Raw genomic sequence first — 115343 nt, forward strand, 5'->3', positions numbered from 1 at the left:
TAAAAAGTTCAACCGCCTCAACCTAACCCAGCCCAATGATATCATCAAAGACCGCATCCTCCTGGAAGCAAAACGCCTCCTGGTCTATTCCACACTAAGCATCAAAGAGATCGCTTACAACTTGGGATACGACGACCCCGCCTATTTCAACCGCCTCTTTACCAATAAAACCGGTGCACCCCCGGCAACATTCCGGAAGCAGTTTGTCCAAACCGAAGAAGCATAAGAAATACTCCTACAATACCTTCCGGGGAAAAAAGTACAATTTATGTCGCCCTTTTGCCATTTTTAGCGCCCCTTCGGCGCTGTAGCTTTGTTGTATCAAAATCAGCAAACAAATAAAAATCGATACAACATGAAACGCATTACACTCACCCTGGCACTCTTTTTAACCTTATTACTCAATACAAAAAATTCAATCATGGCACAGACATCAAACATCAAAGCAGAAAACGATCCCCGCATCTTCACACAAGTACGCGAGTTCCTGAAAGCATTGAACAACAGTGGTGGCACACCCATTGAAAAGTTGAGCCCCACCGATGCCCGCCAGGTATTGGTAGGCGCACAAAAATCAGTACAAGTAGATTATTCAGGCATTGAAGAAACAGAAAAACAAATTACACAAGACGGACAAACAGTCAATATACACATCACAAAGCCGGTAGGCGCCAAAGCCAACGCACCGGTGTTCATCTTCATCCACGGCGGAGGCTGGGTTTTAGGTGATTATCCTACCCACAGAAGATTAGTGCGCGACCTCGTAGTAGAAAGTGGAGCAGTAGCAGTATTCCCCGATTATACACCTTCTCCCGAAGCCCGTTATCCTGTAGCCATCAACCAGATATATGCAGCAACCAAATGGGTAGCAGAACATGGCAACGAAATTGGCGTAAACGGTAAGAACCTCGCAGTAGTAGGTAACAGCGTAGGAGGTAACATGGCGGCCGTTACAGCCCTGATGGCCAAAGACAAAAAAGGCCCACACATTAAACTCCAGGTGCTGCTGTGGCCGGTAACGGATGCCAACTTTGAAACAGGTTCCTACAACGAGATGGCCAACGAACGCTTCCTCACCAAAAACATGATGAAATGGTTCTGGGATAACTATACCACAGACCCCAAACAACGCAAAGAAATATATGCATCACCCCTTCAGGCTACATTGGACCAGCTGAAAGGATTGCCCCCTGCAGTAGTACAAACAGCTGAAAACGACGTATTGCGTGATGAGGGAGAAGCCTACGCCCGCAAATTGGACGAAGCAGGTGTTCCCGTTACTCTCACCCGCTACGAAGGATTGATCCACGACTATGGCCTGTTGAATCCTTTGGCACATGTACCGGCTATTCAAACAGCCACCTTGCAAGCCGCAGCCGCTATCAAAAAAGCGCTGGCTGAAAAATAAGAAGAGTTATAATTGGTAATAAATTAAGGGGGCGCACTCATTAAGGTGCGCCCCTTTGCTATTTTACTTCAGTTAACATCAATGTATACAACGCTTCAATAGCTACCCAGTTAGTAGGTGCCGTTGAGCTTTGCTCAAGCTGTGAAAGCTTCGAATAAAAATCAGCTTTCCTTTCTTCGTGTTCCGCTGCTAATCTTTTTTTATCAACCTGGATATGTCCCCATTCCTTCTCAATCGTCTGCTCAACTTGCTTGTCCATCGCAAGGAAAAATTGCCGGCCAAATTCCTTGACGTTCTCAATAAAAACGGCGTAATCCATTTCATAACTACCGCTTTGGGCAGTCCAGATGCGTATGCCATTTTCCAGGGTGGCTTCGGTTTGCCAGACGATCCTGATTTTATCATGGTGCCTGAAAAACGATAAATGAGGCCCACCTATTAAATGCATGGAATCGAGGTAGCGCTGATATGCCCAGGAGATCAACTTGTCATAAGTTTCAAAATAAAACTCACTATGCTCATCTTCATCAGTATCATACAGGTCCAGCCATTTTTTAGCAGTTATGTGAAAATCTTCCAGATTGGCGGTAATGGAGTAAAATCTTGCTGGAACACTTTCACTTATCTGGACAAACAGGTCTGTAAAGTCTTCAATAAATCTTACCAGGTAATAGTCGTTATAAGGCGTTGCTTTGTCTCCAAAATGAGCCAACGCTTCTTTTGAGTATTCGTAAATAATAGTATCGCCAAACCTAAGCCATAACTCACCATCAGTTAACCAGAACCAGCTTAAGGATAAATCAGGTTCTTGTCCGGCAGGAATAATTTTGTCAATACTTTTTAATTCAAAATTGATCATGTTCATGCACGATTCGTTGAGTCGTTCAAGCGTTTATTCTTTAACGCACTAACTAATTTTTCTCTACAAGAGAATCATTTTTAAAAGTAGCAGTTTGCAGTAAATTGCCTGTTGAATCGAAAACCTGGGCAATACCATTTCTGTAACCATAACTATAAGGAATCACTTTAGCCAGCTTGCCATTTTCATAATACCATTTTTGAAGTCCATGCAATGACCCGCACAAAAAAGAATACTCTTCCTGCAGATGTTGATTCACATAATAGAAATAGCTTTTTACAATTTTTCCGTCCTTGTACACATGCTTGAAGTCGATCTTCGATTTGTCGGTGCCCATATAATTGTTCATTTCACCGGAATAGTTTCCACCGACCATGGCCTCCGCTATCCGGGCGCCTTCATATTTTACTGCAATGGCGCAGCTGTCAGTATTGATAGTTGTAGCCTGGCCTGCTGAGGGTTTGGCAGTCGTTTTGGGATCACTCGAATTACAGGCCACTGCAATACTGGCAATACCGGCAAAAAAGAGTAGAATAAAACGTATTGTCATAAATCAAATAGAGAGCCGGAAGATAGGCAACAATGGTGATTACTTCAACAGGCGCGTCAGCAAACCAACAAAGGGGTATAGTTGACGTATAGCAAAGAAAACTGCCGGAAGCAAAGAAAAATACTCCCCGGATCATCCCGGGATGCAGAGTAGATCAACAAGGGATCAAGATGTCTGGAGGGAAGCCGGAAGCAAGCCAGTAGCAAGATAATAGCAAGATAGAGGCAAGACAACAGCCCTCAAATGCAGGCTGGACGTGGAAATTCCAATTGGAGAGGTTGTGAGAGGATATGTAAACGATTATAAGTCAACATGTAATAAAAAATAAAACAAAACTGGTATTGATTCATTGGCAATCATATCCCGGGAAAACAGCCCGCAGAAATAATGGCCGTAAACACTAATGGAGCACTTAAGTGCTCCATTAGAAAGATACAAAAAATACAGCAAAGGTTCCCGGGATTCCTGATAATTAGTTGACTGAATTTATATCCCCATTTCGTGAAATAAAGCTGTCCTGTTTTTCTAATCCTTTCGAATACATTTTCTTGTTCCTTTTATCAGGAAATGCCCGGGAGTTGCCTTACGCTGAGTTGATCATAGGGGCAAGTCCATCAACACATTACTTCAGCAGCCCTTGTCTGATCACTGCAGCGGCTTGTAAGAGAGCGGTTTTTACAGCAGGAACATGCGCCAGTGGGTTCAACAGACCATAGTCATGAATGAGACCACCATATCTTGTGAGTGTAACCGGAACACCGGCATCGTTCAGCTTGCGGGCGTAAGCTTCTCCTTCATCGCGCAGTACATCATTCTCGGCAGTTTGCACCAGCGCAGGAGGCAAGCCCTTCAACTCATCCAGTGATGCCAGCAAAGGAGAGGCGTAGATCTCTTTACGTTTAGCAAGGTCTTTCGTATAACTATCCCAAAACCAGATCATCATATTCCTGGTCAGAAAGCGGTCATTGGCATAAGCTAGGTAAGAGGCAGTATTGATGTCTGCATTAGTGACCGGCCATAACAATACTTGTAGTTTAATGTGCGGACCTTTCTTGTCTTTAGCCATCAGCGACACCACAGCAGCCATATTGCCGCCGACACTGTTGCCAACAACCGCCAGGTCTTTACCATTTACACCAATTTCGCTTCCATGCTCCGCCACCCATTTAGTGGCAGCATATGCCTGATTGATCGCTACAGGATAATGAGCCTCAGGCGAAGGAGTGTAATCTGGAAATACAGCCGCAACACCACTTTCCACCACAAGGTCGCGCACAAGCCGGCGGTGAGTAGGATAGTCGCCAAGCACCCAGCCGCCACCATGGAAAAACATAAAGACAGGAATATTAGCCTTTGCACCTTTGGGTTTCACAATATGAATAGTCACCCGTTGACCATCTTCAGAGATCGTTTTCTCCGATTCCTCGATGCCGGAGTAATCAACCGTAACAGACTTTTGCGCATCGATCAAAACCTGCCGCGCTTCAGTGGGCGTCATCTGCTCCATAGGCTTACCGCCGGGAGCATTGGCTACTTTAAGAAAAGCACGGACCTCCTGTAAGATCCTGGGATCGTTTTCCGCTTTGGGGATGTTAGCATTTTGTGCCATAATTGAAGAGGAGTTTAATTGAATGGATAAGAAAGCAACTGCAGGAAGCAGCTTGCTGAGAACCTTGTTTTTCATGAACTATATTATTAATTGATAAGAAATAAATGATCTATCGCAAATGCGCCCGCAGCATCCAGGCCATCTTTTCATGTGTTTCCAGCAAGCCGGTAAGAAAGTCGCTGGTACCGATATCTTTTAGATCGTTGGCGATAAGATTAATGTTTTCACGCAGGTGAACGATAACCACTTCGTGGTCTACCAGCAGCTCCCTGATAAAGCCGGCGCTGTCATTAGGTTCCCGCGATTGTTCGGTAAGATGCGTAAGCTCCAGGTAAGTTTTCAAAGAAGCAACAGCATAGTGGCCCAGCGTCCGGATGCGCTCAGCTACATCATCCACAATACCATCCAGTTGCTCGTACTGCGCTTCAAAAAATTTATGCTTGTTGTAAAAATCGCTACCTTCAATATTCCAGTGCGCGTTGCGTGTTTTCAGGTAAAGTAAGAACTCATCAGAAAGAACACCATTCAGGATAGAGGCCACTTTGGAAAGATTATCGGCCGTAATACCAATAGCTGGATTCATATATTTAGTTTTAGGTGATGAATAGCTGTTTCGTGATGCAACTTACTTTCATAAGCACACGCACACATACGCTAAACGACCGTGAGGCAAAACCTGTCGACGGGAAAGGAACCAGGAGATACAACGAACATTTTCAACAGTCACAATAGCACCATGAACGTCCTCATCGTAGATGATAATGAAATAGCAAGAGACATCCTTTGCCAGCTAACTGCCCAGATAAAGGACATAAAATTAGTTGGCCAGTGTGCCGATGCCCTCGAAGCATATAACCTGTTACAGAAAAAGAAGGTCGACGTAATCCTGTTGGATATAGAAATGCCCGGCATGACAGGATTGGAACTCACCAGGAACCTCAAAGACAAAGCACCTGTTATCATCTTCACCACCTCCAAAAGAGAATACGCTGTCGAAGCATTCGAATTGAATGTAGCAGACTACATAATTAAACCCGTTACACCCGCCCGGCTTGTTCAGGCTATCGATAAAGCAAGAGAATTGATAGAAAGCGAAACAGAACAAATGAATATGGAAGGCGATGAGTTTATCTTTATCCGCGATTCCAACATCATCAGGAGGCTTAGTCTGGATGAAATACTGTTTGCGGAATCCCTGCGCGATTATGTAAAGCTCCACACGCCACAGCGCTTTTATGCCATACACAATACCCTCAAGGCAGTGGAAGATCGCTTGCCTGCCAGCAAATTCCTCCGGGTACACAGGTCCTACATCGTGGCCATCGATAAGATCGATACGATACGGGAAGGAGCCATCATTGTGCGCGAGAAAATAGTCCCCGTAGCAGATGCCTACCGGGCCACCCTCAACAAGCGGATGAACGTGCTATAAACCGTCGGGCGGAATTCCTTTTTGGTCGATACTTTTTACCCAACGATAGCTAAAAGATTTATACTGAACCCGTTGATCAATAGCTTTGACACAGAAACAGCATCATATAAGTAGCAATTTTCACCCGATGTCAGGCAAACGGATCATCATATACATCATTGCCACCTTTATCGCCGGCACCCTCGTACTTGGATACATGGAATACAACTCCACCAAGCACGTCAATGAATTAGTAATAGCCAACAAAAAGTTGCTCGGCGAATCCCGCATCACCCAAAACCTGTTGGATGCTGCCAAGAGCAAAGTCGTGATCGAAAGGAAAATAAGAGGATTCATCGAATCCGGCGATACTACTTACCTGCGAGGATTGCAGGACGAATTCAACGAAATACAGACAGCACAGGCATTTCTCCTCGACATTACAGACGATTCTACAGCAATGGGCCTTATCAGGGAGTTGAACAAGGCACTTCAATTGAAAGTCGATCTCTTTCACGATATCCTGAACGCTTACAAGCTCCACGGCGTCAAAGCAGCCGAAGACACCATCAATGCCAACTTGCCAGAATGGGTTTCCTACGATATAGAAAACACCATCAGAAAGATCAGTGATACAAGAGGCCATCAGCTTACAGTGATTACCGAAGGCGTGCAAAAGAGCGGACAAAAAGCCCTGGAGTTTAGTTATATCCTCATAGTATTGGTTTTATTGGGAGCAGCTGGCGTGTTTTGGTACCTCATATACATCATACAAAAACTCATTCGCTCAGATAAAATGCTAAGAGACTCGGCAAGAGTCAAAGAAAACTTCCTGGCCAACATGAGCCATGAGATACGCACACCGATGAACGCCATAGTAGGATTCGCACAACTGCTGGCACAGAAACCCCTCGACGAAGACGCGCAACATTACGTGAAGACCATCGAACGCTCAGGCGAAAACCTGCTGGCCATTGTAAACGACATACTGGATATCTCTAAAATAGAAGCAGGCATGATGCGCATAGAAAAAGTGCCCTTCAGTCTGCGTGGGTTAGTCAATTCAGTACAAATGATGGCACTGCCGAAAGCAAATAATAAAGGGATACGATTGACAGTAGAAATAGACAATACAATACCCGATATTCTCGAAGGAGATCCGGTGCGGCTCACACAAATACTCTACAATCTGTTGGGCAATGCCCTCAAGTTTACAGCAGAAGGCTCAGTGGCATTGAAAGTAATAGTAGAAGAGCGGCTCAATCACACGGTGAAGCTGAATATACAGGTTAGAGATACAGGCATCGGTATAGAACCCCAAAAACTCAAAGACATCTTCGGACGTTTTGAACAAGCCGATGATACCATCACACGACAATATGGGGGAACAGGACTGGGATTATCGATAGTAAGAGACTTGGTAGAGCTGCAGGGCGGAACGATCAAAGTAGAAAGCGAGGTAGGAGAGGGAACGGTATTTTACGTCTCGATACCCTATGCTATATCGACAAGCCAGATAGCCGACAACCTCGCCATTTCAGAAACAGTTGCTCCGGGCGCCACTTCATCAGCCATCAAAGTCCTGATAACAGAAGACAATGAGAACAACCAAAGCCTGTTGAGCCATATATTCAAAAACTGGAACCTGCAATTCGAGATAGCCAACAACGGATTGGAAGCGATAGAAAAACTGAGAGTAGGCAAATACGACCTGGTACTGATGGATATACAAATGCCGGTAATGGATGGCTACACCGCTGCCCGCAAGATCAGGAATGAGCTGCGGTCAGATATCCCGATCATTGCCATGACGGCACATGCCATGCCCGGCGAAAGAGAAAAATGCCTGAGCTATGGCATGAACGATTACATAGCCAAACCGGTAAAACAGGAACAACTTAGCCAGTTGATCAGCAAATTCACGGCGTTTGCACGACCCGCTCCTAAGAGTGAAATAATAGAAGCAGGCGCTTCACCCAACGATTACCAATACATCCAGCTGAATTATTTGCACGAAGTGAGTGCTGGCAACCTGGACTACGAAAAAACAGCCACGCAGAAATTTCTTCGGGCACTACCCCTGGCAATACAGGAGATGGAGAAAGAATGGAAAGCAGACAATACGGAAAAGCTGAAAGCAATAGCCCATAATTTAAAGACGACCATTTCCATCATGGGCCTGAACGAGCTTTTAAACCCCTTGCTCGATAAGATCGAATATGCCAATGGCGATCAAGCCCAAATACAGGAAACAATCAGAGAGATAAAAACGATCAGCCAAAAAGCGATGGAAGAAGCAACATTGTTTCATGCGTCCTTTTCCTGAACTTTGCAACCTTAACCACTTATAAACTATGGCACAAAGCGGCGAATTCCAGTTTGAGCAGGAAGTACAATGGGAAGACCTCGGCAATGGTATCAAGCGGCAGGTTTTTGGCTACGATGATAAGATCATGTTGGTAAAGGCAAAGTTTGAAAAAGGCGCAGTCGGCTCCCTGCACGAACACCATCATTCACAAGTCACCTATGTAGACAGCGGTGCATTCGAAATGACCATCGGTGACGAGAAAAAGATCATCCGAAAAGGCGATGGCTACTATGTGCCACCTCATGTGCTGCATGGTTGCGTGTGCCTGGAGCCCGGTATGCTCATCGACGCCTTCAGCCCGTTGAGAGAAGACTTCTTAAAGTAGAGATTTATTATGTACATTTAATCATGCCAAGGAACATCTTTCAGCCACTGGAGATAGTCACCTACGATACGGAAGTACTTAACTGTACTTTTCAGGCAGATAATTATTGGGAGCTGGTATTCGTGGAAAATGGCAGTGGCTATAGAATGCTGAATGAGGAGCAGATTCCTTTCCATACAGGAGATCTCTTCATACACATTCCCGGAGAGAAAAACAACATCAGCCTCGAAGAACATTCACGTATACATTTTATCAAGTTCCGGCAGTTGCTTTTTGAGGCTGCTGCTACACGCAACGTATTACCATTCTCCTCTGAGCAATTCAGGACATTGGAGTTTATCCTGTACAGCGAACAGCAGCACAAGCAATCCCTCATTCAGCTACAAAGTGATAAAGTATCGGTATTTGCTCTCTTCAACGTGTTGGTAACGGAAGCCAGCCACCGCCGGTCGTATGCCGATAGCAACATTACCCTTTGTCTGTTAGCCCTGTTCAATATGGCGGCAAGAAATATCCTCGAAGCCAGCTATGTGCAGGCGGTGCATCCGGAAGCCATTACACACGATGTGCTCCATTACATTAACTACCACATATACGATCCCACAAAACTGACCATTGAGCACCTGGCAGAAGAATTTCATATCACACCCGGTAATTTCAACACCTACTTCACAAGACAGTACGGCGTTTCATTAGAGCAATACATACTTACCTACAAAGTCAAACTGGCCGATACCCGCCTGACCTATACCCGGATGTCCTTGGCTGAAATAGCAGCAGAGTTGCACTTTATAGACGTAAATGACTTCTCCCGCACCTATCAACATATCAAAGGAGCCATGCCAGTAAGCCGATAATGGTTTTTTACCCATTATTAACTCCTGAATTCTGTATTCTGGCTTCTGAATTCTATCTTCTTTTCTATCTTTGTTCCATGCGTCTGTTCGCCTTCATAATGGCAGTACTGGTGTTATCGCTGAGCTGTTTGCCCTGCGGTGATGTCAATACGTTGGTACAAAAAGAAGGCAAAGTAAAATATGAGCTGTCAAAATGCGACGACGGCGACAGGCACGAAGATGACTGCTCACCCTTTTGCCATTGCGCTTGCTGCGCAGGCTATTCAATCCACCACCAGGTGGCAGTAATGCAACAATCCTTTCCGCCGTTAGCCTCCTTGCATACGGCACGTTACATCGAAACCATCCGCGAAGTGTCCATTCCCGTTTGGCAACCCCCTCAGTTGAGCTAATACTTTCCATCTTATTTAGAACGCTGTTTATTAAACATTGCGATTGCGCATCAAAAGATTGTGCATTCGATGCCGCTTAGCATGTGCTTAAAGGGCATATTCAAACATATTAACACCTATGTTGAACAGGATTATTCGATTTTCCATTAAGAACAAATTAGTGGTGGCGCTACTGGTATTGATACTGGTAGTATGTGGCATTTATTCCCTCACCCGGCTGCCAATAGACGCCGTGCCCGATATTACCAACAACCAGGTGCAGGTGATCACCGTGTCCCCTGCCAATGGAGCAGAAGACATAGAACGCTTTGTCACCTTTCCGGTAGAGCAAACCATGGCCACCATTCCCGGCATTGAAGAGATACGCTCCTTTTCACGCTTTGGGCTGAGTGTGGTCACCATCGTATTCAAAGAAAAAACAGATATATACTGGGCCCGCCAGCAGGTAAGCGAACGCCTCTCTCAGGTGAGTAGTCAGCTGCCAGCAGGCATGGGTTCGCCGGAGCTGGCGCCTGTTACCACAGGGCTGGGCGAAATATTCCAGTACATCGTACACACCAAAAAAGGATACGAGAATAAATATACACCGATGGAGCTGCGCACCATCCAGGATTGGATCGTGCGCCGGCAGATGTTGGGCGTGGAAGGCGTGGCCGATGTGGCCAGCTTTGGCGGTTACCTCAAACAATATGAAATAGCCCTCAATCCGGAGAAGCTGCGTAGTATGAACCTGAGCATTGCCAATGTGTTTGAGGCATTGGAAAAGAACAACCAGAACACGGGAGGAGCCTACATCGATAAAAATCCCCATGCCTGGTTTGTGCGCAGTACAGGATTGATCAATTCCATCGAAGATATCGAGCGCATTGTAGTTACTAATACGAGCAATCATATCCCTGTGCTTATCCGGGATATTGGCAAAGTACAATATGGCGCCGCCATTCGCTATGGAGCCATGACGAGCAACCAGGAAGGAGAAGTAACGGGAGCTGTGGTAATGATGCTGAAAGGAGCTAACTCCTCGGCTGTTATCCGCCGCGTAAAAGAACGCATGGCACTCATAGAAAAGACCTTGCCCGAAGGCGTTACCATCGAGCCATTCCTGGATCGTACAAAGCTGGTCAACAACGCGATCGGCACTGTTTCCACCAACCTGCTCGAAGGGGCATTGATCGTGATCCTGGTGCTGGTATTGTTACTCGGCAACCTGCGGGGAGGATTGATCGTGGCCTCCGTGATCCCCTTGGCCATGCTGTTCGCAGTATCGATGATGAACCTATTCGGAGTAAGCGGCAACCTCATGAGCCTCGGCGCCATTGACTTTGGATTGATTGTAGATGGAGCCGTCATCATTGTTGAAGCAACGATGCACCAACTGGGCCTCAGTAAAATGACGAAACTTACCCAGCAGCAGATGGATGAACAGGTAAATACCTCTTCCAGAAAGATGATGAATGCAGCTGCGTTCGGACAGATAATTATCCTCATTGTTTACCTGCCCTTATTATCACTGGTGGGCATTGAAGGGAAAATGTTCAGGCCCATGGCGCAAACGGTTTCCTTTGCCATCATCGGCGCTTTATTGCTATCGGTAACCTACGTGCCAATGGTGAGCGCTTTGTTCCTGAGTAAGAACATTAGCCATAAGAAAACAATTGCGGATAGGATTATGAATTTCCTGCAACGTCTCTATCAGCCAGCACTATTGGCTGCCTGGAAGCGTAAGGGTATAACCATTGCTGTATCACTGCTATTATTGTTGGGCAGTGTACTCCTCTTCTTGCGCATGGGAGCCGAGTTCATCCCTTCCCTCGATGAAGGAGACTTTGCAGTAGAAACGAGAGTGCTTACTGGCAGCAGCCTCAGCAAAACAGTAGAGGCATCCAATAATGCTGCAGATGTGTTGCTAAAGAAATTCCCGGAAGTAAAAAAAGTAGTTGGTAAAATCGGCAGCAGCGAAATACCTACCGATCCCATGCCCGTGGAAATGTGCGACCTGATAATAGTATTAAAAGACAAAGATGAATGGACGAGCGCATCCACCCGTGAAGAGCTGGCCGATAAAATGCAGGCGGAGCTGGAACGTCATATTCCGGGAGTAGCCTTTGGCTTTCAGCAGCCCATTCAGATGCGGTTCAATGAACTGATGTCAGGTGCCCGCCAGGATGTAGTAGTAAAAGTATTTGGGGAAAACCTGGATGAGCTTACAGGCTATGCCGCTAAAATAGGTAAGATAGCATCAGCCACTAAAGGAGCCACAGATATATATGTAGAGCAGGTTAGCGGTCTGCCCCAGATTATTGTCAACTTCAGACGCGATAAAATAGCGCAATATGGATTGAACATTGCTGCCGTAAACCAGGTCATCCGTGCCGGATTTGCAGGCGATGTAGCAGGAGAAGTCTTTGAAGGCGAAAAACGTTTCGACCTCGTAGTGCGGCTCGATAGGCAAAGCCGCCAGAGCATCGAAGACCTGAAGGGGCTGTACATCACCGCGCCCAATGGCAACCAGGTACCCTTGGAGCAGTTAGCCGACGTTGAGCTGAAGATCGGACCCAACCAGGTGCAACGTGAAGACGCCAAACGACGCATCTCTGTTGGATTCAATGTGCGCGGCAGAGATGTAGCCAGCATTGTAAAAGAAATACAACAGCGGGTAGATAAAGAAGTCCGGTTTGCGCCCGGCTACTATGTAACCTACGGTGGCACATTCGAAAACCTCGAACAAGCCAAACAGCGCCTGAGCATTGCAGTCCCTGCGGCCCTTTTACTCATCCTCGTCCTGCTATACTTCACATTCAGGTCATTCAAATATGGCCTGTTGATCTTCAGTGCTATCCCATTCTCTGCCATCGGTGGAGTCCTGGCTTTATGGGTACGAGGCATGCCATTCAGTATTTCTGCTGGGGTAGGGTTCATAGCATTATTCGGAGTAGCAGTGTTGAACGGCATTGTACTGATCGCAGAATTTAACCGGTTAAAAAAAGAAGGTATGACCAACTTGAAAGAATTGGTGCTGACCGGCACGCAAACACGTTTGCGTCCGGTGATCATGACTGCCATGGTAGCTTCATTAGGTTTTCTGCCCATGGCATTGTCGCATGGTAGCGGAGCCGAAGTACAAAGACCATTGGCTACAGTGGTAATTGGCGGTTTGATCTCCGCCACACTATTGACACTTGTGGTAATACCTTGTCTCTACGGTTGGGTGGAGAGAATGGGGCGCAAACCCCGCAAGCTGCAGGGTGGGGTAGTGGCTGCGATATTATTACTCATAGTAGCCTTGCCGTCGCAGGCACAGCAAAAGCAACTGACATTGGAGCAGGCAATCGACGGGGCGTTGAAGAACAATGGCAACATACAATCATCACGCCTCGCTGTAGAAAAAGAGAAACTATTAAAAGGAGCTTCCGCCGAATGGGACAAGACCAATATCAACCTCCAGTATGGCCAGGCCAATACCATTAAATGGGACAACCATATTTCCCTCAGTCAGCAGATACCGAATCCTGCACTTATTAAAAGACAAAAGCAGCTGGCCGATGCGCGTATCAAAGGCACTGAACTGGGATTAAGCCTCACACAGCAGGAATTGATCTATGCCATAAAAACAACCTGGTACCAGTTGATATACCTTAAAGCACTGGAGCAGCAATTACAACAGCAGGATACGGTGTACAGCAGTTTCTTGAGGGCAGCAGAGCTGAGGTATAAGACAGGAGAAACAAAACTACTGGAGCAAACGACAGCGGCCACACAATTGGCAGAACACAGGAATACGATACGCAGGAATGAAGCAGATATAGTAGTTGCTCGCACAGAGCTGCAACGCCTGTTGAACGATACAACATTTGCTGACATTGTTTTCGTAAGCATTGACAAACTGCAGTTGGATGTACCAACGCAGGATAGTTTGATCAATCACCCCTTGGTAAGAGCCGGTCAGCAGCAGATCGCTGTTACCAATAAGCAGGTAGATGTGGAAAGAGCAAAACGTAACCCCGGTTTCTCCGTTGGTTACTTTAACCAATCCATCATTGGCTACCAGAATGTAGATGGAACAGAGAAGTACTATGGCGGTGGTCAGCGCTTTCAGGGAGTACAGGCCGGCATCAGCATACCGGTATTTGGCAGTTCTTATGCAGCGCGCATCAAGGCTGCGCAGGTAGAAACACAGGATGCCGAAAACAACTACCGGCTGATGCAACACAACCTGCAGGCGCAATACAGGCAGGCCATGCAGGAATATGAAAAAGACAGGCGTAGCCTGGACTACTATGAAAAGACGGCGCTGCCCAATGCAAAGCTCATCCTGCAGCAGGGATTGAGATCCTTCCGCAGCGGCGAAGTAGGATACGTAGAATACCTGCAAGCCATCAAAACAGGCAATGAATTACAGTTGAATTACCTCGAACAATTGAATCGTTACAACCAGTCAGTACTTAGGTTGCAATGGTTGACAGGCACAAAATAGATCACTATCCAATCGGCAAATACAATGAATTACAATAATAAAGTAGCTATACTCTTACAGCAGTTTACATTCATACTGTTTACTATGCTTGTACTTTCCTGTGGCGGAAACGATAAAGCCCCGGAAAAGATCACCAAAGAAGATTCTACACGCCACGAAGAAGAATTAGAGGTAGAACTTACACCCGAACAAGCGATCACAGCAGGAGTCACAACAGGCCCTGTAGAATACCGTACCCTGAGCGGAACCATTAAAGTGAATGGAAACCTCGATGTGCCGCCACAACAAATGGTAAGTATATCTGCCCCCATGGGAGGATTTCTAAAATACTCGGAAATGTTGCAGGGACAGCATGTAACAAAGGGACAATTGATTGCCACCCTGCAAGATCCTTCTTACATTCAGTTACAGCAGGATTACCTCGATGCAATAAGCCAGCAGGAATACCTCGAAGCTGAATACAAGCGGCAGGAAGAACTGGCTGCCGAAAACATCAATGCACGTAAAACATTGCAACAGGCAAAAGCCAACTACCTGTCCATGCAGGCCAAAGCGGCCGGTTTGAAAGCAAAGCTAAAACTGGTCAATATCAACCCCGCCCAGTTGGAGAAGGGCGAGATACAAAGCACCATCAACCTGTATGCGCCCATTTCAGGTTATGTCACCGAGGTAAATGTAAACCTGGGTAAATACGTAAACCCTACAGATGTAATGTTTGAAATAGTAGATACGGAACACCTGCATGCAGAACTGACGGTATTTGAGAAAGATGTTCCATCGCTGAAATCGGGACAAAAAGTGCGCTTCATACTGGGCAATGAAACAACAGAACGCATGGCCACAGTGTACCTCATTGGGCGTGAGATCAGTGCCGAACGTACCGTGCGGGTACATTGCCACCTCGATAAAGAAGACAAGAACCTCCTGCCCGGCATGTACCTCACAGCGTTTGTAGAAACAAAGAACATGCGGCTGCCAGCCGTACCCGAACAGGCAGTTGTCAATTATGAAGGAACCGATTACATCTTTATTGTGGATAATAATGCACACGGTAATAAAGAAGCCGGCAACCACTACAAAGCAATACCTGTAAAAACCGGCATCAAAGAGCTCGGATATGTAGAGCTGGTACTCCCCCGGGAATTCGATATCACTCATATACAAGTGATAACAAAAGGAGCTTACGACCTATTGGGAAAAATGAAAAATAACGAGAATGAAGGCGGTCACGCACACTAAGTTAATTTAAGCAATATTCTATTAAAAGATGATAATTTAGGTAAACCCTATAAAAGGTAAGCTTAGTACTTTTAATTGTATAAATGACAATTATACGATTGATACAGTGATTGGGATTGCGACCCTTGAGTGAGGTGAAAATGTTCACGATCTGTCACCAATAAAAATTGCTATATGAAAATGCTACTAAGGCTGCCATCCTTCCACAACGGAACATAAACTTCATTATGTTCTTTTTCTGTTTTAATACTTAACGAGCCGGGATTAAACCTACCCTGCGAAGCCATTTATTGTCCTTATTCCTACGTCCATCCATACGGAAGCAATAGCTGCCTGCATGGGTGCAGGCTGTCTATTACCCTTTATAACCTCAAATTAACATCAATGAGCATGCTATTGACTGCTGGAAAAAATTGGCGCATACCCTGGATGATCGCACTCATCCTGGTATCCTTTGCTGCCGGCGCACAACAACAAGTAAGTGGGCGCATCACTGAAAAAAAGACCGGCAACCCAATGCCCGGTGTTACTGTTAAAGAAAAAGGTGTCCCCAACAGCTTATCTACTAAAGAAGATGGCACCTTCACACTGCAGTTGAGAACCGCAAAACCTGTACTGCAAATTAGCTTCGTGGGTTATGCCGGACAGGAGATTACCGTTAATGGTAGAGCTTCTGTGGAGATAATCATGGAAGAGGACACAAAAGGAATGGAAGACGTAGTGGTAATTGGGTACCAGAACGTCCAGCGCCGTAAAACAACCGCTGCCATCTCTACAGTAAAAGGAAAAGATATCGAGAACATCCCATATCCAACCTTCGACCAGATGTTGCAGGGACGTGCTGCTGGTTTGAACATCCTCAGCGTATCCGGAGAACCGGGCGCCAACAACATCGTAAACATTCGTGGTAATACCAGTGTGAGCAACTCAGATGGTAGTATCGGTGCCAACGGTATCAGTACACCATTATATGTAATAGATGGTATCGCTTACGATGTAAGCGATGTACGCTCCGCTTATGGCAACGCCAACCCGCTGCTGGCTATCAACCCCAACGATATTGAATCAGTAGACATCCTGAAAGACGCCTCTGCCGCAGCTATCTACGGAGCCCGTGCCGGTAACGGTGTTATCATGATCAAAACCAAGAGGCCGAAAACAGGAAGACCACAATTCCGTGTTTCTTCTTATGTAGGTATCTCTACCCGTCCGGCTATGAAGCCCGTGTTGGTAGGTGCTGCAGAAAGACAATACAAGATGAACCTGTTGAGGCAACAAGGTACCTACGAAAACCAGGGACAGGTTAGCCAGTTCCTCACAGATAGCTTGAACCCCGCCTTTAATAACAATACCGATTGGCAAGGCCTGTTTTTACAGGATGCCATTATTAAGAACTTCGACCTCAACATCGGTGGTGCAGAAGAAAGATTTGCTTACCGCATATCGATGAACAGATACGAAGAAGAAGGTATCATGCGTGGATTCACATTAACCCGTACCACACCCCGCTTATTCCTATCCGTAAAACCATACAAAGGCATTGAAGTAACCACCGATCTGTACATTGGTTTCACCAAAGCCAAACACGGTCCCGGTAACCTTAACAGCATCTATCCATTCACCGTTTCCAACTTCCCGTCCTCCTTCTGGCGTATAGATGACCAGGTGCGTGCGAACTATGAAGGCAGGAATGATAAAGTGAGAGACGATGACCGAACTACTTCACTCAACGGTAACACAAGGCTCATTGCCACCATCACCCCCGAACTTACCTGGACAAGTTCGTTGTCTTATAATTTTGGCTTTGCACGTCGTGATTACCTCAGGCACAGATCGGTTACCACCAACAACCGCTCAGACGCCATAAACTATTCATCCAACAGTCGTCGTTGGGAAATAGAGAACTATGTCACTTATACCAAAGAAATTAAAGATCATACCATCACAGCCCTGATTGGTCAGGGAGCTGAAGAACAGGTAAACAATGTTACCAGCGCTCAGGGCAACGGTGTTCCCTTCGACGCGATTCAGGTAATACAAGGGGTGCCTAATGGACCTAACCTCAGTGTTACAACTTCTTATGAAGACCGCTCCCGTGTATCAGCTTTTGCGAGAGTAGGATATGACTACAAAGGCCGTTACGGAATTGATGGTAGTTTCCGCACAGACGCTTCTTCACGCTATTCAGCCAACAGCCGCTGGGGTACCTTCCCCGCTGTGTCTGCACGGTGGAACGTATCGGAAGAACCTTTCTGGGATAAGCTCAAAGACATCGTGTCATTCATGAAGATCAGAGGTAGCTACGGTATCACTGGCCGCGATCCCGGTAACTATTATGCCCAATATCGTCAGCTGTCTACCGATGTGCGTTATGCCAGCTCTACCCTTGGTGCCGGAGCCAGCGGCAACGTAATCACCTACAATGGTGTGACTGCTGTAACCCCCAACTACGCTATACCCGCCCCCGCTGCCAATATCACCTGGGAAAGATCACCGCAGTTGAACGTTGGATTTGATGCCAACTTCCTGCGCGACCGTATCACCCTCACTATGGATTACTATATTAAAGACTCCCGTGAAATGGTGTTCAATATTCCTGTACCCATCACTACAGGTTATACCACCGCATCCAACAACTATGTGGATGTACGCAACAAAGGATTGGAGATGACCCTGACTACACAGAACATGGGACCCAAATCGCCCTTTAAATGGAGCACCACCCTCAACGTTGCCTTCAACGACAACCTGGTGACTAAGCTGCCCGCCGGCAACCGCGATTTCGTATATGGCCCGGCTTGGTTACAACGCACACTCACCATCGGTCAGCCAATGTATGGCTTCCTCGTTTGGAATGTGCCCAGCGTATACGCTACGATCGACGATGTGCCGGTTGATCCGCTCACAGGACAACGCATTCGTTGGTTTGGTGGCAACTTCTTCGGTGCTGGTGATGGCGCTAAGCAAGACGTCAATGGAGACTACAACATCGACAACCTCGATAAAGTATACATTGGTAATCCGCAAACAAAACTGTACGGCGGTATCATCAACAGCTTCTCCTACAAAGACTTCACAGTACAGGTATTGTGCACATTCGTGTCAGGAAGAACATTGTGGAATGGTTACCTGTCTGATAAGCTCGCCTCTGCGGGTAATGATGTAGTAAATCGCTGGGGACCCTATTCTGGCCCTGCTTCAGACTTTGGTGATCTTGAGTTCTGGCGCAAGACAGGCGATAACGCCTACTTCCCCTCACTTTTCACCAACAACGTTGACAAGTGGCACATTGCACAAACCATCTTTACAGAAGATGCCAGCTTCTTCCGCATGAAGAACATCAACATCGGTTACACCATGCCACGGAAAATAGCCCAAAAGCTCAGGCTGCGTAACATCCGCTTGTACAGCATTATCGACAACGTGTTTGTATTGCACAATGCAACCGTGCCCGATCCTGAACTGGTTTCTCCGGACGGTTACACCAATGGTAATGATTATCCGCTTCCCAAAAAGTTCACTTTTGGACTTGAGCTTAATTTCTAAAAAATGCTAAACATGAAACGTATTATCAATAAATGTCTTTTCGCCCTTTTGCTGGCAACCTCACTGGTCTCCTGCAAGAAGTTCCTGGAGCGGAAGCCGATCAATGCTGCAACCGACGGAAACTTCTGGAACAACGAATCAGAAGCCAACAGCTCCATGGCCGGTGCTTATTCCATGCTCCGTACTGCTTTGATGGAACAGGGAATGTCTTATTACTATTATGGCGATTTCGCGACAGATGAATTTCTGTCCAACCTGCCAGGTGAAGACATCAACCACATCGGCAACATCAACTGGTCATTCTTTATTCCGTCAACAGAATTGCACCGCGGCCTTCTTCGCTTGCGCCGCTGGGACAACTTCTACCGTGCCATCGACCAGGCCAATCGTTGCATTAAATACATTCCCAATATTCCGGTAGATCAGTTTACCTCAGCCAACAAGCAGGCTGCAAAAGACGCACTCGTTGGAGAAGCATATTTCCTGCGCGCCTTCAACTACTTCTATATGGCGCGTGTATGGGGAGATGTGCCCTTGGTAACCGAATCTATCGAAGATGCAGCACTGGCGTCCGAATTGGCTCGTACACCACAGGCAGATATTTTAGCACAATGCATCAAGGATATTGAAGCCGCCTTACCTAAAATGACATGGGCGCCAGCCAGCGCCAACAGGGCCATCCGCGTAAGCAAAGGAGCTGCATTCGCACTCCTCGCACATATCTACGCCTGGAAAGGAGAATACGACAAAGTGATACCTGCTGCAGATTCTGTGATCCTAAAAGGCGGTTACACCCATGTTAATCGTAGCACCACTGCCAGCTATCTTTCCATGTTTAAGGGCAACTCTTCAGAAGGCATCTTTGAAATAGCCAAGAATGCCAACAACGAAGGCTCAGGACTAAATAACGCCGTTATCGGTGATATTTCCTTCAGGACCCTCAAAACCCCTTATCTGGCTACAGTACTCGGTAATTCTCAGTTTACTTTGGATGTGCCTTCTTTGAATGCGCTTTTCCCCAATACAGCCGATAGCGTTGATTACCGCCGTAAGAATGGATTTGCATTCTGGGGTACTACCGATCCCATTAACATCAAATATTCCAATATCATTTATACGGCTGCTAACAACACTTCGCCTGTAAGCCTCAACAATATTATCATCTTCCGTTTGGCCGATATCAAGCTGCTGAAAGCTGAAGCACTTGCAGCACAATCTGCTTTCGGTGACGCTCGTACCATTATCAATGAGATACGTACACTCAACAACGTATCCCCTTATCTCGGAGCTGATAACCTGTTGTTCGAAGCCGCTATTGAAGAAAGAGCCCGCGAACTGTTCCTCGAAGGCCATCGCTTTTATGACCTTGTAAGGTTGGCAAGAAAAACAGGTACCCTGAAATTCAATGGAAGCGGCGCAATCGTGCGGATGGATGGAACACAGTTCCAGCAAGGAAAATACTACTGGCCTGTAGATCCAATCCTGATACAACTCAATCCGTTACTGGAGCAAACGCCTTTCTGGAGAGATAAAATGTAAACCTACAAAACTGACAATATGAAACGCTATTATATATCCCTCATACTGGTGGTCGTGGTGTTGGCCGGAGCAACTACTTCCTGTAAAAAAGCAGCTTACCTGACTGATGGAGGCGTACACAATGCCATTACACCATTGAGTACCTACGATTACCTGAAGCAACATCCCTGGAAACTCTTCGATACACTGGTAATGGTGATCGATCACTATGGATTGAAAGATAAGGTTAATGCAGCCAATACTTTCTTTGCGCCAACCAACTATTCCATTGGTCGCTACATGACAGCCAGGCTCATCGAAAAACAAGCAATCAATCCGGCAGCAGCCTATACGATCGACAGTTTGTTCAAAGACCTGAAAGCCGATTCGGTGATGCAATACGTATTTACCGATAAGATCATGTTGGCCGAAGCACAGGAGTTGCAGCCTAAACTTTACGCTCCACAAACCTCGACGGATTTGAGAATGGGAGTAATGAAAGAGTTGCAAACAAGCACACTATATACCGAGCGTTCCAACGCACCTACCTATCTTCTATACCTTGTGAAGATAAGAGGAGATATAGATATCCCTGGAGTGATCCCGCCAGCAAATGAATCCGATATACGCGTGGTGTGCCAGACAACGGGTATCCTGCCGGAGAATGGGCAAAAGGTATTGCATGTACTATCAAACTTGCACGTATTTGCACGCTTTTAAATAAAAGGGTGGGTCGCCCCGTACTTTTAGTCGGACGGTTCACCCTGATAGAAACTACTAAATCAGGTCAAACATGAAATTATTATATACAGCTGTAGCAGCACTGGCTCTTTCGATAGCGCTCTGCTGTTGCAAAAAAGAAGAAGGCTTTCTGAGCAACAAACTTTTCTATCGCTCCAATCCCTTTCCGGCTGCAAAAGGAAGAGTTACTACGTCTGCACCATTAGAGGTGGATGGCTCCACACAAACCATGATGGTAAAACTGCTCGCTGTTCGTGATAAGACAGGCGCTATAGCAGATAAACTCACAAAAGAATATGAAATACCCATTTACAAAGGAGAGATTCGCTCTACCGATACTACCCTGGCGCTGATTTCTCAAAAACTGGGTACAGCGATGTACAAACCCTTTGACATCAATGAAGTGGGCGGTCGCATTGAAGTAACACCCGCTTCTATGTATGTGGATACAGGCTCCTATGACTTTGATATAGAAGCAACCAACGTAAAAGGTTCAATTACGATCAACAACATCGCCAAAGTACGTATCACGCCCGCAGTACCCTTCCAGTTGGTACGTCAGTTTGCAAGCACTTCAACTGTAGGACAGGAAGCAACCTTTGTTACACAGAGCGCCTTTGCCGTAACAGTTGACCGTGTACCCACTGGCCCCAACAAGATCATCATTAAGTTCGTGGATAAGAATGGTGCTATTTTCAATCCGAAGACAGGACAGGTAATACCCCGTGCTACGCTGGCTGGTACTACCGGTCTGCGGTATGAATACAAACAGTTCGCCCCATTCTATCCCGAAGAAAAAACAGATACAGCACTGGTATACCAATACCCCGAAAAGACACCTACTTTCCCGCTGTACACACTTAATAATGCCTATTTGAGCTCGTACCGTGTACCGGCAGCATTCAACGATTTGAATGTGAACATCAATCCCGAGTTCTCAGTAAGGCTCTATCCGGCCGATGAAGGAGTTCCCTTTGTAAAAGGTACTTGGATCATTACCAATAAGATGAACTTTGCTGCTAAAAAGCCCTAAGAAAGCCAAAGTGGCGGTATACTGAAAATGTCGTTACATAAACAGATATTATCCTGATAAAGGCAGCCTGAGACATGGCTGTCTTTGTTCTTTTTTAATTGTTAAATTGCCACTTAATAAGAATTCATGCGTATGAAGTCATTCAAAAGAAAAGCTGTGCTAAGTGTTGCAGTACTGTCAACAGTAGTGTCTGGATATGCCCAGCATTCCGATTACCCCATTCAGCCTGTTGATTTTACCCATGTGCACCTGACCGATCATTTTTGGGCGCCCAAAATACAGGTCAATGCAGATGTTACCATACCCTATACGCTGGAGCAATGTAGGAAGACAGGCCGCATCGACAACTTCCTGAAGGCAGCAGGAAAAATGCCCCCCACCAAGTACACCGAATATACTTTTGACGACACCGATATTTATAAAGTCATAGAAGGAGCTTCATATGGTCTCCAGGTACAAAAGAATCCCAAACTCGAAGCATACCTCGACTCCCTGATCCAGATCATTGCCGATGCCCAGGAAGCCGATGGATACCTCTACACCTTCCGTACCATGAAGCCCGCCAAAGTGCACGATTGGGTAGGAACGAAACGCTGGGAAAAAGAAGAAGACCTTAGCCATGAACTATATAATTCAGGTCACCTTTTTGAAGCAGCAGTAGCACACTATCAGGCTACAGGTAAAAAGAACATGCTCAACATCGCTACCAAAAATGCCGACCTGCTCGTAAAAGATTTTGGGTACGGTAAAGAAGAAAAAGCCCCGGGCCACCAGGTAGTAGAGATCGGATTGGCTAAACTGTATCGGGTAACCGGCGAAAAGAAATACCTCGACCTCGCTAAGTTCTTCCTCGATGTACGCGGACCCAAAAAAGGTCAGTACAGCCAGGCACATAAAAAAGTAGTAGAGCAGGATGAAGCAGTAGGCCATGCTGTGCGTGCTACTTACATGTACACAGGCATGGCCGATATCGCGGCCCTTACTGGAAACGAAGCATACCTCAAAGCCATCGACGCCATCTGGCATGACGTGGTAGAGAAAAAGTTATACATCACGGGTGGCATTGGAGCTACAGGCGCAGGCGAAGCATTCGGAGCAGCATACCAGTTGCCCAACATGTCGGCCTATGCAGAAACCTGTGCGGCCATTGCCAATGTGTATTGGAACAACCGCATGTTCCTGCTGCACGGCGATGCCAAATACATCGACGTGATGGAGCGCGTTCTGTACAATGGATTACTGTCAGGTGTATCCCTCAGCGGCGACCGGTTCTTCTACCCCAATCCATTGGCATCGATGGGACAGCACCAGCGTAGCGCCTGGTTTGGATGCGCTTGTTGCATTTCCAACATGACCCGTTTCCTGCCTTCTATGCCCGGCTACATGTATGCGCAGGATAAAAACAATCTCTACGTAAACCTGTTTGCTGGCGGCAAAGTAGATATTACCCTGCCTGCAGGCAAAGTAAACCTGGAGCAACAAACAGAATATCCCTGGGAAGGAAAAGTAAAGCTCGTAGTGACACCTGCAAAGACAACAACCTTTGCCTTGCAGGTACGTGTACCCGGATGGTCCAAACAGGACCTGGTTACCGGCGACTTGTACTATGCAGCAGATAAAAGAGAAAAACCTCTGGCCATCACCCTCAACGGAAAGCCGGTGAAGTACGAAATGGTAAAAGGCTATGCAGTCATCAATCGTTCCTGGAAAAAAGGAGACGTAATAGCGTTTGACTTACCGATGGAAGTACAGAAAGTATTTGCCAAAGAAAACGTGAAAGACGACAAGAGCCGTTTCGCCCTCCAGCGCGGACCATTGATCTATTGCCTCGAAGGCCCCGACAACAAGGACAGTGCAGTACACAACATTGTAGTAGATAAGAATGCAGCAATACAGGCAGTAAACAAGCCCGCATTGCTCAATGGAGTTACGGTACTGGAAATGAAAGGCACTTCTACAAAAAGACAGCTGAACAGCGATGAGCTGATAAAAACAGATCAAACAGTAACTGCCATACCTTATTATTCCTGGGCCAACCGCGGTCCCGGCGATATGGTGGTATGGATACCCTACGAAGCGTCTGCCGCCAAGCCCAAGCCAGCGCCAACGATCGCTACAAAGAGCAAGGCCACTGCATCGCTCAACAACCAAAGAATGTGGAAAGCCCTGAGCGATCAGTACGATCCCGAAAGCTCTCAGGACAACAATGCACCCTACCTGCATTGGTGGCCAAAGAAAAATACACTCGAATGGGTGCAGTATGAATTCGATAAAGAACAAACCGTTTCACAATCACAGGTATATTGGTTCGATGATGGCCCCTGGGGAGGTTGCCGCATTCCTGCATCCTGGAAACTCTATTACAAAAAAGGCAACGAATGGATTCCAGTGCAGCCTATTGGACAATATGAAATTGCCAAAGACAAATACAACCAGGTAAAATTCGAACCCGTAACCACCACTGCCCTGAAGATGGAAGTACAACTGCCGGCAGAACATGCCACCGGCATACATGAATGGATCGTTAAGTAAAGAAAGTAATAACATTCTTCTTTGCCATTTCGAACGCAATCCTCCTTCCCTGTCATTTCGAACGGAGCGATAGCGGAGTGAGAAATCTGCTCTCGAAGCAAACGTATTAAACTGGCGCAAGCATGCCGCAAAGGCAAGGGCCGGGTGTGCTTGTGCCCATACTACTTGTGAAAAATTATCTCATGCAAACAAAACTCTTTACCCTTCTCTTAGCCCTCAGCACTACTACTGCCTATAGCCAGCGGCAGGCTGTTATCGATATCGATGCCTCGAAGCCCGGAGCATCTGTTGCATCTTCATTACATGGCATCTTCTTCGAAGAGATCAGCCACGGTGGTGAAGGAGGTCTGTATGGCGAGCTCATCCAGAACCGCGGCTTTGAAGAATCAAGGCTGCCGGCAGGCACAAAGGTGGAGAACGGTTGGTTAATACCCACTGCCCGTACACCCCACTTCATGCTGCAACCCCGCGTGAGCGATTGGCGCATGCGCTGGCCCCTCAGTAGTCAATGGCCAGCATGGTCATTGGAAACAGGAGAGAAGAGCGATATCAAAATACAGCTCACACAAGAGAATCCGCTGAACAGTGCCACACCCAATTCCATGCAGGTAGAGATACAATCACTGGATGCCGGAGGAAAGAACAACCTGATCAACGAAGGCTTCTGGGGCATCAAGGCCAATGGCGGAGAACAATACAACCTGTCATTCTATGCACGTACAGACGCAAACTATAAAGGTCAGTTGACCGTATCCCTGCAATCACAGGATGGCAAAGTACTGGCTAAGCAAGCATTGACCAACGTAAAAGGCAATACCTGGAAAAAGTATACCTGTACCCTGAAACCTGCAACAACAGATCTCAAAGCAAAACTTGTGATCACCTTTGGCAGTACAGGTACTGTTTGGTTGGACTTCGTATCCCTGTTCCCACAACAAACATTTAAGAACCGTCCCAACGGTATGCGCAAAGACCTCGCGCAGTATCTGGCCGACCTGAAGCCTGCGTTCGTACGCTGGCCCGGCGGCTGCTATGTTGAGGGCATTAATATAGAGAATGCAGCCAACTGGAAACGCACGATCGGACCAGTAGAAAAAAGACCCGGCACCTATAGCGTATGGGGTTATTGGTCAAGCGATGGATTTGGCTACCACGAATACCTCCAGTTCTGCGAAGACCTGGGTTCCGATGCACTCTATGTATTCAATGCAGGCGTTTCCTGCGAATACCGCAGCGGTACATTTATTCCCGAAGATTCATTACAACCGGTAATAGATGATGTGCTCGATGCTATCGAATATGCCATAGGGCCGGTTACCTCTAAATGGGGTAAAGTGCGTGCAGCCAATGGTCACCCCAAGCCCTTCCCGCTTAAATACGTGGAAGTGGGCAACGAACAACACGGACCACGTTACGCAAAACGCTACAACCTGTTCTATGATGCCATTAAAAAGAAATACCCCCAGATCATACAAATGGCAAGCATGGGTATTGGCGATATCAACAAACGCACCCTCGATAGTATGAAGGTGGTGGACGTTGCCGACGAGCATGCGTACAAAGCAGCCTATTGGGCATTCAATAACTACGACCACTTCGATAAATACAAGCGCGGCGACTGGGATGTGTACGTAGGCGAATATGCTACCAATGCTGGTGTGGGCAGTGGCAATATGATGGCGGCCCTCAACGATGCCGTATACATACTGGGCATGGAGCGCAATGGCGACCTGATTAAAATGTCGAGCTATGCGCCCCTATTTGAGAACGTGAATACGAGACACTGGCCTGTAAACCTCATCAACTTCGATGCAGGCCGCAGCTTCGGACGCATATCCTACTACGCCATTAAAATGATGGCTGATCACCGCGCCGATCAGAACGTGCAAACAACGGTTTCACTGCCACCGATGGCGAACCCTGCTCCGCAATTTAGCGGTGGTATCGGCCTCGCTACCTGGGACACACAAACCGAGTACAAGGATATCGAAGTAGTGAAAGATGGAAAGACTGTCTATAAGAGCGATTTCATCAACAGGCCCAATGAGTGGCAGGCAATACGCGGTAGATGGTCAGTGAAAGACAGCGCCTTGGCGCAAACGGCACAGGGAGCACAAAGGCTCAACCTGCTGACAGGTAAAACATTCGATACCTATACGCTCAAACTCAAAGCGAGGAAAACAGGTGGCACCAACGCCTTCATCATTCCATTCGCAGTGAAAGATGGTGCCAGCCACATGCGCGTGCACATCGGTTCCTATGTAAACGTGAACTATGTGGTGGAGCTGGTATCCGACAGCTTTTCAGTGGCCGATATGATGCCACAGCGGAGATTGCCAGCCCCCATCGAAACCGGCAGATGGTATGACATTACCATTGAAGTAGGCGTAGACAAAGTAGAAGGCTATCTCGATGGAAAGCAACTCTTTTCCTTCAAACAACCCAATACATTCTTTAGCATCGCAGGTCGCGATCAAAAGAATGGCGACATCATCATCAAACTGGTAAATGGAGCAGCAACACCGTACAATGCTACCATAAACCTACAAGGGGTAGCAGGAGTAGGCGCCACCGCAGAACTGGTTACGCTGCAGTCCGATTCACCGCAGGCTGAAAACTCATTGACAAACCCGAGGCAATATGTACCGGTAACTACAAAGATCAACAATGTAAAGTCCTCCTTTGAAGTAAGCTTCAAACCCTACACCATAGCAATTCTCCGGGTGAAAGATACCAGCTGGAAAAAACAGGCCAGCCGGTAAAACTATTCATTCCGCAGAGCATGAACAGGATTGGCCAGCGCGGCTTTCAGCACCTGCTGGCCAATCACTGCCAGTGCGATCAGAACGATCAGCACCACAGGCAGTAAGAACATCCACCAGCTCAGGCTTACGTGATAAGCATACGATGACAGCCATTGATGCATAGCTATGCCAGCAATGGGCAGCGCGATCAAAGATGCCAGTCCGATCAGCTTCATGAGATCACTGGTCAGCAAAGCGACCAGTTGCTGTAAAGAAGCCCCCAACACCTTCCGGATACCGATCTCTTTAGTACGTTGCATAGCCATCAGCGATACCAACCCATACAAGCCAAGACAGGAAACGATAATCGCCAGTACGGTAAACCAGGTAAACAACTTCATGGTTAGCCTGTCCTTGTCATATTGCGCTTTATAAGCTTCATCCAGGAAAGTATAAGAGAAAGGATCGTCCGGATAATGTGCCTTCCACGCCGCTGCCACCTGTGGCAGGTCTTTAGGTTGTATTTTTATAAGCACTGCAATAACCGGGTTCGAATTATAGACCATCACCAGCGGCTCTACTACATTATGCAGCGATTTGTAATAAAAGTTCTTCACCACGCCCACCACTTTGCCCTTGTGGCCAAAGCCGTCCATAGGTTGCCCAAGCGCAGAAGACCAGCCCATTCTTGATACGAACGCTTCATTTACGATAAACGCTTCCTTTTTATCGGTCCTGAGACTATCCGATATATTCCTGCCCTCTTTCAATTTGATTTGCACCAGTGGTAACAGTTCTTTATCGATATGGTAATAGTAACACATGAATTCCTTTCTGCCAGTGCCTGCAAAAGTGGTAGCAAGGCTCAAACCCTCCATCCGCAGACCGCTGCCGGCAGATACACCCTTTACAGCAGCTATCCCTTTAAGTGAATTGATAAAAGAGGGCACGAACCGTTGCTCCACGGAATCATTGGATATCTCGATAGAAGCTATCTGTTCCTTCACAAATCCGGTATCCTTATTGTCAATGAATTGCATCTGGCTATAGATCACGATAGTTCCTGTAATGAGGGCGGCAGTTATCACAAATTGAGCAGTAGTAAGTGTACGGCGCAACAAGAGGCCCCTGGAGCTATGTTTCCATTTGCCTTTAAGTATCTCTACCGGCTTGAACTTCGATAAAATGAAAGCAGGGTACAGTCCGGCGAGCAGGATGGTGACAACAAAAATCGCGAGCATGAACAACGCGCTACCCTGCCAGCTAAGGTGCAGTTGAACCTGCAATAAAGAGTTGAAGTAAGGAAGGACCAATAATACGGTGCCAAAAGCAATGGCCCAGGCAATAGCGATCAGTAGAAAAGATTCAAACAGGAATTGACGTATTAACTGAAGGGGCCTTGCTCCATTTACCTTCCGGACACCTACTTCCTTGGCCCGCTCCGTTGCCCTCGCTGTCGATAAGTTGATGTAGTTAAGTAAGGCAATAATCAATATGAAAGCCGCCAACAGCGAGAATATATAATTGAATTGTTTATTCCCCTTTGGCGTATCTACAAGTTTCCCCTTGCTATAATGTACATCGGATAAAGCTTCGGGATGGAAATTAATCGAGTAATCACCTGCATCACTCTTTTCCAGTTCGGCTTTGCAATACTTTTCAGTCACTGGCTTCATCTTGCGCTCGAAGCCTTTCAGGTCGGTCCGTTGATTGAAAAGAAGAAAAGTGTATACCGGAAAATCTTCCATCCAGCTCTTCTTTTTTGCGAAATCGTAATAGAGTAAAGCGGTGAAATGAATATCAGAGTTGCCCGGTGGATTAGCAATGACGCCGGTTACCCTGGTGGGCTCACCATCGCAGATAAGTGTTTTTCCAAGAGCAGGCCCTTCACCAAAATATTTCTTTGCTGTCGATGCGGTCAATACTACGGAGCGGGGTTGCCGTAAAGCATTTGCGGCAGCGCCTTCAATAAAAGAGTAATCGAATAAGGAGAAAACATGTTGATCAGTAAGGAAGAAATCAGTTTCAGTGATTAGTTCACCATTATGCTTGATAACAGTTTGGTTTTGTTCCAGTCGGGCCGCGGCCACTATTTCCGGGAAATCACGTTTAAGTGCATCGGCCAAAGGGTAGGGACTGGTGCCGAACAGCATGTCATCAGAACCGGGTGCATGCAGGGTAGTCGTTATCCGGGCTATGCGGTCAGACTTACTATGATACTGGTCATAGGTCAATTCATACTGCACATAAAGGAAAATAATAATGCAGGCAGCAATGCCGGTAGAAAGGCCAAGAATGTTAATGAGGGAAAAACTTTTATGCCGCAGCAGGTTGCGCCAGGCTATCTTCAGGTAGTTTTGGATCATAATAAAGGTTGAAGTGAAACCATATGTATGCCACCGCATGAATACAACAGCCCTGTTCCGGTTGCAATAATGAAAAATATTACGCAAACCAGTATCTGGCTGCTGCCCTTAAGCATACACTTTACACTTTATTTAACACTGACTAAGGCCCTGGTTTAAAAGTAGTAGCTGCACATGGCTTAGAGGTGACACCTTTTCAAAAGGTGTCACCTCTAAGCCAACGAAACCTGTCAGGTTTTTCTCGTTGCCCTGTTCCCTCAATGCCTCGCTGCCTTTCTAAAACGTTTAAGCCCTCCCTCCATTAAATTATCCACCTAAAAGGAAGAAACTAACCCCGAACCCCTTATTTTTAACCCATGCAGAACACAACACTTCACCGCTTGCCATTGGCCATAGCCATGCTGGGCCTGGCAGCTATCGTACCAGCTTGTCAATCACCCAACACGCAAACAGACCAGGTGGCAACCGATAGCACAGCCGTTAAACTCATTACACTCGATCCCGGCCACTTCCATGCGGCCCTGGTGCAGAAAACAACCAACCCCGACATTGATTCAGTAGTACACTTATACGCGCCCGGTGGCCCTGAGCTGGATGCCCATCTTGGCCTTATCAAACAATACAATGAACGTCCGGAAAACCCCACCCACTGGAAAGAAGAAGTATATACAGGCGCCGACTACCTCGATAAAATGCTGGCCGATAAAAAAGGCAATGTAGTAGTACTGGCAGGCAACAACAGGCAGAAAACAGATTACATACAAAAAGCAGTAGCAGCTGGGATCAATGTGCTGGGCGATAAACCCATGGCCATTACACCGGCAAACTTTGGCTTGCTGGAACAGGCATTTGCCGAAGCAGCTTCCAAAAAAGTATTGCTGTATGATATCATGACCGAACGCTCCGAGATCACCAACGTATTACAAAAAGAGTTGGCCCACATGCCAGCCATATTTGGAGAGCAGCAAAAAGGAATCGCCAAAGATCCCGGCGTAGTAATAGAAAGCGTACACTTCTTCTACAAATTCGTATCCGGCAAAGCATTGACACGCCCTACCTGGTTCTTCGATCCGGCCCAGCAGGGAGAAGCCATTGCCGATGTAGGTACCCACCTCATTGACCTCGTGCAATGGGAATGTTTTCCTGACACAGTACTCGATTATAAAAAAGACATTCAGATCACTACAGCGCGCCTTTGGCCCACACCAGTTACACTGTCACAGTTCACAGCAGTAACGAAGAAAGATAGCTTTCCGGATTTCCTGAAAGCAGATGTAGTGAAAGACTCCATTCTTCAAACACATGCCAATGGAGAGATCAACTATACATTAAAAGGTGTGCATGTAAAGATGATTGCCCGTTGGGATTATAAAGCGCCTGAAGGTAGCGGAGATACCCATTACTCCCTGCTGAAAGGATCACTGGCCAACCTTGAAATAAAACAAGGCAAAGAAGAAAACTTTCAGCCTACATTATATGTCCGTCCGGCTAAGAACGACACGGCCTACGCACAGGCCCTGCAACAAGCCATCGGCAGCTTGCAAAGCCGCTATGCCGGCGTTAGTGTTGAGAAAGTAGCCAACGGTTACAAAGTAATCATACCACAAACATTCAAAACAGGACACGAAGCACACTTTGGAGAAGTAATGCAGCGCTTCCTGCAATACCTCAAAGCAGGTAAGCTGCCCGATTGGGAAGTGCCCGGAATGCTGGCTAAATATTACACCGCCACCAAAGGTCTTGAAGTAGCCACCCGCAAATAACAAGTAAGAACGTAGTACTAATCATATTTTAATTTGTAACAGAGTCCCCAACGGGGACTCTGTTGTTTTAGTAACATTCAGCCTTCCTCCAAATCCAAAAAATCCTTCGAATCCCGGTTCAGACATTCCCACTTTGAGCAACATAGTAAGCATTAACCTTTGTAATTCGTTTGTTAATTGTTCAGTATACTCCCCAGCCATCAGCAGAGAAATGCACAGGCATAATTTTCTATACGTAATTAACAAAAAATGAATGTCATGAAAACTATCCTTACTTTCTGCGTGCTACTGCTAATGGTAAACGTGAAAACGAATGCACAGATCCAGTCAGGAAATGTGATGGTGGGTGCCGACCTTGCTAAGATCGACCTGAGTCTCGATAAAGGCGGTAACTTCTCTTTCCTTATCAATCCTAAAGCAGCTTGGTTTATCAGGGACAACTTCGCTATTGGTGCATATCTCAAGGTTGGATTGGCAACAGCCAAAGATGCCGGCACAAGCGTTAGCTACGGCGTTGGACCATTGGCCCGTTATTATTTCAGTGATGATAACCTCACGCTCCTTCGTCATTCCCGCTTCTTTGTAGAAGGTAATGTGGGTATCGAAGGCGATAACCCGGCAGTGGGTGATAACACTAATGGTTTGGGTTTAGGGATTGGGCCCGGCTGGACTTATTTCATTACACCAAATATTGGTTTGGAAGCATTGCTGAAATACAATGGTATCATTGGATTTGGCAGCAGGCCGACCTCTAACGATCTCGGCTTTGGCCTTGGATTCCAGATATACCTTCCCACAGCCAGGTTAAAGGCTATAGGAAACGATCTGAAGAAGCAGTAACATTTGCCTGAAATAAATAATTCAAAATCCCTGTTTATACAAAGGTCTGTGATGTATTAATATGCATCGTCAGACCTTTTGTTATTTCATCGCCACAGGGTGCCTGCAATCGTTGCAGCTATCCTTCCCATCTAAAAGCCATAACTGCCATTGCAAGCAGTACGGCAATCATTAAAATAAAACAAACGATAAAAGTAAGAATGGAGAAAAGGTCATAGTACCGGCTTCCTGCCTTTATCAAACCTGCACGAACAAGATTCGATATGCTGTAGCATACCCAGCCAGCAAGGAAAAGAGGAATTAAAAATGCCAGAATGTTCATTGACCGTAATAATATTCATTTTTCAGCAATCCTGCAATGCCCGTTTTGTTAAAGAGTTTTTACACTATCAGGTAAGGCCGCTCAAACCGGCCAGGCTAAGCTGCGTAGATATTATCCCGGCCGGTTTAACGTTTCATTATTAAACCCATGCTTTGATCAAAAGTCAGAACACCGCACATTTGTAAAAGCATTATTTTTAAACCGAAAAAACTATCAATAATATACTTATGAAGATTGTATTTTTTACATCCATTGTAGCCCTTGCCTTTGCATCCTGTAGCACACCCAAAACATATTTCACATCATCAGTCCGTAACACGATCGAAACAAACAACATTCCTGTTACCAAGCTCCAGTTCTATGTCGATAGAGATGTGCAATTACGCAGGGAAGTAGCTTCCGGATCAGCACAGGTATCAGCCGGAATAGTCAAGTTTGAGAACGGCAAATACGTCAACATCATTACCCTGAAAAAGAATACACCCGGTGTTTGTACAAGGACCTACGACGATAAAATAGATGTGTCGTTCGAGATGGGTGATGGCCGTTACCTTACCTTCGGTAAACTCAAACGCGATAGCCGTGCACCCTATACATTATATGCTGATAGCTGGGGACGTGACCCACGTTCCATGGGCGAGATCAGGTATGATGGAAAAATTTACTACATATTGCCATCCGGTTCAGAAGCACGGCTTATGATCAAAAAAGATGCACTGAACACACTGAAGATCGATAAGCGCGAAATGAAAGGAAGGAGAGTAGAATAATATTGTAATATATAAAATCATAGAGGTTACCGCTGTTCGCGTATAAGCGACAGCGGTAATTTTATTATAAGGTATACAGGGTAATTTTAACCTCCACTTTTACGTTATAAGGGCTAATCCAAACCCTAATCCTTATGATCGTATACGGATGGAACCACTTTAAATTGAAATCCATTGACCCTCACACCGTTGGCCTTTCACAATACTTATCCGGCATGCAGATAGAAGTACGGCAACGCTACTTCCACCTCTTCTGGATTCCCTGCTTCTCACTGGGAAAAAAATGGGCCCTCCGCAAAGGAAACCAACTATTCGAACTCCCTGTACAATATCAACAACTGCTGAAAAGCCGGCAGGATATCAAAGTAAAGACCCCCTTCTACACCTATGCATTGCCGCTGATGGCGCTGTTTGTAGGAACAGTATATTACATCAATGAACAAATAAGCGATTATAGATCAGAACAAAACAACAAGCAGGAGTTTGCCATGCAGTATGAAGACAATGCAGCTAAGTTCCGCAAGCCCTCGCTGGACGATTACTATGTACTTACATCTGAGAAGGGTTACACAACCAGGTATGCGCGGATAACCGGCCTCGACAAGAACAACATCCAGCTTTCTTATATCACCAAATCAGTCTATGCTTACAAGCCTTCGGAAATTGCGAAGCTGTTTGTAGACCCGGCCAACCAATTGGAAACAGTCACGGTCAGTCGTGGCGATTCTGCAAAGCTGATCTGTGGTGATTATGACAACCGCTATAAATTTAAAGGCATCGACCTGAAAGGAGAGGAATACAAGTTCCGGGTAGAGAAAGTAGTTCGCCTTGATGGACCTATCATCACGGGCGGAGGCTATGCCAGCTACAGGGCCAATGCCATCAACCTGGAATTGGCCAACGAAGGCCTTGGCGGCAACCTTACAAAAGTGGAGCCGGTGGAAGGCAATGTAAAATGGACCTGTTCTGAAACATTGCCGATGAGTCTGCCTTCGGACGCCGAGGTCACTTTATATGGTGCAGGCGATTATAAAACACCCTACAAGGTTAAATTGAGCCTGGTAGGCGACGATGGCAGAACAGTACAGTACCTGCTCGAAGGCCACGATTACGAGAAACATATTACACGACTTAACTGATCAGCGGAAGACAAAAAATGAATGGAGATCGATAATTGTCTTTTTGCATAGATATACATGTACGCTGAGAATATTGATAAAAAGAGAGGGGCCGCCTATCCAGGCGGCCTTTGCTTTTATAAAGTCACCCCGCTCTCCCGATAAAAATGCTTACGCCACCACGCTGCATAGTGTCCTCTGAATCAGGTCATTGAATACCTGAAAGCGCTTTTTCATTAACTCGTACAAGATAACTTCTTTAAATAATTGATTTAAGTCGGCAAACTTTTTAAAAAAATAACAGAACTTACTCAATTAGTTAATATATTTAACATGACATAGTTGATTCGCGTATAGAAGTCCTCACCCAAACACTAAACTAAAAACTAACGAAGTGTCCGAGAAACAGGCCCTCTACAAGAAGTCGCTGATCAAGCATCTGTACTTTAATGAAAAACTGTCCTGTGCAGAACTAAGCACTTTGACAGATAAAAGCCTTCCTCATACTGCCCGTGCCCTGAACGAACTGGTGGAGGAAGGAGTAGTGCTTGAATCAGGACATGCCAGTTCAACCGGAGGGCGCCGGCCACAAGTGTATGCCTTAAATCCTGAGATCATGTATGTGATCTCTATAGCCATGGACCAGTTCATTACTCATATCTGTATATTAAATATGGCCAACCAGGTTGTGGCCAAAGTAGAGCGCATTGAACTGGCGCTGCAAACAAATCCCCAGGCACTACAGGAACTGGGCCATCAACTCACAAGCTTTATTGATAATTCAGGGATCGCCAAAGAAAAAATTGCAGGCATAGGCATCGGAATGCCCGGATTTGTTGATGGTCACAAAGGCGTCAACTATTCCTTCATGCATTCAAGTCCTGAAAGCATTACCAATTATATAGAAACAGTTACGGGTCTGCCTGTATTGATAGACAATGACTCCAGTCTCATTGCCCTGGCCGAATGGAAACTGGGCGCAGCCCGTCAACGTCAGAATGTAATGGTCATCAACATCAGCTGGGGCATTGGCCTTGGCATGATTCTCAATGGCAGCCTCTTCCGCGGACAGAACGGGTTCGCAGGTGAGTTTAGCCATATCCCCCTTTTTACCAATAACAAGATTTGCAATTGCGGTAAAATGGGTTGCCTCGAAACGGAATCCTCCCTGCAGGTGATTGCTGAAAAAGCAGTTAAAGGAATACAGGAGGGGAGAACTTCCGTTATAAAAAATCTTTCACCCGAACGCCTTGAAGATACCAGCAAAGCCATCATGGAAGCCGCTGTAAAAGGCGATAAATACGCCGTTGAACTCTTATCCCAGGCAGCCTACCACATAGGTCGAGGTATTGCCATCCTTATCCATATTCTCAATCCAGGTTTAATTGTACTTAGCGGAAGAGGAGCTTTGGCCGGAAGGCTGTGGCTCGCACCTGTGCAGCAAGCCCTCAATGAACACTGCATTCCAAAGATTGCAGAGAACATCGAGCTGTTGATCTCGCCGCTGGGTTATCATGCAGAGCGCCTCGGCGCCGCTGCATTGGTCATGGAACATTTCGATGAGATGCCCATGCACCGCAAAAAACAAGAGCTCTTATATGCGTGAACTATAAGACGACGTGTAACCCCTTTTAATTTGAATTAGTTAACAAAAAAAGAAACTGCGTTATGAAAAAGTTGCTTTGCCTGTCTCTGCTATGGATTGCGATGATGTGTAGCAAAGATGTCAGTGCACAGGAAAAAAAATGGGTCTCGGGTATCCTGCGTGATCCCCGTGGTAACCCGGTTGCCTCTGCTACGATTGTCGAAAAAGGAACAACGAATCAAACTCTATCCGATGGAGAAGGCACCTTCCGCCTCGAAGTAGCCTCCAATGCTACCCTGGTTATTTCTTCTATCGGTTTTTCACCCCTTGAAACTTCTGTAAGCGGTACCTCTACTTTTAACCTCACCATTCAACCTACAGCTTCCGACCTCAACGAGGTAGTAGTGACGGCCCTTGGTGTAAAAAGACAGAAGAAATCGCTGGGTTATGCTGTACAGGAAGTAAAAGGCTCCACCCTGCTCGACGCCCGTGAGCCCAACCTTACCAACGCATTGTCTGGCGTGGTAGCTGGTTTGCAGGTTATCCGTTCCAGCACAGGCCCTGCAGGTTCTTCCAAGATCAACCTCCGCGGTAACAACTCACTCACTGGTTCCAACCAGCCGCTGATCGTAGTAGATGGAGTGCCCATCAGCAACTTCATCGGAGCTACCAACAACGACTTTTTCAACCCCGGTCTTGACATGGGTAACGGCCTGGCAGATATCAATGCCGCTGATATCGAAAGCATTTCTGTGTTGAAAGGTGGTGCAGCAGCAGCACTGTATGGCAACCGTGCAGGTGGCGGTGTTATCCTCATTACTACTAAAACTGGCCGCAAACAAAATGGCCTCGGTATACAGGTATCTTCTACCGTAGGTGTAGAAAGCATCTTCACACACCCCGACAGACAAACATCTTTCGGTCAGGGTTCCAATGGAGCCTATGATCCTATTGGAGGTGGCAGCTGGGGTCCGAAGATCACTGGTCAAACAGTTACCAACTGGAAAGGACAACAGGAACAACTGGCTTCGTACGACAACCTGAAGAATTTTTATGAATCAGGTCTCACACAAAACCACAACGTTTCCTTCCAACAGCAGCTCAACAATACTTCCGTGTATACTTCTATCAACTACCTGAACGATAAAAGTATGATCCCCGGAACCAAACTTTCCCGCGTGAACCTGATCGCCAGGGCCGTAAGCAAGTTTGGTAAAGACAACCGCTGGACTACCGATACAAAGATTCAGTACAGCAGCGCCAACGCCAAGAACAGGCCCGTTGCCGGTCTTAATACCAGCAACTATCCTGCTTTGCTGTACAACATGCCCGTATCGCTCGATGTACGCCAGTTCGATCCGTCGACCAATCAGTTTGGCAACATGATCTGGTACAACTCCGGCAACCAGATCAACCCTTACTGGAATACACAGTACAACCTCAACAATGATATCCGCGACCGTTTCATCATGACGGGTTCATTGAAATATAATTTCAATTCCTGGTTGAATGCGGAAGTGAAAGGCGGTGCTGATATGTATACTACCAACTTCGAGAGCAAAGTATACGGAGGCAGCCCCCTCACACCAAGTGGAAGGTTTGGCGTTTCAAAACAAACATTCTCTGAGTTCAACTACAGCGCCCTCATCACTGCCCAAAAAGAAAAGGTCATCGACAAACTGGGTATCGCAGCCTCATTGGGCGGCAACCTGATGCAGCAGAAATCATCTACTATAGGCGCCAATGCAGGAGAACTGGAAGTACCCAACCTCTTTGCGATTGGCAACACCAAGGGCAATCCTACCTTCACCGATGAGTTTTCTCAAAAGAAGATCAACTCTGTTTACGGAACTGTAGGACTCAACTGGGATGGATACCTCTACCTCGATGCGACATTCCGCAACGACTGGACATCTACCCTGCACCCCGATAACAGGTCATTCTTCTATCCTTCTGTGAGCCTGGCTTATGTGTTCACGGAGTCTATTAAAGGCCTGCCATCCTGGGTTAGCTATGGTAAGCTCCGCGCTTCATATGCATCTGTGGGTAATGATCTCGCACCTTACCAATTGTATAACACCTATACCATTGGCCGCGATCCAAATGGCAACCCCACTGGTAGCAGAAAGCCAACCATGTTCGATCCTGGTGTCGAAAACGAGTTGATCAAAACATATGAAGCAGGTGCTGAACTTCGTTTCGTGAACAACCGTTTCGGAATAGACTTTAGCTGGTACAAATCAAACGCAACCAACCAGCTCATCAGGCTGCCGATGGACCCTGCCAGTGGTTATAACGACCGTATCATCAATGCCGGTAATATCCAGAACAGCGGTTTCGAAGTAATGCTTGATGCACGTATTCTCAGCAACCCCAGCGGTTTCAACTGGAATATCAATGCCAACTTCTCCCGCAATAGGAACGTGATCCTGGAGATCTATAACAGAGACAGCGTAAATACCTATCAGCTCGGTGGTTTCGATGATGTGAGCGTTCGCGCTACCAAAGGCGAACTGTATGGTACTATCTATGGCAGCAAGTTCTTGCGTGTAGAAGATGAAAAGAGCCCTTACTACGGCCAGTTGATTGTTTCTGGTAGCGGTTTGCCACAACGTGGACAACAAGGTGCGAAACTGGGAAGCCAGCAGCCCGATGCCTTACTGGGTGTAACAAACACCTTTGGTTATAAAGGATTCACACTCGGCGTATTGGTGGATGCACGCTTTGGTGGTAAGATCTTCTCTGCTACACAAGTAGGTATGCAACGTGCAGGTACTGCAGCCATCACTGCAGAGAACGACCGTGCTAATATGGTAGTACCGGGCGTAGTAGCCGGTGCCGGTGGCACATATACTGCAAACGCTGTTTCTATCACGCGCCAGCAATATTGGGAAGCCATCACAAATACCGGTAACATTGGTATCACTGAAGCCAACCTGTATGACGCTTCCAACGTACGTATACGTAACATCCAGCTCAATTACGACCTGCCTTTGAAAATACTGGCTAAAACACCAATCCAGCGCGCGAAGATTGGCGTTTCTTGTAACAATGTATGGCTCATCTCCAGCCACATGAATGGCGTGGACCCCGAATCTGTATTCGCAACTGGTACCAATGCGGTTGGTTTCGAGAACGTAAGTCCTCCCACAACCCGCACCATTTTGTTTAACCTGAGCCTTACATTCTAAATCTCAAAAAGTAGTACAATGAAACAGCTTAAAATAAAATCAGCACTGCTTCTGTCTGCCATCGTTTCGTTGGCATCCTGTAGCAAGTTTGAAGAAACTAATATTGATCCCAAGAGCGCCAATGCCGACCAGGTACAGGTGGAATATTTTATCAATAATTCCATTACCGGCGCCCAGATGGACCCCCACATTGCAGAACGTGTGTTCGTATTATATTGGAAGACCGCCGGTCGTCAGCACCTCAGCGGCGGCCTGTCTTCCGGTGCGCCAGATGATGGCTGGAGCACGGACTATTTCCGTTACCTCTCCGAGTGGCTCAACCATGCCAACACAGCCATCCAGATCGCTGATGAAAAGATCGCTGCCAATAATGTAAAAGCATATACTGGCAACCTCAAGCAGGTAGCCCGCATCTGGCGCGCCTACCTGATGAGCGAAATGGCCGACAACTTCGGTCCTATTCCCATCAACGGCTTCCAGGGCGTGAATCCGGATTACTCTTCCGTGAAAGACGTTTATTATTTCGTAATCGATGAATTGAAAGATGCACAAGCCAAGCTCGACCTGGCCATCGTGAATCCCGATGCATTGAAAAATACCGATCCGGCTTATGGCTTTAGTTGGGAAAAATGGAGAAGATATGCCAACTCTATGCGCCTCAGGCTGGCTATGCGTATGAGCGAAGTAGACGCAGCCAAAGCAAAAGCAGAGTTTGAAGCAGCTGCCAGCGGTCCGTTGATCACCGGCACAGATCATATTTTCCAGGTACAGGAGACAGCAGGTTGGAGTGCATTGAGTGGAGTGATGAGCCGCGAATGGAACGCTCAGATCCTTTCCACTTCATTGGAAAACATTTACACCGGCCTCGGTGGTGTTAAATCGGCCGATCAGGTACCTGCTTACATGCAGTCGATGATCAAGCCGGCCAACTGGGCAGGTTTAAGAATGACCGATCACTTCTCTACCATGACCAACGATCCCTATGCAGGATTTTGGTTTGATGGATTACCCAATACGATCGATCCCCGTGCTTACAAAGCATTTGCACTGGCCGGAGATTTTAATAACCCTGATTTTGCCAAGTATCCTTCTTACGATCAGAATGCATGGCAAACTACCAAACGCAACCTGTTGAACGCTTCCAACGCGCCCATTAAGGAACTCGATGGAACATTTGCCTGGAACGGCGCTAATGCCGGCGACTGGGGCGTAAAAGGTACTCGCAACCAATGGCGTGGATGGACAGGTGCAGCACCTCGCCTGGCGATGAAATTCAGGAACAGTGTGAATAAACGCATCTTCTTTGCTCCTTGGGAAACCTACTTCCTGATGGCAGAAGCTGCTGTAAGAGGATGGACAGTACCGATGAGTGGTAAAGATGCTTATGAAGCAGGTATCGATGCCAGCTTTACTTACTGGGGTGTTAGTAGCTTTGCTGCAACCTATAAAGCATCTACCGATTTCAACAGACTGGGAACATCTGTTAGCTGGAACCACGTGGCCGAGCCACCTGCCAGCTACGCGATGAATTATGCAGATGGTTACACCAATACACCGGGAACAGTAAACATTCTTTACCCTGTCAACAACCTGTACAAAGGTGGTACAGTGAAGAATGACCTGCTGGCTAAGGTCATTACCCAGAAATATATCGCACAAGTACCTTGGTTACCATTAGAAGGTTGGAGCGACCACCGCAGACTTGGTTTGCCGTTCTTCGAGAATCCAAACATCGAGAACCCATTGCCCAACCTGCCTGATCTCACTGCCGCTACCTATATGACCAGCAACGTGAAGTTCTTCCCGCAAAGATTGGCCTACCCATCTTCGCTGAAAAACACGAATGCTAAAGGTTATAACCAGGCGGTACAAGCCCTCGGTGGCGCCGACAACGTACGCACGCCACTGTGGTGGGCCAAAAAGCCTTAATCAACTTTTTCTCATAAGTGCACGGAGCAGTCACAAGAGTCAACCCGTAAGGGTTGGCTCTTTTTTTATGTATACAACCCACTTTCTTCACTATGCCAATCTCCATTTTTTAGAAAAAATAAGCGTGCTGTAAAATTTATAAAAACTTCACCCTTACAGAGACCTTTCAGAGACATTACAGAGAGTTTATAGAGACCTTATAGAGACTTTAGCCCGCACCTTCCCTATACCTGCCCCTGATACCGCCCCCACCTTGGCTCCTCCACATACCCCCTCCCGGAACCCCTGCAAAGGGTACCCTCAAAGCTTCATAAAGCCATTCCTTATCAATAACTTAAGTGAAAAGAGTAGGGGAAAAGAGGGACTTGGTCCCCTGCCGGAAGGACAAAAGAGATTACAGTAATGAATAAATTACAACGACGCCCTCAGCGTCAAATAGAAAGGTATCGCCACATGCTCCGTACTACGCTCCAGAATCAGTTGCGCAGCCTTCTCACCCATCATCTGGAAGTCGCTGGAAATAGTAGTAATACCATTGAGGATGATCTTCTTTAGTGGCGTTTCATTGTAAGAGATCACACCCACCTGCTTGCCTACCTTAAGCTTGGTAGATAGTATCCGCTCGATCAGCGTAACGAGGTCATTCTCCATCAGGTTGATGTAAGCCTCACCCTCCTGTATAGGCTCGTCTTCAATATTGTGGACCACCTTGTAGTTGAATGCATATTGATTGCAGAAGCGGTAGAAGCCCTTTAAAATTTCCTGCGGGAAGTAAGTATATTCTGGGAAGATGATCTTCAGCGTATCGTATTTGCTCAACTGTTGTAACGCCTGCTCCAGCGCATGATAAATGTCCTTTTCAAAGTTCTCATATACAGCTCCGTATTCACCATTCACACCGGCTACCAGCTTATCGAGCAGGATCAGTTTATTCTTATCGATAATATTGATGATCTCATGCGCATTGTCGCCACCCTCCATAAAGTGGGGGATGATCACATAATGCGTATAGTCGTCCTTCTTGTTTTCCAGCAGCTTTTTGAAGAAGGCAAAGTCGTTGTTATAGATGTAAAAGTCTACGCTGGCCATCTCACCCAGTGCTGCCACAAAAGCATCATACACGATCTTCTTGTGCGGGCTCAGCTTGTTGAACAACAGGAACACTTTCAGCTGGTGGTTCACCTCGGTAGTCTTCACGAAAAAGCCTTTACCGGGAACAGAACCCAGTACCCCGATCTTTTTAAGATGCTTATAACCCTTCTCAGCCGTATCACGGGAGATCTCGAACTCAAAGCTGAGCTCGTTGATCGAAGGGAGAATTTCATCCTTGGCTATCTTACCGTCAGCAATAGCCTTTACAATCGAATTAGCCAGTTGCAGGTACTTCGGGGTAGCAGAATGATAATCGATGTACAGATGTTGGTAAATAGGCGGCTTTTTCATCACAGCGGCATTCGTTAACTCATTAGTAGTCAAACGTACAAAAAATGCAGCATACCTCCCTGCATTATCTCCGGCAACGATTGCAGAAAGGCCCTTTTCCACCATGATAGTACATGATGGCCGACTAACCGAATCCGTCTACTTTTAATCACATTTTACTATACTTGCCAGGCCATATTGAAAAAACTATAATCTCATGGGTTCTATCTTAGGCGTTATATTTCATTTTATAGGAGGATTTGCATCAGGAAGTTTCTATATACCATTCAAAAAAGTAAGAGGCTGGGCCTGGGAAAGCTACTGGATCATTGGCGGCCTTTTCTCCTGGTTGATTGTTCCACCATTAGCTGCATATCTCACCATCCCCGATTTCGGCAGCATCATTAGCTCAACCGATTTTTCAATACTCAAATGGACCTGGATAATGGGCGTCCTGTGGGGTATTGGCGGACTTACCTATGGGCTGGGTGTGCGTTACCTGGGCGTAGCCTTGGGTAGCTCCATTATCCTGGGCTTGTGCTCGGTCTTCGGGGCACTGATCCCATCCATTTATTATGACGTTTATCCCGCAGCGGGCAAGGATACCATTACCGACTTGTTTTCCAATCTCTGGGGACAGATGGTGTTACTGGGACTGCTGATATGCGTGATCGGTATCATCATCTGCGGCAAGGCTGGTTCTATGAAAGACAAAGACCTGGCTGGAACGAATAAAGATGCTGCCAACCAGGAATATAAGATCGGGTTGGGATTGGTGTTGGCGATTATTTCCGGTGTGCTGAGCGCCTGCTTCAGCTTTGGCATTGAAGCCGGCTCACCCATGGCCAATGTGGCCAATGAAGCCTGGAAAACTGCCCATCCCGGCGAAGGAGAGTTCCTCTATCGAAACAATGTCGTTTATGTCGTGTTATTATGGGGAGGGCTCACCACCAACTTTATCTGGTGCATGATCCTCAACGCCCGCAACAAGACATTTAAAGATTATACGAATAGCAAAACACCGCTGGCCAAAAATTACCTGTTTGCGGCAATAGCGGGCACCACCTGGTTCCTTCAGTTCTTTTTCTATGGCATGGGCGAAAGCAAGCTCGGCAATGGCGCCAGCTCCTGGATACTGCACATGGCCTTTATCATCCTGGTGGCCAACGCCTGGGGCCTGGCACTCAACGAATGGAAAGGCGTTACCCGGAAAACGAAGAATACCATCATTACGGGCATCGTGGTAATACTCATCTCCGTATTGGTAGTAGGATATGGCAACCACCTCCATGAATTGGAGAAAAAGAAACAGCAAGAACAAACGGCAATTAATCGAATTTAAATATTAGAAAATGTCTGTTACTACATCAACATTCAAGCATGTCAGTTACCTGTGGAATGAAGCTACAGCGGCCTCCATGGCCGGTGATGAAGTGGCTTTGTTGATCTATCGTTCAAACCTGCTCGGCGCCGACCTCCGGCTTACTAACTACGGCGGCGGCAACACCTCGTGCAAAGTAACGGCCAAAGACCCCCTCACCGGCAAAGAAACAGAAGTGATGTGGATCAAAGGCTCCGGTGGAGATATCGGCACCCTCAAAAAAAGTGGCCTCGCAGCATTGTATGTAGAGAGGCTCCGCAGCCTTACCAATGTATACCGTGGCGTAGAGCATGAAGATGAAATGGTAGAACTGTTCAATCATTGCATATTCGACCTTGCTTCCAAAGCACCCTCTATCGATACACCGTTGCATGGCTTCCTGCCATTCAAACACATCGATCACCTGCATCCCGATGCAGCCATCGCGATTGCCGCTGCAAAAGATGGCAAACGCATTACGCAGGAAATATTCAACGGCACGATTGGTTGGGTAGAATGGCAGCGCCCTGGTTTTGATCTGGGCCTTAAACTCAAAAAGTGCCTTGATGAAAACCCCGGCATTCGTGGCATTATGTTAGGATCACATGGACTCTTTACCTGGGGCGATACAGCTTACGAAAGCTACATCAACACCCTCGAAGTAATTGAGCGTTGTGCTGAGTACATTGAATCGAAAACTAAGAAAGACGCCATCTTCGGTGGTGCTAAAATATCATCCCTCAAGAAAGAAGACAGGCTGAAACAAGCCGCCCTGCTGGCTCCTGTGCTCCGTGGCTTTTGTTCGAGCCACACGCAGATGATCGGACACTTTACAGATGACGACCGCGTACTGCAGTTCATCAACTCTAAAGACCTCGACAGGCTGGCCCCGCTGGGTACCAGCTGCCCCGATCACTTCCTGCGCACCAAGATCAGTCCGCTGGTAGTAGAGCTGGCGCCCGATGCAGACCTCACCAATGCGTCAGCCCTTAAAGAACAACTCGCAGCACCTTTCGAAGCATACCGTAAAATGTATGCAGATTATTATAACGCCTGCAAACACCCCAACAGCCCGGCCATGCGCGATCCCAATCCTGTGGTCATCCTCTATCCCGGCGTTGGTATGTTTACCTTTGCAAAAGATAAGCAGACTGCTCGTGTAGCGGCTGAGTTTTATACAAACGCGATCAATGTGATGCGTGGAGCAGAAGCGATCTCTTCTTACACGTCACTGCCACGTCAGGAAGCATTCAACATTGAATACTGGTTGTTGGAAGAAGCCAAGCTCCAACGTATGCCGAAGCCAAAAGCATTGTCCGGAAGGATTGCGCTGGTAACGGGTAGCGCTGGTGGTATTGGTAAAGCAATCGCACAAAAGTTTGCAGACGAAGGCGCTTGCGTCATCATCAACGACAATGACGCCCAGCGTCTCGAAGGAGCCAAAGAAGACTTCCAGAAGAAATACGGCAAAGACATTTTCGCTACATCTGTACTGGACGTAACCAGTGAGCAGGATATCGAAAAAGCATACACAGCTTCAGCATTGGCCTTTGGTGGTGTCGACATTGTGGTGAATTGTGCCGGTCTCTCTATTTCAAAACCCATCGAAGAGCATACCGAAAAAGATTGGGACCTGCTCTATGATGTATTGGTCAAAGGTCAGTTCTTCGTAACACAGGCTGGTGTCAACATCATGCGCAAGCAAGCCCTGGGTGGTGACATACTCAACATCGTGAGCAAGAACGCGCTGGTATCCGGTCCCAACAATGCGGGTTACGGTTCTGCGAAAGCAGCCCAGATGCACCTGAGCCGCCTAAATGCAGCAGAGTTAGGCAAAGACAATATCCGCGTGAACGTGGTTAACCCCGACGCGGTGATCTCCGATAGTAAAATATGGGAAGGCGCCTGGGCCGAAGGCCGCGCCAAAGCATACGGCATCAAAGTAGAAGAGCTGCCAGCCTTTTATGCAAAGCGCACGCTACTCAATGAGATCATTTTGCCCGAAGATATCGCCAACGCCTGCTTCGCTTTCGTGGGCGGACTGTTGAGCAAATCTACCGGCAACGTCCTCAACGTAGACGGCGGCGTAGCCATGGCATTTGTGAGATAGAAATAAGAGGCAGGAAGTAGGAGGTATGAAGAGCCTGTATTCCCACAGTCGCCAGCCTCTGGCTGGTGACGGGTATTTCAAAGCCTCTGGCTTTGCTTAAAAAGTGTTACTATGACTCGTGTTGCTTTCAAAATGACGCTCTACAAAGGCTTCGAAGAAGAATACCTCAAACGCCACGATGCCCTCTGGCCCGAGTTGGAACAATTGCTGAAGCAAACCGGCATCAGCGAATATTCCATCTTCCTCGACCAAACCACCAACAGCCTCTTTGGTGTCCTCAAAGCAGAAGACCCAAAGGCGCTGGACAACCTGCCGGCACAACCGGTCATGCAAAAGTGGTGGGCCTATATGAAAGACATCATGGAAAGCAACCCCGATAATTCACCGGTCAGCATTCCCTTAAAAGAAGTATTTTACCTACCATAAAACGATTGAATATGCAGTTCGAGCAGCATAAAATTGATAGCCATAACAGCGACCTCGCATCCCAACATAAACGCAAGTATGATTTTGTGGCGGCAGATGTGCCAGATGTTAAATCGTTAATTCAGAAGTTGAAAGATTTCCAGGTAGCCATACCCAGCTGGGCCTTGGGCACTGGTGGCACGCGCTTTGGCCGTTTCTCTGGCGGCGGCGAGCCCGGTAGCCTCGAAGAAAAGATTGAAGATGTGGGATTACTGCACAAGCTCAACCAGTCGGGCGGCGCCATCTCCCTGCACATTCCCTGGGACATTCCTGAGAATGCACAGGCCATCAAAGCGCTGGCTGCTCAGCATGGTCTTCGTTTCGATGCAGTAAACTCCAACACCTTCCAGGATCAGAAAGATCAAAAGCACAGCTATAAGTTTGGCTCTTTGCAGCACGTAGAAAAAGCGGTGCGCAAACAAGCCATCGACCACAATATCGACGTCATCAAACACGGTGTCGAACTGGGCTCCGATTCCATCACCGTATGGTTGTCGGATGGTTCCTGCTTTCCCGGTCAGTTGAATTTCCGCAAAGCATTCCAGCGCACGCTGGAAGGTTTGCAGGAGATCTATGCAGCACTCCCTGCCAATTGGAAGATGTTTGTAGAGTACAAAGCATTCGAACCTAATTTCTATTCCATGACAGTAGGCGATTGGGGCCAGTCATTACTCTATGCTACCAAGCTGGGACCGAAAGCATATACCCTCGTCGATCTGGGGCACCACCTGCCCAATGCAAACATCGAGCAGATTGTAGCTCTCCTCCTGAACGAAGGCAAGCTGGGTGGCTTCCACTTCAACGATTCAAAATACGGCGACGATGACCTCACAGTGGGCAGCATCAATCCTTACCAGTTGTTCCTCATCTTCAACGAGCTGGTAGAAGGTATGGATGCCCGCTCGATGAACCATGCCACCGACCTCGGCTGGATGATCGACGCCTCACACAACGTAAAAGATCCGCTGGAAGACCTGCTGCAATCAGTAGAAGCGATCAAGATTGCCTATGCGCAAGCGTTGCTGGTAGATACAAAAGCATTACAACAGGCGCAGGAAGCCAACGACGTGGCCCGCGCACAGGAAATATTGCAACAGGCCTATCGTACAGATGTACGCCCACTGGTAGCAGAAGCCCGCCTGCAGGCAGGTGGAGCATTACAACCACTGGCATTATACCGTTCCGCCAAAGTACGCGACGGCCTCATCAAAGAGCGTGGACAGAAAACAGTAGCGACCGGATTATGATCCCCATTCCTGTCATAGCAATCTTCGACATCGGTAAAACGAACAAGAAGTTCTTCATCTTCGATGAGGACTACAATATTGTATTGGAACGCTCCACACCCTTTACCGAAACGAAAGACGAAGACGGTGACCCCTGCGAAGACATTGCGGCATTGACCAAGTGGGTAAAGCAGTCTTTACAGGATATCATGTCCATGCGCGAGTTCAGGCTCAAAGCCGTCAACTTCTCCACCTACGGCGCCAGCTTTGTTCACCTCGATGCCGAAGGTAAACCGGTAGCACCATTATACAACTACCTCAAACCCTACCCGGCTGATCTGCAGGAAAATTTTTACCGGCAGTATGGCGGAGAGATCACCTTCTCTATTCATACCGCTTCACCGGCATTGGGCAACCTCAATTCTGGATTACAGTTATACTGGTTGAAACACCGCCGCCCGATCCTATTCGAGAAGATCAAATACTCATTGCACCTTCCCCAATACATGAGCTACCTGCTCACAGGGAAGACGTATTCCGATATCACCAGCATTGGCTGTCATACGGGACTGTGGAATTTCTCACAGAACCATTACCATGAATGGCTGTTCCGCGAAGGTGTGATCGAGAAGCTGGCTCCGATATTCCCTTCCAACCAGTTGATGCCTGCCTCCATTGGTGGCAAGCCTGTATTGAGTGGGGTAGGACTTCACGATAGTTCAGCTGCACTGATTCCTTATCTGTCCAATTTCAGAGAGCCGTTCGTATTGATATCCACAGGTACGTGGTGCATCACCCTCAATCCATTCAATCAATCACGCCTGGTAGCTGAAGAGTTGAAGCAGGATTGCCTTTGCTATATGGAGTTCAGGGCAAAGCCCGTAAAAGCATCACGGCTCTTTGCTGGCTATGAACATGAACAGCAGACAAAAAAACTGGCAGAACATTTCAACGTATTTGCGGACTATTATAAAACAGTAGAGTTCAACCCTGCGTTGATCAGCAAGCTGTCTGCTGCCTCGGCATTGTCAGTTGAGAAAGATCCCACTAAGTTGCTGCAGCAGTCAGCCTTTGGTAAAAGATCACTGGCAGACTTCACTTCCTACGAAGAAGCCTACCACCAGTTGATCATGGACCTGATGGTGCAACAGGTAGCTTCTACCAACCTGGTGATGAGCAAAGAAGTGAAAAAGATATTTGTAGATGGAGGCTTCGGTCGCAATCCTATCTATATGAACTTACTGGCAATGGCCTATCCACAGGTAGAAGTATACGCAGCATCCATTGCCCAGGCTTCAGCCGTAGGCGCCGCCATGGCCGTCCATGCTTATTGGAATAAACAATCCTCACCCATCGAATTGATAGACCTGCAACGTTATACGGTGAACAAGGAGCAGGTAAGCTAACCTATCCACAAACACAACGGCTGCCAGAACCCATTTTTACTACTCTCATTAAAAGGTCCCAGGTGGCCAACCTTCTGCATACCCACCTCGGCAGGATTCACGTGGTGCCAGGTTACCTGTGTAGAGGAGAAATAATTCAGCAACTCCTGTACTGCCCGGCGCGGAGAGCGCCAGTCGTCCGAAAAACTGAAAGCCAGTAAAGGCACTTGTAGTTTGCGGTAACTATTCTCAGGGAATTTATCAAACAATCCATTGTTGCTGTTACACCAATCTATCCATTCAAACATCACACCCTTGGGCAGATTGTCAGATATGCCGGCGCTTTTGCCGGGAAAATAACCTACCAATGCACTGGATATATGAACAACAGTTTTCAGAAAAGCCATACGCAGCCTGTCATGCCAGGGATAGAGTTTTTTACAGGTGAGGGCACTGTTGATCAATACGATCCTGTTGATATATTGGCTGGCGGGAGATAATCCGATGAGCTCACCGCCCACGCCATGACCTATGAAGATGAGCTCCTGTCCGGGAAAGAAATTGCGTGCATAGCGAATCACAGCATCGATATCCTGCACGGCCCATTGGTGCATCCTCGCTTTGAACCCTTTGAGGTTCACAGGCGCAGACAGGCCCACACCCCGGTAATCGAAGGTGATTACCGTGTTCCCATGTGACTGTAAAAAGATGGCCAACTCTTGGTAAAGAGCCTGTGTAGTGAGCACAGAAGGTCCGATTAGAATTACTTTTTTGCTCTCATTTTTTGGTTTATAGACCCTTAGTCCAATGTTGCAGCCGTCTTTGGTTCGTATCGTGCCGTTTTCTTGCATATAGGTTACGAGAATCAATTAACATGAGCCGTGGTCCGAAGGTTTTCCTTATCAACTATTCAACCTGTCAACCTATCAACTAACCTTTACATCAACAAATTCATCAACTCCTCCCGCCGATTCTTGGATACAGGAACTTTCATCTTGTTCTCCATCACCAGGTAGCCACCATCGCCACGTATAAACTCACGCACCTGATTTAAGTTCACGAGATAAGAGTTATGCGCCCGGAAGAAATGATAAGGCGCCAGCATGTCCTCAAAATCCTTCAGGATGCGCGAGATCACCTTCTTACGGTTATCAGTAAGATATACAGTTGTGTAGTTGCTGTTGGCCTCGCAGCAAATGATCACCTGCGGGTCTACGAATTCAATACTCTCTTTGGAGGCCAGTGCTATACGGCCCATCTTGCCTTTTCGTTCAGCTTGAATGTTGGTGAGCAGCGCATCCATCTGCTCTACGGGTATGCGTCGCTGCACTTTGCGCTGGTGTTTTTCAATAGCCTCCTTCAGTTCTTTGTTCTGCACCGGCTTCAGCAGATAGTCGAGCGCGCTGAACTTGACAGCCTGGATGCCGAAGTTGTCGTAAGCAGTGGTAAAGATGATGTCGAAAGGAATGTCCTTGCCCAGCTCCTCCAGCACATCAAAGCCATTAAGCATAGGCATCTCGATGTCGAGGAACAACAAGTCAGGGGCATTTTGCTTTAACCACGCAACCCCTTCGGCGGGCTTTTCAAAAGACGCCACTACCGATACCTCGGGACAATAATTTTCCAGCTTCCACTTCAGCGTCTCTATGCTGTGAAGCTCATCATCGATGATCACCGCTTTTATCATAACAAACTTTTTATAATGGTATTACTAACTCCACCCTCGTCCCTGTCGCACTGCCAGCGTCATCCACAAGGTCCTTGATCGTCACACAAGTATTGATATCATACAACTTGTTGATGATCTCGATCCGGTCCTGTGTGATCTGCATACCCATCGACTTCCGCTTGCCGGCCTGCTTGTGCGATCGCAACGCCTGTGCCTTCGCTCTTCCCACGCCATTATCCTGAATCACACAAAACAGGAAATTGTTCCGCTCTTCGATCAGCAACTCTACCTTCCGTGAAGTGCCGTCATTCTTATGCATCAGCCCATGCCAGATGGCATTCTCGATATATGGTTGCATGAGCATGGGCGGGATCACGATAGCACTGGCATCCGTTTTGGTATCCACTTTTATTTCATACTGAAACTGGTCCCTGAAGCGCAAACCTTCCATCTGCAGGTACAGGTCCAGCGTTTCTATCTCATCCTTCAGTGTCACATAATTCGACCGCGAGTTCTGCAGGATCAACCGCATCAGCCGCGCAAAGCTGTTCAGGTACTCAGACGCCTTCTTCGATTCATTACGGATAATATAACTGTCAATAGAGTTGAGACTGTTGAACAGGAAATGCGGGTTCATCTGCGCCAGCAGCGCACTCATCTCCACGTTAGCCAGCTTCCGCTCATATTGAGACTTCATTTGCTCCTTCTTCCGCACCTGCCTGATGCGATACCGGTACAGCCAATACACGATAGCAGTTGTCAATAAGAGCGCCGCAATACGAAACCACCAGGTCTGCCACCAGGGAGTACCTATGTATACCGATAACTGCAATATTTTCGTATTCCACACCCCTTCGTTATTGGCAGCCTGCAGCTGGAAAATATATTTGCCCGGAGGCACGTTCGTATAATTAGCGGTATTCCTGCCCGACACTTCCTTCCAATCGTCGAAGTTCTGCAACCGGTAACGAAACTTTACTTCGTTGGATAAAGTATAAGCCTGTGCCGAAAACCCTACCGTGAAGAAATTGCGGTCATAAGACAGCTTGATCTTAGTGTCATTAAACAACACAGGAATAGGAATAGGTTGGTTCAATACATGCAGTTCGTTGATATAAGGTATCGGCAGCTCTTCATTACGCTTGAAAGTAGCCGGGTTGGCCAGTACGATATCATTACGACCGCCAAAAACCATCTCACCGGTAGGCAGAAAAGAGAAATGATAAAAGTCGGGCTCCCGTAAGCCATACTGAAAGTTGAACGTAGAGATACTGGTATTGGTAGCGTCGAACCGGACCAGCCGTTTGTGCGTGTGACCCCATACATTGCCTTCGCGGTCAGTAGCCAATGAAGCTACTTTCTCTTCTATTTTTTTGTCAGGCAGCCAGGTCTTCGATACAATGCCATTTTCCGGCGAAGCCAACCGGGCATAACCTACCCATCCTTCATTATTGCAGATCCATATTCGTCCGGCTTTGTCTTCTGCAAAAGAGTTTACATAAGCCAGGCTTGCCGACTTATTCAACGAATAGATAAAATTCACGATTGTATCCTTAGCCGCAATGTAAACACCCAATCCATCGTAGCGGCTAAACCATACGTTGTCGTGACTGTCGATAAACATATTGGCCACCCTTACCGAAGGCACCGAAGTATCATAAGCCCAGATTTGTTTAGTGTAATTGCGCGATTGCCCGGTACGGTAATCCCAGCAGATAAGCCCATCCAGGTCTGCCGCCAACCACAAGCGCCCCCGCTTATCAAGCAGCATCTCGTAGTACCTGTGAAACTGAGTAGGAGGTGGTTTCATGGCGGTTAGTCGCCGCGTCGCAGGCTGAAAGGTGAATAAACCTTCTGTCGCTGAAATAGCCAGCTGACCATCAGGCAGAGGCACCAATCCGCGCACCTCTAATTTTTTATACGGAGCAGGCCCTTCAAAAGATTGCTTTGTCCAGGAGTTGTTCTGCCTGTCGAAAACATACATGCCGTTGGCCTGAATCGGACACACGGTGATCTTGTTGCCGGTTGGGTCACTGACAATATACCGGTTAAAGCCCCACTCGCGACCGTATAAAGATGCGAAAGAATGGCTGGTGAACTGTTGCATAGCCGGGTCGTAACACTGCAGACCATTGATATTGCCATACCATATCCGGTTATGATCGTCGATGCAGTTTACACCATAAAATAAGTTATCAGGAATATAATTCTCCCTTGCCCAGGTCACATCCTTGAGCCGGGTGTCATACACGGCCAGCCCGTCGAGCGCAGTGATCCAAAGCTCATGATCACTTTTACGGTATATACTGGCAATCGGAGTATGCAATAACCTTTCCCAGCGCTTGCCCACCGGCAACTTGCTCATGGTTTGCGTTACAGGATCATAAATATGCATACCGGCCGACCAGCCACCTACATACAGCAGGCCGTCACTGTGGTGGAATATTCGCCGGAAAGCATTTATAGATACCTGGTAGTCCTTATCCTTCTGCGGAAAAACATGCCAGGTCACCTTACCGGTATATTTGTTGATCTCCTGCAGGCCGGCCACGGTGCCCGCCCACACGATGGAGTCGTTTGTCTTGCAAAACTCCACGCTCAATACAGAAGAGTGAGAACCCAGCAGCGGCACAACCGGAGGGTACGAGCCCGGAGCTTCTTCATATTTCTTGAACACGTCCTTCTTCGGGTCATATGACCATACGCCATAAGTGCGGGTACCTATCCAGATCAATCCGGAAGCATCCCGCTTCATGATGTGTACGGCAAAGTTCAGGTCCTTGGCCAGGGTATCGTTCTTACGCGTTTCCCCCAGCTGATAATGCCTGAATTCACCACTGCCTATATCGAGAACAGAGATGCCCATGTTGGTTCCTACCCATATTTCCTTGTCCAGAGGTAAGATCGTGTTGATGATATTATCGTAAAGAGAATAGCGTGGGTCATTGCCCTGGCGATATACTTTAAACTGTTGCCCGTCAAACCGGCCAAGCCCTTCATGCGTACCGACCCACACGAAACCATCCGGTCCCTTTTGGGCTAAATACACATGGTTGCCCGGTAGCCCCTGTTCCTTAGTGATGTAAATCGCTTTGTCGAATTTATATTGAGCCTTAGCCTCATAGTGAAGCCAGCAGCAAACAACTGCCAGAAGCATGGCGGGGATGGAGGACAATATTTTCATGAAAGGCCTTGGGCTAAATCGATACGTGAAATACCACCTTTTTCGGGGTTTTTAGAACATATCCTGATTAAATGGCCTCGTTTCCTGTGTAAATGTCGCTATATATTGAGCCTTCCGTCTCACCTTATCCGGTGATATTCAATAACCACTTTTCTCAAAATACCGACCGTACTACACAGGTGGAAGCCCCTTCTGCTAATGTACGCTTCTCCACGGAGGCAACTTGTTCTAATCTTGCACCACACGACTGAACACGATCTTTTATTCCTTGACGATCCGGATTCCTTTCTTGTATCCCTGCAAACTTCACTATTCGTATCCTTGAGATCCACGGTACAAATTTCTCATTTTGAACAAGTATAACATGAAAAAACTATCTTTTTTGCTGTATGGCCTTCTTTGCTATTTCGCATTCCTTGGCACTATCCTCTATGCCATTGGTTTTGTGGGCAATCTGTTTGTGCCCAAATCTATTGACAGTACTCCCCAAACCTCTTTGCTGAGCGCGGTATTTATCAATGCCTCCCTCTTACTACTGTTTGCATTGCAACACAGTATTATGGCCCGTCCTGCCTTTAAACAATGGTGGACGAAATATGTCCCCCAATCCCTGGAACGCAGCACCTATGTATTGCTGGCCAGTATTTGCCTCATCCTGCTGATGTGGCAATGGCAGCCAATGGGCGGCGTTGTATGGCAAGTCGACAACAGTGCCCTGAAAGCTATCTTGTCCATCACTTACCTCAGCGGCTGGTCGATCGTATTTACCAGCACGTTCCTGATCAATCATTTTGATCTCTTCGGCCTGCGCCAGGTGTGGTTCTATTTTAAAGGAATACCCTACAAACCATTACCGTTCAGGTTACCCCTGTTCTACAAAATGGTGCGCCATCCCCTGTACTTCGGTTTCCTGATAGCATTCTGGACAACCCCGGTAATGACAGTTGCGCACTTATTATTTGCGGTGCTTACCACTGGATACATATTGATCGCCATTCAATTTGAAGAAAGAGACCTCATCGCCCATTTCGGTGAACAATATCGCCGCTACAAAAAATGGGTGCCCATGTTAGTGCCTTTCCTCTGGCGACTGAAGCGTTAGTATAGTGATGAAAAGCGGGAAGTAGTTGGCAGTTGATTAATAGGAGCCAGTCTACAATGACAAGTGGCGAGCAGGATTACCCTGACTCGCCACTCGCTTTTTCCCCCACGCCGGTTACAGTTTAAACGGCAAATACCAATTGTCTTTATTCATCAATTTTATTTTCACAGCATCTGCACCAGGTATGCCATCCTTTTGCAGTTTGTCGTATATCTTATTCGCAAGGAAAGCCGGGTCCTGGCGGCGTCTGGCCACGCGCAACAGATCGGGCCAGCGCGTTCCTTCAAAAGCATTCTCCAGCGCACCCTCATTGATCAGGCTGTTCTCGATATGCAGCAGACTGTCAGCTCCGATAGCTACAGTGTCTTCTGTCACCAATGCCCTTGCCCGAATACCGATGTGCCGGTACCAGTCACTCCGGAAATAAGGAATATTACCCTCCCGGCCATCAAAGTTATAAGGCGCCGGATAGCGCAAAGTGTTTTGATAATTGGTAACATCGGTTACGCCGGTAGGAGGTGGGAAAGCACCTTTGATACCTGAGTTGATGAAACCGTAAGCCAGCCGGTGACGCAGATCACGGTTAGTGGCTTCTGCAAAGCGAAGATGCAGGTGCGTCTGCCGGTACAGGAACCATTTACCATTTTTGGCCAGCGGGTTCACAGGAATACCGGTAGCATAGTTGATATAGCCATACAGATATTTCATAACCACCGGTTGCCCGCCCATCATGTTTACGCTGAACATAGCACGTGCATCATAAGGTATGCCATTGATGGAACCTGCTATTGCCACGGGGCGCTGCCGCTGATTGTTCCAGTTCTCCATGATAGACTGTGATGGCTTCACGAGATAACTGCCGCCGGTGGGCGAAAATAATTTCACCAATGGATTGTCAGGCTTGAAGCGGCTGTCATAAACAAGCGCCCACACCCACTCACGCGTGTAGCCCGCATCGAAAGGGCGGTCAAAAATAGTACGCCAGCCATCACTGTAATTAAGCGTGGCGGCATCTCCTGCGCGGCCATAGGCTATATAATGATTGAAGTTGCCGCCCCAGCCAATCTTGTATTGCGAATAGTAATTCTCACCCGGAGTGCCGGTAGTAGCAAATTCCATCACCTGCCTGTACCACGTAGCCGCCTGCGTATAGTTACCTTTCCAAAGGTGGAGATCGCCCAACAGACATTTCTTGTTGATGAAAAAGTTATTGAGCGGAACACCATCGAGGCCGGTATTCAGTGAACCGGTGGGATACTGATCTTTGAAAGGAATGCTCTCAGTAAAACGGATGAGACTATCGAGCAGATCATCGAACCTGATCTTGGGAAAACGGCTTTGATCCTTGATAGCATCCACCGTTTCCAGCGCGTCAGTTACATAACGCACCTCATCACCATAATGAATGCCCAGTTGCAGGTAGAGGAAAGAACGAAGACAGGCAACATCCGAATAACGTTGATTGAACTCGGCTTCCTTGAGCGTATTCTTGCTCTTCATGATCAGGAAGTTCTTCAGTACATCATTGCAGTTCAGGATCAGTTCATAAAATGGGCGCGGACTGGCATACGGATTATCTGCACTCACATTGTGCGTACTGATCTGCCGGAGATATTCATCAGCATTGTTGGTATATTCCAGTAGGTCGCCCCGCAGCTCATTTAAAATGATATAGCGATCGGAGAGACCCATGAACTTACCATAAATGCCCATCACCGCCGCATCCGCATCATACACGTTGCGGTACATCTGGCTGGCATCCAGCTCTGTGCCCGGATTGATATCGAATGCCTTTTTACAACCACCCAACACGCCTGTTAAGATAGCTGCCAGCAATATTACTTTTATTGAAAACTGCTTCATATATACACGAATTAGAAACACGAATAATAAAACATGAATTATTAAGAATTGCACGGATCGAAGAACAACGGTTTTCTCCACTTACCTCTTACTTCCTACCTCTGACCTCTCATTATAAACCTATCCTCACCCCAAGTGTCACCGTCCTGTACAACGGATCAAGCCCTGTATCGATCCCCTGTCCATACACGCTGGGCGTAAGGCTGAACTCAGGATCATAACCCTTGTATTCAGTAAGTGTGAATACGTTGGTGGCAGAAGCGTACACGGCCGCACTCTTCAAAAAGCCTGTTGGTGTTAAAGGAATATTGTATTGCAGCGACAATGTGCGTAGCCGGAAGTAAGAGCCATCTTCGATCCAGCGATCACTGAAACGGCTGTTGCCCATCGGGTCACCCCACGTGGCTTTTGGCATAGTGGTCACCTGACCATTCGAACGCCAGCGGTTGGTAGCACTTTGCAATTGATTTTCCACGCCGCTCAATGATTCCAGCCGGTAGCGAACATAATTGAAGACGTCATTTCCCTGACTGAAGGTGAACAGCGCCTGCAGTTCAAATTGCTTGTAACGAACCCGGTGGTGAAACCCTCCGGTAAAGTCAGGATTGGGATCACCGATCACCTGGCGGTCGTTGCCGTCGATCACCTTGTTATTGTCCTTATCGGTAAACCGTACATCGCCACCCTTGAACGTGCTGAACGATCCATCAGCATTCTTCTTGGTAAGACCTGCCGCCGCCGCATCACCATCAGTAGCAAAAACACCTTGCGTGGTGTAACCATAGAACACACTGGCCGGTTGGCCTACAGCAGTTAAGAGCGTAGCCCCTGCATATTCAGTAGTAAAGCTGCCACCAGGCACAGCCACGATCTCATTCTTATAAGTGCCGATATTGATACCGGCATCCCAGGTAATAGTGCGTGAGTTGACGATACGTACATTCACTGCAGCCTCGATACCGGTGTTTTTCATTTCACCATTGTTGGTGAGGATGCTCTTAAAGCCGGTGGGCGTGGCGAGCGATTCATACACCAGCATGTTTGTAGTCTTCGACTGCCAGGCATCCACACTCAGGCTCACCCGTTCATTCCAGAAAGCAAGGTCTACACCTGCATTGAGTTTATGATTGCTTTCCCATTGCAGCGCGGGGTTGGCAATGCCACTCCGCACAAGCCCTTGCGCACCCAGCAGGTTTTGCGACCTGTAAGTTTGCCGGGCACTGTAATTACCAATATCATCATTGCCGGTGATGCTGTAAGTAGCGCGCAACTTCAGCAGATCGATGCGGGAGTTGGCCATGAAGTTTTCGGAAGAGACCAGCCACGCGGCGCCTACAGAAGGAAGGATAGGGAATTTACTGCCTGCGATGGCGATGCCATCGGGCGCCTGCTTGCCAAAGCGCGAAGAACCATCCATCGCTGCATTGAGCGTGAGGAACAGTTTGTCATTGAATCCATATTCCGCGCCAAAGTATACGTTCAGCCAGTTCCATTCACCAATACCACCGCCTACCTGCCGCAGTGCGCTTAAGCCGTTTTGCACAGATACAAGATCATCCGTTGCCGAGTTGAAGCTCTCGGCGAAATCCTGCTCGGCATCATTATGCTGATAACGCATTCCCAACCGTGCAACAACACTGTGCAGGCGGTTGAAGCGCTGCTTGTATTCCAGCCTTGAATCCGTATAAATAGAGAACAGCCTTTTCACCTGCGTGCCCATACGGCTGTCGCCAACGGCATTGGAAAGCGAATCATTGGCCACACCCTTACGCGGCACAAAGAAATTCTCCCGCACTTTGTCATACACTACGCCAAACAAGGTACTGGCGCTTAAGTTGGAACTGATATCATACTTGAAACCAAAAGAACCGAAGAAACGATAATACTTATTATAAGCCTGCATGTCTTTAATGATCACAGAAGGGTTACTGATGCCCAGCGGATCAGTGTCGGCCAGGTTGGGCGATTCAATCCCTGCATCATTCACTTCATTGGCAGGCAGAAAAGGCGCCTTTGCCCACGAGAGGAACAACGGCGCTGTTTTATCGGAAATACCCTGATCCTTCAGATTTTGCTCATTGTAGGTAAAAGAAAGATTCGCATTACCGGTAAACCGTTTGGTGAAGTTGAACTCTGCATTGAACCGCGTGCTGTAGCGCGTCAGGTCCGTTTCCCGCACCACACCCTTGTTACCCATATAACCCATGCTGAGCCCATAAGTAGCAATATTATCACCACCCGTTACCTTCAGAAGATAGTTGTTGTTCATACTACCCTTCAATACCTTGTTCTGCCAATCGGTATTATAATGATACCGGGCATAATTGGGATTCTTGGTATCATCATTCATATACGGAAGCGAGGCGATTTGTGTGCTGCTGAGCCCTTTACTTTGCAGTATCTCACTAAGATAAATACGATAATCTGCGGCATTCATGACGGGCAGGTTATCAGGAGCCATATTGAATCCCGTATAAGCTGCAAAGTCGATGCGGGTAGCCTGATTTTTAGCCCGTGCAGTAGTGATGATGATCGCTCCGTTTGCCCCCTTAGTGCCATAAATGCTCGAAGCGTCTTTCAGCACAGTGATATTATCGATGTCTTTGATATCGATCAGTGCCATTGGATTTACATACGAGTTCGCGATAATACTCTCTCCATATTCATGCGCATCAAACAACATATTATCAACCACCACCAACGGCTTGTTGGTGCCATAGATAGAATTATAACCGCGCAGGAACAGATTGGCCCCTGCGCCCGGAGTGCCGGAACGGCGAATCACATTGAGCCCGGCAATACGCCCCTGCAACACGGCATCAGGCAGCTCACCCGGTTGAGTCCAGCCGGAGTTCACGTTGTATTGACCGATGGCGGCAGTCACCCCTTCACGATTGGTGAGGCCCAGCGGCGTCATCACAGCCTCGTGAAATGATTCAGCAGCTTCATCGAGCAGCGCCACCGATATACTTTTCCTTCCTTTCAAAGCCACCCGCCGGATATTATATCCTTCACCGGTGATCGTTAAAGTAGCACTATAAGAAGGAACATTCAAAGTAAAACGTCCCTGGTCGTCGGTAATGGCAGCCGAAAAATCATCCACGGTTACTTGTATACCGGCAACACCCTTGCCGCCTGCCGCATCGGTAATGGTGCCAGATATCGGTACACCTTTGGGAGCGGGTTTCATCGCGAGCCTGATAAGGCTCGTGTCCACTGCCGCCGAATCATCTTGCGCAACGAGATTGGCGGTCGTCAGCACAAAAGCACTCACCACTACTGCCCGCCTGATATATTTTCTTGTTATAAGCATCGTTTGGTATGTTTCAAAACAACAAATAGGGTTAGTTGAAAACAGGTTCCAGTCTGATATAATCACACACGATCGGATTGGTGGTAGCCGTGGTATTGTTGGCTGCCGTTAAATACACCGTCAGCGTAGGTCGGTAAGCAGCGATGGTAAACTCACCTAAATACACCTCGTTGTAATTATTTAGGTTCACGGTCACATATGGAAGGTCAGCAGCAGTAGGGGAGCCGATACCCAGCTTCTGCGTGAACGTAGTGGTCATGCTGTTGATATTATCGTGCAGCGCCACCCAGTAAGCCTTGTACTTCATGGTGGGCACACCCTGCAGGCGATAACCGAGGTTAAAAGCAGCTACGCCATGATTATACACCAGCACGTCCCTGAAATCCTTGTTGGTAACAGGATTGTAGCGGTCACGGAAATAAGTATTACCCCGGCGGTCATTACTGTACGTCTGGTAATTCTCCGCCTCTATCACATAAGGCTTCAGCTTATCCTGCGGCCGCACGGCCAGTTTGTTCATGAAGTATACGATACCGTTGCTGGTCTTCACCGTAAGGATGATCTCGCTTTTGGCAACACCCACCTTCACGTTGAATTTAGTAAGGATAGTATCAGGTATCGTGGCAGGATCATACACGCCCTCTACTGCCAGGTCTTTTACCACTGCCCACTTCGCTAAGTCGGCGGTGCTATCCGCAGTGCCGGCTGCATAATAAGGCTTGTACTTGTCCACCTCAGCATCCCAGCCGCCATCGGCCAGTATAAAAAAAGTGTACTGCTTACTTTCATCACGCAGGTCAACCACATTGCGCCAGAACAGGTTGGTGCGCACGGAATCCGTGCCCGGCTGATAAATGGGGACACCGGTATCGGGATTGACGCCTATCTGAACTGCATTGGTAGTATCGAATACATTACGGAATATGGATTGCATGTATGCTTGCTGCTTCCCCGATACAAGCTTGCCTTCAAGCACCTCCCAGGCATTGGGCAATGCCGGCACCATCTTGTCGATAACATGCAACACACCGTTTTTAGCATATTGATCCGCCGTAGTAATATTGGCCTCTCCCAGTTTTTTACCCAGCAGATTATTATACTTGTTATTCAGCATGGGCAGGCGTATGAGCGAGGTCGCTGCCGTAGTATAATAACTCTGGTTCGCGATATGGTTGGTCACAAACAAACGCAGCCTCGCTGTATCCTGCACCAGAGCTGGGTCCAGCGTGGCCAGCGCTGCATTCGTAGGCGCAAACACAGTGAACGTTTTAGAAGAAGCGATCACCTTATCATAACCTGTTTTGGTAAGCAACTCTGCAAATTTGCTCAGCTCCGTATTCCCCTGTATCTGTTGCAGCAGGTCCTTCCTTACCCCTTCATCTGTAATGGCATTATGATCTTCCCATTTCTGGCAGCCGGCAGTCAGCAAACCGGCTATGACCATGCAGCTTAATAATTTCTTCGTATTTATAAACATCAGGCTCTTTTTGAAAGTCAATACAAATAATTCCCGGCAGCATACCCGCACAGGAGTTTCGCTTAGAAATAGATCTTGGTTCCATCAGGTTTGAAACGCGGCAACACCTGGTTCTCATCCACTGGTATGAACTGCACCATATCGAGGTGGTTGGTATTCTGCGTTCCATTGATCCCTTCAAACCGCAGAACGTGCCGTTGCGTTGTTTTCAGATCAATGGTGCCCACGAGGCGCGCACCATAGTTACCATCGGTATTTTCAGTATACCGTTTCCAGCCAATTGCTTCCAGTTCTGCATCACTGCCCGTAGTAGGCCTGAATTCAGTGAAAGCCATCGGACGTTGCATCAGTTCCCCGTTGACACGTATGTTTTGTTGACATACGGAGTTGGTAGATTGTCTGCGTGCACGATAACAGATCCACACCTTGTATCGTCCTTTGATCACAACTGGCGTGGTATACTCCACCCAGGTGGCGCGGGCAGGGCCACCCATAGGCAGCGTGTTGATATCGCAATTCACCGCATAACGCGTGATTGAGTTGGAAGTGCTGGAGCTCCATTCATAAGTCAGTGTAGTGCTGGCACTGTTGTAATGCCAGTCGATATCCTTGATGGGGCGGTCAGTCTGACTTTGCTTGACGAAGTTTTGATTTTGCTTCAGGTAAAAGGCCGGCATCTTCATGATCTCGGTAAAAGCAGATACATCCCAGAATACGGCAGTTGGTTTGCGATACTTCACCATAAAGTGCCCCAGCGCTGCATGCCACACACCATTGGTGGAAGCGTTGTCACTGGTCGGCCTGTTCAATACCACACCCTTCTCCAGTACGCCATTAAAAACATCTTCATTTACCAGCACATCCTGGTTGATGAGTTGCGTACTCACCACTTCCTGCGGCTCAAACGTAGCATGCGTGGGAGAAGTAATAATGTCGCCCAGAAATTTGATCCCACCCATAATGTGGTACGCCATATACATGTGCAGGCTGTCCTTTACATCAGTGGGGTTGCCGGTATTGGAGTAGCGGGTTTTCAGTGCAGCATAACTGTTGATACCGCTGTCGGCCAATGCCTGGTTGCTTTCTGCCAGTACGGTCATCCAGCGCTTCGTAGTGTCGGGGTCAACAGTGTTGAGCAGGTTGAAGTAACCAGTCTCCTTCATGGCCTGTACAAAAATGGAATAGTTGGGATTGTTCTCCAGTTGCTTGGCGATAGTAAGAGAAGCCGGTACGAGTACATTATTGGTAACGTGGATCAGGCCATTGCCCACTTTAATATTCGATTGCAACACCAGCGCCTGGCGGTTTACGCTATAGCTGGAAACACCGGCGTCAAAAGATACACCGGTAATGAGGAATTGCCCCTGCATGGTTGGAACGGGTAGCTTACCATCCTTAAAAGAGCCGGTAGCAACGGTGTCATTCAATACCTGAAACTTCACCATCTCCTTCAGCACATCGATGTTGGCAGCTTCTACACTGGCGGCATTGATGACCTTCAGCCATTTTGTTACACCACTATTGGTAGGCGCAAAACAAGTATAAGAACCATACGCATTGAGAAAGGCAGTATTCTCTGTCCGGTCAAGAATCTGTTTGAACAGGGAGAAAGAGTCGGGATACTTGTCGAGGTACCCCACAATATTTACATCCTCAGTTGTAGATAGCTTCAAAGCCTGTTTCTTACAGCCCCCTATCAGAACACCTGAGAACAGGAGGATGAGAAGCGAAAAGGCCAGCAAGGCGTTTTTCTTTTTCATATACAGGTGCATTTATTATTTATAAAAAGGATTTTGTTCAAGTAGTTTGTTCGTCCGCAGTTCCTGGAAGTAGATCGGGAAGTAGTGACTGTTCTTATCCCGCAGCTTATTGAAAGCAGCCTGTTGCCGGTCCGGCGGTATACTCACGGCGGCGGCATCCAGTATTAGCGATAAGTTCTGGTAGTTATTACGCTTGGCATTACGCAAAATGTCGTACCAGCGCTTGCCTTCAAAAGCAAACTCACGCTGCCTTTCCTGTAATATAAAACCCGTCATAGATGCCTGGCTCGTACTGTCCATGGGTTCGATCTCGAGCGCCTGCGCACGCGTGCGGATAGCCTTTACAAGGCGCGAAGCTTCCAGCGGCTTATTTTGTTGGTTGATGGCTTCCGCCTTCATCAGCAGGATATCTGCATAGCGGTAGAATATCCAATGTGCATACGACTGTTCAAACGTTCTGAAATTATCACCCTCATTGTCGGCCCCAATGTACTTCCAGATGGTAAAGTCGGTACCACGGTAAGAAGTATTATCCCCCCTGAAGTCAACAATAGGAATGCTATTCATGAGATCGAGGCCATACACCACTTCAGTAAGATGAGGAGCTGCACCCCAGCGGCGGCCGGCAGGAAAGTGAATAAGATAAAAAGGATTCAGCTTTTGTGCATCGAATTGCAACTCAAAAATGCTTTCACTCGAATTACCCTGGTAAAATACCTGGTCAAACATATTGTAGCCAATCACCAGACCAAAGCTCCTCGAATTGATGATCTTGTCACATTCAGCCGCAGCCTCGGCATATTTATCCATCCATAAATAAATGTCGGCCAGCAAGGCGTTCACTACATAGCGCGTCACCCGGCCCTTGTCATTCTTCAGATTGCCAAAAGTCAGCGGCACCAGCGGTTCCGCCTTTTTAAGATCAGTTACCAGTTGCTCCAGGATAGTGTTGCCGCTTGTTTTGGCCAGTTGGGCAATACCCTTATCGCTGGTCACAGCCTTTAGTTGCATCGGCACATCACCAAAGCTCCGCACGAGATAGAAGTACATCAGCGCACGCAAGGCCAGTGCCTCGGCCGTAGCCCTGTTTAAGTGATCCTGTGTAAAAGTGGGATCGGACTCCAGTACCGACGGCGCTTTTTCGATCACGGTATTGCAATAATTGATCGTTTGATAAAAAGAGCTCCAGTTGGTAAAAGAGTTGGTAGGCAACATATTCAGGTTCACGATATCCATTTCCTCCTGCGTGGCCCTGAAGCCCGGCGACACCATATCCGCCCGCGCTTCACCCCACAGGAAAAAGTATTCGGGAAGCGCGCGGTCATTGTTAGTACTGCCGAGCATCGAGGCATAAATACCCGTTACGGCAGCATCCACCTGCTCTTTGGTTTTCCAGAACTCATCGCCGGTGATGCCGTCTTGCGGCTTTAGGTCGAGCCATTTATTGCACGACACCATACTTCCCGGCAGAAGAACGATCAGAGAATAAAGAAGAATACGTTTCATTATCGGGCGTTTCGTTGTGATAGATAATTAAAAGCCGGCGACTATGCCCAGCGTAAACAATTTAGAAGGAGGTGTCATAGAGTAGTCAAACGCTACGCGGAAAGGATCGGCGCCACGGGCACTTACCTCCGGGTCCTGTCCGGTATATTTAGTCCAGGTAACGAGGTTCTCTGCCGTTACAAAAGCACTCAGCGTTTTCATTTTCAGCCGGCTGATCAATTCCGGGGCAAACGTGTACCGCAGCGTCACGGTGCGGAAGCGCAGGTAAGAAGCATCCTCCACATAGCGGTCACTCGCCAGCCAGTTGTACCCACCCTCGATGATGCCGCGCGGAATATCCGTTACATCACCCTCCTTCCGCCAGCGGCGCAACACAGCCGTACTCTGGTTATCGAACTTATACATATTGGTGGTGTTCATCTTGGTGCCGTTCACTACTTCATACCCATAACGGAAACTGAAGAAAGTGGATAACCGGAAATTCTTATAACCCACAGAAGGACCAAAGCCACCGGTTAGTTTGGGATTGCTGTTACCGAGATAAACCACATCCATATAATTGATGTTCCCGTCGTTGTTGATGTCTTCATACATCGCATCACCCGGTTGAAAAGTATAATCCACAGTAGGATAATTGAACCGCATGTATACCTGCTGACCATTGGGGCCGACGATGGGCTTGCCGTTGGCGCCAACAGCAACAGTCGATGCCTTGTCTTTATATACACCCTTGAACTTATAACCATAAAAAGAGCCAAACGGATTGTCGATCTGCAACAGCCGCATGTATTCCCCGTTGTTGCCTACATTACCCACCATATTGGGATAGAACTCTGAAATAGAGCGGATGATGTTCTGGTTCTGTGCAATATTGAAGTCGAAGCCAATAGTCCAGTCCTTTGTTTTATACGGTACGGTCCAGAAAGCGAGTTCCCAGCCCTGGTTATCCATAGTGCCGATATTCATGCTCACATTGTTAAAACCGGTGTGCGAAGGAATAGCCAGGTTTTGCAGGTAAAGGTCCTTGGTGCGGTTGCGGTAAAAGTCGATATCCGCACGCAGGCGGCCTTTGAACATCGACACGTTGAAACCTACGTTCGCGCCATGAATAGTTTCCCAGCGCAGATTGTTCAGCTCCATACGCGAAGGAAATACACCACTCTGTCCCTGATAGCTCCAGCTATAAGTGCTATAAGTATTGAAGAATAAATAATCGTTTTTAGGAGCATTGCCACTTTGCGCATAACTGGCGCGGAAGCTGAGATCATCAAGTTGTTTGATCTTTTTAAAGAAACCCTCCTCCGATATCCGCCAGCGCAAAGAAGCGCCAGGGAAAAGGCCATACCGGTAATCGGGACCAAACCGTGAACTGCCATCACCACGAAGCGTAGCTTCAATGAGATACTTGTCCTTAAAACCATACCGCGCAATGATCACGGCGCCTACACTCCGCGTTTGTGCAATACCCGATCTGGCTTGCAGGTCCTGGTTCTGCGTGCGCGAAGGCGCTGCAGGATCTACGAGTAAGGAAGATGCTGTATTGGAAGTCACGATCTCCTGCGCTACCGAACGCAGATCACTGGTAAACACGTTGAGGAAACTGGAAAATACGTGATCGTTATTCTTGAACTGCGGAGTATATGAAAGGTTGGTACGGGTAGTCACACTGAACTGATCGATATCACCATCATAAGCCCGGTTCACGATTGTTTCCGTATTGGCACGCCCTGTGGCAATCTGCGGTAGAAAACTTTTATTCTTGGTATTATTGATATCGAACTGAACATCGAATGTAGCCCGCAGCACATTTTTAACAATGGCATAATCCAGTTGGAACCGCGGCACCACCCGTTCACCCAGTACGCCCAGCTTGGCCTGGCTGGCCATGGCTACCGGGTTATAAATACGCGCATACGTTCCTTGCACATTCGCCGAGGGGGAGAAATAATTGGGCGTGAGATTGCCCAGCTCATCATACTCGAAGATGCTCATATTGGGCATCTTGATGTAAGCCACATTACGGATAGCACCTTCGTTATTGTCGTTGGCATTGAAAAAATTCCGGTCCTGGTCCGAATGCGTATAAGCAATGCTGGTAAATATCTTGATCCTGTCCGAAATAGCATAGTCGAGGTTGATACGCGTGTTGATCCGTTTGAGCGCAGTACCTATCGTAACCCCGGTCTGATTGAAGTAACCTACTGAAGCAAAATACTTAGCCTTTTCACCACCACCATTCATGGAAATAGTATGATCCTGCAACCAGCCACGGCGACTGATCGCATCCACCCAGTTCACATTATTACTGTAGTTGTGATACCAGTAAGGATCGTTCGGGTCATAATTGAACTCACGTACAGCCTGGCCCATAGTAGTACCCAGCCGGTTCATGAAAGCTTCCGGTATCAGCGTGGAGTACTGGTCCCCGTTGAGCATAGGGATGGGGTCCGGTAACTCAGAAGTAGAACCTTTGAAAGTATACGTGATGCTGGGCTTGCCACGCGTTCCCCTTTTAGTAGTTATAACCAATACGCCATTAGCGGCACGGCTGCCCCACACAGCAGTAGCTGCCGCATCCTTCAGCACAGTGATCTCTTTGATATCGGCAGGAGAGATGTTCAGCAACTGAGCATAACCCTGCTCATCGGCTGTGCCAAAGTTGAAGTCACTGGGAATATCGGTTTCATAAGGCATGCCATCCACCACAATGAGCGGATTGCCGGTAGAGTTGATAGAAGACACACCACGGATGCGAATATTCATCGCTGCGCCGGGATCGCCACTGGTAGCAGTGATGTCCACGCCACTCAGTCGTCCCTGCAAAGCCTGGTCGATACTGGCCGCCTGCATCTCTTCCATTTCTTTAGAGCTGATCCGCGCTACCGAAGTAGTAAGGTTTCTTTCAGCTGTTTGCCCCATCCCGTTATCTACCCGCCGGGCAGCTACTACAATAGCCTCCTCAAGGTCGGCCCCGCCGCCGGCTTCCAGTTGGAAGTTGATAGTAGTGCGGCCACCGATTGCCTGACTGGTGGTCTTATAACCTACGAAAGAAACAGACAGTTTATTCTTTGGATTAGTAATGCGGAGTACAAAATTTCCTTCAATATCTGTAGCTGCTCCTTTTATGATACGCCCGTCGGCATCCATTTCAGAGACCGAGGCGCCGGAGATCGGCTCCTTATTCTTCTTATCGGTGATCTTGCCCCGGATGATCAGCTTATTGTCCGTAGCTGCCGGAGCTTGTGTCCATGCCGCCTGCCAACAGGTAGCCAACAGCAGCAATACACAAACGATCCTGGTGAAAAACTTTCTCATAGCGTTTATTTGCGGGTAATTATTTATTGATATTGCAGGTAATTATTCACAAGGTGAATGATACAACGATTGCTGAGGTACGAACTGCGGGGAGATACCACAGTAGCAGTCCGGCTGTTCACGTCTGTCAACACAATTGAAGACGGACCATTATTAACGAAGATCGTAGTAGGATCACCCTCATCCGTTTTATACAGTGTTTCGATAGCCCCGCCATCCCCGCCATCGGTGCCAATACACCGTTTGTTGAGAAAATGGAATTGGATGAACCTCGTCACCAATTGTTGATCAGCTGGTGAGGTAGGCGCAAACACAGGCGTTTTACCCGGAGCGGTACCTGTGCCCGGCAGCAAGCCGTCATCAACTGCCTTTTGAATAGCTGCATTGTTGGGCACAAACAACGTATAGAAAGTACCATTAGCCACACCCAGTATTTCCTTGGTAGTATTGTTCCACAATCCGGAACCCTTTAGGTATTGCCAGAAGAAATTATATTGTGAGCTTGCCGGCGTTCCCAGCTTTTCAATATGTACACCCGGAAGCGCTTCACTGTATTCCATCAGGCGCGTCGCATAATACACCCGGCCATTCTTGGCAGTTTTAGTATCCAGTATGGTGGCCACATTGTTGGAGTCCACATTGCCCGCTGCAAAAACAGTGTTGTTCTTATAACTGATGTATTCGCCGCCATAAGTCTGTAGCATGCCTTCACCCGAAAGATCATCGATCACGGTAAGCGGCACTACATGCTGGTTGATGATCCGTTGTAACCGGGCACGCGTGCTGGAGCCGGTGCTGGCAGGGATCGTAGAGCCAGGCTTGGGAGTATAGCGCCACTGGTCGTTTATATCATTGCTCACAGTTAAGTCTACAGTATAGCCGGCATCATTGAACATTTGATTGCTGACCATGAACATAGTATACTTACGGTGGATGCTCGACACCTGACCCTTCAGCTCCAGGTTCAGCAAAGTGATCATCATGGAGTATTTGGGGTCGAGATAAGCCTTGCCATATACACTACTGAACACATTGGCATCCTGCACCTTCTTAGTGCCATAGAAGATACCATTACTCAATACCTTCTTATCGCTGATGTCGGTAGCAGGATTAAAACGTGCCTCTTCATTCACAAAGTTCAACGTGGTCTGGAACTTGCTGGGCCAAACAGCCGACTGCCACAAGTGCGCATTCACGAAATCGTAAATGATGGTACGCGGCATACTCTCCAGTTTGTCATAATGCTCCAGCAGTACTGTTTTAATATAAGGCTCCAGCACATCATTGGTAGGTGCAAAAACGCTCCAGCAATTATTCTGCGCGTCATTATCCTGAGCCTTCAGAAAATTCTCATTGTTAGGAGAGAAAGCGAGAAGAGAGTTATACAACTTGGTAAACACCTGGTCGCTCTGCCCGGTCTGGTTTCGGTAGCGCGTCGTTACAGAGTTGTTTAAAACATATTGGATCAGGAATTTGTCGAAGATACCCTTGAACAAGCTGTACTCTGGTTTACTGGCGAGGTACTGATCTATGGAAGGTAGCACAGAGATCACCTTGTTCACTACATGGATCACGCCATTCTCAGCAGGAATATCCTGTTGCGTCACCACCGCATCAGCTACATTGAAGCCGGTATAAGCAGTATTGGGATAGAAATAATTATAATCGGCAGCCGTGAGGTCTTTGGCCTTCATGAAATTGTCGACAAAATAAGGCAGGTGCTTATTGTTATTGTCAGCCTCAATGAAATTAGAATTACGGTTAGCGGCAATAGCCTTGATCGGTTTGCCACTGGTATCTGTTGTGTTGTACACACCCGTATAATTCGCGGTCCTTCTCCTGAATGCCTGGTTGACTACCCATCCGGTGGTTGCTTGATAATCACCGATCCGTTCTTTCTTAAAAGCATTGTATACAAGACAATAGGTAACGATCTGCTGACACGCATTACTGTCCAGTTGATCGATACCATTGATGTTGCGCTCTTTGAAGTATACCTGGAAGGCGGAGTCATGTGGCGCAAAGAAAGTCCAGTAACCGGCAGCGCCAAGAATACTCTTATAACCAGCCTTGTCGATAGCGGCCAGCAAATGTTTGAAATTACCTTTGGCTTCCAGCTGTTGGTAAATGGGCGGTTCCAGGGAAGTGGGGCGACCATAATACTCATCGAATGCTTTTTTGCGGCAGCCCGCCAGCAACAACACGATCGTCATTACTGCAAGCATCTGGTGTAGGAACTTGTACATAGCAATAGACAGTTTTTCTTTTTTGAGAACGGTATATAAAGCGGGATAAAGAAGTGAAGAATGGACATGCCAATAGCCTTGGGCAAGCGATGTAGGTTTACATAACTTACCGTTGACCGTTTAATCAGCACGATTATCGATCAGGGAAACAGGCTACAACTGTTCTGAAAAACAACAAGATGAACAGGAAACATTTCGGGAGGGTGGAAGATCGCAATGGATGAACCTGTGCAGTCGTAATGAAGCATGGCAAGTTAATTTTGGTTCAGTTAATAGGTTACATAAATAGCAAAAGCAAATAAAAAATACCGCGTCAATAATCGTTAGATATACACTATTCCACTACTAAATTAACTTTTGCAATACAGCAACCATCCTGAAGCGTCCTGCAACACTGAGTTTCAGCCTATCCCACGCCCCATCTGGATTTATAATATCGTCAGAATGACACGAATAAACCAAACGTCAGGATGGATCAGGATGATTATAAAATTACACCTGACTAATTTAGGCGTGGAACGATTGAATATCATTTGCTTTAAAACTGCTGTATGGAAAAAAACCATTTCTATGCTTATGGGATAAGTATTGCCCTACTGATCGCCCTAAGCCCTTTCTCCTCGTTTGCCACGCCCGGCAACACGCCCCCTCCCTTCAAAGATCATAACACACACAACTATTACCTGGACAACAATCCGCCACCAGTCTTCGATACGGTGATCACGGGTACGATTGTCAACGAAAAGAATGAGCCATTAACAGGCGCTACAGTAGTATTGAAGCGTACAGGTACATCAGCTACAACCAATGATAAAGGTGAGTTCCGGCTCACGGTAAGCGGTGCTAATCCTGTTTTGGTGATAAGTTATATTGGTTATGCTACACAGGAAATAAGAGTAGGTAGTAACACTTCTATGTCGGTAACTCTCTACGCTATCTCCCAATCGATGGATGATGTAGTGGTAGTAGGTTACGGTAGCAGAAAGAAAAGCGACGTAACCGGTTCTATAGCTTCAGTAGGAGAAGCTAAACTACGGGAGATACCTACAACGAATGTCACCCAGGCATTACAAGGCAGGATCGCTGGTCTCGTAGCCACACCTTCTTCTTTCAGGCCGGGATCAGGCGCCAGCATACGCATCCGTGGTAACCGCTCATTGGTAGCTACCAATGAACCTTTGGTAGTAGTGGATGGTGTACCCATCGCTTACAGTCTGAATGATCTCAATCCACTTGATATTGAAAACATCGACGTATTGAAAGATGCATCCGCTACAGCCATCTATGGATCGAGAGGCGCCAACGGAGTAATACAGGTAACTACTAAAAAAGGTAAGACTGGTAAATTATCTGTGGAGTATGATGGAAAAGTTTCTTTCGACAATATTATCCGGCCACAGGAAGTGTTCAGTGGAGCTGAATATGCACAAATGAGAAGAGATGCATATTTCGGCAACAAAGCCTACAACTTGACATTAAGCCCCGGCGCAACCAATCCTACTTTCTACTTCCCCGATCCTAAAATAGATTCAGTGTTATTCTGGGCCAGGCAGGATGCCTATACCTGGGAATCAGTAGCGGCGGGTTACACCTGGAGAGACCGGTCGAGGCTGATCGCTGCCAGACGCGCTACTACGGCCGAAGAAAAAGCATTCCTCACAAGGCTCGGCCTCGCAGCACTGGACAGCGTTGCCATTTACGATCCTTCCAAAGTAGGCAGCTACAACTGGCAGCAACATGGACTCGAAACCGGTATCACCCACAACCACAACATCACGGTAACAGGAGGCAGTGAAAAGTTCAAAGCAGCTTTCTCAGGTGGTTACTTTAACCAGAAAGGCATACAAACAGGGCAGGACTTTACCCGCTACACCTTCAACCTGAATACCGACATGCGACCCAATAAGTCGATCACCTTTGGCGGAGGTATTTTATATACGTTCTCTATCCAGAATACAGGCCCCAATGTATACGGCGGCGTCAATGGACAATTACCCATTGCACAACCATATGACAAAGACGGTACTTTCATATTGATGCCTGGTAATGATGCCAACATAGTAAATCCATTGAATGATGCGAATACTATTTTTAATGAGTCGAGAGTAAACCGCATACTCCCCAACATTTTCGGTGAGATAACGATTTTGAAAGGACTCAAATTTAGGGCAGCTGCCAATATTGATGCCTCCAATGTGCGCATTGGTGTTTTCAATGGTTCTATTTCCTCCTCACGTGCTGGAGGTACAGCCAATGCTACCTATACCGCACGCAGCTATTTTACATGGACAGCTCAAAACTTCCTTACCTATGATACGCGGTTCGGCGATCATTCACTCAACGTAGTGGCAGGGCAGGAATGGGTAAGCAACCGCTTTGAAGAATTTTCCGCTTCCGCTGATCAGTTGATCTATGAAAGCCAGAAATGGTACTCCCTGCAAAATAACGCGGCTGCTACACCGAACCAGGCGACTGGTTCATTTAACCAAACGAAGAACTGGTCCTATTTCGGACGGTTGAATTACGGCTTCAACAACAAATACCTCCTCACATTAACTGTTCGCGACGATTGGAGTTCTGTACTACCTCCAAGCAGTCAGCACCAGGTCTTTCCTTCTGGTGCAGTTACCTGGCGTCTGGATCAGGAGAATTTCCTGAAGAACGCTTCATTTATCAATAGCCTCAAGCTGCGTGTAGGCTACGGCGAAGTAGGGAACTCTGGTATCAATGCTTATCTCGCCGGAGGTACGTTGGCAAGAAGCACTTACAACTTTGGCGGTGCTGCCGCACCCGGCTATGCACCCTCAACTTTGCCGCTGGAAATTAGCTGGGAAAGAACAAAATCAACAAATATTGGTCTCGACTTCGGATTATGGAACAACCGCATCACCGGTACCATCGACCTGTACAATACCAACAGTAACCAGATCCTCAGCAAGCGCCTGCCCACAACGAGCGGCTTCTCCAGTGTACTGGTAAACATTGGTAATGTCAATAACAAAGGTATAGACCTGAACCTGTCGACAGTAAACATCGAAAACCTTGGCGGGTTTAGCTGGACCACCGATTTTGTATTGAGCATTAATAAAGAAGCCATTAAAACTCTGGAAACAAAAGCAGATAACATCGCCAGCCAATGGTTTATCGACAAACCATTGAGCGTTTACTACGATTATAACTTCAAGGGCATATTTCAATACTCCGACACTGCCAAAGGCGGTATCCTCGCCGAGTATTTCTGGAAGAAAGCAGGCAACAAAACCAACACAGCCTTCCAGCCTGGCAAAGCATATGTACAGGACCTGAATGGTGATACAGCCTTCTCTGAGCTCGATAAAATGGTATTGGGCTCACACAATCCGAAATGGACAGGCAGCTTCAGTTCCACATTCTCCTATAAAGGATTTGACTTGAATGTATTTGTATACTTCAGGCAGGGATCACTGATACGCGAAATGAGGCCAAGCCTTAACGGACGTTATCAGTCCTTCAAAGTAGATTACTGGACACCCACCAATCCTTCCAATGAATATGCACAGGCAAACAGTACGATCGATATTCAGCCCTACTGGCAGGCTATGGGCTTCAGAAGCGGCGACTTTGTAAGAGTGCGCAATATCTCATTGACATACCGTTTCCAGCGCGATCTCATCAAAAATTGGGGCATGAATAACCTCAGTGCCTATGTGAACGTACTGAACCCCTTCCTGTTTAGCGAGTATAAGACGGCTGATCCGGAGACCATTCCTTACCTCTCGTCTTATCCCTCCAGTTCTACTTCCGCACCAGGACCCAATTCCTTCAACTTCAGAAGCGTGGTATTGGGAGTACGCGTTGGATTTTAATTGACAAGCTCAAACAACAATTATGAAAAAGTTTATTATAGTTGCCCTTGCCTTCATAACACTCTTTTCCTGCAAGAAGTTTGTAGAAGAAGAATTGGTAAGCACTCTCACCTATGACTATTATAAAACCGATCAGGGGCTGGAAGACCTGGTGCGCTCTGCCTATACCAATACCAGATGGAAGTTTGAGAACGAGCAGGTATACTCATTGTGGAATTTCGGTACCGACGAGTTTATGATAGGAGACCAGTACAACTATATCTTCTTCAATACCTACGACCCCGGATCGTTCAATGCAACCCATGGTTTCTTCGACGGATTGTGGACGAATAATTACACGGGCATCAACCGTTGCAACCTGGGCATTGAAAATATTCCTGCGTATAATAATCCGGCTTCCAAGATGCTGGCTACCGAAGCAGCCAAAAATCAACGCATAGGAGAGCTGAGGTTCCTGCGCGCTTATTATTACTTCCAGATGGTACAACAGTTTGGCAGCATTCCATTGGTGCTGAATACATCGGCAGGCCCACGGTCCGACTTTGCCAAGGCAAGCGTACCATCCATCTACGAGCAGATCATCGGTGACCTTCGTTTTGCTTCACAAAACCTGTCCCTGTCTGCTTCAGAACCTGGCAGGGCTGCACGTGGCGCGGCCAATCACTTCCTGGCTAAAGTATACCTCACCCGTGGCAGCGCCGTTACAGATCAGCGTGGCCAGAAAGCAACCGATATGGACAGTGCCGCCTACTTTGCCGATCAGGTCATCAGTTCCAATGCCTACATACTGGAACCCGATTATATGAATTTGTGGAGAGGCGTTTATCCAAAAGGTTACCCTAATGTAACGACTGCTGCGCTGGGCGTTGATGCCGATCCTCCTTATGTCACCAACTACCAGAGCACAGTTAATTCAGTTGACTACGCAGAATTTCAGGCATCACAAGCCAGCAAAGAGATCATCTTTGCAGCGCAGTTTAGCAATGTAACAAGTCTCAACAGCTCCAGCGGCAACCGCGCCCACCTGTTCTACATGATGCAATACGATGCTGGTATACCCGGGTTGGTGCGTACAACCGATAACTTCAATATGCGGCCCTATCGTCGTCTGCGCCCTACAGATTATACCATCGACCTGTTCGATCGCAGGAACGATTCCCGTTTTTACAAGAGCTTCAGAACAGTATACTATCGCAACAATGGAACATCAACAGCTGCCAACAATGCAGTGGCCAAGTGGACAGCCGCCGATGCGCCCAATGGCACCCTGATAGGTAAACCCCGTTATGCCAATGGCGATACAGCCGCGTTGTTTATTGTGAACGATAAGACAACTACCCTCACGGAAGCAGAGTTGGCCAATACTACTAAATACCGCTATATTACTTTTGCGCGCTATTACAGAAATGCAGGCGGTAACCTTGTAGAAGGTAACGGACCCAATAAGTACCTTACATTAGTGAAACACCTCGACCCCGTTCGCCAAACGCCCAATTACAATGAAGAACGCGGAGTAAGGAATGGCATCCTGGCAAGGTTGGCAGAGACTTACCTGATCGCTGCTGAGGCATACGGCAGAAAAGGCGATTACACCAAAGCGCTCACTTATATCAATGCAGTGCGTCAACGCGCAGCCTACCGCGCCGGCGAATTCAAGAATCCGGCTGTAGGACGCTTCGATGGCGGCACACCCGGTGATGTGACCAGCACTGCAGCACAGATGGTGGCTACCGATGCTTTGTTTACTACCAATTCACCCCGTGAGCAATACCCTGCTACAGTAAGCAGCACGGCCGACCGCTTCATTCACTTTATGCTGAATGAGCGCACCCGTGAGCTGTGCGGAGAGTTTTACCGCTGGGAAGACCTGGTGCGTACCGAAACATTCTATGCAAGAACAAAGCTCTTCAATGCTGACGCAACAGAGCTTAAAGAGTTCCATAAACTAAGGCCCATTCCATCCGTGCAGATAGATGCCACCACAATAGAAGGCAGGTCGCTGACAGCAGATGAGAAGAAGGCCTACCAAAATCCGGGATACTGATTATCATCCCGGCAGTCCTTTCGGCAGTCTTAGTTAGTAGAATAGCAAGCATGGACGTGTCAATTTTTATTGACCGTCCTTTTTCTTTCATTAAATTAGAATCACAATATGTATTCGATGAAAAGACTTTTATTCTCCTGCGCCATCTTTATTACGCTTTCCGCTGTAGCACAAAAAGCCAACGACGTTACCGCGCCATTACACGCCCTCCAACCGGATTACCCGATCCCCTACAGTCCGCCCACCACCGATGCCGTGAAAAAAGTGCTGGACAGGATATACAATTACCTCGATGTGGCAACACCCCCACAATGGATTAACCGGACTTCCGGCGCTGCGCTGACTGCTGTCAATGCGGCCGATACAAATACGATCCTAAAACCCGGTGATTTCCGGCTCACAAGCTACGAATGGGGCGTTACCTACAGCGGCATGCTGCAGGTAGGCGCTGCAACAGGCGATAAGAAGTATGCTGAATACACTACTCATCGTATGCAGATGATCGCAGATGCAGTACCGGTATTCAAACCGATCTTCGAAAAATATAAGAACCGCTCCAATCCACTCCGTTCAGTGATTGATCCGCATGCATTGGATGATGCAGGCGCTATGTGCGCTGCCATGATTAAGGCCGAACGCTCAGGTGTGGTGAAGAACCTCCGCCCGGTCATCGACAATTTTATTCAATATATCTCCACCAAAGAATTCCGGCTGCCCGATGGTACGCTGGCGCGCAACCGGCCACATCCCAACACGATCTGGCTCGATGATCTTTATATGAGCGTACCTGCACTGGCACAGATGGGCAAGCTAACCAGCGACAGGAAATATTTTGACGATGCGGTGAAGCAGGTTACGCAATTCTCCGAACGTATGTTCAACAAAGAAAAGAATGTATACATGCATGGCTGGGTACAAGGCATGCAGGACCATCCGCAATTCCATTGGGCAAGAGCGAATGGCTGGGCCATCATGACGAAAGTAGAACTGTTGGATGTGCTGCCCGAAAACCATCCCGGTCGTACAAAAGTATTGGAGTTGTTACGTGCGCATATTAAAGGATTGGCTGCTTATCAGTCCGGCACTGGCTTCTGGCACCAGCTCCTCGATCGCAACGATTCATACCTCGAGACATCTGCCACGGCTATCTACACATACTGCATTGCACATGCCATTCAGAAAGGGTGGATCGATCCGGTAGCATATGGACCCATGGCATTGCTGGCCTGGAATGCAGTATCCACCAAAGTAAATGATAAAGGACAGGTAGAAGGTACCTGCGTAGGCACAGGCATGGGCTTTGAACCTGCATTTTATTATTATCGCCCGGTAAATGTATACGCAGCACACGGCTATGGCCCTGTATTATTGGCCGGTGCCGCTATTTATGAGTTATTGCAACAAAATAAATATAAGATCAACGACTCTGCCTTACAGTACTACGAGAAGTAATCATCAGGACAGTTCAGGATGAATGCTACTTACAGCTTTTCTAATTTTAGTGCCTGCTCTATTCCCGTAGAGAAATGGACCATCCCTTGCATATGGTCCATCTTGTGAATTGATAGTAACTAAGATTGCGTAAAGAAAAAAAGCTGTATGAAATTACAAACGATCATTCGATCTGCCCTGTTCTTTCCATGTATTTTATTGATGCTCCTTACCAATCAAACGCAGGCCCAGAGCGCTACGCCGGGTGCTGGCATTGTTATTTCCGGTAAGGTCAATGATGAAGCCGGCAAGCCTGTTGCCGGCGCTACTGTCCAGGTAAAAGGAACTGGTGACTACACCACTATTACCCGTGAGGACGGTACATTTAAGATCACTGTTTCCAAAGGCGATGCAGTACTGATGGTCTCACACATCGAGTTTGAAACACAGGAGGTACCCATTAACAATCAGACAACATTAACGGTTAGCCTGCGTGGCAACAAGAAAACATTAGATGATGTAGTGGTCATCGGGTATGGCACACAAAGAAAAAGAAACGTCACCGGTGCGGTAGCTAACTTCGACGCTACCCGTCTCACAGAGCGGCCCGTCAACCGCGTCGACCAGGCGCTGGTAGGACAGATGGCCGGTGTGGCCGTCAAGCAAACCACTGGTGCCTTGGGAAAAGGCATGAGCGTACAGGTGAGAGGTACGGGTTCTATTACCGCGGGCAACGAGCCCCTTTATGTAATTGATGGATTCCCTTTATCGACCGCTGCGCCCAATGGCTCTGGCAACTTCGCACTGGGTAATCCGCTCGACAACATGAACCCCAACGATATTGAGTCGGTACAGGTGTTGAAAGATGCTGCCGCTGCAGCCATATACGGTTCCCGTGCTGCCAATGGAGTGGTGCTCATCACTACGCGACGCGGACAAACCGGCAAAGCAAAGATCGGCTTCAACAGTTATGTTGGCTATTCAGAACGTGCGCGCAAGCTGGACATGCTGAGTGCTGACGAGTGGGTAGACCGCGCCACTGAAATGATCAACGCACAGTGGGTAGCTTCCGGTGCGGGCAGAACAGCTGCTCAAACCAATGAGCAACGACGCGTGATATTGGGACTTGCTCCCGGTGCAGTCAACACAAGTTATATGACCGATGACCGCTGGTCCCAACCCGGTCATCCCGGTCTGCGTTATATCGATTGGCAGGATGAAGGATTTCGTAAAGGATTAACACAGAACCACCAGATATCAGCCAGCGGCGGCAATGAATACGTACGCTACTATGTATCAGGCAACTTCAACCGGCAGGAGGGCATGGTCCATTACATGGATTACACCAGCTACTCCGCCCGTGCCAATGTAGAGATCAATGCGAGTAAAAAACTGAAGCTGGGCATCAACCTGTCACCCACCTATTCCATTACCAATGACCCCGGAGTAGAAGGCAAAGACAATATTCTCCACCAGATGGTGAGCTTCACGCCCGTACAGGAAGATACGATGGGCATTTATCCCAACGTCGATATGGATGGTCAATACCGTTGGAGCGTATCGCCCAACAGCCCTATCGCTAAATTGAAATATACAGTAGGAGAAACGAAACGCTTCCGCACACTCACCTCCATGTATGCGGAATACCAGATCATCAAAGGGCTGACATTTAAAACAACCCTCAACCTCGATAATACGGACAATAGCTCCAAGAACTATGTGCCCTATACCATTGCCAGCACACTGCCTACGCGCATTGCGCAGCAAACAGCGCTCACATCTGGTTCTTTAACAGGCTATCGTCGCCAGACGTTTGTAAACGAAAACACATTGTCGTTCAACAAAACGATTGCCAGTGTACATGATGTTTCAGTGCTGGCAGGTCTCTCTTACAACTCCGATAAGATCGACAACCTGCGCATTAGTTCCCAGAATGGATTTTCCAACGATTACATCACAACCCTCAATGCGGCCTCTGCGGTGACAGGTCTTACAGGCGAAGCAAGAAATGTATTGCTCTCTTATTTTGGAAGAGTACAATACAGCTATGATGGCAAATACCTGCTCTCTGCGAGCTTACGCCGTGATGGTTCATCGCGCTTTGGCGGCAACACCCGTTGGGGCTGGTTCCCTTCAGCTTCCGTAGGCTGGAGAATATCGGAAGAAACCTTTATGCAGAATGTTCATTTCATCAGCGATCTTAAACTGCGTGGCAGTTGGGGTACTTCCGGCAACTATAATATTGGCGATTATAGCTCTATTGCTGTATTGGGTTTCAATAACTATAATTTTAACGGTACGCAGGTAGTTGGTCAGTCGCCCACTGGTATCACAAGCCCCGACCTGAGTTGGGAAAGAGCCGAGACATGGGATGTTGGCCTGGACATCGGCGTGCTGGGCAACCGCATCACAGCCTCTTTTGATTATTACAACAAGCTCAACTCCGACCTGTTGCTCAACGTGCCGATTCTGGGAGCTACGGGTTTCTCCACCTACCTGCGCAATGCGGGCAAGGCAAGAAACAAAGGCTGGGAGATCGAGATCACCACACGCAACATGACAGGCGATTTCCAATGGACTACTTCAGCCAACCTGAGCCACAACACAAACAAAGTAGTGGAATTGGCAGGAGGTCAAAACCAGATACTGATACCTTCTTCTTTCGATATTCCTCATGCCATCCTGCGGGTAGGCCAGCCGATGTATGCCATCTATGCGGTAAAGCAAATAGGCATCCTTTCCAAAGAAGACATTGCCAAAGGAGTACCCTTGTTTGGTTCACAGGTAGAAGGCGATCCGAAATACTTTGATTATTCACAGGACGGCGTGATCGATGCCAACGACCGTATGATCGTAGGACATCCGAACCCGGATTATATCTGGGGTGTCACCAATAATTTCAGATACAAAGGATTCGATTTTACAGTGCTGGTCCAGGGCCAGTGGGGAGGTTCCATCTACTCATTGCTGGGGCGCGCACTGGGAAGAACAGGACAAGGATTTACGGATAATGCCCTCGGCTTTTTCCGCGACCGCTGGCGTTCTGCGGCAGATCCCGGTGCAGGTTTAGTAGGCAAAGCCTATTCCACCTTCGGCCGTATTATCAATACCGACTGGTTGTATTCTTCCGATTATATCCGCGTGCGAAACATCACGTTGGGATACGATGCAGGCCGCTTGTTCAAAACAAAGAACGTTTTGCAGGCTGCACGTGTTTACATCACTGCTGAGAACTTCTTTGGTCACGACCGATACAAAGGCGGCTTCAATCCCGAGGCGACCAATACTGATCTAAGCGGCAGTACTGCTTTCCCCGAAGCAGGAGACTATGGCGGGCTTCCTTTGCCCCGCTCATTGATCATCGGTGTAAATATTACTTTTTAATTCAACTACTAATCAGATCAGTATGAAAAATATTCGTTACCTCTTTGCAGTAGTGCTGGTTGTAATGGCCTCCTGCGAAAAGAAACTGGAACAACTACCCATTTCAGCTTCTCCGTCAGATGCATTCTATTCATCATTGAATGATTTCTTGCAAGCTACCAACGCTACCTATAACAGCCTGCGCGCTTACCCCGACAGGCAACTGAATCTGTCCGAAACAAGGTCGGATAATTTATATGCCGTATCGGATGGTGGCGTGCGCGATTGGGAAGGCATCAACAGCTTTCACAAGACCATTGCGGCGAATCCTTATGTGAGTGAGGCATGGTCGGTCAACTTCAATGGTATCTTCAGAGCCAACAAGCTGTTGGAGCAATTGGTTGCCAACGGCGCGGTAGTAACCGATGCCACCTTGCGTACCCGCATGGAAGCAGAAGCCAAATTCCTGCGCGCCTTCTTCTACTTCGACCTGGTAAGATGGTTTGGCAAAGTGCCGGTGTTCGATAAACCTGTTACACCGGAACAGGCGTTGGAAATACCCCGCAGCAACGCAGCCGATGTATACAACCTCATCATTGCCGATCTGCAGTTTGCCGGCACTAACCTGCCCGAAACATATCCGGCGGCAGATAAAGGAAGAGCCACCCGCTACGCTGCCAAAACATTACTGGCATTGGTCTACATGACACGCTCTGGTCCCACATACGGCATTGAAGGCCCCGGACTCGGCGTGAGCGAATGGGATAAAGCAGCCACCTTGCTCGATGAAGTAATTGGCAGCAACAAATATTCATTCCTCGACAAGTACACCGATATCTTCTCCTTCACCAATGAGAATAATGCAGAAGTGGTGTTCGATGTGCAATACATCACCGGCGCCAATCCGGTAATAGGATCTACATTCCCCTGGGTGCTGGTACCCGACACCTGGTTCCAGTCACAGGGAAAGGCCACACAGGGCGGGCTCACCATTCGTCCTGTTTCCAATAATCTCCTCAACTCTTATGAGACGGGCGACACCCGCAAAGCATTCTCCATTCAATCAGGTTATGTCTATAACGGCGTAACGGAGACACGCTCTTTTTTTAAGAAATATGTAGACCTTACCAAAGTACCCGCCAACCGGCTGGACTGGCCAATCAACTATATTGTATACCGCTATACCGACGTACTGATGATGCGGGCAGAATGCATCTTGCGTGGAGCGCCGGGCACACAAGCCTTTGTAGATTCAATAGTGAACAAGGTGCGGGGAAGAGCCTCTTTGTCAACCAATATTACCAATGTTGACTTGGCAAGGCTGATGAGTGAAAGAAGAAGAGAGTTTGCAGCAGAAGGCTCCCGCTGGCACGACCTGGTAAGAAGCGGCGCGATCGAAACGATCATGCCCGCCTGGATCACTGCCGAAGATGTACAACACACCATGCAGCCATTCCAGAAAGAATACATCATCTACCCGGTTCCCCAAACAGAACTGGACATCAAACCTGGACTGTATCTTCAGAACAAAGGATATTAAATGCAGCGGAAAGATTTCATCAAGCAACTCACACTGCTATCTGCCGGAATGGGTTTACCCTTCCGGCAGATGGCATCATTGCCGTACCCGTTGGGCGAATCACCATTCGCCAGTCGCTTGCGTCCCGTTGGCCGTGCATTGGAAATAGAAGGCCGGTATGTATGGTGCAACAGTCCCATTGAAGGCCCTGATGGCAAAACACACGTGTTCTTTTCCAATTGGGATGCGAAGAAAGGAATGGGCGGCTGGATAAAAGGCAGCGAAATTACTCACGCCGTAGCTGACTCGCCAGAGTCACCTTTTCGTGTATTGGAAACTGTATTAGTGCCACGACCCGGTTATTGGGATGCCACTACCTGCCACAATCCCCTCATCACAAAAGTGGATGACACTTGGTGCCTTTTCTACATGGGCAACAACAATGGGAAGACAGATACCAAGCGCATCGGGCTGGCTACTGCCAAAAGCTTGGATGGTCCTTGGGAGCGGCCTGATGAGCCATTGTTATTACCGGGTGCTGCAGGTGCATGGGATGATCATTGTACCACCAACCCTGCCTTCGTCAAAAGAAAGAATGGAGAATACTGGTTATACTATAAATCATGGAACACAAAAGAATACCAGGAGTCTACCCATCCTACGATCCGGGGCAACAGGAAGTACGGGCTGGCTATTGCCAAACAGTTACAGGGACCGTATGAGAAGTATGCTGGTAACCCTGTTATTGATTTCTCAAAGCGCGGCGACAATGCCCAGTTTGAAGATGCATTTATCTGGCAGCAGGACAACAAGCTGTACATGATTGCGCGCGACATGGGTGTGTATGGACACCAGGAAGGCATCATCATGAGTTCGGAAGATGGATTACATTGGAGTGAGCCGGAGATCGCTTACTATGGCGCCGACAAATACATTCAGCAGCCACCTGCGCCCCCTCATCTAAAAAAGTATGGCCGCTTCGAACGGCCACAGCTTTTGTTGCGAAACGGTAAACCGGCCTACCTGTTCACCACTTCGCAAGGAGGCAAGTACATGACATCTTCACCCTTTATATTCAAGATCGTATGACCAATAGTTAAGATGGGGAATACCGCTTTGTATCGTTTTGCACCAGAGATGACAGAAAGCACCAAATTTCACAATCTGTCTCCACCTGTCATGTAAAAGCGTCACACTGATTTTTGGAAGTACATGTTTTATTCTACTTTGTGATCCGCGTTGTTTTGATAAGAACGAACAGGCATTCAGCCACCAGGATAAAGGCAGGATAGAGTATGGATGAAGTATAGATACCCTATAGATGAAGTATAGATAGAGTATTGAAATAGCGTAGTTGACTAAAACGTGCAGTTTTCACCAAAAACAGCAGGGCTGCTGGCGCCCCTGCACTGAATTTTAATCATATGAAGCAATGCATCACAGTTTTGTTTTGTCTGACAACTTTGTTTGCCAACGCGCAAACAAGTTCCTGGCGTTTTGACTTCGGCACCGGCGAAACAGCTGAAGGGTACACTCCTGTCACTCCAACCACTTTTTATAACGATCAAACCGGCTACGGTTTTGAACGGGGAGGCGCCCTGATCGCCACTGACAGGGGCGGTAAAGACGCCTTGCGCCGCGATTTCATAACCAGCGATCTCCCTTTCCTGTTTTCAGTGAAAGTGCCGGAAGGTAGTTACAACGTCACAGTTACATTGGGTGATGCGGACAGCGCATCAGTTGCTACGATCCGTGTAGAATGCCGTCGTATGATGGTGCAACAGGTGAAAACGAAGAAAGGGAAATTTACCACAGTATCTTTTACGGTACATGTCCGTGATTCGTTGATTAGAGGCACCGACAGGAAAGTAAAGTTGAAGCCACGCGAAGTCGAGTATCTACATTGGGATAACAAACTGACCCTTGAATTCAATGATGCCAGCCCCAAACTGTGTGCGGTAGAGATCACGCCGGTACAGGAAGTAACTACAGTATTTCTCGCCGGAAACTCTACAGTGGTCGATCAGGCACAGGAACCATATGCGGCCTGGGGACAAATGCTCCCGGCTTTCTTTCAGCCAGGCAAAGTAGTGGTTGCCAACTACGCTGAGTCAGGCGAAGCACTGAATAGCTTCCGGTCGGCCCGTCGGCTGGAGAAAGTACTATCACTCATGAAGCCCGGTGATTACCTGTTTATAGAATTTGGGCACAACGACCAAAAGCAGAAAGGCGAGGGGATAGGCCCATTTACCTCCTACAAGCGAGACCTGAAGTACTACATCGATGAAACACGTAAAAAAGGAGGCATTCCGGTGCTGGTCACTTCTATGCACCGGCGCAATTTCGACAGCACAGGTAAGATCGTCAACACACTGGGTGATTACCCGGCGGCAGTTCGGCAAACAGCTGTAGAAGAGAAAGTGGCACTCATCGACCTCAACAATATGAGCAAAAACCTATACGAAGCCTGGGGGCCAGATAAGAGCCAGCTGGCCTTTGTGATCTATAAAGCGAACACATTTCCCGGACAGGATAAAGAATTAAAAGACAACACCCACTTTAATCCCTACGGAGCTTATGAAATAGCCCGTTGCATAGTGCAGGGCATCAGGGACAACAAATTAGACCTTGCCCGCTACATTAAAAAAGACGTACGCCCTTTTAATCCTGCCCGGCCCGATGATATCAAAAAGTGGCATTGGCCCCTGAGCCCGCGTATGAACGTCACCAAGCCAGATGGAAATTAACAAAAGTTCAGGGGGGAAGGTAATTGCCCGGCCCTTTAGGGCCGGGACACTATAAACAAATTTTTACTGGGCTTTAGCCCAATTCCCAACAGGACAGCTCAGGATGATTGCCTTTGCCTTGTGTGTTACTTTTAGAACATTCGATTGTACACCATACAACGTTGCCGTATGAAAAAGCGTTCACCCAATTTGCTTGCGCCGCTTTTACTGCTATTGACACTATCCACTGTTGCTTCAGCACAACAAGTGTTGGAAACCGGCAAGGATATGCCGGACGAGTGGATCGATAAAGATACCCACCACAAAGTAGTGCGGCTGTCCCGCACGGAAGGCAGAAACTCCAGCTTTTACTTTCACAATAACCCGTTCATCGGGAATAAAATGGTGTACTACAACACCGGCGCCAACGGCAGACAGGTCTATACCGTTGATCTTAATACTTTAAAACCTGAACAGGTCACACAGCAGGCTTCTCCCATGAACGGAGAGATAGTAGGGGCCAAAACCAAATCGGTTTACTACCAGATCAAAGACAGTGTATGGGCTACCGATATCGATACCAAAAAGTCGCGCCTGCTCTTTGTGTTTCCACCCGATTTCAAAGCAGGCATCACCACTGTCAATGCCGATGAAACATTGCTCGGAGGTGTTTACTCTACGGATGCAGAAAAGGAAATATTCAGAAAGAACCCCAATAAAAGCAGCTACTTCAACCTGATCTACGAAGCCCGGTTACCCCGCACATTATTTGTGATTGATGTAAAGAGCGGGCAGCTGCGCAAGCTGTTTACCGATAGTGCCTGGCTTAACCACGTACAATTCTCTTCCACCGATCCCGACCTGCTCATGTTTTGTCATGAAGGTCCCTGGCACAAGGTGAACAGGATATGGACGATTAGCCTGAGCAGCGGCGATATCAAACTGATGCACAAAAGAACGATGGATATGGAGATTGCAGGCCATGAGTGGTTTAGCCCCGATGGCAAGACGATCTGGTTCGACCTGCAAACGCCGCGTAGCGTGAAGTTCTTTGTAGCTGGTACCGATGTAAAGACATTGACAGAAAAAAGATATGAGCTAACCCGCGATGAATGGTCCATCCATTTCACTACTTCGCCCGATCAGAAGCTGTTTGCCGGTGATGGTGGCGACTCAGGACAGGTAGCACGTGCAAAGAACGGCCGGTGGATATACCTATTCCGCCCGGAAAGAGATAAGTTCGTATCCGAGAAGCTGGTCAACATGCAGCACCATGGGTATAAGCTCGAGCCCAACGTCCATTTTTCACCCGACGGTAAATGGATTATATTCAGAGCCAATTTCGAAGGAGAAGAACAGGTATACGCCGTAGAGATTGCCAAATCAAAAGTATAAATATTGTTGTGTCACCCTGAGCTTGTCGAAGGGTTTTGTTAAGACAACCTGACAAGGCACATTAACTTATAAGAATGAGAAACCCGGTAACCTCACATATGTACCCGAAAATATTTCCACTCGCTCGCCTCCGGCGAGTGAGGGTATTTGCAAGCCTCTGGCTTGCAGCTTCGCTATCAGGGGGCCTTTCAACTCACGCCCAGGACCTTTGGCCCGCCATTACACAAACCACCAAACCCTGGACACGCTGGTGGTGGGAAGGCAGTGCTGTCAATAAAACAGACATCACCGACCTGATGCAGCAATACCGGAAAGCCGGACTGGGTGGATTGGAAATAACACCGATCTACGGCGTACGTGGCACTGAACAGCAGTTTATTCCCTTCCTCTCTCCACAATGGGTAAGCATGCTGGAATACACGTTGCAGGAAGGCAGACGCTTTAACCTCGGCATCGATATGGCTACAGGCACTGGCTGGCCTTTTGGCGGCCCTTGGGTAACACCCACCGATGCCTGCAAAAACGTGAACCTGAAAACCTGGACGCTGAAAGCCGGTGAGCAATTGAAAGAGAAGATCACCTTCACACAACAACCACTGATCCGTACAGTAAGCGGCAAACAGGTAGATATAAAAACATTGACTTATCCCATCGCTACCAACAAGAACCTGCAGGAATACGCTTTCGATCAGGTACGCTACGAAAAAGAATTGCCCGTCACATTGTTGATGGCCTACGATGAACAAGGCAACAGCCAGGATCTCACTGCTAAAGTAAGCGCAGATGGAACGCTTAACTGGACTGCCCCCACCGGCAACTGGACACTGTACGGCCTGTTCCAGGGCTGGCATGGTAAGATGGTAGAAAGAGCGGCGCCCGGAGGAGAAGGAGATGTAATAGACCACTTCAACTTACCAGCCTTGCAACACTATCTGCAATATTTTGACAAAGCATTGGCCGGCAGAAATATTAAAGGCCTTCGTTCATTCTTCAATGACTCGTATGAAGTAGACGATGCACGCGGACAGGCCAACTGGACACCCGATATGCTGCGCGAGTTCCAGCAACGGCGTGGGTATGACCTGCGCACAATGTTGCCCGCATTGTATGGAAAAGATACAAAGGAAAAGAACGAGCGCATATTGAGCGATTACCGCCAAACCGTTTCAGAACTGTTGCTAGAAAAATTCACTACCCCCTGGCACAGTTGGGCCAAAGCAAAAGGAGCGTTGATACGCAACCAGTCCCACGGCTCGCCTGCCAATATCCTCGATCTCTATGGGGCCATCGATATTCCGGAGACAGAAGGCACGGATATACTACGTTTCAAATTTGCAACCTCCACGGCCCATGTGTTGGGCAAGCCGCTGGCTTCGGCAGAAGCAGCCACCTGGCTCAATGAGCATTTTCAATCCAGCCTGGGCGATGTAAAGCTGGCATTGGATAAATACTTCATTGGTGGCGTGAACCATATCTTTTACCACGGCACCAACTATTCGCCGAAGAACGATCCCTGGCCGGGATGGTTGTTCTACGCAGCAGTACACTTCCATCCGAATAATCCTTTCTGGAAAGACTTTGGTACACTCAATCAGTACGTAGCACATTGCCAGTCATTCCTGCAAGCTGGCAAGCCTGATAATGATGTACTGTTATACTTCCCCATCTATGACCGCTTCGCAGAGCCGGGCCGCGACCTGCTCCACCACTTCGACGGCATGGAAGGATTTGAGAACACCGACTTTAAGAATACAGCTTCCTGGATGTTGGAGAACGGTTATGCATTCGACATATTCTCCGATAAACAATTACAACAGGTAAAGAACAATGGTACCGGATTATTATCCGGTGGCAATGCCTACAAGACGATCGTATTGGCCGAAACCAAATTCCTGCCACTGGAGACTTTGCAAAAGCTGGTATCCCTGGCACAGAATGGCGCTACTGTTATTATTCATAAAGCACTACCTGCTGATGTGCCAGGCTATAGTACACTCGATAAACGGCAGGCTGCTTTCAAAGCACTACTGGGACAATTAAAGTTTACCACTACTAATGATGTACAACAGGCCATCACAGGTAAAGGAAAATTCCTGTTGGGCGATGATATGCAACAACTACTGGCCGCTGCCAAAGTACCACAGGAAACAATGGCGGCACAGGGGTTGCAATGTATACGCCGCTCTATTGACGGCGGTAAATATTATTTCATCACCAATACCGGTAAGCAACGCGTGGATGGTTGGGTAAACATCAGTACCCCTGCAAAGGGTATTACTGTATTCGATCCCATGCAGAAAAGATCAGGATATGGAATTATGAATAAAGTGGCTGGTGCAGCGGCAACCGTTTACCTGCAGCTCAACCCCGGCGAGAGCTGTGTCTTACAAACAGCCGCAACGAAGTTACATTCCGCTTGTTATCCCTATATTGCTACTGTAGGTGATCGTGTTAAGCTTGAAGGCACCTGGAATGTGTCGTTCCTGAGCGGAGGGCCTGTTTTGCCAGCCCCTGCTGCTATTACACAACTCACTTCATGGACGGAATGGCCGGGTGAAGACGTGAAAAAATTTGCCGGCACTGCTTCTTATAAGATCACGTTTAAGAAACCTGCCGTAAAAGACTACACCGGTCTTTTACTGAGTCTCGGGAATGTACAGGAATCGGCAGAAGTATTCCTGAACGGTAAACGGGTTCAAACCTTGATAGGCCCGGTATTTCAAGTCGTGCTTCCTGCAAAAGACCTTTTAGCAAACAATCAATTGGAAATACAAGTCACCAACGGTATGGCCAACCGCATTGCGGATATGGACAAACGGGGTGTGCCGTGGAAGAAATTTTACAATACCAACTTCCCATCGAGACTGCCCGCCAATCGGGGAGCGGATGGACTGTTCACTGCCGCCAAATGGGAGCCAAAAGCAGCAGGATTGACAAGTGAGGTTACCCTTACGCCAATAATATACATAGATATGCCATTGGAGAAGTAGCCAGTAATAAAATAAAAACTAATTTGGGGTTCATTCTTAACCCGCAAAAATACAGTTATGCGTATCAAACTAATGAGCCTCCTGGTGATCGTAAACCTTATCACGATGACAGCGCTGGCGCAAAGCAAAGACGAAACAGCCGTAGCTGCAGCAGTAGAGTCGCTGAAGCAGGCCATGATCAGTGGCGAAAGAGCAGCCCTGGAAAAAGTAGCCGACGAGAAGTTGAGCTATGGCCATTCCAGTGGTAAGATCGAAGACAAAGCTGCCTTCGTAGAAGCGATTGCCAGTGGCAAATCCGATTTCGTAAGCATCGACCTGACAGAACAAACCATCAGCGTATCGGGCGATGTAGCCATTGTGCGTCATAAATTGTCTGCCGCTACCAATGATGGTGGTAACCCCGGCACAGTAAAACTGGACATCCTCACCATCTGGAAAAAGAGCGGCAAAGAATGGAAGCTGATCGCACGTCAGGCAGTGAAGTTAGCTGTGTGACAAACAATGGCTTGTCACTTTGAACAGAGCTCACCCTTCTCTGTCATTTCGAACGAAGCCATTCAGGACTGTAAAAATTGAGCAGTAGCGGCGAAGTGAGAAATCTGCCAGCGAAGCAAAGGTAAATCTGACTTTCATGAGAATAATTGGCACCATCATATTGATTCTCTTCACCTATACTGCGTTCTCCCAGGACACAGCGCCCAAACCATTATACCGCGATCCGGTATATGATGGTGCGGCTGACCCTGTGGTGATCTGGAACGTGAAAGCGAAACAATGGTGGATGTTCTATACCAATCGCCGCGCTACCATGCCCGGTGCGCCAGGTGTGAGCTGGGCGCATGGCACAAAGATCGGTATTGCCGAATCGAAAGATGGCTTGCACTGGAAATACAAAGACACAGCCAATATCAATTACCGGCCTGATCCAGCGGGATACACCTTCTGGGCGCCGGATATCATTGAGCACAACGGTACCTATCATATGTACCTCACCTACGTGCCCGGTGTTTTTGATGATTGGAACCATCTACGCCATATTGTTCACTGTACCAGCAAAGACCTGCTCAACTGGAAATACGAATCCACCCTCCCCCTCGTAAATGATAAAGTGATCGATGCCGCTGTATTCCGTTTGCCCGATGGCAATTGGCGCATGTGGTACAACAATGAGCGCGATGGAAAGTCGATCTACTACGCCGATAGCAAAGACCTGTACCATTGGGAAGATAAAGGCAAAGCCATTGCAGCAAGAGGCGAAGGGCCGAAAGTGTTTCAATTCAAAGACAAGTACTGGATGGTGATCGATGTTTGGAAAGGCATGGAGATCTACAGCTCCGACGACCTGCTGCAATGGAAAAAGCAACCCGGCCGCATTTTGGAAGAGCCGGGCACTGGCGCCGAAGACCAGGCCATTGGCGGCCATGCGGACGTAGTAGTTAATAATGATAAAGTATACCTGTATTATTTCACACATCCCGGCAGACGGAAAGATAAACCAGCCGCACCGGGTAGTGTAGATGATAAGCGAACCCTTATACAATTGGCAGCATTGGAGTACAACAATGGAGAGCTCACTTGTGATCGTAACAAGCCGGTGCGTGATAAGCTGCTGCCAAAGACAAAGTGAGGGGCTTTATCGTAAGCCGATATGAGTTTCCATCGAATCATAAGCGCCATACTCCTGGTGGCTATCACTGCTGCAGCTGCAGCACAGGAGAGAGAAATACAATACTTGTCAGGCAGAGATAAAGACAACACGGTCACCTGGGATTTCTTTTGCACGGCCGGTCGCAAAAGCGGTGTGTGGACCACCATACAGGTTCCTTCCTGCTGGGAGCAACAAGGCTTTGGCGCCTACAACTATGGCCGCGATTACGTAACCTACGGCCGCAACTTCCGCTTTGCAGACGAGAAAGGCCTCTATCGCCACAACTTCACCATTCCCGCAGCCTGGAAAAACAAAGAAGTATTTATCGTATTTGAAGGCGCCATGACCGATGCGGAAGTAAAGGTCAATGGCCAGCTGGCAGGCGCTGTGCACCAGGGAGCCTTCTATCGTTTCAAATACAACATCACCAATAAACTGCTGGCAGGCAAACCCAATAAGTTGGAAGTGACTGTCAGTAAAATGTCGGCCGATGCTTCCGTAAACAATGCCGAACGCCTGGCCGATTACTGGATATTCGGTGGCATCTTCAGGCCGGTATACCTCGAAGCAGTTCCCAAGGAATACATTGACCACACGGCCATAGATGCTAAAGCCGATGGCAGCTTTGCCATGAATGTGGCCCTGCAGAATATCAAAACCCCTAAACAGGTAACAGCTACCATCAAAGATGCCGCAGGCAAGATAGTAGCCACTGTACAGCAAACGATAAAAGCCAACGATACCCTTGTTAAACTCACTACTAAAATCAACAACCCACTATTATGGACGGCAGAAACGCCTAACCTATATACAGTGCAGGTGGCATTGGGCAATGGTGCGCAAACAGGCTATCGCACCAAAGAACGCTTTGGATTCCGCACCATCGAAATACGCAAGGGTGATGGCATTTACCTCAACGGCACACAGATAAAGATGAAAGGCGTCAACCGCCACGTGTTCTGGCCCGAAACAGGACGCACGGTAAGTCCCGCTATTGATCTCGCAGATGTGCAGCTCATGAAAGAGATGAACATGAATGCGGTGCGCTGTTCACACTATCCACCCGATCAACGTTTCCTCGAACTATGCGATTCTCTGGGGCTTTACGTACTTGATGAATTAGCTGGCTGGCAAAAAGCTTACAGCACAAATGCCGGCGCCCCACTGGTTAAAGAAATGGTGACCCGTGATGCCAACCATCCCTCCATTATCTTCTGGAGCAATGGCAATGAAGGCGGGCACAACAAAGAGCTGGACGATGATTATGGACTGTATGACCTTTCCAACCGCCCGGTTATTCATGCACACCATCGTCCCGGTAACACCTTCAATGGTATCGACTGCAACCACTACGAAGATTACTACAGCAGTAAGAATATCCTGAACGGTCCTGATATTTATATGCCTACCGAGTTCCTGCATTGTCAGGATGATGGCGGTGGGGGAGCTGCGCTCAATGATTTCTGGGAACTCCATTGGAGTGCTAAGAAGTCTGGCGGAGGTTTCCTCTGGGCGCTGGTAGATGAGGGAGTAGTGCGTACTGATTTCAATGGACGCATCGATGTAAATGGAGTAAATGCACCCGATGGGGTGGTGGGGCCACACCGGGAAAAAGAAGGCAGCTTCTATGCTATCCGCGAAATATTCTCACCGGTTAAAATAAACATGTCTGCTTTACCTGCGAACTTCAATGGTAGTATGCCGGTCGAGAACCGTTATCATTTTACCAACCTGAAACAGTGCCGCTTCAATTGGCAGTTGGTCAATTACACCAAGCCTTTCAGCGGACAATCAGGCGTCACCATCTTGCAAAAAGGAACAGCCACCAGTCCGGATATAGCTGCTACACAATCAGGCAACCTTTCACTTAATCTACCCGCTGATTGGAAAAACCATGACGCACTCAACATCATAGCCATCGACCCAGCCGGTAAAGAAATATACCGTCGCACGTATAACATCAGAAACAATGATCAATTGTTAAGTACGGTGATTGCTACCAATACCGACACGGTGCATGTGGCAGAAACTGATACTACCCTCGCCCTTCGTTCAGGAGGCATCAGCATTACCTTCAGTAAAAAGAACGGACAGCTCCTCGGAGTGGCCAATGCCAACGGAGGCCGGCCATCATTCCGCAACGGTCCGGTGTTGGTAAGTGGTCAGGCTACCTTCAATAGTATCAAACAATCGCTAAGCGGTGACAATCGTGTAATAGAAGTAACTTATACCGGCGATCTTAAATACGCCCGCTGGACAATGCATCCTGGTGGATGGGTGAGCCTTGATTATGAATATAGTCTGCAAGGCAGTTATCCCTTTGCCGGTATTAGCTTCAGCTATCCGGAAAACTTTGTGTTGGGCGCCAAGTGGCTGGGCAAAGGCCCTTACCGTGTTTGGAAGAATCGCCTGCAAGGCGTCACTGATAACGTGTGGGAGAACATGTACAACAATACCCAGACAGGCAGCTTTCCCTGGAACTATCCGGAGTTCAAAGGCTACTATGCCGATATAACCTGGATGGAGATGAATACAGTGGAAGGCAAATTCCTGGTGGCCAGTAAGGACACAGGATTGTATGTACGTCTGTTCGACTTCTATGGACTCTCCGGCATACAACCGCATCCTGCATTACCAGTAGGAGATATCTCCTTTCTTGATGCCATTCCGCCCATTGGCACCAAGCTGGCGTTGAACATCAGCGCCAATACGGCCAACCTGGGACCTGCCGGTGAGTTCACGAAGTTCAACGGCCCGGTAAAACGTACCCTCTGGTTTTATTTCGGCCTGCCCAAACCCGAAGACCAGCGTAAACAATTTACTATGCCTTCAGTGAATGATTTATTTTAAAAAGACCAACATTCTTATATGCCAACACTCGCTCGCCTCTGGCGAGTGAGGCTATTGGCAAGCCTCTGGCTTGCATCAAAGTAAAAGAAGAAAACATGAAACGCATCGCACTATTTATATCGTTATGGATCGCCAGCATAGCCCATGCACAATCTCCCATCAACCGCAAGGCAGTAGTGCAGCGGCACACCATTCATATTACAAAAGCCGATTCATTATCTTCTCTATCTATCGGCAATGGCAGCTTTGCCTTTACAGTAGATGTTACAGGCCTGCAAAGTTTCCCCGCATACTATAAAGGAGGCGTACCGCTGGGCACACAATCCGAATGGGGGTGGCACAGTTTCCCCAATCCCAACAACTATAAGTTTGAAGAGTCTCTCCGCACTTATGAGCTGGAAGGCAGAAAGATTCCTTACCCTGTACAATGGAAAGAAGCGGGACGCAACAAAGAAGCCGCCGATTACTTCCGGATAAATCCGCACCGCCTGCAACTGGGTAATGTAGGATTACAGATCACTAAAAAGAACGGACAGCCCGCTACTATCGATGACATTAAAAACATCGACCAGCAGCTCGACATGTGGACAGGCGAGATCAAAAGCCGCTTCACAGTGGAAGAGCAGCCGGTAGAAGTGATCACCTATGCACACCAGCAACTGGACCACGTGGCAGTAAAAGTAGAATCTCCGCTGATACAGGAACAGAAATTGAAGCTTACGATTCATTTCCCTTATCCCAACGGACAGTTTAAAGATGTGGGTGTCAATGACGCCAATGCAGATAAGCATAAGACAAGGCTATTCAGCAATGCCCCCGGCAAACCGGTCGTCATTCGTCATGACCTCGACGATGATAATTACCTGCTGTATGCCCAATGGAAACAAAAAGCATCCATACAATCGTCCGGCACACATCACTATGTGATCACGCCACAGGGAGGCAAGACTTTTGAAGTCAGTTTTTTGTTCTCCAAAAAAACGATTGGTGACGCCTCGTTACTCTCCTTTAATGAAGTATCGAAGAATAGCCAGCAACAATGGGAGCAATTCTGGAAGAGCGGTGGCGCAGTAGACTTTGCTGGTAGTAAAGACACAAGAGCCCCGGAGCTGGAAAGAAGGATGATCCTGTCTCAATACCTCACCAAATTGCAATGCGCTTCCAACTATCCGCCACAGGAAACAGGACTCACTTACAACAGTTGGTATGGCAAGCCCCACCTCGAAATGCATTGGTGGCACGCTGTTCACTTTGCCTTGTGGGGCCGTATAGCCTTAATGGAAAAGAGCCTCGACTGGTATGCCACGGTAGCCAATGAAGCACGGGCTGTTGCAAAGCGGCAGGGCTTTGAAGGATTGCGCTGGCAAAAGATGGTAGACCATGCAGGCAATGAATCGCCATCTTCAGTAGGCTCCTTCCTGATATGGCAGCAGCCACATTTCATTTACATGGCCGAGTTGAGCTACCGCGATAAGCAATCAAAGCAGGTATTGGAGAAATACAAAGACCTGGTATTTGCTACCGCCGATTTCATGGCTTCCTTTCCATCCTGGGATGCTGAAAAGAAACGATACAACCTCGGCAAAGGATTGATCCCTGCGCAGGAGTGCTTTGACGCCGTTACTACTTTCAATCCTACTTATGAACTTGCCTACTGGCATTGGGCGTTGAATGTGGCCCAGCAATGGCGGGAGCGATTAGGTATGCCCCGCAAAGCAGAATGGGATAAAATAATTAATAATTTGGCTGCATTGCCGCAGGCCAATGGAGTGTATCTTGCTACAGAAAGTACCCCGGATTGTTATACCACCGAGCGCTATAAGACCGACCACCCGGCAGTGCTGGCCACTTATGCTTCCATTCCAGGCAGCAATAACATGGATACAGTTGTCATGAAGAAGACCTTTGACCTGGTGTGGAAAGTTTGGAAATGGGAGGATACCTGGGGTTGGGACTTTCCGCTTACAGCAATGACCGCTACCCGGTTAAATATACCGGAAAAAGCTATTGATGCCTTATTCCTGCCGGTACGAACCAATACTTATCTTGCCAACGGACACAATTTTCAGGATGAAAGACTAACGATCTACCTGCCGGGAAACGGAGGATTGTTGAGTGCGATCGCCTTGATGTGTGCCGGTTCCGATGACAACACAAATCCAAATCCTGGTTTTCCGAAAGACACCTGGCAAGTGAGGTGGGAAGGACTCAGAAAGATGCCGTAGAGATAAGAGGTTACACTGGCGACGTAGACAAAATTGCCGATTGTCGACTGCCGATTGCCGATCGTATTTCCCCATGATACGTATTCTATATATCGCCCTGCTGCTACTGACAGGCCCCTTAACTGCAATATGTCAAACGCCTCCTGCCACACCCTGGCATGGAAAAGAACGTACTATTCACTATCGTCCCGAAGGAAAAGACTTTGTGACCACCAATGGCACGCTGCGATTCAATCGTGCACTGTATGGTGGTAATACAGCTTTTCGCGTAGAGGCTGGCGACCTGCCGGAGTTTGCTTTGTACCTGCCCGGCATGGGAGGCAATTGCAAGTTGGGCATCATCGTGGGCAACAACAGTAAATGGCTTACAACCGCCAGATCCATCAAAGCTATTTACAGGCCCGGCTCCATGCACTATGAGATCAGGGACCCCTTGTTGGGAACAGGCATGTTGCAGGTGAGCGTATTGGCAACGTATACCAACGAAGCTATGATCATGCGGGTAGTGCCTGTTGGCATCACAGCGCCTGTGCAACTCTTCTGCGCTTTTGGTGGTGTAACCGGTAAGAAGTTTTCCCGTGATGGAGACATTGGCGCCGATCCTGAATCTTCTTTTTATTTGCAACCCGCGTATTGTGTCAACAACCAATACGATATCAACGCCAATCAATTCACCGTTAAATTTGGCGCGGGCAACACTAAGAAGCTGGAAGGTGTTTTTCCAACTGGTATGACATTGCATACGGCCAATCCCAACCAGCAACAATCTCCCCTCACCCTTGATCAGGCTACCAATACAGATTCAGCATTACTGGTTTGCGGTAAAGTGACATTGAAAAGAGCAGATACTGCTTACCTCATGATCAGTCATCCGGATACGAGCCAGCTATCCTTACATAAGAATAACCTGCCGGCTGTTTACCAGACAGCAGAATCAATGCGCCAGCAGTTGGCTGCACGCGTACAGGTCAATACACCCGATCCTTACATTAATACACTGGGTGGAGCACTGAGCATAGCCGCCGATGCCATCTGGGATGATCCAACATATATGCACGGAGCCATCGCCTGGCGTATGCGCCTGCCTGCCTGGCGTGGTGCTTACACGGCCGATCCATTGGGTTGGCACGACAGGGCGCGCACACACTTCAGCAGTTATGCCCGCTCGCAGATTACGTCGCCATTGACAGGTCCGGTCGTGGCGGATACTGCCCTGCATTTGGCGCGGCACCAGGAAAAGATCGGTACAGCTATGTTTAGCAGTGGCTACATCTGCCGCAATCCCAACGGCGATATCCGTCCCCATCACTATGACATGAATCTGGTGTTCATAGATCAGTTGTTCACGCATTTTTGCTGGACGGGCGACACGGCCTTCATCCGGGAGATGTGGCCGGTGATAGAACGCCACCTTGCCTGGGAGAAAAGAAACTTCGATGCCGACAACGATGGGCTGTACGATGCCTATTGCTGCATATGGGCCAGTGATGCCCTGCAATACAGTGGAGGAGGTGTTACCCATTCCTCCGCTTATAACTATCGCGCTAATAGTATGGCCGCAGTGCTGGCTGGCATCGCAGGTAAAGATGGCAAGCCTTACGAGCAGGAAGCGGCGAAAATATTACAGGCCATTCATCGCCAGCTATGGCTGCCCCATGATGGCTGGTATGCCGAATACAAAGATTTGCTGGGCAAACAACTCATACACCCTGCTGCAGGTTTGTGGACCATTTACCATGCCATCGATTCCAAAGTGCCCGACGCCTTCAAAGCCTGGCAATCCCTTAGGTACATCGATACAAAGCTGCCACACATTCCCGTACAGGCAAAAGGACTGACCGGTAAAGATTATTACATGTTGGCCACTACCAACTGGCAGCCCTACACCTGGTCCATCAACAATGTGGCGCTGGCCGAAAACCTGCATACAGCGTTGGCCTATTGGCAGGGCAATCGTTCAGAAGAAGCCTGCAACTTATGGAAGAGCGTATTGATAGAAAGTATGTACCTCGGCGCTTCGCCTGGCAACTTTCAGCAATTACCCTTTTATGATGCCATACGCGGAGAACTCTACCGCGATTTCGCCGATCCCATTGGCATGGCCTCCCGTACATTGGTAGAAGGACTGTTTGGCATACAACCTGATGCGTTACAGGATACACTCACTATCAGGCCGGGCCTGCCTGCTGCCTGGAACTATGCATCCCTGCGCGTGCCCGATATGCAGTTTGATTTTAAGCGCGATGCAGTAAAAGATCAGTACATACTGATCCCGTCCTTCTCGCATAACATGAACCTGAAACTGTTGCTGAAAGCATACAAGACAGGTGTTGCAGCAGTGACGGTAAATGGGAAACCTGCAACATGGAAAACAGTTAAAGAGGCAGTAGGTGAGCCTTTGTTGGAGATCACTGTTCCTAAACAGGCGCGTTATACAATAGTGGTTACCTGGAAGGGCGCCGCACCACAAAAAATACAACACGATAGTATCTATGTATCTGGTGCATCATTGGCATTAATCGGTGGTTTGGCATCGATACAGGAAGTGTACGATCCGCAGCAGGTATTGGACAAACCAGTGATCACTGCCAACCGCTTGCAGGCGAAACTGCTTCCTGCCGCTGGTGATAAAACAATATTTCTACGCCTGCAACAAGGCAATTGTAATTGGTGGCAGCCTTGCAATTTTATAGTAAAACCATCAGCTGTTGAGATCATTCCCGTGCAGCAGGATTCGGGCGGCATTTATTTCACAGTACACAATTATGGAACAGCCGTGCAGGGTACACTGGTGATCAATCCCGGTCCACGCGTGATACGCATGCCTTTGCAGATAGCAGCTAAAAAAGCATCACCCACGGTACACATACCCGCACCTTATCTCATTACAGGCAGCAATGTGGTACAGTTTGTATGGGATAGCACAAAACAGGTACAAACTACCATGATCAACTGGAGCATCCCGTCCATCGGTATTGCTTTCGAAAAGATCGATCTTTCTACTTACCACAATGCGCGTGTAACTAAGATATTTGAACAACAATACCTGTCGCCCCGTCCTGTATCACCAACTTTGCAATTGCCCACCCAGGGCATCGGCAATTGGTGTTATCCATTGGTGCAGCCGGAGTTTGATGATGCGGGTTTGCGGCAACTGGCCGGCAGCAACAACGAGATCAACCTCGATCAGCACATTCCTTTTGCTGTTCCGGGCGATAGTACTACCAATAATATCATGTTCACTTCCCAGTGGGACAATTATCCGCACTCTGTGACCATCCCTCTTACAGGAAAAGCGTCTCATGCGTATTTTATCATGGCTGGCAGCACCAATCACATGCAAAGCAGGTTGACAAACGGAGAAGTGCGGGTGCAGTACACCGATGGGTCGGCCGATACGCTGCTGCTGAAGAATCCCGAAAACTGGTGGCCCATCGAGCAGGATTATTATGCAGATGGGTATGCGTTTACTACCAATGCACCGCCACCCCTGCGCATCTATTTGAAGTCGGGCCGTATTGCAACAACAGCATCCGCTTATAAAGGAATCAAAGGATTCAGCAACTATGGTGTCGATGGCGGCGCCGCCACAATCCTCGACCTGCCGCTGAATCCCGGCAAAGACCTGCGCTCACTTAGTGTACATGCTATCGTCAACGATGTCGTGATCGGCCTCATGAGTGTGACGCTGGTGAGAAATTAGCAATTGTAAATCCTACACTTTATTTTATCTTGCCTTACCTGTATTTTAATCAGGTCACAGCTGTATGAAAAAGATGCTTATCACCTGTTGTTTGCTGACTTCTGCGATATTCCTTGCCGCCCAGTCAAAGGACCCCGTTTATGTCTTTTCCTACTTCAAGGGCAATGGTGAAGATGGATTACATCTCGCTTACAGCCAGGACGGTTATAGCTGGACTTCCCTGCGTGGTGACAGCTCTTTCCTGAAACCAACCGTAAGCAAAGACAAACTGATGCGTGATCCTTGTATCGTGCGTGGCACGGATGGCACTTTCCACATGGTATGGACAGTGAGCTGGAATGAAAGAGGCATCGGCTATGCAAGCTCCAAAGACCTCATTCACTGGACCGAGCAACAATATATTCCCGTAATGGAGCATGAACCAACAGCCCGCAATTGCTGGGCGCCCGAGATCTTCTACGATGCCGGCAAAAAGCAATACATGATCTACTGGGCTACTACTATTCCCGGCAGGTTTGAGAAAGGTGATACAGCCGGTGATGATAAATACAATCACCGCATGTATTACACCACCACCAAAGACTTTAAAAGCTTCAGTCCAACCCGCCTGCTGTATGATAAGGACTTTAATGTGATCGATGCTACCATCCAGCAGCATGGCAAGCAATACGTCATGTTCCTGAAAGATGAAACCCGGAAGCCGCCACAGAAGAACCTCCGCATCGCTACCAGTAAAGCATTAACGTCAGGTTACTCATCGCCTTCAGTGCCCATCACCGGCAAATACTGGGCAGAAGGGCCTACGGTCATTAAGATCGATGGCAACTGGATCGTTTATTTCGATAAGTACACAGAACATAAATACGGTGCTGTGACTTCCACCGACCTGCAACAATGGACCGATATCTCCGATAAGGTTACCTTTCCCAAAGGCATACGACATGGTACCGTGTTCACCATCACTAAGGAGGAATTCGAAAAGTTAAAATAGCATGAAGCACCTGCCTAATCAGTAGGCTTTATTGCCGATTGCCGGCTGCCCATTGCCGATTCAGGACGCATCAGGATAGCCACCCGGCTTTCCTGCTCTAATTTACTGCCTCCTTAAATTGCTTCGCCATGCGTACCACTGCATTGTTCAGGATCGCTATGATCACGCTTGCACTGGCTATCACCACTGATAGCTTTGCCAATACTCCCGACAGTATTCCCGCTTCGGTACTGGCCTGGGCAAAGAAAACCGGTGCCCGCAAAAAGCCTACTGCAACTAAAGTATTTCTCGTTAATAAATACGGAGCTGTCAATGACGGCAAAACACTTTCTACCACGTTTATTCAAAAGGCGATTGATGACTGCGCTAAAAGCGGCGGAGGCATTGTGCGTTTTGAGCCAGGTGAATACGTGACCGGCTCCCTCTTTCTCAAAAGCAATGTACATCTGCAGATCAATGAAGGCGTAACCCTGCTGGGCAGCCAAAGCTTTGATGATTATCCGGAGATCAAGACCCGTATTGCCGGCATTGAAATGATATGGCCTGCAGCACTCATCAATATCATTGGGCAACAGAATGTAATGGTAAGCGGCAAAGGAAAGGTGAATGCCCGCGGCAAGTTCTGTTGGGATAAATACTGGACCATGCGCCGACAGGAATACGAACCCAAAGGACTGCGCTGGATCGTAGACTATGATGCAAAAAGAGTACGCACGTTCTTAGTACAGGAGTCGGCCGATATTACTTTAAAAGAAGTGACATTCTCCAACGCGGGTTTCTGGACAGTTCAGCTGCTGTATTCCAAATACATCACCGTTGATGGCATCGTGGTACGCAACAATGAAGACGGCAAAGGACCAAGTACCGATGGCATCGATGTGGATTCTTCTTCCTGGGTGTTGATAGAGAATTGCGATATCGATTGCAATGACGATGACTTTTGTTTAAAAGCTGGCCGCGATTGGGATGGCTTGCGTGTGAACCGACCTACAGAGTATGTGGTGATCCGTAACAGTATTGCGCGTAAGGGTGGGGGATTGCTTACGCTGGGCTCTGAAACTTCCGGCAGCATCCGCCATGTGCTGGCCACCAACCTGGTGGCCATGGGCACGGGCAATGGGTTTCATATCAAGTCGGCCACCACGCGCGGCGGCACGGTAGAAGATGTTTATTTCATTAATAATCGTCTCGACAGTGTGGGCAATGCTTTCCACTTCACGATGAACTGGAACCCTACCTACAGCTATTCCAAATTGCCCGATGGATACAACTATGATTCCATTCCTGCTCACTGGAAAACGATGCTGCAAAAAGTAGAACCCGCTTCGAAGGGCATCCCGCATTTTAAGAACATCTACGTATCGGATATCCAGGCCACCGGTGTTAAACGTGTGATCAGCGCTACCGGTTTGCCGGAATCTTCCCTGCAAAACTTTCAATTCAGCAACATCTCCATCGAAGCTGCTGCAGCCGGCGACATTACGCATGCTGATGGCTGGCAGTTCAATAAGGTGACCATTACGGTTAAAGACAAAGCTCCCTTCGCAGTTAAAAACTCCACTAATATGGCAACTCCTGCGATTCGTTAGAGGCTGAAATGCCCCTCCAGTTGTTGGTATAGTCAAAAGTGAAGCTCAGTATTTAACATAATTAAAATGTAATCTGCTGATATTCTGGTATCTATATTCCATCCATGTGTGAACCATGTGTCAGACACGTGTCTTTCATTGGTAAACACCCTCATTTGACACATGGTTCACACATGGATGAGGCCAGCTTTGTACAAGCCTGACCCGGGGATTGTGTGTGCAACTTTGAGTAACAGCCGATGATAACCAACCTGGTAGAAGAGACTATTGCGATTCAAATAACATGACAGTTCAGGATGGTAAAGATCATAACCCGTGCTACCTTTTCAACAGCTATATGAAAAAGAAACTCGCGTTACTCAGCCTGCTGTTCCTGGTTGCGTTTGGTCCGCTTGTAGCACAGCGGCAAATGGAATGGCTTGGCCGCGGCGTACAGGCCGTAGCCAAACCCGATGGACATGTTTTTGTAAGTTGGCGCCTGTTGGGCACCGACCCCGATAACATCGCATTCAATGTATACCGCACTACCTCGTCTGGTAAATCTACCAAGCTGAACAAGCAACCCATTACCACTTCCACTTCTTTTGAAGACATTACTGCCGACACTACTAAAAGCAATAGCTACTTTGTAAAGCCTGTCATCAAAGGAAAAGAAACTACAGCCAGCACTTCCTTCACGTTAAAACCGGGTGCGCTGCCGTATGTTTCCCTGCCGCTGCAAACACCCGCAGGTTATGCACCCAACGATGCATCGGTGGGTGACCTCGATGGCGATGGTGAATACGAGATCATCCTGCACCAGACAGGCCGCGCCAAAGACAACTCCCAGGCAGGCATCACAGATCCTCCCATCTTCCAGGCATACAAAATGGATGGCACTTTATTGTGGACCATCAACCTCGGTAAAAATATTCGGGAGGGAGCCCACTATACACAGTTCATGGTGTATGACCTTGATGGCGATGGCAAAGCAGAGATCGCCATGAAAACAGCCGATGGCAGCATGGATGCCAAAGGAAAGATCATTGGCGACTCCTCGAAAGACTATCGTAATGAGCGCGGCTATATACTGGCAGGACCGGAATACCTCACCATCTTTGATGGACTGACCGGTGCAGCCCTGGCTACTACGGCGTATGTGCCAGCCAGACATCCTTCTTCCCTTGCACCCACTACCGATGAGTTGAAAACTCTCTGGGGCGATGGCTATGGCAATCGTATGGACAGGTTCCTGGCTTGTGTGGCATATCTCGACGGCGTGCATCCCAGCCTGATCATGTGTCGTGGCTATTATACCCGTACAGTGTTGGCTGCGTGGGATTGGAAGAACGGACAACTTACCCAACGCTGGGTATTCGATTCAAAGGAAGGTAACCCTACCTATGGCGGACAAGGCAATCACAACCTGACGGTGGCTGATGTAGACAATGACGGTAAAGATGAAATTGTATACGGTGCCATGACCATCGATGACAATGGTAAAGGATTGTACTCAACCGGGCTGGGGCATGGTGATGCACTGCACGTAACCGATCTCGATCCTTCGCACCCGGGTTTGGAAGTATTCGACATACAGGAACGCTTTGATGATGCGGGCGCTAACTTCCGCGATGCGGCAACCGGCGAAGTGCTATGGAAGAAAGCCTCTGTAAAAGCAGGAGAGGATGGAGAAGGTCCAGGCCGTGGGTTGGCATTGGACATCGATCCCCGCTACCCCGGATATGAATGCTGGGTGGCAGGCGCCGGCATCACGGGTATGTTTGATTGCAAAGGAAATAAAATAGGCGAGAGAACACCCGCCTGTAATATGGGCATTTATTGGGATGGCGATGTGCTGAGTGAAATACTGAATGCTACTACCATCGATAAATGGGACTATCTCAGCAGCAAAGCAAACCGTTTGCTGGAAGCCGCACAGTACAACTGCGTGCGCAACAACGGCACCAAATCCAATCCGGTATTGAGTGCCGACATCTGGGGCGACTGGCGCGAGGAAGTCATCTATCGCACAGCAGACAACAACGAGCTGCGTATCTTCTCTACGTCCATTCCTACTACCCACCGGTTCTATACACTAATGCACGATCCGCAATACCGGCTCAGCATTGCCTGGCAGAATGTAGCCTATAACCAGCCGCCACACACCGGCTTCTTTATGGGCGAAGGCATGCAACCACCACCAAGGCCGAACATTAAACTGTCTGAACCTCGATTGACAGGAGGTAAAGAGATTGGGAGGAAATAATAAGATCATTTAACTTAACGATAGAAGCTTCTATATGAAAATAAACATAGGTAAATACATGAAAATGACAGCCCTGTTGCTCACAGTAGCAGGTGTTCTGTCATTTGTCATCTGGCAACAGAAACCTACGCTGTACATCATTGGTGATTCTACCGTGCGCAATGGTGACGGCAGCGGCCGCAACGGCCAATGGGGCTGGGGCACCCTGATCGATCCCTTCTTTGATACCAATGCGATCGCAGTGCGCAATCATGCCATTGGTGGCAGAAGCAGCCGCACGTTTATTACAGAAGGCCGCTGGCAGCGTATATTGGATGAGCTGAAGCCAGGAGATTATGTGATCATGCAGTTTGGACACAACGATGCCGGGCCGCTTGATGACACGGCCCGCGCCCGTGGCTCCATCCGGGGCATTGGTGAAGAAAGCAAAGAGATCTATAACCCGATCACCAAAAAACAGGAAGTTGTGTACACCTATGGTTGGTACATGCGCAAGTATGTAAATGAGGCTAAAGCAAAAGGTGCCATCGCTATCATCTGCTCACCAATACCGCGTGATAACTTCAAAGAAGGCAAGGTAAACCGCGCTAACAATGATTATGGCTTATGGGCAAAGGAAACGGCTACCACCACCGGCGCTTATTTCATTGATCTCAACAACAACATTGGCGATGAATACGACAGGTTAGGCCCCGACCAGGTAAAGAACTTTTTCTATGGCGATCACACCCATACCAATGAACCCGGCGCCAAACTGAACGCGGAGATCGTAGTGAAAGGCGTAAAGTCATTGAAAGATTGTAACCTGAAAAAGTATCTGAAGTAATAGTTTGAAAATATAGTCCAAGTATGAATAAGAAGATTGTTTTTGCCGTATGTATGGTGTGTATTACCGGAGTTACATACGCACAGGCATTGCCCAAAAAGAAAGAAGTGCTCAAAGTCATGACGCTGGCCAATAAATACTTCATGGAGAAGTGGCCCGACCCGGGCAAGTCCATCATCACCAACCGCGAGCGCCCCAGCAATATCTGGACCCGCGCGGTGTATTATGAGGGATTGATGGAGCTGTACCGTACCGATAAAAAGAAAGCGTACATTGACTATGCCTACGAATGGGGCAATAAACACAAGTGGGGGCTGCGCGAAGGCATCCGCACCCGTAATGCCGATAACCAATGCTGTGGACAAACTTACATCGAGCTATTCCTCAAAAGCAAAGATTCTACCCATATCCGCGATATCAAAGCCTCTATCGATCTGATGGTGCAGAGTGAAAAGCAGGACGACTGGAACTGGATCGATGCCCTGCAAATGGCGATGCCAGTGTATACAAGGCTGGGCGTTATCTACAAAGACACAGCCTACTTCCGCAAGATGTACGATCTGTACAGCTTCTCCAAATACAAGCATGGCACCAATGGATTGTACAATGTAGCGGAAAGCCTGTGGTGGCGCGACAAGGATTTTGTGCCACCTTACAAAGAACCCAATGGAGAAGATTGCTACTGGAGCCGCGGCAATGGTTGGGTAGTGGCAGCACTGGTACGCACCATGGAGTGGTTGCCCAAAACAGATCCGCATTACAACGAATACCTCGAAGATTATAAGAATATGCTGAAGGCCTTGTTGCCTATTCAGCGCACAGATGGCTTCTGGAATGTGAGCCTGCATGACTCTACGCACTTTGGTGGCAAGGAGCTGACAGGAACTGCTCTCTTTACCTATGGCATGGCCTGGGGCATCAACAAAGGCATCATTGATAAACAAACCTACCTGCCTGTAGTGATCAGAGCATGGAATGCTTTGGTAACAGATTGTGTACACCCCAATGGCATGTTGGGTTTTGTGCAGGGAACGGGCGAAGAACCCAAAGACGGCCAACCGGTAAGCTATACCAATGTGCCCGACTTCGAAGATTATGGATTGGGTTGTTTCCTGCTGGCAGGTTCTGAGGTGTATAAATTGAAGAAGTAAAGAACAAGATGAAATATATTACTACCTCGTTGTTGCTGCTGGTATTTGCTGTGACCCATGCGCAAAGAGTAAAATACAATTTCAACCCCGGCTGGAAACTACAGGTAGGTGACATCGCAGGCGCAGAGACCGTTGGTTATAATGACGCATCCTGGAAAAATATTGCCCTGCCCCGCGCCTGGAACGAAGACGACGCTTTCAAAAAAGATATTGTTGATCTCAGTACCGGCATTGCCTGGTACAGGAAGCATTTTGTGTTACCTGTTGTGCATAAGGGACAAAAGATATTCCTGGAGTTTGAAGGCGTGCGGCAGGCGGCAGATGTATACGTGAATGGAACACATGTGGGATTGCATGAAAATGGCGTTACTGGTTTTGGCTATGATATAACCAACCTTGTTAAAACAGGCGTCGATAACATCGTGGCTGTTCGTACCGACAATAGCTGGGAGTATCGGGAAAAAGCAACCAATACCAAATACCAGTGGATCGATAAGAACTTCAATGCCAACTACGGAGGCATTCCCAAAAACGTATACCTCCATGTAACAGGGCAGGTGTACCAAACACTGCCACTATTTTCCAACCTGGGCACCACCGGCGTGTATATCTATGCTGACAACTTCAACATCCGCAACAAAAGCGCCGTCATACATGCCGAATCCGAAGTAAAGAATGAAAGCCCACAACCGGTAACTGTGCAATACGAAGTGGTGATCAGGGACAGGCAGGGAAAACTAATAAAAACATTTACGGGGGATCATAGCACGCTGGCCGCCGGTGCTACGCAAATATTGAAAGCATCGGCGCCCGTGCAGGGGTTGGAGTTCTGGAGCTGGGGATATGGTTATTTGTATAAAGTAGAAACAATTCTGAAGATCAGCGGCAGGCAAGCAGACAAAGTGATTACCACAACAGGGTTCCGCAAAACAGCCTTCAAAGATGGTATGGTGTACCTCAACGATCGCGTGATACAGGTCAAAGGGTATGCACAGCGTACTTCCAATGAGTGGCCGGCCATCGGGTTGAGTGTGCCTGCCTGGCTCAGTGATTACAGCAACAAGCTCATGGTGCAAAGTAATGGCAACCTGGTGCGCTGGATGCATATCACACCCTGGAAGCAGGATGTGGAAAGCTGTGATCGCGTGGGTCTCATGCAGGCCATGCCGGCAGGCGACGCGGAAAGAGATGTAGAAGGAACACGCTGGACACAGCGTACACAGGTGATGCGCGATGCCATTATCTACAATCGCAACAACCCCAGCATCATCTTTTATGAATCCGGCAACGAATCTATTAGCGAGTCACACATGACTGCCATGAAAACGATCAGAGATCAGTATGATCCACACGGAGGCAGGGCCATCGGTAGCCGCGAAATGTTGGACAGTAAGGTGGCAGAGTATGGTGGCGAGATGCTCTACATCAACAAAAGCGCCCACATACCTATGTGGGCCATGGAATATTCAAGAGACGAGGGCTTGCGTAAATACTGGGATGATTATACACCTCCCTTTCATAAAGATGGTGACGGCCCGCTATACAAGGATCAATCCGCCGCATCCTACAACCGCAACCAGGAATCACATGCCAAAGAAAATGTAATACGCTGGCATGAGTTCTGGCAGGAAAGGCCAGGCACAGGTAAACGTGTAAGCTCCGGTGGCGTCAACATCATTTTCTCAGAAAGCAATACCCATCACCGCGGTGCGGAGAACTACCGCAGAAGTGGGGAAGTGGATGCCTTGCGCATGGTAAAAGAAAACTATTTTGCTCACCAGGTCATGTGGGATGGCTGGGTAGATATTGAAAAGCCCCGCATCCATATCGTGGGACATTGGAATTATTCACCTGCCGTTACCAAAGATATCTATGTGATCTCTTCGGCCGATAAAGTGGAATTGTTTGTTAATGGCAAGTCAGCGGGTTTCGGAGAACAGAGCTACCGGTTCCTGTATACATTCAAAAACATCAGCTGGCAGGCGGGCGCTATTGCAGCCATAGGATATGATGCACAGGGAAAGAAAATATGCACTGCCGAAAAAACAACTGCCGGAGAAGCCTATGCGGTTAAGCTGAAGCCGGTAATAAGCCCGGCCGGATTTAAAGCTAATGGCCATGACCTCGCATTGGTAGAAGTGGAAGTAACAGATGCCAAAGGCAGGCGTTGCCCCACGGCGCTTAATATGATCCATTTCACCCTGGATGGCGCTGCCGAATGGCGGGGTGGTATGGCACAGGGGCCGGATAATTATATACTGTCTAAAGACCTGCCAGTAGAATGTGGTGTGAACAGGGTATTGATCCGCAGTACCACGCAGGCTGGTAAAGTAATCATAAAAGCCACCGCGGATGGATTACAACCAGCCACGTTGACGCTAACCACTTTACCAACAACAGTGAAGCAGGGATTGAGCAATCAACTCCCCGGAGATGATTTGCCTTCCAATTTGGACAAAGGACCTACACCTTCCACACCTTCCTTTACCATGAAGCGCGAAGCATTAACAATTGTACGGGCTACTGCTGGCGCGCATGCGGATAGTGCTTTTGAAAGCTTCGACGACAATGAACTCACGGAGTGGAACAATGGCAGGGAACTGGCCAATGCCTGGATCGAATATGAACTGGCCGGCGAAGCAGTAGTACGGGAAATAACCCTGAAGCTCAACAATTTCCGCAGCAGGTCATACCCGATTAAGATCACTGTAGATGGGCAGGAGGTCTTTAAAGGGAATACGCCATTGTCGCTGGGCTATGTTACCCTTGCGTGTAAACCACACAAAGGCAGTAGAGTAAAGATTGAATTGCTGGGGAGGACTACGGCTCAAGATAATAATAGTGTGGAGGTGTCTGGCAAAAAGCTCGATGATGGGGTAGCCAGGAATGATGCAGGAGCAACAGGCACTTTAAGTATCATAGAAGCTGAGATATATAAATAAAAGGTGATTATCAGGGATCAGCGGTCTCCACCAGATAGCTGGTCATTGTTGATTGTTAGCAGTTTATTAAATCCTGCTGGCTGGTTCTGTATTGCCTCAAAATAATTGCACTTACTTTGCTGGTTTTGGATAAGGGTGTCGTCAAATAAAAGTAATCCTTCCAAAAACAACGCATGAAGCTATTTACCCTGACCTTATTAATATTGCTGACGGGCTACGGTCTTTTTGCACAACAAAAGGTAACGGGCAGTATCAAAGGCAAGGTAGTAGATGTAATAAATAACCTGCCCCTGCCCGATGCTACCATTACGATCACCAGCAAGGAAGACTCCACTGCCGTCGGCTTTTCCGTAACCGATAAAACTGGTGGGTTCGAGATCAAAAACATTCCTGGAGGTTCATATATATTAGGTATCAGCTTTACCGGCTATGCACCTTTCACCCGAGATCTGAACATCACTGCCACAAAAGCAGACTATAACCTCGATACGGTTAAGTTGAATACAGATACTTCCATGATGGCGAGTGTAATTGTAACTGCGCCGCCCATCACCATCAAAAAAGATACGGTAGAGTTCAGGGCCAGTGCCTTTAAAACAAAGCCCAATGCTACAGTAGAAGACCTGCTAAAGAAACTGCCGGGCGTGGAAGTAGACAAAGACGGTAACGTTACTTCACAAGGAGAAAATATCCCCAAGATATATGTAGATGGTAAAGAGTTTTTCGGCAACGATCCCAAATTGGCAACCAAGAACCTCACTGCTGAAATGGTGGAAAGCATACAGGTGTTTGACGACATGAGCGATCAGGCCAAATTCACGCGCATCGATGATGGCAGCCGTCAACGTACTATCAATATAAAACTGAAGAAAGACAGACGTAAAGGACTATTTGGCCGCACTACAGTAGGTGGGGGCAGCAGTGATCGCTATACCGCCAATCTCTCGTTGAATGCATTCGATGAAGATCAAAGGGTATCTATCCTTGGTGGCGCCAACAACATCAATCGCCTGGGATTCTCTTCCACTGATCTTATCAGCAATATGGGTGGTATGGGCGGCTTCAGTGGAGGCGGTGGCGGCGGAGGAGGAAGAGGCGGAGGTGGTGGTGGCCGCGGTGGTGGCGGAGGAGGCGGTGGTAGCACCGGTAATGGTAATACCAAGAACTGGAATGCCGGGGTGAACTACCGGGACGATTGGGGAAAGAAAATGGAATTCAGCGGTAATTATTTCGTGTCCAATACCAGTACCATTAACCGCAGCAGAAGCGTACGGCAAAACCTGTTCAAAAACGACTCTACCTCTTTTAGTAATGAACAATCCTACAGGAGGAATGATAATACGAATCACCGTTTTGGGTTCCGTTGGGAATATGAGATAGACAGCATGAACTCTATCCTGCTTACACCCAATATCAACATCCAGCAATCGGAATCCGAAAGCTTTGATTCCGTACATACAGTTGCTTCTACACCCAAGTATAACTATAGAGCTATTGAAGGTACGAGCTCGCGCACCAACCAGCGCGATGGTGTTAGCTTCAACAATAACCTGTTGTTCCGTCACCGCTTCAAAAAGCCCGGTCGCACCTTTACCATTGGCTGGACTACTGCCGTGAACGACAGCGAAGGGGATGGCTATAATATTTCACCCTACAATTATTACAATCCGGATAGTACGCTGTGGCGGGTTAACAACCAGCGTCAGTACAACGAGCAGATCACTAATTCATGGAACAATACGATCAGTTCGTCATTGACAGAAATGTTTGGCACCGATAAGATACTGGAATTGAACTATGCGTATTCAATCAATGAAAGCACCAGCGACAGGAAGACGTTCGATTACGGGACTTTATCCGCTAAGTATGATAGCGTGAACCTGAACCAGACCAACTATTTCGAAAATACTTTTATCTCCAGCAGGCTGGGAACCAACTTCCGGGTGAAGAAGCAGAAGTATGATTACCAGTTGGGTGGTGCTGTGCAGTTTGCCACGTTGGAGAATATGAGCCATCGGGCCTTGACGGGTAAGGATAGCTCTATGAGCCAGCGGTATACCAACTTCTTCCCCAATGCTTCCTTCAATTATAACCTGGGCACGCGCAAGAGCATTCGCTTTAATTATCGCGGAAGCACCCGCGCCCCAAGTATCAGCCAGTTGCAGGATGTGCAGGACCAGTCCAACCAGCTTGTATACCGTACAGGTAACCCCAATCTGAAACAGGAGTTTACCAACAACTTCAACTTCAGCTACAATACCTTTAATGTAAAGAACTTCCTGTTCTTTAACCTGAACCTGAACGCAACAGTGATCAGCAACAGGATCGTGAGCAGCATGACGCAGGTGAGTCCCACCACGCAGTTGATCCGTCCGGTAAACCTGGATGGTTCCTGGAACGCTTCATTCTCCGGCACAATAGGCATTCCGTTGGTCAAGGTAACCACTGGTCGCCGCAGCCCAATGAACATCAACCTTACAACTTCTGTACGCTACAATCGTGATGTGAACCAGCAACTGGGTGTTACCGGTTTCAACAAGACCACCAGCCTGGGACAGCGTATCCGGTACGATTACAATATTCCCGACAAACTGGATGTAGGTGCCAGCGCCAACTTCAATTATAACGATGCGCAGTACGATCTGCAGCAAGGCGCCAACAACCGGTATGTGAATCACAACTATTCACTCGATGCTACCTATACTTTCTTTAAAAGGTTTATGCTGAGTGGTGATTTTGATTATTATGTAAACAGTGGACGGGCGGCAGGCTTCAACCAACCCATTCCTTTATTGAATGCGAGTGTGGCCTGGGTGATGTTTAAAAAGCGGAATGGAGAACTGCGCTTCAGCGTGGTGGATCTGCTAAACCAGAATAAGAACATCGACCGTACCATCGACCCGAACTTCATCGAAGATACTTTCACGGAAACATTGCGCCGTTATTTCCTGGTGACCTTTATGTACAACCTCAACCGTTTTGGCGGCCGCTCCAATGGTGGTGGACAGAACAGGGGTAATGGAGGCGGCATGCGCCAGGGTGGTGGTAATGGTGGAGGCAGAGGACGTTTTTAAAGTGCATGACTCATAAGAAGAAACCTGACGGCTATAATCCCTGTCAGAGCTTACCCCGCTTCGGCGGGGTTTTTCTTTTTATTCAATCGGCTGCTCTTGTTAAATTGTGCATGGTTTAAATCCTGCACATGAAATACGTTATCCTCGCGATTGTAAATACCTTATTACTTGCACAGGCCGGCATGGCCCCAAAGAAAGAGTCTGCCAACCGCAAACCCAATATAATCCTGATCGTTGCTGATGACCTGGGCTATGGCGATGTAGGTTGTTACGGACAAAAGAAAACTTCTACACCCAATATTGATAAACTGGCCGCCACTGGCATGCGGTTCACGCAATTCTACAGCGGCACCACCGTATGTGCACCTTCACGTGCCAGCCTTATGACCGGTATGCACACAGGCCACACACCTATCCGTGGCAACCGGGGTTTTAAACCGGAAGGGCAATTCCCTTTGCCCGATTCTTCCCTCACGATAGCCGAAGTGATGAAGCAGAACGGCTACGCTACCGCTGCCTTTGGTAAATGGGGAATGGGATATCCCGGTTCTGCCGGCGAGCCATTGAAGCAGGGGATAGAACGCTTTTATGGTTACAACTGTCAGTCGGAAGCACACAACTACTATCCCGATCACCTATGGGATAATGACCAGCGTGTTGACTTTCCCGGCAACCGTACCAGCGATTCCATGTACTCGGGCGATAAGATACACAACGCTGCCATGAGCTTCCTGCAGCAAAACATCGACAAGCCATTCTTCCTGTTTTTGCCTTATACATTGCCGCATGGTGACCTCGATGTGCCACGTGACAGTGTATACCAGCATTACGTAAAGCTGTTCAATGAAAAACCACTGCCTGCCAATGCGCCTTCCAAAGGGCGGTTTGAACCCTACCCCCATGCTGCTTTTGCAGCGATGGTAAGCCGCCTCGACAAATACGTAGGAGAAATATACAGGTTTGTACAGCAGAGTGGACAGGCCGATAATACCCTGATCATCTTTACCAGCGATAATGGTCCGCATCGTGAAGATGGAGGTGACCCGGATTTCTTTAATGGCAATGGAGGCTTCAGGGGCATCAAGCGCGATATGTATGAAGGTGGCATCCGTGTGCCTTTTATTGCCAACTGGAAAGGCAGTATCAAAGCAGGTGCTACCAATGATCAGCCGGCAGCCTGGTGGGACCTGTTCCCCACCTTTCAGCAATTGGCTAATATACTTGTATCAAAAAATATCGACGGTATTTCTATTGTGCCTACCCTTACTGGCAAACAGCAAAAAACACATGAATACTTCTATTGGGAGTTTCATGAGCAGGGTGGTAAACAGGCAGTGCGCTACGGTAACTGGAAAGGTATACGGCTCAATGTAAACAAAGCAAAAGACGGCCCGATTGAGTTATATGATCTTACAAAAGACCCTGCAGAGAAAAACAACATAGCTGCCCAACATCCGGAGATCGTACAGAAGATCGTCGCTTTTATGCAGCAGGCCCATACATCCGATGCCAATTGGCCCTTGCTGATAGATGAGCTGCAGGCTGGCAAATAGCCATTAGCTTATTGATTCCAGGTACGATCGTAGGTGACCAATTCTTCGTTCTGTTCACTCAAAACAGCAATGCTGATCTCATTCTCTGTCCATGGACTGGAAAGAATGTTAGTGGTAAAAGACATGAAGTGGTTGATATCGGTGATGCGGCCATCAGCACTGAAGCAGGCGCTGGTGCACGTCCATGTTTTATGATCCACCACATAATTCACGTTAATGGCTTCACGCGCAATGCCCAGGATAAGCTTCTTTTGCGATTTGGACCTGATCTCAAAATATGAATCATACACTTCTTCAGGTACGATCACTACTACCTCATTATTTGCACTGGCCTTCACAT

At 47.8% G+C, this 115343-nt stretch carries 67 protein-coding genes (2 of these 67 cut by a window edge); 50 read left to right on the plus strand and 17 right to left on the minus strand.

The window, feature by feature from the left end; translation table 11 throughout:
* Together AC5JBY_RS01940 and AC5JBY_RS01945 are read left to right on the plus strand one after the other, a co-directional pair.
* Nucleotides 1-226, plus strand: partial view of a helix-turn-helix domain-containing protein gene (locus tag AC5JBY_RS01940; RefSeq protein ID WP_495902853.1) — the 3' end only. The gene continues 632 nt to the left of window position 1, outside the view; the window shows 226 of its 858 coding nt (coding positions 633-858); the start codon falls outside the window, past its left edge; it ends in the stop codon at nt 224-226.
* 195 nt (nt 227-421) lie between these two features.
* Nucleotides 422-1408, plus strand: a complete 987-nt coding sequence (locus AC5JBY_RS01945; RefSeq protein ID WP_495902854.1) for an alpha/beta hydrolase — start codon at nt 422-424, stop codon at nt 1406-1408.
* Nucleotides 1409-1466: 58 nt separating this feature from the next.
* Here AC5JBY_RS01945 and AC5JBY_RS01950 read toward each other — a convergent pair whose 3' ends face one another.
* From AC5JBY_RS01950 to AC5JBY_RS01965, 4 genes are all read right to left on the minus strand, one after another.
* Nucleotides 1467-2273: a DUF5984 family protein gene (locus AC5JBY_RS01950; RefSeq protein ID WP_495902855.1), complete on the minus strand. Its 807-nt coding sequence runs from the start codon at nt 2271-2273 to the stop codon at nt 1467-1469.
* A 46-nt stretch (nt 2274-2319) separates the two neighbouring features.
* Nucleotides 2320-2817 carry a toxin-antitoxin system YwqK family antitoxin gene (locus AC5JBY_RS01955; RefSeq protein WP_495902856.1) on the minus strand — a complete coding sequence of 166 codons (498 nt, stop codon included), beginning with the start codon at nt 2815-2817 and terminating at the stop codon, nt 2320-2322.
* Nucleotides 2818-3439: 622 nt separating this feature from the next.
* Nucleotides 3440-4501, minus strand: coding sequence for an alpha/beta hydrolase (locus AC5JBY_RS01960; RefSeq protein WP_495902857.1), 1062 nt, complete (start codon nt 4499-4501; stop codon nt 3440-3442).
* Between the two features lie 34 nt (nt 4502-4535).
* Complete coding sequence (locus tag AC5JBY_RS01965) at nt 4536-5009, minus strand: Dps family protein (protein WP_495902858.1); 474 nt, start codon at nt 5007-5009, stop codon at nt 4536-4538.
* 153 nt (nt 5010-5162) lie between these two features.
* Between AC5JBY_RS01965 and AC5JBY_RS01970 the strand changes: the two genes are divergently transcribed.
* The 13 genes from AC5JBY_RS01970 (at nt 5163) to AC5JBY_RS02030 (ending at nt 27624) form a co-directional block, all read left to right on the plus strand.
* Nucleotides 5163-5858, plus strand: a complete 696-nt coding sequence (locus tag AC5JBY_RS01970; protein ID WP_495902859.1) for a LytR/AlgR family response regulator transcription factor — start codon at nt 5163-5165, stop codon at nt 5856-5858.
* 127 nt (nt 5859-5985) lie between these two features.
* On the plus strand, nt 5986-8163 hold the full coding sequence (locus tag AC5JBY_RS01975; protein WP_495902860.1) for an ATP-binding protein: 2178 nt from the start codon (nt 5986-5988) through the stop codon (nt 8161-8163).
* Between the two features lie 28 nt (nt 8164-8191).
* Nucleotides 8192-8530 (plus strand): cupin domain-containing protein, encoded by a 339-nt coding sequence (locus AC5JBY_RS01980; RefSeq protein WP_495902861.1) that lies wholly within the window; start codon nt 8192-8194, stop codon nt 8528-8530.
* Nucleotides 8531-8553: 23 nt separating this feature from the next.
* A complete protein-coding gene (locus tag AC5JBY_RS01985) occupies nt 8554-9387 on the plus strand; it encodes a helix-turn-helix domain-containing protein (RefSeq protein ID WP_495902862.1) in 834 nt (277 codons plus the stop codon).
* 77 nt (nt 9388-9464) lie between these two features.
* A complete protein-coding gene (locus AC5JBY_RS01990; RefSeq protein ID WP_495902863.1) occupies nt 9465-9779 on the plus strand; it encodes a DUF6660 family protein in 315 nt (104 codons plus the stop codon).
* A gap of 118 nt (nt 9780-9897) precedes the next feature.
* Nucleotides 9898-14253 carry a CusA/CzcA family heavy metal efflux RND transporter gene (locus AC5JBY_RS01995; RefSeq protein ID WP_495902864.1) on the plus strand — a complete coding sequence of 1452 codons (4356 nt, stop codon included), beginning with the start codon at nt 9898-9900 and terminating at the stop codon, nt 14251-14253.
* A 24-nt stretch (nt 14254-14277) separates the two neighbouring features.
* A complete protein-coding gene (locus AC5JBY_RS02000) occupies nt 14278-15492 on the plus strand; it encodes an efflux RND transporter periplasmic adaptor subunit (protein WP_495902865.1) in 1215 nt (404 codons plus the stop codon).
* Between the two features lie 384 nt (nt 15493-15876).
* Nucleotides 15877-19038 carry a SusC/RagA family TonB-linked outer membrane protein gene (locus tag AC5JBY_RS02005; protein ID WP_495902866.1) on the plus strand — a complete coding sequence of 1054 codons (3162 nt, stop codon included), beginning with the start codon at nt 15877-15879 and terminating at the stop codon, nt 19036-19038.
* 12 nt (nt 19039-19050) lie between these two features.
* Entirely contained in the window at nt 19051-20577 is a 1527-nt protein-coding gene (locus AC5JBY_RS02010) for a RagB/SusD family nutrient uptake outer membrane protein (RefSeq protein WP_495902867.1), read from the plus strand.
* Between the two features lie 18 nt (nt 20578-20595).
* On the plus strand, nt 20596-21276 hold the full coding sequence (locus AC5JBY_RS02015; protein WP_495902868.1) for a hypothetical protein: 681 nt from the start codon (nt 20596-20598) through the stop codon (nt 21274-21276).
* 73 nt (nt 21277-21349) lie between these two features.
* Nucleotides 21350-22330, plus strand: a complete 981-nt coding sequence (locus AC5JBY_RS02020) for a hypothetical protein (protein WP_495902869.1) — start codon at nt 21350-21352, stop codon at nt 22328-22330.
* Between the two features lie 126 nt (nt 22331-22456).
* Nucleotides 22457-24862, plus strand: coding sequence for a glycoside hydrolase family 127 protein (locus AC5JBY_RS02025; RefSeq protein WP_495902870.1), 2406 nt, complete (start codon nt 22457-22459; stop codon nt 24860-24862).
* Nucleotides 24863-25044: 182 nt separating this feature from the next.
* Nucleotides 25045-27624 carry an alpha-L-arabinofuranosidase family protein gene (locus tag AC5JBY_RS02030; protein ID WP_495902871.1) on the plus strand — a complete coding sequence of 860 codons (2580 nt, stop codon included), beginning with the start codon at nt 25045-25047 and terminating at the stop codon, nt 27622-27624.
* 2 nt (nt 27625-27626) lie between these two features.
* Here AC5JBY_RS02030 and AC5JBY_RS02035 read toward each other — a convergent pair whose 3' ends face one another.
* The gene (locus AC5JBY_RS02035; protein WP_495902872.1) at nt 27627-29972 is read right to left on the minus strand and encodes an ABC transporter permease; all 2346 of its coding nucleotides are present in this window, start codon (nt 29970-29972) and stop codon (nt 27627-27629) included.
* Between the two features lie 356 nt (nt 29973-30328).
* Between AC5JBY_RS02035 and AC5JBY_RS02040 the strand changes: the two genes are divergently transcribed.
* The 7 genes from AC5JBY_RS02040 to AC5JBY_RS02070 all read left to right on the plus strand — a co-directional run bounded on the left by AC5JBY_RS02040 (nt 30329) and on the right by AC5JBY_RS02070 (nt 41490).
* Nucleotides 30329-31735 (plus strand): putative oxidoreductase C-terminal domain-containing protein, encoded by a 1407-nt coding sequence (locus AC5JBY_RS02040; protein WP_495902873.1) that lies wholly within the window; start codon nt 30329-30331, stop codon nt 31733-31735.
* A gap of 258 nt (nt 31736-31993) precedes the next feature.
* Nucleotides 31994-32575 (plus strand): hypothetical protein, encoded by a 582-nt coding sequence (locus AC5JBY_RS02045; protein WP_495902874.1) that lies wholly within the window; start codon nt 31994-31996, stop codon nt 32573-32575.
* 549 nt (nt 32576-33124) lie between these two features.
* Entirely contained in the window at nt 33125-33667 is a 543-nt protein-coding gene (locus tag AC5JBY_RS02050) for a hypothetical protein (protein ID WP_495902875.1), read from the plus strand.
* Nucleotides 33668-33801: 134 nt separating this feature from the next.
* Nucleotides 33802-34806 carry a hypothetical protein gene (locus AC5JBY_RS02055; protein WP_495902876.1) on the plus strand — a complete coding sequence of 335 codons (1005 nt, stop codon included), beginning with the start codon at nt 33802-33804 and terminating at the stop codon, nt 34804-34806.
* Nucleotides 34807-35179: 373 nt separating this feature from the next.
* Nucleotides 35180-36391, plus strand: a complete 1212-nt coding sequence (locus tag AC5JBY_RS02060; RefSeq protein ID WP_495902877.1) for an ROK family transcriptional regulator — start codon at nt 35180-35182, stop codon at nt 36389-36391.
* A gap of 62 nt (nt 36392-36453) precedes the next feature.
* Nucleotides 36454-39561 carry a SusC/RagA family TonB-linked outer membrane protein gene (locus tag AC5JBY_RS02065; protein ID WP_495902878.1) on the plus strand — a complete coding sequence of 1036 codons (3108 nt, stop codon included), beginning with the start codon at nt 36454-36456 and terminating at the stop codon, nt 39559-39561.
* Between the two features lie 18 nt (nt 39562-39579).
* Nucleotides 39580-41490: a SusD/RagB family nutrient-binding outer membrane lipoprotein gene (locus tag AC5JBY_RS02070; RefSeq protein ID WP_495902879.1), complete on the plus strand. Its 1911-nt coding sequence runs from the start codon at nt 39580-39582 to the stop codon at nt 41488-41490.
* Between the two features lie 411 nt (nt 41491-41901).
* Here AC5JBY_RS02070 and AC5JBY_RS02075 read toward each other — a convergent pair whose 3' ends face one another.
* The gene (locus tag AC5JBY_RS02075; RefSeq protein WP_495902880.1) at nt 41902-43038 is read right to left on the minus strand and encodes a GntR family transcriptional regulator; all 1137 of its coding nucleotides are present in this window, start codon (nt 43036-43038) and stop codon (nt 41902-41904) included.
* A 91-nt stretch (nt 43039-43129) separates the two neighbouring features.
* Here AC5JBY_RS02075 and rhaT point away from each other — a divergent pair, with 91 nt between their 5' ends.
* The 5 genes from rhaT (at nt 43130) to AC5JBY_RS02100 (ending at nt 49479) form a co-directional block, all read left to right on the plus strand.
* The gene (gene rhaT, locus AC5JBY_RS02080; RefSeq protein ID WP_495902881.1) at nt 43130-44254 is read left to right on the plus strand and encodes an L-rhamnose/proton symporter RhaT; all 1125 of its coding nucleotides are present in this window, start codon (nt 43130-43132) and stop codon (nt 44252-44254) included.
* 10 nt (nt 44255-44264) lie between these two features.
* Nucleotides 44265-46382 (plus strand): bifunctional aldolase/short-chain dehydrogenase, encoded by a 2118-nt coding sequence (locus tag AC5JBY_RS02085; RefSeq protein WP_495902882.1) that lies wholly within the window; start codon nt 44265-44267, stop codon nt 46380-46382.
* Nucleotides 46383-46493: 111 nt separating this feature from the next.
* On the plus strand, nt 46494-46808 hold the full coding sequence (rhaM, locus tag AC5JBY_RS02090; protein ID WP_495902883.1) for an L-rhamnose mutarotase: 315 nt from the start codon (nt 46494-46496) through the stop codon (nt 46806-46808).
* Nucleotides 46809-46819: 11 nt separating this feature from the next.
* Nucleotides 46820-48094 carry a sugar isomerase gene (locus AC5JBY_RS02095; RefSeq protein WP_495902884.1) on the plus strand — a complete coding sequence of 425 codons (1275 nt, stop codon included), beginning with the start codon at nt 46820-46822 and terminating at the stop codon, nt 48092-48094.
* Nucleotides 48091-49479 (plus strand): FGGY-family carbohydrate kinase, encoded by a 1389-nt coding sequence (locus AC5JBY_RS02100; protein WP_495902885.1) that lies wholly within the window; start codon nt 48091-48093, stop codon nt 49477-49479. The genes AC5JBY_RS02095 and AC5JBY_RS02100 overlap by 4 nt, the downstream gene beginning before the upstream one ends.
* Here AC5JBY_RS02100 and AC5JBY_RS02105 read toward each other — a convergent pair.
* The 3 genes from AC5JBY_RS02105 to AC5JBY_RS02115 all read right to left on the minus strand — a co-directional run bounded on the left by AC5JBY_RS02105 (nt 49476) and on the right by AC5JBY_RS02115 (nt 54311).
* Nucleotides 49476-50309, minus strand: coding sequence for an alpha/beta hydrolase family protein (locus AC5JBY_RS02105; RefSeq protein WP_495902886.1), 834 nt, complete (start codon nt 50307-50309; stop codon nt 49476-49478). The two genes, AC5JBY_RS02100 and AC5JBY_RS02105, sit on opposite strands and share 4 nt — an antisense overlap.
* Before the next feature lie 86 nt (nt 50310-50395).
* A complete protein-coding gene (locus AC5JBY_RS02110) occupies nt 50396-51145 on the minus strand; it encodes a LytR/AlgR family response regulator transcription factor (RefSeq protein WP_495902887.1) in 750 nt (249 codons plus the stop codon).
* Nucleotides 51146-51155: 10 nt separating this feature from the next.
* Nucleotides 51156-54311: a histidine kinase gene (locus tag AC5JBY_RS02115; RefSeq protein ID WP_495902888.1), complete on the minus strand. Its 3156-nt coding sequence runs from the start codon at nt 54309-54311 to the stop codon at nt 51156-51158.
* Between the two features lie 364 nt (nt 54312-54675).
* Between AC5JBY_RS02115 and mddA the strand changes: the two genes are divergently transcribed.
* The gene (gene mddA, locus AC5JBY_RS02120; protein WP_495902889.1) at nt 54676-55413 is read left to right on the plus strand and encodes a methanethiol S-methyltransferase; all 738 of its coding nucleotides are present in this window, start codon (nt 54676-54678) and stop codon (nt 55411-55413) included.
* Nucleotides 55414-55527: 114 nt separating this feature from the next.
* Here the strand turns inward: mddA and AC5JBY_RS02125 are convergent, their stop codons facing one another.
* The 7 genes from AC5JBY_RS02125 to AC5JBY_RS02155 all read right to left on the minus strand — a co-directional run bounded on the left by AC5JBY_RS02125 (nt 55528) and on the right by AC5JBY_RS02155 (nt 70893).
* Nucleotides 55528-57276 (minus strand): RagB/SusD family nutrient uptake outer membrane protein, encoded by a 1749-nt coding sequence (locus AC5JBY_RS02125; protein WP_495902890.1) that lies wholly within the window; start codon nt 57274-57276, stop codon nt 55528-55530.
* Between the two features lie 112 nt (nt 57277-57388).
* Nucleotides 57389-60589 carry a SusC/RagA family TonB-linked outer membrane protein gene (locus tag AC5JBY_RS02130; RefSeq protein WP_495902891.1) on the minus strand — a complete coding sequence of 1067 codons (3201 nt, stop codon included), beginning with the start codon at nt 60587-60589 and terminating at the stop codon, nt 57389-57391.
* Nucleotides 60590-60620: 31 nt separating this feature from the next.
* Complete coding sequence (locus tag AC5JBY_RS02135) at nt 60621-62066, minus strand: fasciclin domain-containing protein (RefSeq protein ID WP_495902892.1); 1446 nt, start codon at nt 62064-62066, stop codon at nt 60621-60623.
* Nucleotides 62067-62128: 62 nt separating this feature from the next.
* Nucleotides 62129-63826 carry a fasciclin domain-containing protein gene (locus AC5JBY_RS02140; protein ID WP_495902893.1) on the minus strand — a complete coding sequence of 566 codons (1698 nt, stop codon included), beginning with the start codon at nt 63824-63826 and terminating at the stop codon, nt 62129-62131.
* A 15-nt stretch (nt 63827-63841) separates the two neighbouring features.
* Nucleotides 63842-65332 (minus strand): RagB/SusD family nutrient uptake outer membrane protein, encoded by a 1491-nt coding sequence (locus AC5JBY_RS02145; protein WP_495902894.1) that lies wholly within the window; start codon nt 65330-65332, stop codon nt 63842-63844.
* 27 nt (nt 65333-65359) lie between these two features.
* Nucleotides 65360-68647 carry a SusC/RagA family TonB-linked outer membrane protein gene (locus tag AC5JBY_RS02150; protein ID WP_495902895.1) on the minus strand — a complete coding sequence of 1096 codons (3288 nt, stop codon included), beginning with the start codon at nt 68645-68647 and terminating at the stop codon, nt 65360-65362.
* Between the two features lie 23 nt (nt 68648-68670).
* Nucleotides 68671-70893 (minus strand): fasciclin domain-containing protein, encoded by a 2223-nt coding sequence (locus AC5JBY_RS02155; protein WP_495902896.1) that lies wholly within the window; start codon nt 70891-70893, stop codon nt 68671-68673.
* Between the two features lie 551 nt (nt 70894-71444).
* On the opposite strand from AC5JBY_RS02155, the gene AC5JBY_RS02160 reads away from it, so the two are divergent.
* The 22 genes from AC5JBY_RS02160 to AC5JBY_RS02265 all read left to right on the plus strand — a co-directional run bounded on the left by AC5JBY_RS02160 (nt 71445) and on the right by AC5JBY_RS02265 (nt 115003).
* A complete protein-coding gene (locus AC5JBY_RS02160) occupies nt 71445-74738 on the plus strand; it encodes a SusC/RagA family TonB-linked outer membrane protein (protein ID WP_495902897.1) in 3294 nt (1097 codons plus the stop codon).
* Nucleotides 74739-74760: 22 nt separating this feature from the next.
* On the plus strand, nt 74761-76782 hold the full coding sequence (locus AC5JBY_RS02165; protein WP_495902898.1) for a RagB/SusD family nutrient uptake outer membrane protein: 2022 nt from the start codon (nt 74761-74763) through the stop codon (nt 76780-76782).
* Nucleotides 76783-76899: 117 nt separating this feature from the next.
* Nucleotides 76900-78234, plus strand: coding sequence for a glycoside hydrolase family 88/105 protein (locus tag AC5JBY_RS02170; protein ID WP_495902899.1), 1335 nt, complete (start codon nt 76900-76902; stop codon nt 78232-78234).
* 147 nt (nt 78235-78381) lie between these two features.
* Nucleotides 78382-81597, plus strand: coding sequence for a SusC/RagA family TonB-linked outer membrane protein (locus tag AC5JBY_RS02175; protein WP_495902900.1), 3216 nt, complete (start codon nt 78382-78384; stop codon nt 81595-81597).
* Between the two features lie 22 nt (nt 81598-81619).
* On the plus strand, nt 81620-83116 hold the full coding sequence (locus AC5JBY_RS02180) for a RagB/SusD family nutrient uptake outer membrane protein (protein WP_495902901.1): 1497 nt from the start codon (nt 81620-81622) through the stop codon (nt 83114-83116).
* Nucleotides 83117-84184, plus strand: coding sequence for a glycoside hydrolase family protein (locus AC5JBY_RS02185; RefSeq protein WP_495902902.1), 1068 nt, complete (start codon nt 83117-83119; stop codon nt 84182-84184).
* A 335-nt stretch (nt 84185-84519) separates the two neighbouring features.
* Nucleotides 84520-85842 (plus strand): rhamnogalacturonan acetylesterase, encoded by a 1323-nt coding sequence (locus AC5JBY_RS02190; protein WP_495902903.1) that lies wholly within the window; start codon nt 84520-84522, stop codon nt 85840-85842.
* Nucleotides 85843-86010: 168 nt separating this feature from the next.
* Nucleotides 86011-87216 (plus strand): oligogalacturonate lyase family protein, encoded by a 1206-nt coding sequence (locus AC5JBY_RS02195; protein ID WP_495902904.1) that lies wholly within the window; start codon nt 86011-86013, stop codon nt 87214-87216.
* 98 nt (nt 87217-87314) lie between these two features.
* The gene (locus AC5JBY_RS02200) at nt 87315-90206 is read left to right on the plus strand and encodes a glycosyl hydrolase (protein WP_495902905.1); all 2892 of its coding nucleotides are present in this window, start codon (nt 87315-87317) and stop codon (nt 90204-90206) included.
* 57 nt (nt 90207-90263) lie between these two features.
* On the plus strand, nt 90264-90701 hold the full coding sequence (locus AC5JBY_RS02205; RefSeq protein ID WP_495902906.1) for a nuclear transport factor 2 family protein: 438 nt from the start codon (nt 90264-90266) through the stop codon (nt 90699-90701).
* Between the two features lie 136 nt (nt 90702-90837).
* Nucleotides 90838-91833, plus strand: a complete 996-nt coding sequence (locus AC5JBY_RS02210; protein WP_495902907.1) for a family 43 glycosylhydrolase — start codon at nt 90838-90840, stop codon at nt 91831-91833.
* 21 nt (nt 91834-91854) lie between these two features.
* Nucleotides 91855-94704, plus strand: coding sequence for a glycoside hydrolase family 2 protein (locus AC5JBY_RS02215; RefSeq protein ID WP_495902908.1), 2850 nt, complete (start codon nt 91855-91857; stop codon nt 94702-94704).
* Nucleotides 94705-94799: 95 nt separating this feature from the next.
* Nucleotides 94800-96929: a hypothetical protein gene (locus tag AC5JBY_RS02220; RefSeq protein ID WP_495902909.1), complete on the plus strand. Its 2130-nt coding sequence runs from the start codon at nt 94800-94802 to the stop codon at nt 96927-96929.
* Nucleotides 96930-97002: 73 nt separating this feature from the next.
* Complete coding sequence (locus tag AC5JBY_RS02225) at nt 97003-100632, plus strand: DUF4450 domain-containing protein (protein WP_495902910.1); 3630 nt, start codon at nt 97003-97005, stop codon at nt 100630-100632.
* Between the two features lie 64 nt (nt 100633-100696).
* A complete protein-coding gene (locus AC5JBY_RS02230) occupies nt 100697-101623 on the plus strand; it encodes a glycoside hydrolase family 43 protein (RefSeq protein WP_495902911.1) in 927 nt (308 codons plus the stop codon).
* A 128-nt stretch (nt 101624-101751) separates the two neighbouring features.
* Nucleotides 101752-103212 carry a glycoside hydrolase family 28 protein gene (locus AC5JBY_RS02235; RefSeq protein WP_495902912.1) on the plus strand — a complete coding sequence of 487 codons (1461 nt, stop codon included), beginning with the start codon at nt 101752-101754 and terminating at the stop codon, nt 103210-103212.
* Nucleotides 103213-103549: 337 nt separating this feature from the next.
* Entirely contained in the window at nt 103550-105457 is a 1908-nt protein-coding gene (locus AC5JBY_RS02240) for a rhamnogalacturonan lyase (protein WP_495902913.1), read from the plus strand.
* A 34-nt stretch (nt 105458-105491) separates the two neighbouring features.
* A complete protein-coding gene (locus tag AC5JBY_RS02245; protein ID WP_495902914.1) occupies nt 105492-106283 on the plus strand; it encodes a rhamnogalacturonan acetylesterase in 792 nt (263 codons plus the stop codon).
* 23 nt (nt 106284-106306) lie between these two features.
* Nucleotides 106307-107434 carry a glycoside hydrolase family 88/105 protein gene (locus AC5JBY_RS02250; RefSeq protein WP_495902915.1) on the plus strand — a complete coding sequence of 376 codons (1128 nt, stop codon included), beginning with the start codon at nt 106307-106309 and terminating at the stop codon, nt 107432-107434.
* A gap of 8 nt (nt 107435-107442) precedes the next feature.
* On the plus strand, nt 107443-110376 hold the full coding sequence (locus tag AC5JBY_RS02255; RefSeq protein ID WP_495902916.1) for a glycoside hydrolase family 2 protein: 2934 nt from the start codon (nt 107443-107445) through the stop codon (nt 110374-110376).
* A gap of 173 nt (nt 110377-110549) precedes the next feature.
* On the plus strand, nt 110550-113450 hold the full coding sequence (locus AC5JBY_RS02260; protein ID WP_495902917.1) for a TonB-dependent receptor domain-containing protein: 2901 nt from the start codon (nt 110550-110552) through the stop codon (nt 113448-113450).
* 128 nt (nt 113451-113578) lie between these two features.
* Entirely contained in the window at nt 113579-115003 is a 1425-nt protein-coding gene (locus AC5JBY_RS02265) for an arylsulfatase (protein WP_495902918.1), read from the plus strand.
* 8 nt (nt 115004-115011) lie between these two features.
* Here AC5JBY_RS02265 and AC5JBY_RS02270 read toward each other — a convergent pair whose 3' ends face one another.
* On the minus strand, nt 115012-115343 hold the end of the coding sequence (locus tag AC5JBY_RS02270) for a hypothetical protein (RefSeq protein ID WP_495902919.1). Its footprint extends 397 nt past the window's final position; only the last 332 of its 729 coding nucleotides appear in the window; its start codon lies beyond the right edge, outside the window; it ends in the stop codon at nt 115012-115014.

The organism is Paraflavitalea sp., assembly GCF_059502485.1.

Bases quoted from the DNA above. Each gene is read 5' to 3' on its own strand.
- AC5JBY_RS01945 (WP_495902854.1), top strand. From the start codon at position 422: ATGGCACAGACATCAAACATCAAAGCAGAAAACGATCCCCGCATCTTC.
- AC5JBY_RS01950 (WP_495902855.1), bottom strand. From the start codon at position 2,273: ATGAACATGATCAATTTTGAATTAAAAAGTATTGACAAAATTATTCCT.
- AC5JBY_RS01955 (WP_495902856.1), bottom strand. From the start codon at position 2,817: ATGACAATACGTTTTATTCTACTCTTTTTTGCCGGTATTGCCAGTATT.
- AC5JBY_RS01960 (WP_495902857.1), bottom strand. From the start codon at position 4,501: ATGAAAAACAAGGTTCTCAGCAAGCTGCTTCCTGCAGTTGCTTTCTTA.
- AC5JBY_RS01965 (WP_495902858.1), bottom strand. From the start codon at position 5,009: ATGAATCCAGCTATTGGTATTACGGCCGATAATCTTTCCAAAGTGGCC.
- AC5JBY_RS01970 (WP_495902859.1), top strand. From the start codon at position 5,163: ATGAACGTCCTCATCGTAGATGATAATGAAATAGCAAGAGACATCCTT.
- AC5JBY_RS01975 (WP_495902860.1), top strand. From the start codon at position 5,986: ATGTCAGGCAAACGGATCATCATATACATCATTGCCACCTTTATCGCC.
- AC5JBY_RS01980 (WP_495902861.1), top strand. From the start codon at position 8,192: ATGGCACAAAGCGGCGAATTCCAGTTTGAGCAGGAAGTACAATGGGAA.
- AC5JBY_RS01985 (WP_495902862.1), top strand. From the start codon at position 8,554: ATGCCAAGGAACATCTTTCAGCCACTGGAGATAGTCACCTACGATACG.
- AC5JBY_RS01990 (WP_495902863.1), top strand. From the start codon at position 9,465: ATGCGTCTGTTCGCCTTCATAATGGCAGTACTGGTGTTATCGCTGAGC.
- AC5JBY_RS01995 (WP_495902864.1), top strand. From the start codon at position 9,898: ATGTTGAACAGGATTATTCGATTTTCCATTAAGAACAAATTAGTGGTG.
- AC5JBY_RS02000 (WP_495902865.1), top strand. From the start codon at position 14,278: ATGAATTACAATAATAAAGTAGCTATACTCTTACAGCAGTTTACATTC.
- AC5JBY_RS02005 (WP_495902866.1), top strand. From the start codon at position 15,877: ATGAGCATGCTATTGACTGCTGGAAAAAATTGGCGCATACCCTGGATG.
- AC5JBY_RS02010 (WP_495902867.1), top strand. From the start codon at position 19,051: ATGAAACGTATTATCAATAAATGTCTTTTCGCCCTTTTGCTGGCAACC.
- AC5JBY_RS02015 (WP_495902868.1), top strand. From the start codon at position 20,596: ATGAAACGCTATTATATATCCCTCATACTGGTGGTCGTGGTGTTGGCC.
- AC5JBY_RS02020 (WP_495902869.1), top strand. From the start codon at position 21,350: ATGAAATTATTATATACAGCTGTAGCAGCACTGGCTCTTTCGATAGCG.
- AC5JBY_RS02025 (WP_495902870.1), top strand. From the start codon at position 22,457: ATGCGTATGAAGTCATTCAAAAGAAAAGCTGTGCTAAGTGTTGCAGTA.
- AC5JBY_RS02030 (WP_495902871.1), top strand. From the start codon at position 25,045: ATGCAAACAAAACTCTTTACCCTTCTCTTAGCCCTCAGCACTACTACT.
- AC5JBY_RS02035 (WP_495902872.1), bottom strand. From the start codon at position 29,972: ATGATCCAAAACTACCTGAAGATAGCCTGGCGCAACCTGCTGCGGCAT.
- AC5JBY_RS02040 (WP_495902873.1), top strand. From the start codon at position 30,329: ATGCAGAACACAACACTTCACCGCTTGCCATTGGCCATAGCCATGCTG.
- AC5JBY_RS02045 (WP_495902874.1), top strand. From the start codon at position 31,994: ATGAAAACTATCCTTACTTTCTGCGTGCTACTGCTAATGGTAAACGTG.
- AC5JBY_RS02050 (WP_495902875.1), top strand. From the start codon at position 33,125: ATGAAGATTGTATTTTTTACATCCATTGTAGCCCTTGCCTTTGCATCC.
- AC5JBY_RS02055 (WP_495902876.1), top strand. From the start codon at position 33,802: ATGATCGTATACGGATGGAACCACTTTAAATTGAAATCCATTGACCCT.
- AC5JBY_RS02065 (WP_495902878.1), top strand. From the start codon at position 36,454: ATGAAAAAGTTGCTTTGCCTGTCTCTGCTATGGATTGCGATGATGTGT.
- AC5JBY_RS02070 (WP_495902879.1), top strand. From the start codon at position 39,580: ATGAAACAGCTTAAAATAAAATCAGCACTGCTTCTGTCTGCCATCGTT.
- AC5JBY_RS02075 (WP_495902880.1), bottom strand. From the start codon at position 43,038: ATGGTGGAAAAGGGCCTTTCTGCAATCGTTGCCGGAGATAATGCAGGG.
- rhaT (WP_495902881.1), top strand. From the start codon at position 43,130: ATGGGTTCTATCTTAGGCGTTATATTTCATTTTATAGGAGGATTTGCA.
- AC5JBY_RS02085 (WP_495902882.1), top strand. From the start codon at position 44,265: ATGTCTGTTACTACATCAACATTCAAGCATGTCAGTTACCTGTGGAAT.
- rhaM (WP_495902883.1), top strand. From the start codon at position 46,494: ATGACTCGTGTTGCTTTCAAAATGACGCTCTACAAAGGCTTCGAAGAA.
- AC5JBY_RS02095 (WP_495902884.1), top strand. From the start codon at position 46,820: ATGCAGTTCGAGCAGCATAAAATTGATAGCCATAACAGCGACCTCGCA.
- AC5JBY_RS02100 (WP_495902885.1), top strand. From the start codon at position 48,091: ATGATCCCCATTCCTGTCATAGCAATCTTCGACATCGGTAAAACGAAC.
- AC5JBY_RS02105 (WP_495902886.1), bottom strand. From the start codon at position 50,309: ATGCAAGAAAACGGCACGATACGAACCAAAGACGGCTGCAACATTGGA.
- AC5JBY_RS02110 (WP_495902887.1), bottom strand. From the start codon at position 51,145: ATGATAAAAGCGGTGATCATCGATGATGAGCTTCACAGCATAGAGACG.
- AC5JBY_RS02115 (WP_495902888.1), bottom strand. From the start codon at position 54,311: ATGAAAATATTGTCCTCCATCCCCGCCATGCTTCTGGCAGTTGTTTGC.
- mddA (WP_495902889.1), top strand. From the start codon at position 54,676: ATGAAAAAACTATCTTTTTTGCTGTATGGCCTTCTTTGCTATTTCGCA.
- AC5JBY_RS02125 (WP_495902890.1), bottom strand. From the start codon at position 57,276: ATGAAGCAGTTTTCAATAAAAGTAATATTGCTGGCAGCTATCTTAACA.
- AC5JBY_RS02130 (WP_495902891.1), bottom strand. From the start codon at position 60,589: ATGCTTATAACAAGAAAATATATCAGGCGGGCAGTAGTGGTGAGTGCT.
- AC5JBY_RS02135 (WP_495902892.1), bottom strand. From the start codon at position 62,066: ATGTTTATAAATACGAAGAAATTATTAAGCTGCATGGTCATAGCCGGT.
- AC5JBY_RS02140 (WP_495902893.1), bottom strand. From the start codon at position 63,826: ATGAAAAAGAAAAACGCCTTGCTGGCCTTTTCGCTTCTCATCCTCCTG.
- AC5JBY_RS02145 (WP_495902894.1), bottom strand. From the start codon at position 65,332: ATGAAACGTATTCTTCTTTATTCTCTGATCGTTCTTCTGCCGGGAAGT.
- AC5JBY_RS02150 (WP_495902895.1), bottom strand. From the start codon at position 68,647: ATGAGAAAGTTTTTCACCAGGATCGTTTGTGTATTGCTGCTGTTGGCT.
- AC5JBY_RS02155 (WP_495902896.1), bottom strand. From the start codon at position 70,893: ATGTACAAGTTCCTACACCAGATGCTTGCAGTAATGACGATCGTGTTG.
- AC5JBY_RS02160 (WP_495902897.1), top strand. From the start codon at position 71,445: ATGGAAAAAAACCATTTCTATGCTTATGGGATAAGTATTGCCCTACTG.
- AC5JBY_RS02165 (WP_495902898.1), top strand. From the start codon at position 74,761: ATGAAAAAGTTTATTATAGTTGCCCTTGCCTTCATAACACTCTTTTCC.
- AC5JBY_RS02170 (WP_495902899.1), top strand. From the start codon at position 76,900: ATGAAAAGACTTTTATTCTCCTGCGCCATCTTTATTACGCTTTCCGCT.
- AC5JBY_RS02175 (WP_495902900.1), top strand. From the start codon at position 78,382: ATGAAATTACAAACGATCATTCGATCTGCCCTGTTCTTTCCATGTATT.
- AC5JBY_RS02180 (WP_495902901.1), top strand. From the start codon at position 81,620: ATGAAAAATATTCGTTACCTCTTTGCAGTAGTGCTGGTTGTAATGGCC.
- AC5JBY_RS02185 (WP_495902902.1), top strand. From the start codon at position 83,117: ATGCAGCGGAAAGATTTCATCAAGCAACTCACACTGCTATCTGCCGGA.
- AC5JBY_RS02190 (WP_495902903.1), top strand. From the start codon at position 84,520: ATGAAGCAATGCATCACAGTTTTGTTTTGTCTGACAACTTTGTTTGCC.
- AC5JBY_RS02195 (WP_495902904.1), top strand. From the start codon at position 86,011: ATGAAAAAGCGTTCACCCAATTTGCTTGCGCCGCTTTTACTGCTATTG.
- AC5JBY_RS02200 (WP_495902905.1), top strand. From the start codon at position 87,315: ATGTACCCGAAAATATTTCCACTCGCTCGCCTCCGGCGAGTGAGGGTA.
- AC5JBY_RS02205 (WP_495902906.1), top strand. From the start codon at position 90,264: ATGCGTATCAAACTAATGAGCCTCCTGGTGATCGTAAACCTTATCACG.
- AC5JBY_RS02210 (WP_495902907.1), top strand. From the start codon at position 90,838: ATGAGAATAATTGGCACCATCATATTGATTCTCTTCACCTATACTGCG.
- AC5JBY_RS02215 (WP_495902908.1), top strand. From the start codon at position 91,855: ATGAGTTTCCATCGAATCATAAGCGCCATACTCCTGGTGGCTATCACT.
- AC5JBY_RS02220 (WP_495902909.1), top strand. From the start codon at position 94,800: ATGAAACGCATCGCACTATTTATATCGTTATGGATCGCCAGCATAGCC.
- AC5JBY_RS02225 (WP_495902910.1), top strand. From the start codon at position 97,003: ATGATACGTATTCTATATATCGCCCTGCTGCTACTGACAGGCCCCTTA.
- AC5JBY_RS02230 (WP_495902911.1), top strand. From the start codon at position 100,697: ATGAAAAAGATGCTTATCACCTGTTGTTTGCTGACTTCTGCGATATTC.
- AC5JBY_RS02235 (WP_495902912.1), top strand. From the start codon at position 101,752: ATGCGTACCACTGCATTGTTCAGGATCGCTATGATCACGCTTGCACTG.
- AC5JBY_RS02240 (WP_495902913.1), top strand. From the start codon at position 103,550: ATGAAAAAGAAACTCGCGTTACTCAGCCTGCTGTTCCTGGTTGCGTTT.
- AC5JBY_RS02245 (WP_495902914.1), top strand. From the start codon at position 105,492: ATGAAAATAAACATAGGTAAATACATGAAAATGACAGCCCTGTTGCTC.
- AC5JBY_RS02250 (WP_495902915.1), top strand. From the start codon at position 106,307: ATGAATAAGAAGATTGTTTTTGCCGTATGTATGGTGTGTATTACCGGA.
- AC5JBY_RS02255 (WP_495902916.1), top strand. From the start codon at position 107,443: ATGAAATATATTACTACCTCGTTGTTGCTGCTGGTATTTGCTGTGACC.
- AC5JBY_RS02260 (WP_495902917.1), top strand. From the start codon at position 110,550: ATGAAGCTATTTACCCTGACCTTATTAATATTGCTGACGGGCTACGGT.
- AC5JBY_RS02265 (WP_495902918.1), top strand. From the start codon at position 113,579: ATGAAATACGTTATCCTCGCGATTGTAAATACCTTATTACTTGCACAG.